The sequence below is a fragment of the Bacillus sp. FSL K6-1284 genome (assembly GCF_038002625.1).
GTDB classification, from domain to species: domain Bacteria; phylum Bacillota; class Bacilli; order Bacillales; family Bacillaceae; genus Bacillus; species Bacillus paralicheniformis.
The window spans coordinates 2,805,914-2,921,256 of the sequence record NZ_JBBOCW010000001.1; the positions used below are offsets into that span (position 1 = coordinate 2,805,914).

Here is a 115,343-nt window from a genome sequence, read left to right on the forward strand (position 1 = left end):
GCGAAGCGCGCTTGATCAGCTGCACCGTCTCTTGATCCGCACCGATGATTTCAGCGATCCGTTCAGCAACCGCCTCAGTGCGTCTTACTTTGTCTCCAAGCGATCCCAGTTCTTCGTGGAAAACGATCTTTTCGAGTTTTTTCACATTCTCGTCAATGTTTAATTTTTGATCTTCTTTATAGAAGAAGGCGGCGTCTGAAAGCCTTGCTCTCAGTACTTTTTCGTTCCCTCTCGCCACGTTTTCAAGGGCGCGGCTGTCTCCGTTGCGGACGGTCACAAAGTAAGGAAGCAAATCGCCGTTTTTATCTTTGACAGGGAAATAGCGCTGATGCTCTTTCATCGTTGTCACGAGCACCTCTTCAGGAATTGCGAGAAATTCCTCTTCGTAAGAACCGGACAGAACCGTTGGATATTCAACCAGATGGGTAACCTCATCCAGCAGATCCTCGTCTCTCGGAATGTCCCAGGACTTTTCAGCCGCCAGTTCGTCAAGCTGCTTAACGATCAGCTGCTTCCGTTTGTCCGGATCGGCAATCACAAACTGGCTTTCCAGTGCCGCTTCGTATTCAGAAGGTGCGCTCAAGCTGGCTGCTTTTCCGAGGAAGCGGTGTCCCTGTGTTGTGCGGCCGGTTTCGACATGAGCGACTGAAAACGGAACGACTTCACTGCCGAACAGCGCGACGATCCATTTAATCGGCCTGATGTATTTCAAATCTTCGCTGCCCCAGCGCATGTTTTTTGGAAAGTGGAGGCTTGTCACCAAGTCGCCGAGCTCAGGAAGTAATGAAAACGTATCCTGACCTTTTTGGAATTTTTGCACAAAAACATATTCCGTTCCTTTGATGTCTTTAAAATACAAATCTTCCGGACTTGCTCCTTGCCCCCGTGAAAAGCCGATGGCCGCCTTTGTCCATTCGCCGTTTTCGTCAAGGGCGATTTTCTTTGCCGGTCCTTTCGCTTCTTCTGTCACATCGTCCTGCTTCTCCGCCACGTTCTCGACAAGAACGGCCAGTCTTCTAGGGGAGTTATAGAGCTTGACGGAACCGAAGGCAATATTTTTTTCCTTGAGCCAGCTTTCCAGTTTTTCACCAAGCTGAGTCATGCTGTCATGCATGAAGCGCGCCGGCATTTCTTCTAATCCGATTTCTAAAAGCAAATCTTGATTACTCATGTGAAGCCTCTTCCTCCTTCAGCATTGGGAAACCCAACTTTTCGCGTTCATCATAATACGTTTTCGCCACTTTTCTGGCCAGATTTCTCACCCTTGCAATATATCCTGTGCGCTCCGTGACGGAAATCGCTCCTTTTGCGTCAAGCAAGTTGAACGTATGCGAGCATTTCAGTACATAATCATAAGCAGGATGGACAAGTCCCTGATCCATCTGACGGTTCGCTTCTTTTTCGTACGTGGCAAACAATTCGAACAGCATGTCGACGTCAGATGTCTCGAACGTATAGACGGAATGCTCGTATTCAGCCATCTTGAACAGGTCTTTTATCGTATAGCCTTTCGTCCATTCGAGGTCAAAGACGTTTTCTTTGTCTTGAATATAAGAAGCAAGGCGTTCAATACCGTATGTGATTTCCACAGAAACCGGTTTGCACTCAAGCCCGCCGACCTGCTGAAAATAGGTAAACTGGGTGATTTCCATGCCGTCAAGCCACACTTCCCAGCCAAGCCCGGCGCAGCCGAGCGACGGATTTTCCCAGTTATCCTCGACAAAACGGATATCATGCTCCAGAGGGTCGATTCCAAGAGCTTTTAATGAATCTAAATAAAGCTCTTGAATATTGTCGGGAGACGGCTTAATGATCACCTGGAATTGATGGTGCTGATAAAGCCTGTTCGGGTTGTCCCCGTATCTTCCGTCCGCAGGACGTCTTGACGGCTCCACATAAGCGACTTTCCAAGGTTCAGGTCCAAGGCTCCGCAAAAATGTATATGGACTCATCGTTCCTGCACCCTTCTCTACATCATACGACTGCAAAAGTACGCATCCTTCATTGGACCAGTGCTTTTGCAGGGTCAAAATCATTTCTTGAATATTCAAATGAAGCACCTCCATAAAACGTGTTTTCAAGTTTAATTTTTGGCATAGGGCTGGTTTGGGCAGAAAAAAACTCCCGTCCCTATGCTTGTTTGCCCACAAACATAGGGACGAGAGTTCTCCCGCGGTTCCACCCTAATTGCTGAGAGGAAATGTCTCAGCCTCTTTTTTAAAAGTTGCTCAGGGAATGCCTTTCATTACGCTCTCATCCCCGGCTTTCACCGCCCCGGAGTCGCTTCAATGAGGCCGTGCGCAATTACTTCTTTCCGTCAACGCAACGTCATTATTGAATCCAATCTTCATGACATGATCTTATAAAAAGATGAAGAGGTTGTCAACTTTTGTTTTCATCGCCCAGCATCTTTTTCATATTGTCCATTTGTTCCATGAAGCGCCGCGATTTCAGGTAGATCCCTGAGTACTCGTCATAGTACGTCTGTATGACCCTTTTCAGCTCATCCTTCGTCTCCTGTTTAACCGAGACATTTCCGAGCCTTGACAGGTCAAAATAAAAAAACAGCCTCAACAGCCTGGCGGATGCGGGAGACAGCGGTATCCTGTATGGATCTTTCGCAAAACAGCGGTGGCAGATAAAGCCGTTGTCGCGGATCGAAAAATGAAATGTGCCGTCTTTGCTTTTGCAATGTACACATTCATCCAGCTCCGGATACAGCCCCATCACGCTGAGCATTTTAACTTCGATAAGGTTGGCGATAATGTCGGGATCTGTACCGTCATCGAGCCTCCTCATCGACTGAAGAAGCAGCTCAAATAAAAACGGATTCGGTTTCTTTTCCTCCGTTCCCTTGTCGATTAATTCAGTGATGTAGGCCGCGTATGCTGTTAAAAACAGATCCTCGCGTATATGCCTCATGCTTTCGATCATCTCGCCCTGCTCCAATGTGCCGAGACCGGATGATTTGCGGAATAAAAAAGAAGCATAAAGGAACGGCTGGGAAATCGCTGACAAGCGGCTGTTCGGCTTTTTGGCGCCCCTTGCCAGCACACCGATTTTCCCGTGTTCTCTCGTCAACAGCGTAATGATTTTATTTGTTTCACCATAGTCGTTTGTACGAAGGACGATACCTTCACATTTCGTCAGCATATGTGCACCATCCAAAAATTGGAGGGGTCAAGCATGATCACAAAATTGGAAAGTCAATTTGCGCTAGCTCTTCTTCAAGTACTTCGGGTCTTTCCAGGTTCTCCTTTTCCAATTCTTTAAAAAGGAGGTACGTGTCTACGCTTCCTGTTTGTGAAAATACATTCCAAGTAAAATTCAACATAAAAAGCCCCACCTTTCTGTTTATAACTAGCTTTTTAAACATCCAAATTCTTAAGATTATCTTGACCTTGTATCCTCCATTTCATGTTAAACAATTTTTTCTAATATATCTTTGATTTCGAGAGATTTTGTCACGACTAAACCGCGGTCAAGCTCTGTTCGTTAATACTCGTCTTCTCTAAATCCAAAATCACGAAGCTGAGACATCTTGTTGCGCCAGTCTTTCTGCACTTTAACCCACAGCTCTAAAAACACCGATGATCCGAGCAGCGCCTCGATATCAGTTCTTGCCCGCTTGCCGATTTCTTTAAGCAGGCTGCCTCTTTTTCCGATGACGATCCCTTTTTGTGAATCGCGTTCGACGACGATGGTCGCGCTCACATACACAGAACCGTTTTCCCGTTCTTGAATGGACTCGATCGAGACCGCAATGCTGTGAGGGATCTCTTCCCTTGTCAGATGCAGCACTTTTTCCCGAATCAGCTCAGAAATGATAAATCGCTCCGGATGATCGGTCACCTGGTCACTCGGGTAAAACTGCGGACCTTCCGGCAAATAATCTTCAATTTGCTTTAAAAGCGTATCGATATTATTTCCCTCAAGGGCGGAGATCGGAACGACTTCCTGAAACGGATACCTGGTTCTGTACTCATCGATAAGCACAAGAAGCTCATCCGGATGAATCCGGTCGATTTTGTTGACGATCAAAAATACCGGCGTCTTGACTCCTTTTAAGCGCTCGATGATAAATTCGTCGCCTTTTCCGTAGCCTTCCTCCGCATTGATCATAAACAAGATCAAGTCGACTTCCTTTAAAGTGTTCTGCGCCACCTTCATCATAAAATCGCCCAATTTATGCTTCGGTTTATGAATGCCCGGCGTATCGATAAAAATCGTCTGGGATGTATCGGTTGTCAGCACACCTTGCACTTTGTTTCTTGTTGTTTGCGGTTTGTCGCTCATGATGGCGATTTTTTGGCCGATCACGCGATTCAAAAATGTAGATTTTCCTACGTTTGGTCGTCCGATAATGGAGACAAATCCTGATTTAAAGCTTTCCTGTGTCATGTAAGTCCTCCGATGAAAATGCTCCTGGCAGTAATTCTTGAACCGTCATTTCTTTGATTTGGCCATTCAGATTGGTTAAGATGACAGGCATGTTTGGTGAACAAAGTTCAGAAATCACCTGTCTGCACGCTCCGCACGGCGACACCGGACCCGGCGTATCCGCAGCGACGGCAAGCATCTTAAACGATTTTTCCCCTTCCGAGTAAGCCTTGAACAACGCTGTCCGCTCGGCGCAGTTGCACAGGCTGTATGCAGCATTTTCAATGTTGCAGCCTTTGTACACCTTCCCGTCCTCAGTCAAAAGGGCAGCGCCGACTTTGAATTTCGAATACGGAACATATGCAAATTCCCTTGCTTTTAAAGCTTCTGCAATCAATTCTTGTTTAGTCAATGTGTGTATTCCTTCCTATAGCGGTTATGGTACCGCTAACACTTTTATTTTACATAAAAATGGCTTCTTTTTCACGCCCAAATCACAAATGTAAAATTTTTGTAAGAATTGCGCACAATGAAAGGCACGGCATCAAAACAATTTTGACAAAAAGATGAGTAACCCAATCATACACGAAACGGCCGCAAACACGCAAACCGCCCCGGCCGCCGCGTCCTTTGCCGCCTTTGCAAGCGGGTGGTTCTCTTTTGTGAAAAGATCGATCGTATGCTCCACAGCCGTATTCATCAGCTCCAAGGCAAGCATTCCGCCGATCAGGATCAAGATGATGGACCATTCGATCAGAGTCAGCCTGAAGAAAAAGCCGCAGACGATCACAAGGATGGCGGCCCCGGAATGAATTCTAAAATTGCGCTCCGACATGAACGTCTTGACTATTCCTGTAAAGGCGTTTGAAAAACTCCATTTCAGACGGCGCCATTCATTTTGTTTATGAGGATCTTGAGAGCCCATATCGATTCAAAATGTCCTTTTGCTTAGTGAACATCTCTTTTTCCTCTTCTTCTGTCATATGGTCATAGCCGAGGAGGTGCAAGAAGCCGTGAACCGTCAGAAAACCCAGCTCCCTCATCAGTGAATGCCCGTATTCTTCGGCCTGTTCCCGTGCTTTATCAGCGCTGATGATGATATCTCCGAGAACGGGCGGCATGTCAGCGCCGATAATTTCAATCTCTCCTTCGCCGTCTTCTTCAAGGGCAAATGAAATGACATCAGTCGGATAATCTTTGCCTCTGTACTCTTTGTTGATTTTTTGGATCTCTTCATTGTTGACGATCGTAACCGAAACTTCGGCGCCGTCTGCGACGCCTTCCTCTGCCGCTGCGAATTGAAGAATTTTCTCAATTTCAGCAAGCTGGTCTTCAGGGACCCGTCCGGTCTCGTCTGTGATATCTAGAATTAAACTCATGTATGTTTCACCTTCTGTTTAGGATTAGCTTCCGGATATTCGATCCGGGAATGAAAAATGCCTTTCAGCGTTTCGCAGAGCGTCTTCGCGATAATATTGAGCTCTTTTAAAGTCAAATCGCATTCGTCAAACTGCCCGTCCTGCAGCTTATCTGATATGATCCCGCGCACCAGCTTTTCAATCCTTTCGGGATTCGGGTTATGCATTGAGCGGACGGCTGCTTCGACACTGTCGGCCACCGAGATGATCGCCGCCTCTTTTGTCTGGGGCTTAGGGCCAGGATAGCGGAACTCTTCTTCAGTCGTCTGATCGCCTTTTTCTTTCGCCTTATAGTAAAAAAACTTGAGCAGCGATGTGCCGTGATGCTGTTCGGCGATGTCGACAAGCTCCTTCGGCATTTTATGATCCCTCAGCATATCGGCGCCGTCTGTCGCATGGGCAATGATGATGTTTTTGCTCAGCTGCGGAGAAAGCTTGTCATGCGGATTATCAATATTCATTTGGTTTTCTATAAAGTATTGGGGCCGCTTTGTCTTGCCGATATCATGGTAATAGGCTCCGACTCTTGCCAAAAGCCCGTTTGCTCCGACAGCTTCACATGCCGCCTCCGATAAGTTCGCGACCATAACGCTGTGATGGTATGTGCCGGGTGTTTCCGTCAGAATTTTGCGGAGCAGCGGATGATTCGGGTTTGAAAGCTCGAGAAGCTTCATCGTGGACAGAATCCCAAAGCCGCTTTCAAAAAACGGCATGAGCCCGAGAACAAGAACTGACGATCCGATGCCGGACACCGCTCCCATAACAAGGTATGTACCCATCTCAAGTCCGGTTTGCGCCGTGTTTTGAATCAGCTGCAGGGTAAACAGGACGACGATGTTGATCAGGGAGACAAACAAGCCGGCCTGGAGGATTTTCGCCCTCGCATTATGCTTCCCTAAAAATAGTATACCCGCCATCGAGCTGATCAAGAAATACGTTCCGATTCCATAGTTAAACGTGCCTGTCACACCCTGGTTAAACATCATGCTTCCGCAAATGGAAAGGATCATGCTCGACAGGATCGCCAGCCTTTCATTGATCAGCAGTTTAATGAGCATCACGCCCATCGCAATCGGCACGAGATAGCCGATATGGCCGATTTCAAGCTGCTGAAACAGGCTGATCACTTCCATGACGATTAAAACGATCGCTGTAATCAATGAAAACAGCATGAGCGACTTATTTTTCGGAATCCGGCTGCTGTACTGCTTTTCGAAATAGTAAACCAAAGCTGAGATGAAAAGCGCGATTAAAAGCAGCAGTCCGCCGACAGGCTTGAAGATGTTGGCTCCGCTTAAAAGTCCTGTCAGTTCAAGCTTTCGATAGACTTCCCTGTCGATCAGCTGATTTTCCTCAACAAGTATCTGCCCCTGCTTGATCTGCACCTGCTGCACGCTGTCTGCCGCTTCCTGACGCTTCTGCTCCGTCTTGTCAGGATCGTATACATAGTTGGGAATGATTGCAAAGCGTCCGATTTCATCGGCGGCGTTTTTTAATTTTGAAGGTATCGAATTACCCTTCAGCTCTTTCGTTACATGCTCTTTCGCTTCATCAAGCTTGCCGGCGCGGATTTCTTTGCTCATCACGTCATTGACGGCGGTGATGACCGAATCCTGTGTCATGGAAAGCTCTCCGTCGCTGGCCTTCAGCAGGTGTTTGATTGAATCCTGCGACAGCGAGTCCGTCACATCTGAAGTCAGCTTTTCTTCGACAGATTTGATCTGGTCTTTTTCAGATGGGGCCTGCTTGTCTTTTTTCTCTTGTTCTGCGCTTTCTTTTTTCACTTCTTTAATGATGTCGAAAATTGATGAGACAAGGTCGACCCTGTTGTCAGAGTACTCTTTTTTCAAGGTGTACTGGTCGGGAACTTCCTCTCTCGCTTCCTGCTTTTTATTAGCCGTTGCCTTTTGATCTTCGACTGTTGCCGGCGCATAGATCGTATTCTCGCTGATCGAAAATAAATCGAGGTCGAGGGACTCGGGCCTCACATGGAAAAACAGCAGGATGAACATTAGCGCGGATAAAGCCGCATAAAGAACGACGGGGAGGAAGCGGCCGTTTTCCAAGCGGATGGGCCGAAACTTTCCGTCTCTTTTTTTCTTTTTCAACAAAAGCACCTCTTTTCCCGCGGGAAACTAAAAAATGACCCGATAACGGGCGATCGGGCCATTCGGAATTATTTTGACTTTTCGTATGCTTCAATAATACGGGCGACAAGCGGATGTCTGACCACGTCCGTCTGATCCAGTTCAACAATTGAAATGCCTTCGATATCAAGGAGCATCTTTTTTGCAACAGCAAGCCCCGATGTGACGCCCTTCGGCAAATCGATTTGTGTAATGTCGCCTGTAATGACCATTTTAGAACCAAAACCCAATCTCGTCAAAAACATTTTCATTTGTGCCGGTGTCGTATTCTGCGCTTCATCCAAAATCACAAATGCGTCGTCGAGCGTCCGCCCCCTCATGTAAGCAAGCGGCGCGATTTCGATCGTTCCTCTTTCAAGCAGCCGTGCCGTATGGTCCGTTCCGAGCACGTCATGGAGCGCGTCATATAGCGGTCTTAAATAAGGGTCGACTTTCTCCTTTAAATCCCCCGGCAAAAACCCGAGGCTTTCCCCTGCTTCAACAGCTGGTCTTGTCAAAATGATTTTTTTGATGCGTCCGTTTTTCAGTTCATGAACGGCCTTTACGACAGCCAAATAGGTTTTCCCCGTTCCTGCAGGGCCGATGCCGAAGATTAAGTCGTGCCTTTTCATGGCGGCGATATATTCTCTTTGACCGATAGTTTTGACTCTGATCGGTTTTCCTTTGGCGTTTTTCGTAATTTCCTCTTCATACATGCTTTCAAAAAACTCAAGCTTCTGCTTTTTCGCCATCTTGATCGCATACAAAACATCGCGTTCTGATATCTCGATTCCTTTGCGGATGAGATTCAAGAGGGATGCAAGCAGGCTGTCCACGATTTCAAACGTTTCTTCGTCTCCGGTCACATAGACGGTTTCACCGCGCGTGACAATCGAAATGTTCAGCTCTTCCTCCATTAACTTCAAATGGGAATCCTGGTTCCCAAACAGCGCTTGAGCCTCGTTCGGACTTTCCAGTTGCTGATGAATCGCAAGTAAGTGTTCTGTCATTCTTTAGTCTCCTGAACAATTGGTGTTGTTTGAACAATGTCTTCAATAACCTGGTAAAGGATGATCAATTTAACTTTACCATTCTCACTCGTTTCGTGCAAAACTTTTTCACTAATAATGTTCCCGTCGCTCCCGATTTTTTTCCTGATGTCTCTTTTTCCCATTTCGATCCCTTCAAGGACCGCTTCTTTTTTCGAGTACACCCTTTTGATTTGTTCGCTCTCTCTCGTATGTTCCTTTTCATATGCGACAGGAAGCGTAAAATTCATAAAATGCAGCGAGTGTTTTTCGGTTTCTGTCTTCGGACGCGAGAACTCTTCTTTTTTAAAAGAAAAGCCCCAGACAGGCACAGAAAAAGAACCGAAGGATAGCTTGTGACTTGTCCTTACTTTACCCGTAAAAACGTCAAATGATGTCTCAAGAGGAACCGTTACCTTTGACTTGTACCAGGTTTCACCGTAGATTTTCCCTTTGGCTCCGACTTTTTGCTTTTCCTCTTCGCTCCCGATCAGTCCGGAAACAAGCATTTGCCCTTTTTCAACGTGCTGGTTTACGGTGACGAGCGGCTCGCCTTTTTCCACGAACATTTTCGAGATGGTCGCCCCTTTTTTAGCGACGATGTGCCTCGGACCAATATATTTTTCTTTGTCAGGTTCATTTTTTTCAACCACTTTCATGTGAAGGGCCGTGCCGTTTAATTCAATGCCCACCCAGGTGATGTTTTCGACGCGCTTTGTAAGCGCCTGCTGAATTTTTTCCGGGGTCAGCATCGTAAACTGAAGGCGCCCTTTTTTGACGCCGATTTGATTCAAGTGCTGTCTGATTTGATGTTCTGTCTCCGGATTGGCTCCTGTTATGTCAATTTTCCAGAGCATATTGGACAATAAAAACATGATGATAAAAAAAGCAGCAATTCCAATAGTGAAGCCGCTATTCCGTTTAGACTTCTGCACAAGGAAAGGGAAACCTTTTCGTCTGACGAAGCGGCACTTGCAGTCAAAATCCCTTATGACCCTCCGGAAGGCATGTACATCAGAAAGCGGAATATAAAGAAAGACAGCGTCTTTCTTTTTCTTAACATTAAACATCGGGATGCTGCGCCTGGTGCATTCATTTAATAATCGCTCGATCCCCTTTCCAGTTATCTCAAGCTGGATCTTTCCTGAAAAAAAAGAAAGCCATTTATTCTTCACGATTCTTTCCCCCCGACTTATGAATCGATATAGCGTACGAGCTCAATCGTGCCTTCAAGTAGAATTTCCTCAGGCAAAATCGTTTTGATGACAAAGTTTTTGCCTTGAATGATGCACTGCCCCTGTTTGAGCATCAGCCTTACTTCCGTATCGCTGAAAAGCAAAAGCCCTCTGTGGTTTTCAATATATATGTGAAGTCTTCCTATCATCGTGATCCTCGGAAGATCCATCATGACATCAGGGGGAATTTCCAATGTTCTTGTCAGCCACGCTTTGATGCGGTTTTTTCTTTGCGCCATAAAAAAAGAACCCCCTTTCATCTCATATGTATGAGTGATATGGGGGTTCTAATACTTAAATTTTAGGCCGGCGCCTCATTGTGTAATGCGGCTTTCTCGACCGCGGAGGGCCGAATACTTCGCTGAGTACAACGCCTTGGACAATCGTGTTTTTATTCATATCGAGCAGCTCTTGTTTCCGGTTGATCACCCGGCTGCTCTGCTTTTTAATGGCCCGTTCAACGGCCGGCATGGACCGCTCGGCATCCGCTTGTATTCTGCGGAGTTCTGCGGCCATATCTTCGCTTTTTGCAGCAGCCGCTGCTGCTGCAGGCCGTTGTTGTTTGTTTTCTGCCGGCTGGCGCTGTGCCGTCTGCTTCGGCGTCGTCTGCGTTTTCGGCCGTTCAGGCACCGGTTTTCGCTTGGTTTCTTCATTTTCATCATTTTTTCCGAGCTTGTTGAATATGAAGGAGATGGCTGCGATGATGGCCGCCATGATAATCGGATTGTCGAACAGGATATCAAGCAATGAGCTCCCTCCTTTTTACAGGGGCTTGTTTATTTATGATCCTCTTCATTTTGGTCTTTCGTCATCTTTCCGAAAGAATCGCGCATGTCTGTGTCGGCGTCGATGTTTTTCATATTGAGGTAGTCCATGACTCCGATCTTTCCGCTGCGGAGAGCTTCAGACATCGCAAGCGGCACTTCGGCTTCTGCCTCGACGACTTTAGCACGCATTTCTTCGACGCGGGCGCGCATTTCCTGTTCTTGCGCAACCGCCATGGCGCGGCGTTCTTCTGCTTTCGCCTGGGCGATGTTTTTATCGGCTTCAGCCTGGTCGGTCTGCAGAATCGCTCCGATGTTTTTGCCAATGTCAACGTCAGCGATATCGATCGATAGAATTTCAAACGCTGTGCCTGAATCCAATCCTTTGCTCAAGACGGTTTGTGAAATCATATCCGGGTTCTCAAGCACTTTTTTATGATTATCGGAGGAACCGATTGTCGAAACGATCCCTTCGCCGACACGGGCAATGATTGTTTCTTCTCCCGCTCCCCCGACAAGGCGGTCGATGTTTGCGCGAACCGTGATTCTCGCTTTTGCTTTCACCTCGATACCATCCATTGCTACACCGGCAATAAACGGCGTTTCGATGACTTTCGGATTAACGCTCATTTGAACGGCTTCAAGCACGTCACGGCCCGCTAAATCGATGGCCGCACATCTGGCGAATGTGAGTTCAATGTTTGCACGCTGGGCAGCGATAAGCGCGTTGACAACCCGGTCAACATTACCCCCTGCAAGATAGTGGCTTTCAAGCTGATTGATTGTAACATCAAGTCCCGCTTTATGCGCTTTGATCAGCGGGTTCACCACGCGGTTTGGAATGACGCGGCGGAGCCTCATTCCGATCAGTGTGAAAATGCTGATTTTAACACCAGCGGCCAAAGCCGAGATCCAAAGCATGACCGGGACGAATGTAAAGAAGACAGCTAGTAAGATGATTCCGGCTGCTATAATAAGCAAAAGAAACAGTGTTGACGGATCCATAATATTCCTCCTAATAATATAATTTATAATTCTCTCACAACAATGCGTGAGCCTTCCACTTTAACTACTTTCACTTTCTTGTCCTTCGCGGTGAACGAGCCTTCAGATACGACATCAAGCCGTTCATCGCCGATAATGACCGTTCCGGACGGTCTGAGCGGTGTAAACGTGACGCCGGTTTTACCAATTAAATCGCGCCGGCTTTCATTTGATACATATCCGCTTTCCGTGCTTGTCGAGTCAGTTAAGATCAATTTTTTAAAAAATTTCATACGCTTCCCCAACACCCTTGTTAATAGAATGGATGCCGCTATAGAAACAGCAGTTGCAATCAAAATGGATACGGCCATGACCTTAAAGCTTCCCGATGCTAAAAAGAGGCTCGCAACAATCGCGATCAGGCCGGCAATCCCTGCTATTCCGCCCGGCAAAAAAATCTCTAAAATGATTAAAATAATGCCTGCTGCAAACAGAAGGATCGTTTCCATTCCGGCAAGCCCGGCGACGAGATGACCGTAGAAAAAGAGCAGCAGCGCGGAGAGTCCCATAAAGCCGGGGATCCCAAAACCAGGCGAATAAAGCTCGACAATCAGCCCGAGACTTCCGATTGAAAGGAGAATCGGAATCACGACCGGATGCGTGATGAACCGGGCCACCTTTTCGGCGAAGCTCACCTCGGAACGCTCGATTTTGGCATCCTTCAAGTTCAGCTTTTTCAAAAGATCATCAAGGCTCGAAACTGTGCCTTCGGAATAGCCGACTTCCAGCGCTTTGTCAGGGCTTAATGTGAGCAGCTCGCCCTTCGGCGCCCCAACTTCTTTAGCATCGACATCCGCATCGGCCATCGCGAGAGCGTATTTCGGATCACGTCCGTTTTTTTTGGCTGCGTCTTCCATTTCAGCGAGCCACAGAGATTCCGACTTTTTATCAGCGGCATTTCCCTGCGTGTCAATGATCGCGGCAGCTCCCATTTTCCCGCCGGGCGCCATATAAATATCGTCTGCATTCAAGGCGAGGTAAGCGCCTGCGGACAGAGCCCTTCTATTCACATAAGCGGTCACCGGAATGTCGGAGTTATGTATCGTATCAGCCATGTCAAGGACTGCGTCGACCGCTCCGCCGGGGGTATTGATATCGAGTATGATATGTTTGGCATTCATATCTTCCGCTTCTTGAAAAGAACGCTCAAGAAATTTTGAAAGCCCTTTTTCAACCGTTTCTTCGATCGGAATGACATACACTGTATCTCCATCCGCTTTCACGGTCAAATGAACGCCTAGTAATAAGAATAAAACAAAACCGCTGACCAGAGCAACAAAAATTCTAAATTTTTTCAGCAGCAACGATGTCTGAGACCTCCTTCCCCTATTATCATTAACATTACATACGTTATAAATGTAGCAAAGGTTTCATCTTTCTACTACTTTTCTATTGTATGAACACGCACAAAAAAAGACGCCTTTAATTGCTTAAAGGCGTCTTTTTCTTAAGACAGTTGTTTGCTGACAAGCTTATTGACGAGACCGCCGTCCGCCTTGCCTTTGACTTTCGGCATGATAGCGCTCATCACTTTGCCCATATCCGCTTTTGAAGAGGCGCCGACTTCGGCGATCGTCTCATTGACGATGCCGAGCAGCTCTTCTTCCGTCAGCTGTTCAGGCATATAAGCTTCCAGAATGTCTAACTCTTTTTGAACTTTATCTACTAAATCTGAACGATTAGCGTTTGAAAATTCATGGAGGGAGTCTTTACGCTGTTTTAATTCACGAGAAAGAACAGTCAGTTCTTCATCATCGGTCAGCCTGTCTTTCTTAAGCTTGATTGCTTCGTTTTGAAGCGAAGCTTTGACCATGCGAATGACAGTCAGTTTGTCTTTCTCACGGTTTTTCATATAGAGCTTCATATCTTGATTCAGCCGCTCAAGAAGACTCATAAATCCACCCTCTTTTAGTATTTGCGCTTTCTTGCAGCTTCAGACTTTTTCTTGCGTCTTACGCTAGGTTTTTCATAAAATTCACGCTTTCTTGCTTCCTGCAAAGTACCTGTCTTTGATACACTGCGTTTGAAGCGACGAAGAGCATCTTCAAGCGATTCGTTTTTTCTAACGACCGTTTTTGACATTCTCTTTCCCTCCCTCCGAATACACCAATCGACTGCTTTAAAAAAAGACATACATATAAACATGTACTTTGACATTATAATATAAGCCTCCGGTAAGGTCAACCAAGGAGAATCGTTTTATTGTTCAGTCATGATTTCGGCAGCTTGTCTGTATATATTTATAAAGGAGGCTGTTCGAAAAACTGATGATAATCTTGATCTTATTTATATTATTGATCGTTCTTTTTCTCAAAGGCATGAGCATGCTGAGAAAAGGCTTGATTTCACTGACATTTGAAAAAATCGAAAAGCGGCTGCTGTTTTTCACGGATCATCCGGTGAAAGCTTTTTTGGTCAGCATTGTATTTACGGGGGTTTTGCAAAGCAGCTCGGCATTTATGGTGATCGTCATTGGCTTTGTCTCGGTAGGCGCCCTTTCATTTAAACGTTCGATTCCGCTCATTTTGGGAACAAACATCGGGTCCACCTTCACAACGGAATTTTTGGCGGTGAAGCTGGAATTTTTGATTTTTGCCCTCTTTGCCGCAGGTGCGGTTCTTTTCATGGCCGGAAAATCCCCTTTTCGGCAAGTGGGCGTAAGCATGATCGGCTTGGGTGTTATTTTTTTCTGTATCAGCGGCTTCAGCCGGCTTGCCGTGCCGTTGTCACAGCTAGGCTCGGGCGCTTATATTGTGCAGCTTGCTGAAAATTCACCGCTTTACGCCTTAATCATCGGGACGGTGTTGACCGCGATGATTCATTCCAGTTCGGCGTGTGTCGGCATCCTGATGAGCTTTATGGATCAAGGTGTCGTCGGTTTGACCGAAGCGATGAGCGTTGTTCTCGGCTCCAATATCGGGACATGCATCACAGCAGTGATGGCGTCCTTCAAAGGCGGAGCTGCGGCCAGGCAAACGGCTTATGCCCATGTGCTGTTTAATGTCATCGGTGTAGCAGCTGTATACCCCCTGCTTTCATCAATAACAGGCTTTATCTCCGGACTGTCTGAAAGCCCCGCTCAGCAGATTGCCCATTTCAGCCTGCTCTTCAATGTCGTCACATCCCTATTGTTTCTGCCGCTCTCAAATCTGTTCCATTCGCTGATCATGTTTCTCATTCCAAACAAAAACCAGGCCCGGTAAACGCCTGGTTTTTGTTGATTAGTAGTCTTCATCCGTTGTTAAGCCTTTGACAATCGACACGCCTGCGCTTGCTCCGATTCTCGTCGCTCCGGCTTCAACCATGGCAAGGGCGCTTTCCTTATCGCGGACGCCCCCTGATGCTTTAACGCCGATATCAGGTCCGACAGCTTCCCGCATCAGTTTTATATCCTGAACTGTCGCACCGCCGCCGGAAAAACCGGTCGATGTTTTGACAAAGTCGGCGCCTGCTTTGACGGCCAGTTCACAAGCGAGCCTTTTTTCTTCATCCGTCAACAGTGACGTCTCTATGATGACTTTTACGAGAGCTTTGCCAACGGCCGCGTCTGTCACCGCTCTGATGTCATACTCCACGGTCCCGGTATCGCGGTCTTTTAATGCACCGATGTTGATCACCATATCAACTTCACCGGCCCCGTCTGCAATCGCCTGCCTGGTTTCAAAAGCTTTTGTTTCCGGAGACGCTGCACCTAAAGGAAAGCCGATAACCGTGCACACTTTCACTTCTGAATCTTTAAGAAGCTCGGCGCACAGCTTTACCCAGCAAGGGTTGACGCAAACGGAAGCAAAATCGTATACACGTGCTTCTTTGCAAAGCGCTTCGATTTCGGATGTGACAGCATCAGGCTTCAATAGCGTGTGATCGATCATTCGCGCAATTTGTTTTGTCATCGTCCCGACTCCTTTTCAAGTGGTTGTCTTTTATGATATTCGCAAAAAAAGCCGGAACACCTTTTTCGTGAACCGGCTAAATTGATCATTTATGACGATAAGCGGATGTTTTCATGGACGTCGTCTTCGGCGACGCGGACGAACTGGCCTTTATTGTACGGATAGCCGGCTTTTAAGATCTTCACTTTAACAAGCTGGCCGATCAGGTCTTCGGAACCTTCGAAAACGACCTTCATATAGTTGTCCGTGTAGCCGACAAGCAGATTGTCTTCGCCCGTTTCCGTGAACGGCTCTTCCGGAATGATTTCCAGAACATCGCCTTCATAATCTGATGCGTATTCTTTCGCAAGCTGATCTGAAAGAGCGATCAGTTTGTGAACTCTTTCGTTTTTCACGTTCTCGTCAACCTGGCCGTCCATGCGTGCTGCTGGAGTTCCGGTCCGTTTGCTGTACGGGAAGACGTGGAGCTCGGAAAACTTGTGTTCTTTAATAAAGTTGTACGTCTCCATGAATTCTTCTTCCGTTTCCCCCGGGAAGCCGACGATCACATCAGAAGTGACTGCGAGCCCCGGAAGAGCTTTTTTGAGTTTCGTCAGCCTGTCAGCAAAAAACTCCATCGTATACTTTCTTCTCATCCGTTTTAAAACGCTGTTTGAGCCGGATTGAAGCGGAATGTGAAGGTGTCTGACGATCTTGTCTGAGCGGTCAAGCACTTCGATCACTTCGTCTGTAATTTGGCTCGCTTCGATTGAAGAGATACGGATTCGTTTCAGACCTTTCACACGGCTGTCCAGTTCTTTCAACAGCTGTGCAAAGTTGTAGTCTTTCATATCTTCTCCATAACCGCCGGTGTGAATACCGGTTAAAACGATTTCTTTATAGCCGGCATCAACGAGCTGCTGCGCCTGGCGGATGACTTCCTCAGGGTCGCGGGAACGAAGCAGGCCGCGCGCCCACGGAATGATGCAGAATGTGCAGAAATTGTTGCAGCCTTCTTGAATTTTCAATGAAGCACGTGTTCTGTCGGTAAATGCAGGAACATCAAGCTCCTCAAACACTCTTGCTTTCATAATATTGCTGACGCCGTTAATCGGCTGTCTTTCTTCCTGGTACTGCTGAATATAGCCGAGCATTTTTTCGCGGTCCTGCGTACCGACGACGATATCAACGCCCGGGATCGCCATGATTTCCGCCGGGGAAGTCTGGGCGTAGCACCCTGTCACACAAATGACGGCGTCAGGATTTTGGCGGATCGCCCGTCTGATCACCTGGCGGCTTTTTTTATCACCTGTATTTGTGACGGTGCATGTATTAATGACGTATACGTCCGCCGAACTTTCGAATTCTTTTCTTTCATAGCTGGCTTCTTTGAAAAGCTGCCAAATTGCTTCTGTTTCATAATGGTTGACCTTGCAGCCAAGTGTATGAAATGCAACGGTTGCCATTGTTATTCACCTCTTAATAACTCTGTATGATAAGAAACTGCCGCCAACGCGTACAGCGGAGCTGTTTCCGCCCTTAAGATCCGCGGACCGAGCCCGCAGGCGAGGGCTCCTTTTTCTTTAAGCGCCTCAATTTCATCTTCTGAAAATCCGCCTTCAGGACCAAACACCATGAGCACGGATGATCCTTCCGGCAGGCTTTTGAGCACGGATTGAAACCGGCTTGTCTCGCCTTGCTTTGATGACTCTTCGTATGCAACGACACATTTATCGAAGTCCTCAAGGCTCTCAAGCAAACGTTGAAACGTGTGAACCGGCGCCACATCGGGAATCGTGTTTCTGTGGGACTGTTCTGCGGCTTCCTTGGCGATTTTCGCCCACCTTTCCCGCTTTTTCTTTGCCTTTTTTTCATCAAGTTTAACAACGGAGCGTGATGCCTGAAAAGGAATAAACGAGCTTGCACCGAGCTCTGTCCCTTTTTGAATGATCCATTCCAGCTTATCTCCTTTTGGAAGGCCGTTTGCAATATGGATCTGGACGGGCAGTTCGCGTGTTTTCCCCGTCCATTCGATTACGCTCAATAAAACCTCTTCTTTTGTGACGGACTCGATCCGGCAGTTCGCTTCATGGCCGTCTTTTGCACAGCAAATGACCTCGTCTCCGGGAGACATCCTCATCACGGTCGCAATGTGATGAACGTCTTCGCCTTTGATCGAGAACACAGGTGCGGCCGTGACCTCTTGTTTTGATTGTTCGATAAAATATCGTTGCATACGCTTGTCACACCTACTAACGATTATTTTTCAGCGATGATGCTGACCCAGTCCTCCATTGAAAGAACCTCGACGATCGTAAAGCCTTCTTTCACCAGTGCATCTTTGACTTCCTGTTTTTTCTGCTGAATGATTCCCGAAGTAATGAAATAACCGCCGTCTTTCAACAGGCTGTATGCCTGATCCGTAAAGCGCAAGATGACTTCAGCCAGGATATTGGCGACGATGACGTCTTTTTCCCCTTCGACGCCGTCGAGCAGATTATTTTGCTTGATCTCGATATGATCGCTGACTTTATTGAGCTTGGAGTTCAAGCGGGCGCTTTCCACGGCTACAGGATCGAGATCATATCCTTCAACCTGTTTGGCGCGAAGCATGGCTGATGCAATGCTCAAAATGCCTGTTCCCGTTCCGACATCCACGACCGAATCCCCTTCTTTTACATACCTTTCGAGCGCCTGTATGCAAAGTACAGTTGTCGGGTGTGTGCCTGTTCCGAACGCCATTCCCGGGTCCATCTCGATGATGAGCTCATCCGTATGAACCGGTGTGTACTCTTCCCATGTCGGAACAATCGTAAACTTCTCGGAAATTTTTACGGGATGATAATATTTTTTCCATGCTGTCGCCCATTCTTCTTCGTTAACCTCGCTGATGGTGATTTTGTTGCGTCCGAGGTCAATATCATACAGCAGCAGATTATTGATGGTTTCCTTGATTCCTTCTACGGTCTCTCCCAAAAAGCTGTTGATCGGGAGATACGCTTTAATGATGACTCCTTCATCAGGGTAATCATTGGGGTCGAGCTGGTAGATTTCTCCGTATACATTCTCACGCTCTTTAATTAAATCAAGCGGATCTTCAATTACGACTCCACTCGCACCAGCTTCATGCAAAATATTCGAGATGGGCTCAACCGCTTCATGTGTCGTGTGAATGCAGATTTCGGACCATTTCATACTACCAACTCCTCATCCAATCATTAATCGCCTTTAAAGGCGCGCTTTACTTTATCAAAAAAACTCATTTCCTGTTCATCCGGCATATTTCCGCTCACTTCCGCAAATTCGCGGAGAATATTTTTCTGGTTTTCTGTTAAATTCGTCGGTGTCACGACGCGGACGACGATGTGCTGATCGCCTTGACCGTACCCGCGTACGTTGGCAACGCCTTTTCCTTTTAAACGGAACTTGGTGCCTGTCTGCGTGCCCGCCGGCACTTTTAATTTTACTTTACCGTGAAGAGTAGGCACTTCGATTTCGTCCCCGAGCGCAGCCTGTGCAAATGTCAGCGGCATTTCGCAGTAAATATCGTCTCCATCGCGCTCGAAAAATTCGTGTTCTTGGACGCGGAAAACGACGAATAAGTCACCTGACGGACCGCCGTTGATCCCCGGTTCACCCTGTCCGGATACTCGAAGCTGCTGGCCGTCATCCACACCCGCCGGGATGGTGACATTGATTTTCTTGCGTTTTTTCACTTTTCCTGAACCGCCGCAAGTTGAACATTTGTGCTTAATTTGCTTACCCGTTCCATTACAGTAATGACATACTCTTCTGTTGACAACTTTTCCGAACGGAGTCGACTGCTCCATGTTCAGCTGGCCAGAGCCGCCGCAGTGTGAACAGGTTTCCGGCTTTGTTCCCGGTTTCGCGCCTGAGCCGCTGCATGTTTCACATGTTTCTTCACGTGGAATTTCGATCGTCGTCTCTTTTCCGAAGGCCGCTTCTTCAAATGACAGTGTCATCGTATACTGCAGATCGGCGCCCTGCCTCGGGGCATTCGGGTCTCTCCGCCTTGCGCCGCCTCCGAAAATGCTTGAGAAAATATCGTCAAACCCAAAGCCGCCGAAGTCGCCGCCGCCGAAACCTCCGCCGCCGAATCCCTGATTTGGATCGGTGTGGCCAAACTGGTCGTAATGGGCCCGTTTTTGGTCATCAGAAAGTGTTTCATAGGCTTCTTTGACTTCTTTGAATTTTTCATCCGCTCCGGCTTCTTTGTTGATGTCCGGGTGATATTTTTTAGAAAGCTTGCGGTAAGCTTTTTTAATCTCATCTTTAGAAGCGCTCTTACCTACCCCAAGCACCTCATAGTAATCACGCTTACTCATCTCTTCACACTCCCGATTTTCTCACATAAATTAGATTGTATCATTTCAAATTATGTTTTTTCAATTCCTTTTGTCCTTTAGGAAGAAAAAAGTCAAAGTCAAGAGATCCTGACTTTGACTTTCATCGCCTGTAAGGTCATGTGCTGTGCAAACCGGGGTAAGCACGCACATTTTATTTCAATTATTTTTGTTCTTTGTCGTCGTTTACTTCTTCATATTCAGCGTCAACGACATTGTCGTCGGCTTTTTTAGCGCCGGCGCCGCCGTCTTGCTGAGCCTGAGCCTGTTTTGCAGCTTCTTCGTAAAGCTTCATTGAAAGCTCTTGGACGATCGCTTGCAGCTCATCTTTTTTCGCCTTGATTTCATCAAGGTCATTTTTCTCGATCGCAGCTTTTAACGCGTCTTTTGCATCATTCGCTTTTTTCACTTGCGCTTCATCGGCTTTGCCTTCAAGATCTTTCAGCGTTTTTTCAGTTGTGAAGACAAGCTGATCCGCTTCGTTGCGAAGCTCGATTTCTTCTTTTTTCTTCTCATCCGCTTCGGCGTTTTCTTCAGCTTCTTTCACCATGCGTTCGATCTCCTCGTCAGAAAGACCTGAAGAAGATTTGATCGTGATGTTTTGCTCTTTTCCGGTACCCAGATCTTTCGCGCTGACGTTGACGATACCGTTCTTATCGATGTCAAATGACACTTCGATTTGCGGTACGCCGCGAGGAGCCGGCGGAATATCTGTAAGCTGGAAGCGTCCGAGCGTTTTGTTGTCGGCAGCCATCGGGCGCTCACCTTGGAGCACGTGGATGTCAACCGCTGTTTGGTTGTCAGCCGCTGTTGAGAACACTTGGGACTTGCTTGTCGGGATTGTCGTGTTGCGATCAATCAGCTTCGTGAACACGCCGCCCATTGTTTCGATACCAAGTGACAGCGGAGTTACGTCCAGAAGGACAACATCTTTGACATCGCCTGTGATGACGCCGCCTTGAATGGCTGCACCAAGGGCTACGACTTCGTCAGGGTTGACGCCTTTATGCGCTTCTTTTCCAGTTTCTTTTTTGATCGCTTCCTGAACGGCAGGAATACGTGTTGATCCGCCGACAAGAATTACTTTGTCGATTTCGCTTGCAGAAAGCCCCGCATCTTGAAGAGCCTGGCGGACTGGACCCATTGTGCGCTCTACCAAGTGTGAAGACAGCTCTTCAAACTTCGCGCGGGTCAGTGTCAATTCAAGGTGCAGCGGACCTGCGTCACCGGCTGTGATAAACGGCAGCGAAATTTGCGTAGAAGATACGCCGGAAAGGTCTTTTTTCGCTTTCTCAGCCGCATCTTTTAAGCGCTGAAGCGCCATTTTATCTTTAGAAAGATCAATGCCGTTTTCTTTCTTGAATTCTGAGACGAGATGATCGATGATCACTTGGTCAAAGTCGTCTCCTCCAAGGCGGTTGTCACCCGCTGTAGAACGAACTTCGAATACGCCGTCTCCCAATTCAAGGATGGAAACGTCGAATGTACCGCCGCCAAGGTCGTAGACGAGGATCGTCTGATCTTCTTCCGTCGTATCCAGACCGTATGCAAGCGCAGCTGCAGTCGGCTCGTTGATGATCCGCTCAACTTCAAGTCCGGCGATTTTACCGGCATCCTTTGTCGCTTGACGTTCTGCATCATTGAAGTATGCAGGAACTGTGATTACGGCTTTAGATACAGTTTCGCCTAAATAGCTTTCAGCATATGATTTCAAATGCTGAAGGATGATGGCAGACACTTCTTGCGGCGTGTACTTTTTGCCTTCGATTTCAACTGTATAGTCCGTGCCCATGTGGCGCTTGACCGACATGATCGTGTTCGGATTCGTGATGGACTGGCGTTTCGCCACTTCACCCACCTGGCGCTCTCCGTTTTTAAATGCAACAACCGAAGGAGTCGTGCGGGCTCCTTCTGGATTTGGGATGACTTTCGGCTCTCCGCCTTCAAGCACTGCAACGCATGAGTTCGTTGTTCCCAAGTCGATTCCGATTACTTTGCTCATGATTTTTACCTCCTGCTATGTAGTTATTGGTTGACTTTTACCATAGAAGGACGGATCACCCGGTCCTTAAGTTTATAGCCTTTTTGCAGTTCCTCAACGACTGCGTTTGATTCGTACGCTTCATCCTCGACCTGCATAACAGCCTGGTGCATGTTCGGGTCAAATTGCTCTCCGACTGAAGGAATCTGTTCAACTCCTTCATTTTTAAGAGCCTCCAAAATTTGACGGTGCACCATTTCCATCCCTTGAAGCAGGCTTTTCGTCTGCTCGTTGTCAGGATCGATCTGTAGCGCGCGTTCAAAGTTGTCAAGCGCCGGCAGCAAATCGCTGATGATGCGCTGGGAACGGTACTTTTCAGCAGCCTCAAGGTCAAGGCGTGCGCGTCGTTTGTAGTTTTCAAAGTCCGCCTGAACACGTAAAAGTTTATTTTCTTTTTCTTCAAGACGTTCTTGAAGTTCTTTTAGTTGTTTTTCAAGCATTTCTGTTTGCGTGTCTTCTGCCGGGGCATCAGCTTCAGCAGCCGTTTGTTCGGCTTCGGCTGTCTCCGCTTCTGTCTCGTTCAGTTCCTCTTGTTCGTTTAGCTCTTCAGTTTGTTTTTCTTCTGCCATCTGTGTTCACCTCCCTTAAAGGATGAGTTTCATGATAAAGAAGGGATTTCTCCCTTCTGTTTTGTTTTCAGGTACTGCCTTACCCATCATACAAACTTGTCAACGCTTTTGACAAGTCAGATGATACGTGCTGAAGCAAACCGACGACGCGGGAGTAGTCCATGCGCGTCGGCCCGATGACCGCGATGGAGCCGATCTGTTTTGAACCGACCGTGTATGTCGCGGTAATCAGGCTGCAGTTTTCCATTTCTTCATAGTCGTTTTCCTTGCCGATTTTAATGGTAATTCCGGACTCAGTCGACTGAAAGAGCCGGAGAAGCTCCTGTTCTTTCTCAATGAGCGACAATAGCGATTTCACTCTGTCAATATCGTGAAATTCGGGCTGATTCAGCATATTAATCTTGCCGCCGAAAAACAGCCGGTCGGTTTGAACAGATGAATCCAGCGTTGCGCCGAGCCCGTGTAAAATCGTATCGTAATTTTGGATATGCGACTTTAAGAAGATGACGACCTCTTTGAAAATCCTGTCTTTCAGCTCTGAGATCGGCACGCCTCTAAGGCGTTCATTTAATATATTCACCAGCTTTTCGAGATCGGAAAGATTGACCTCCGCCGGAAAGTTGATCGTTTTATTCTCGACATGGCCGGTATCCGTTACTAGAATGGCAACGGCCTTCTTAGGCTGAATCGGCACAATCTGGATCTGTTTGAGATGATTTTCGCTCAGTCTCGGACCGAGGACAATCGATGTATAATTTGTCAGGTCAGACAGCACTTGAGCCGACTTCTGCACCGCTTTTTCGAGTTCAAAGATTTTTTCTTTGAAAACCGAATGAATAATGTTCAAGTCCGTTTTTGACAGCTTTCCGGGTGAAAGCAGATGATCGACATAATAGCGATAGCCTTTTTCAGAAGGAATCCGGCCTGAAGATGAGTGGGTTTTTTCAATAAAACCGAGCTCTTCCAAGTCAGCCATTTCGTTTCTGATCGTTGCTGAGCTGAATGTGATATCTTCCTTTTTGGAAAGCGTTCTTGATCCTACCGGCTGAGCTGAACGAATGAAATCGTTGACGATAACCTGCAAGATTAACAGCTGACGATTTGTTAACATCCATATCACCCCTGTTAGCACTCGACACAACTGAGTGCTAATTGTATATCAAAATTACCAAACCAAAATCAAAATGTCAATTATAACTCACCCAGGAATGCTTGAAACACTTCATTCCCTAACAGTTTTCCATTATGTGTTAAAAATACGTTTTTGCTCGTGTTCACAATCAGCCCTGTTTCTTCCAGCGAACGGAGCACTTTCGGGAAGAGATCGTCAACAGTTCTTCCGTATTTTTGGAAAAAGTGTTCTTTGTCTACTCCCGCGGTTTTTCGAAGACCGAGAAACATTTCTTCTTCAATCTGTTCATTTTTTGTAACCCTGTGTTTTTCTTTATAAGGAAAACCTGACTGCTCAATCAGGTCGATATAATGTTTAACAGGGCCGGCATTTACCGTTCTTTCACCATTGATATAGCCGTGCGCGCCCGCGCCCAAACCGAAATACTCCTCATTGTTCCAATATGTGAGGTTATGTTTGCTCTCATATCCTTTTTTGGCGTAGTTGCTGATTTCGTATTGGCCGATGCCCGCTTCTTCCATTTTCCGCATCACAAGTTCGTACATTTCTGCTTCCTGATCCTGCGGAGGCAGGTGAAGCCGGCCCTTTTTCATCAAGTTATAAAAAACGGTTTTCGGCTCGACGATCAGCGAGTAGACCGAATAATGTTCAGCCCCGAGGGCAAGCGCCGTATCGAGCGATGAAGCGAAGTGGCCGATGGTTTGTCCTGGCAGACCGAACATCAGGTCAAGGCTGATATTATCGAACCCCGCGTTTCGCGCTCTTTCAAAGGAAACGAGTACGTCTTTTTGCTCATGGACTCTGCCGATTTTTTTTAGCAGCTCGTCTTCAAACGTCTGTACGCCAAAGCTCAGCCTGTCTACACCGGCGGCTTTTAAAACCTCCAGCTTTTCAGCCGATAAATCGTCGGGATTGGCTTCCACTGCAAATTCGGCAAGGCTTTCGGACGGTTTCAAAACGCGATGAATGGAATCAAGAAGCCGCTCAAGCTGCGCTTCCGACAGCGATGTCGGCGTTCCTCCCCCGATAAAGATCGTTTTCAGCTCCGGATGTCCGGCCGCTTCCATTGAATTGGCCATTTCCTTCTCTAAAGAACGCAAATATTCATCAACAGGCTGAGATTGAATAAAAAACTTGTTGAAGTCGCAATAATGGCAAATGTGCTCGCAAAACGGAATATGGATATATGCTGCTTTCATTGTTTTCACCTTCTTTTACAGGAAGAAGCCGCAGTGTGTTACGCTGCGGCAGCTCATGATTATGATTTCGGGCTGCTGTCGTCCATTTTCAGGACTGCCATAAAGGCTTCCTGCGGAACTTCGACAGAGCCGACCTGTTTCATTCTTCGCTTTCCTTCCTTTTGCTTTTCGAGCAGTTTGCGTTTTCTGGAAATATCCCCGCCGTAGCACTTCGCCAAAACGTTTTTGCGCATGGCTTTGATGGTTGAACGGGCGACAATTTTTGTGCCGATGGCTGCCTGGACAGGCACTTCAAACTGCTGGCGCGGAATGAGTTCCTTCAGCTTTTCGACAATAACTTTTCCCCGTTCATACGCATAATCGCGGTGAACGATAAAGGAAAGGGCATCGATTTTTTCGCCGTTCAGCATAATATCCATTTTCACGAGCTTGGACGGTTTATATCCGATGAGTTCGTAATCAAATGACGCATAGCCTTTCGTATTTGATTTAAGCTGATCGAAAAACTCGTAGACGATTTCCGCAAGCGGAATTTCGTAGACAATGCTGACGCGGTTCGCATCAAGGTACTGCATATCGATAAACTGGCCGCGCTTGCCCTGGCACAGTTCCATGACCGCTCCGACAAAGTCGTTCGGCACCATCATCGTCGCTTTGACGAACGGTTCTTCCACCCGGTCGATCTTCTGCGGATCAGGCATATTTGACGGGTTATCGACAACGATTTTTTCTCCGTCTGTCATGTACACGTCATAGATAACACTCGGAGCCGTCGTAATCAAATCGATGTTGAATTCGCGTTCAATCCGCTCCTGAATAATTTCCATGTGGAGCATCCCTAGGAAACCGCAGCGGAAGCCGAATCCGAGAGCCTGGGACGTTTCCGCCTCATACTGAAGGGCTGAATCGTTCAGCTCAAGTTTTTCAAGCGCTTCCCGCAAGTCGTTGTATTTCGCTGTATCAATCGGATACAGACCGCAATAGACCATCGGATTCAGTTTTCTGTAGCCTGGCAGGGCTTCGGGCGCTGGGTTTTCCGCACTTGTAATCGTATCCCCTACACGAGTGTCTCCGACGTTTTTGATTGCGGCCGTCAGGAATCCGACGTCGCCGACAGTCAGTTCGTCAACCGGAACGGCCTTCGGTGTGAAAACGCCGACTTCAGTGACTTCAAATTCTTTTCCGGTCGCCATCATCTTGATTTTTTGACCGGCTTTTACAGTGCCTTGCACAACTCTGATATAGGCGACGACCCCGCGGTATGCATCATACAGAGAGTCAAAGATCAGCGCTTGAAGCGGCGCTTCCGGATCTCCGCTTGGTGCGGGAACCTTTTCAACGATCTGCTCCAATATTTCTTCAATTCCGATGCCTGCTTTTGCTGAAGCAAGGACGGCTTCTGAAGCGTCAAGACCGATGACATCCTCGACTTCCTGGCGGACGCGTTCGGGTTCTGCGCTCGGAAGGTCAATCTTATTAATGACCGGCAGGATTTCAAGGTCGTTGTCAAGCGCAAGGTAAACGTTTGCCAGCGTTTGCGCCTCGATTCCCTGTGCGGCGTCGACGACGAGAATCGCGCCTTCGCATGCGGCAAGGCTTCTCGAAACCTCATACGTAAAATCGACGTGTCCCGGGGTATCGATCAGATGAAAAATATATTCCTCTCCGTCCTTTGCCTGATATTTCAGCTGTACGGAGTTCAGTTTAATGGTGATTCCTCTTTCACGTTCCAAATCCATCGAGTCGAGGAGCTGTTCTTTCATTTCTCTTTGAGTGATTGCCGCCGTCTTTTCAAGGATTCGATCCGCAAGCGTTGACTTGCCGTGATCGATATGGGCGATAATAGAGAAATTTCGGATTCTCGACTGCCTTTGTAATCGTTTTTCTTTATCTGTCACACTAATCACTCCTACTATGAAACGCAATATGCGCTAGCTTAGATTATATCAATAGGGTTGTGAAGATTCAATGCTAAGTCACATATGCTTTCTAAACCCGAAAAAGAAAAAACGAGTCCTGCATCCGACTCGTTTTTTCTTTTACTTATTCCGTTTTTTCCTTTATCCAGTCATACAATGAACGGGCTGTGTTTGTGACCGAATCGGCCAGGGCGCGGCCGGCCGAGGAAAAGAGGTTGAAAGCTTCCAGCTGTTCCAGCTCTTTTTGTTTTTCCTCCAAATCGATTTGATGGCCGAGGACTGACGCCTCCTTCGCATCCCCTTCAGATATGCTGAGCGCCGCTTTTAAATCAGGGTCCTGATACCCTTTCATTTCAATCATTCCGTTGTTCGCCTGCTGCATGCCGAGAAGGACGCCGAAAAACATGACACAGCAAGCCAATATGCATTTCCCCATAAAAGAAGCCACTTCCATCACCTGTCCTATTGTTTTTTCTTATCGTCTTCACCGGTGTCTGCATCAACTTTTTCAGCATTCCAGTACATCTCGCTGAATACATCCGCCATCGCTTCTGCAGCCCGCTCCAGCTCTTCGCGGTTATTATCTACGCCGCCAAATTCGATTAAGACGGATCTTTCGTTTAAATCTTGATTATATATGCCATTATCTCCGGCAGCTCCCTTAGATATAACACCGCGGCTCAAACCGGGATATTTTTTTTCCAGCCGTTCATGCAGTTCTTTTGCCAGTTTTAAGTTCGATTCGAAATTAGAGCTCTTCTTGCCGAGCACAAATGCAACACGTGCATAGCTTTTTCCTTTGACAGTTGCGGTTGTCGCTTTCTTCCGTTGCGAATCCCTGTGAATATCGATAAAATACTGCAAATCTTTGTTTTGAGCCATCGCCTCTTTAACGACCGGCCTTGATTCATCATAGGAACGGGCATAGGCCCAGCCTTTTTTCCGCAAGTTCTTCTGAAAGTCGGTTTTATCCACCATTGCCCCGACACCCTGCGACTTCATCGCATTTGCGAGCATATCGCTGACAAGCGTAACATTTGCTTTCGAATGAAGCGCCCGATTAGGTTCCGTCTCACCTTTTAAAAAGGGGAGATACGATTCCGTATTGTGCGTATTGTAGATAAATACGACTTTTCGGTCACCCGTCGATTGCTCAGGAGGTTTTTCCTCCCCTGTTTGCTTTTTCTGTTTCCCTTCAAGCTCTGCAAGATTCGCTTCTCTCTCCTCTTTTAAAACCTCAGTCGGCGGCGGAGATTCTGACGGCATATTCGTGTAATCCGTCCCTTGCCCTGCAATAAGGATTTCCGAGTCAAAATGAGAGAAGCCCGGAAGCTCCCGACCGAGAAAACTTCGCGGATCTTTTAAATTAATGCTGGTCGCCAGTTTCAAGACGATCGGAGAAAGTTCAAAGCGTTTATTCGGTTCCGGCAATTCTGATGCGAAGTAGTGGTTTTCCATTCCCAAAATGAGCCCAAAGGTCTCGCCCGCCAATTCATCGGTCACCCGGTACAACGATGAAGACGGCCTTAACTCAGGACGCAGCGATGTCAGCACGCCTGATAAAATAAAAACGAGCAGCAGGCTGACGATAAATAAGAATACTGTCTTAATCGCACTTCTTCCATTTACAGCCAGCACAAACTGACGATTCCTGCCTCTTTTTCTCATCGCAAATCCCTCCAGAGCTTGTCTAGTAAATAGACTATGTACAAGATAGAGGAAGTAGAACAAGTTCCGGTAATGCTATAAGCACGAAAAAAAGCGGCCTGGTCAGCCGCCTTAATCTTAGTGGTTATACATTCCTTTATTGTCTTGCGAGACATTTTCATGAAGCGCTGTGTTCAGACCGTTCGCAATCACATTTGCCATATCATCGATAAAGGTATCGACCTCTTTTGGGGTTACCATTAAGTTATGGCCGAGCGGAGCGAGGACTTCATGGATCAGCTGCCTTTTTTCATCCTCTGCGAGGCCTCCGACTATACCGAGAAACGATTTGCGGTGCTCCTCATCGGGAAGGTCTTCTTCGGTGAGGACCTTTCTTTTCCCAAAGCTCATCCCCGCGGGAACGAGCGACCTGGACGGACTGTCATCTCTCATCTCTCTTCCAAAATGCTTCAGCATATAATCAATCGTATCACTCGTGATCGTGACGGCATCGACCACCGTCGGAACACCGATGGCGATGACCGGAATGCCAAGCGTTTCCTCGCTTAATTCTTTTCTTTTATTCCCTACCCCAGATCCGGGGTGTATCCCGCTGTCTGAAATTTGAATGGTAGAATTCACACGCTCGATCCCTCTTGAGGCCAGCGCATCGATGGCAATGACAAAGTCGGGCTTTGAGCGATCGATTACCCCTTGGATAATATCGCTCGTTTCAATGCCGGTCAAGCCCATGACTCCAGGGGAAAGCGCGCTCACTGGACGGTAGCCATCCTCTACATTTTCGGGCTGCAGCTGAAAAAGGTGCCTCGTCACGAGAAGGTTTTCTGTCACTAGGGGGCCGAGTGAGTCGGGCGTGACATTCCAGTTGCCAAGCCCTACAATTAAGCAGCTGGCATCCCGCGGAATGTTCAAATAATCGAGAAATGCGGAAAACTCCTTCGCAAACACATTGACGACTTTTTCCTGCAAGACGGAATCCTGCTGTCTGATCCCTTGTGTTTCAAAGGTTAAATAGCGGCCGGCTTTTTTCCCCGACAGCTTCGCTCCTTCTTCATCAATGTCCATCGTCTGAATTTTGATCCCGTCTTTTTCGTATTCTTTGACTGTAAACCCTTTCAGCTCTTTCTTTGGAGAAGCTTCCTTTTCCTCTGCCAGATCCCTCGCTTCCACGGCTAAGTCTGTCCGGACTGCATATTGACTTAAATCAAGCTTCTTTTTCTCCATATTTGCATTCCCTCCAAAAACATAACTGGTGTTAGTGTGCCCACAAGGTCTGTGAACATTCCCCCGAAGCGGAGCTTTCAAACAAAAATACTTTACATTTATATTGCAATCTAAGGGTGTGTTTGATAGAATACAATTTGTTCTATTGTTGAGATCTAACCTATAGAAAAGGAACAGAGGTTATGTCTTAGGAGGTGAAACACATTGCCAAACATTAAATCAGCGATCAAACGCACAAAAACAAACAACGAGCGCCGCGCGCACAACGCAACTATCAAATCTTCAATGCGCACTGCTATGAAACAAGTTGAAACTTTCGTAAGCAACAACGAAGCAGACAAAGCGAAAGCAGCTCTTTCTGCAGCAGCAAAGAAAATCGATAAAGCAGCTAAAAAAGGTCTTGTCCACAAAAACACCGCAGCTCGTTACAAATCAAACCTAGCGAAAAAAGTGAACGGACTTTCTGCATAATAGAAAGCTTGGCCATGCCAAGCTTTTTTGCTTGCCTTCATAAAAAACGGCTCTCTTAAATGAGAAGCCGTCAGACCGCCGATAAATCGTAAAAACCGCGCGGTCAGCTGGCGGAAGAAAATCAACATGACAATGTGCGCGATGCGCTGCATTGCAAAAATATACGGTCAATCCAGCCATAAGGTAGGCTCTGCAGAAAAGGGAATGCTCGCTGATCTCATCCTCTGGGGTCCGGCCTTTTTTTGGCGTCAAGCCCGAACCCGTGCCGAAGCGAAATATTCGCGGATTGAGTAAACTGGACATGAAATGAAATAGCGTATAAGACTTATCAGGGGGGAGAGCTTCCCTTCCACCTGTCAGCTATGTTCAGTCGCACGACGCTATTTTTTGTGCTAAATATTGTTGATTTTTATACAAAATGAGGGAACTTCCAAAAAGGAAATTCCCTTGCTATGTACAAGTTTAATTATTCCGGTGTTTAACTTTTAAATGATAATCCATTTTCCTTCAAAGCAACCCGCAATTTAGGTAAAGACGCTGGTCCCATACCGTGAAATTTCAAAATCTCTTTTTCGCTGTATTTTGACAGATCCTGCAAAGAAGTTATTCCATTGTGTTCCAAAGCTCGTCTGGCTGGCGCAGAGAGCAATGAAAGAAATCCGTTGTCAGATTTGCGCTGTTGCTCACAAATCGGGCAAACAAGACAATCACTGCTTTTATCATACTGGTGTCCTTTGCTGCAAGTCCTTAAATTCTTTGTCATTTCATTTCTCCTTTTCCGCACATTTTTAATGTTTCCGATTTTATCTTTTCTTTTTTGCAATCGTGCCCCTTTGCTATGTTTGGCATCTGATGTTCATATTCAGGATATACCGAAACTCGTTAAACTATCTTCTGGAAAAAGAAAGGCTGCGAAATCGTCGGTTTCAGAAATCGAAGCTCCAACTGGTTCCTGGATCGTCATAGCGGTTTAGTAAGGATGGTTTTACTTATAACCTTGAGTAACTGGAGCAGGTATCAAAGCGAAAAACGAAAGAAAGGGAAGCGTCCCAAAAACAATGATCCGAGCTGAAGCGAAAAATAGACACAAATCATGAAAGTCCCCATTGATGCAAAGACTTTTAGGTCAAACTCATTTCTCTTCTTCACTCAATTGCTTCACAAAGTCGAGATGTTTATATCCCCAGCTGCACATATCGGTCAACACCGGCGCCAACGTTTTTCCGTGCCCAGTTAAGCTATATTCGACCTTCGGAGGGATTTCCTGATAAACTTGCCGTTTGACGAGACCATCATGTTCGAGCTCCCGAAGCTGGTTGGTCAGCATCCCCTGTGTAACTCCAGGGAGCATCCGTCTTAGTTCTCCGAAGCGTTTGGTGCCTTCATGAAGTAATACGAACAGGATCAGCGGCTTCCATTTTCCTCCTATGGCCGCCAAAGTTATGATGATACCTTCCGTCGTCTTCATTTCCCGTACTTTTGACTTCATCTTTGTCAACTCCCGATTCGGTATTCGTGATATCAGTTACGTTACCATATCATTCTGATTCGCGGTAGTACTCTTATTTTACATACATAGTACGGTTTACCGGACTACCATAAACAAGTTCTTTCACCGCAATAGTACGGTTTAAAGGTCTATGTACGAAAAAAAAGCGTACTTTGCAATGCCAAAAATATTCGTAATAATTGGGACGAAGAAAGGTTCAAGGAAAACAACAAACGGTAAAGGAAGATGTTTATGAAAATAATGGTAATTGCAGCACATCCAAATTTGAGGGAGTCCAAATGGAACAAGGCACTAATGAACGAATTGAAAAATCATCCTGATATCTTTATTCGTGATCTGTATCAGGAGTATCAAAATTGGAGTATCGATGTTGAAAAAGAACAGCAATTATTACTTGAATATGACCGGATCGTTCTTCAGTTCCCATTTTATTGGTTCAGCTGTCCGCCTCTTTTGAAAAAATGGTTTGATGATGTGCTGACATACGGCTGGGCGCACGGCCCCGGAGGCGAAAACTTGAAAGGCAAAGAATTCATGATTGCTACGACAACAGGCGGAGCGGAAGAAGAATATCGCGTTGGGGGCCGCAATATGTTCACTGTAGAAGAGTATTTACGGCCGATTGAGGGTACTTATTATCCGATGTCATGGCACGTTTCTTCCGGCTTTTACATCCCACAATCCTCATGACAATATCCTCAAAAACGAAGCGAAGCGATATGCAAAGCATGTTTTATCACCTAAGGAAGGATGAAGCTTGCCGATTATGAGGGTAAACGGAAAAAGAAATAAGAACAACTGAAAAGGCTGTCGAGATTTTCTCGACAGCCTAACGGCTCTCTTAAAATTAGAGAGCCGTTTTTTCAATCGGACTGCAAAAGCTTGAGCAAAAACAGCTCAAGCAGGAGCTGCTTGTCTTTTTTGCCTGTCTTCATTTCATAATCCATAACGGCGAGATGCTCGATGATGCTTTTCAGCTCTTCTTCAGAAAACAGCCTCGCCTGGTCGATCGCGAGCTTCACCCTGAACGGGTGAACTTTGAGGTTTGAGGCGATTTGCTTTTGCCCGTACCCCTGCTGCGAAAAGTATTTCGTCTGCATCAAAAGCCTGAACTGGTTTGCGATCAGCGCCATCATTTTGATCGGTTCTTCATTTTGCTTTAACAGATCATAGAAAATCTGCAGCGCTTCTGTACGCTTCCGGTTCACAACCTTGTTGATCAATTCAAAAATATTCTGCTCGAGACCTCTGGCAACGAGCTTTTTGACGTCCTCAAGCGTGATCGAATCCCGATCACCAATATATGTACTAAGCTTTTTCACCTCTTGGGCAATGGCCGACAGGCTGGCATTACACAGGATGACAAGCTCCTCCGCCGCTTCTCGTTCTATGAGCTTCCCCTCTGATTTTGCAAGCCCAGTGATAAAATCAGCCGTTTCCCGGCCGTTCAGTTCTTTTGCTTCAACCATATGGGCGTGTTTTTTCAAGAGCTTGGTCAGCTTTTTCCTCTCATCAAGCTTTTCATAAGGAGCGAGCAGCACAAAAACGGAATAAGGCGCCGGCTGCGCAATATAATCCTCCAGGCTCCCGAGGTTATGCTCCGTTTTATCTTTCTTTTTTTCAGCTGTTAAAAAAGACGGGTTTTTCGCAACAACAAGACGCTTATCCCCCATAAACGGAAAAGTTTCAGCATCTTCAACAGCAAGGTCCAATGCCTCTTCTTCCAGATCAAATACGGAAAGGTTGAAATCCTTCGTCTCTTCGTCAACAACGGCTTGTCTGATCCTTTGAACCGTCTCCTGCAGAAGATACGTCTCTTTCCCGTATAAACAATAAACAGGATGAATATCGCCTTTTTTTAAGCTTTTCCAAATATCAAATACCGTCATCTGCACTTTCCCCTCTTTCATCCTTCCTTTCTATCCTAAAGCGTGTTTTGCAATTAGTAAAGAGAGAAGCGGAGTCACCCGCTCTCTCATTTATAATAAACGCCTTCCATAAACCCCCGGGTCAGTTTATAGAAGACGATGTTCATAAATTTTAGAAAACGGTTGCATGAAGCTCCTAGATTTTTGCAAAGAATTGAATTATACTGGATATCAATAGGAGGGGTAAATTGTGAATGAATTTGAAAAAGACGTGCAAAGCAAACGTAACGATCTTGTAGATTCAGGTGTCGGTTTTATCGTGTCTTTTGGCTTTTTCGCTACAATGTTTATTATCGCTACTGTTATACATCTGGCCGCTTAATCAAGCCAAGTCATGGACACCGCTTTACTCTCCGTCAGGCAAGCGGCTTTTTGACGGCTGCTGTTTTTCAGCAGTCTTTTTTTCTTGCGAGGAATGTACTTTATCATATGGGGGATGAAGTAAAAACGTTCCGTTTCCGCCTCGAAATAGGTACTGAATCGAACCGTGCTGATCCGTTCTGAATACTTTCACATGGTGGCGGTTTAAGATATCCAGCACTTCCCCGTGGGGATGGCCGTAGCGGTTGTGCTCTCCCGCCGAAATGATGGCTGCTTTCGGCTCAATTTGCTTAATCAGATCTTCCCCCGTAGAACCTTTGCTTCCATGGTGACCGACTTTCAGAATATCCGCTTTAAGATTCGGATACACTTTCATCATCTCATTTTCACCTTCCTTCTCCAAATCGCCCGTTAACAGCCACGAAAATTCGCCAGCTTTCAGCCACAACACAAGGGAACCGTTGTTTTTGCTGTTTTTGTCCGCCTCTTTCGGTGAAAGAACATAAAATTCAAGATTGCCAATATGAAGGATGTCACCTCTTTTGGCTACATGCACCTTGACGCCTTCTTTCAAGGCAAGGCGAAGCAGCTTTTCATCAGACGGTTCGGCTGCGAAGCCTTTCGGCACGATCAATTGCTTGACTTTATGTTTTTGGATCAGCACTTGAGCTTCACCAATATGATCCTGATCAGCATGAGTCAAAATTAAAGCATCGAGCTTCTTGACTCCTTTGGATGCCAGAAATGGCATTAATACGCTCTCTCCCAGGGAAAAATCCTTTTTCCGCTTTCCCCACTGCTCTTTCCGGAAGGATACGGTTCCTCCCGTATCAATGAAGACGGTGCCATTCTGACCGGGAGCGCTGACATACATGCTGTCACCTTGGCCGATATCAAGCATTGTGACCTCTCCTTCTCCTGCAAACTGAGGAAGACATACGTGAATAGCAAACACAGCGGCAAGGAAGCCGGACGAAATCATGACCGTACGAAACGACATCTCTTTTTCAAGAAACAGCAAAAACAGAAAAATAGCTGCCAAGTAGAAAAACAACAAAATATCCGGCGGTTTAACCGCAGAAAAAACGAAAATATCCGCGGCAGACACCGATTTAACAGCCTGATGGCTCCACACAAGCAGATGGTCCAGCACACAGGCTGCCGCCTCCCCGAGAGGACGAAAACATATGAAAGCCAACAGACTTCCGAAAGACAGCGGCATGATGATAAAAATATAGAGAGGTATGAAAAGCAGATTCATCACTGTGCTGAGAAATGAAAACTCTTGAAAATGAATGAGCAGGATCGGAAGGGAAGCGAGCTGAGCCAAAAATGACCCCAATAGCAGTTGAGAGATTCGGCTTTTCGGCTTGATCAATATTTCTTTTGAAAGAATGAAAACGAAGGATACGGCAAAAGAAAGCTGAAATCCGGCTTGAAATAGCAGATAAGGATGATACAACAGCAGTCCGAGGCAGGCGATGCTGATCACATCGGCGCTTTTGAAGTTCTTATTGGACAGTGATGCCAGCAGATAGATTTCAGACATGAGAACCGCCCTCACTACCGACGGGGCGCCTCCGGTCAAAACTGCCGCAACGGGTAGCCCGAAAACGAGCAGCCATTTGGCGCATTCTCTCGTCAAACCGAAGCGAATAAATACGTGGAACAGAGCGGCCGACAACAGACCGACATGAAGCCCGGAAATCGCTAAAAGGTGAATGATCCCGAGACGCTGATAGCCGTCCAGCACATCTTGTTCAATGAGAAACCGGTCTCCGAAAGTAAGCGCTCTTACAATACCGGCAGCCGGATTAGCCATATTTTCTTCTGTAAAATCAAGGCCCGCTTTTCGGATGTTCAATAGAAATGGCATAAGACCGCCGCCCGGCTTGCAGTTTTCAATGGACTGAACCGCAAATATCCAGTGAATCCCTTTTTGATACAAGGATTCTTTTTGATCAAAAGTTCCAGGAACCGTCTCTTTTTTCGGCGCTCTTAATTCACCTTGCATGACACAGAGGCTTCCCGGCTGAAGAGCGGAGAGCGCCCGTTTTTCTTGCGGAGACCGGATCGTATAGCCCGCTTTCAAAGCTTCCCCCTTATCTGTTTTGGCTGTGAATGAAAGCCGGTCTCCGTCTATTATGGGGATATCCCGAACAGAAGCAAACGTGTGAAATTTGCCTTCATGATAAATCGTTGTATTGAAATGGTCAATCATGTAAAAAGAGGTGAAATATAAAATACAAATCGCTGCACATATGATGAAAAGGAGTATTTGTTTCTTGAAGAAACAGAGGATAAAGAACAGAAAAAAACCGACGGCGAGGAAGAGATAAAGAGAAGAGTGAGCGAAGGCGATTCCGGCTGCCGCTGAAATCGCTCCGCACGGGAAGATGCGATGTCTGTCCATTGGATTACACGTAGCTTGTAAACAGTTTGTTAGCCTCTGCGTGTATTTTCCTGATTTCCTCTTCCTCAAGGCCTTTATCAGCCAGCTGTTTGATCAGATCGGCCACAAACGATAACTTTTCCTGGTTTTTTAAGTCGATAATCATCTCATCGAGCTCTACCTGCTCCACATTAACAGAAGCCTGATCGAAAAGTTCAACCGCGTAAGGATGGTTTTTGTAATCTTTCGCATAGTATATCGTTTTAATACCTGCCTGAATGATCGATTTACAGCATTGAATGCACGGAAAATGCGTGACATATATTTCAGCGCCTTCGGTCGGAACGCCGAATTTTGCACACTGAAGAATCGCGTTCATCTCGGCGTGAATCGTTCTGATGCAATGCCCGTCCACCATATAGCAGCCTTCATCCGCACAGTGAACACCTCCGGCGATCGACCCGTTGTAGCCTCCTGCGATAATCCGTTTATCCCTGACAATCGTCGCCCCTACAGCAAGCCTTGTACACGTGCTGCGAAGCGCCAGCAAATGGCTTTGCGCCATAAAATATTGATCCCAAGAAATCCGTTCCACTTGTTTTCCCTCCAAAAATACGATGTCGACTTCCCTAAGTTTACATATGTTTATCCGCAAACGTCAATTTACTTTACCGTGATGGAAGATTTTATTCTTTCAAAAGACTTTTCTCCAATTCCCGAAACGTTTGTTATGTCTTCAATCGTCTGAAACATTCCGTTCTCCTCGCGGTATTCGACTACCGCTTCCGCTTTTGAAGGACCGATCCCGGGAATCGTCTGAAGCTCCGCAGAGGAAGCCGTATTGATATTGACGATATCACTTGAGCTGCCGTCTGCTCTTGAGTCCGCTTCCGAAAGAGAGCCAGCGGCCTCTTCCCCTTCAAATGGAATGTAAAGAACCATACCGTCCCGCAAAACGGCTGCCAGATTAATTTGCTTTTGGTCCGCTTTTTTCTCGGTGCCGCCTGCTTTTTTCAATGCATCGTGCACCCTGTCTCCCTCCTTCATTTGATAGACGCCCGGATTCTTCACAGCGCCTTTCAAATCGATGATAACCTCCTCTTCCCCCGCGTTTTTTTCCCGCTTCACCTCCTCTTTCTTGTCAAAAGTCTGTGCAGAAGCCTCTTCAGGAATGGAGAAGCCGGATGAAGTTTCACGCTTTCCGCTTAACAGCATGAAGGCCGCGCTGATGATCAAGACGAGTGCCACACCTCCCGCCGCATGCCATTTATATTGTTTTAGCCAATCTGTCAAACTGCTCACCTACTTTCATACATATTTTTACTGAAGCCTTCATATCGTTTAAAAGATACAGGTTCAAAGGAGGGGAGAACGATTGAATATCGGCTTTATCGGGACAGGAAATATGGGGACCATTTTAATTGAGGCGTTGATTGAATCCAGAGCGGTCATTCCCTCATCTTTAACAATTACTAACCGAACGATCGACAAAGCGTTAAACATAAAAAAACGATTCCCAGACATTCAGGTTGCAGAACGGCCGGAAGAAGTGATCACGGAAAGTGATGCCGTGTTTATCTGTGTAAAGCCGCTGGATATTTATCCTTTGCTAAAGCGGCTCTCACCCGTCTTCACCCGCGATCAGATTGTGGTCACCATTACGAGTCCGGTGCAGGTCGAACAGCTGGAAGCCATCGTCTCCTGCCAGGCGGCAAGGGTAATCCCGAGCATTACGAACAGAGCGTTGTCTGGCGTGTCATTATTGACTTTCGGAGAAAGCTGCACAGCTGGGGCAAAAGAAAAATTGACGGCTTTAGTGAGCAAGATCTCAATCCCTCTTGAAATCGAAAGCGGGATTACGAGGGTCGCCTCAGACATTGTCAGCTGCGGCCCCGCCTTTGTCAGTTATTTGGTTCAGGAGTTTATTCAGGCCGCTGTAGAAGAAACCTCCGTCTCAAAAGAAGACGCGATTTTAATGACGACAGAAATGCTGGTAGGTTTGGGAAGGCTGCTCGAAACAGGGCATTACACATTGCCCACCCTGCAGGAAAAGGTGTGCGTTAAAGGCGGTGTAACCGGTGAGGGAATTAAGGCGCTGGAAAGCGGCGTTCAGGATATGTTCCGCCAGATGTTCCGGAACACCCATTTGAAGTATGAAGAAGATATCGCTCTAGTCAAGAAGCAATTTTCCGTTTGATTCATTGTTTCACGAACGCGCTGAGATTTTCAACAAAGGAAAAATACATTATGAAAAACCATCGTTACGATTAAACGATGGTTTTTGTTTTTTTCGCTGTATAAAAATGACGTTCCGACTCTGCGCCAGGCTCCAATTTTGAAAAATCGGCAGTCACACACTGCACCTCAAATCCGGCTTGCCGCAATAAGCTGATATACTTTTCCGTCTGGAAAGTCCGCTGTTCATGCGATTCATCAAACCTTTCGTATACGCCTCCGCTTTCTACGAAGAAGGTCAAATCGTGAACAGCTGAATGAGGCTCATCCCCCGCATAGCTTTGCCAAATGACGCTGACTTCTTCATCCTGATCGGCATACGTACTTCCCGGAAAAATGACATCCATTTTGTAAATGGAATGAACATCAAACAGAAGAAGCCCGCCTTCTTTTAATAGAGAAAAAACGTTTTTAAAAGTATTGAAAACGTCTTTTTCGCTCTTTAGATAATTCAGCGAGTCACAGCAGATCACAACCGCGTCAAACTCTTGCCCATGTCCGGCAAGCTCGCGCATATCCTGCTGAAAGAACTGAATATCGAGCTGCCGAACGGCTGCTTTGTACTGAGCCTGTGCAAGCATATCTTCGCTTATATCGATTCCTGTGACAGCGTAGCCTTTTTCAGCCAAGCGGACCGATATTTCACCCGTTCCGCACGCCAGATCAAGTATCCGTATACGTTCTTTCTGCTGTGCACCGATCGTTTTTTCAATCCAGCTGACCCACTCATCGTAAGGAGCGTGAGACATCAGCTTGTCATAAATACCGGAAAATCCTTTATAAATCATTCATTAACTCCGAACGAAAGGTCTTCAGTCGGCGCGTCTCCCCACAGCTTTTCAAGGTTGTAATAGCCTCGTTCCTCTTTGTGGAAAACGTGGACAACGACATCGCCCAAATCGATCAAAACCCATCTGGCTTCGTCAAAGCCCTCCATTTTCTTCACATTGATTCCATTTTCTTCAGCCTGATCCTTAATTTCCCGGGCAATGGCCTGAACCTGTTTGTCAGAATTCCCATGGCAAATCAGAAAATAATCAGCCACAAGCGAAATCCCCTGCATATTCAAGGCGATCATATCTTCCGCCCGTTTATCATCGCAGGCCTCTGCGGCAATTTTTAAAATTGAAGCTTGATCCATTCAGTAATTCCTCCTAGTGTCTATCGTTTACTAAAGCATTATATGTGGCGACCGTTTCCGGATAAACGGCCTGATTTTTTGAAATTAAAAATGTCATCGTATTTTTCAACGCCTGGATAAGCGCCAAATCCAAATCTTCCTCAGCGAGAGTCCGAACCTCTTCAACCCCTGGAAAACGGCGGCCCGGCTCGATATAATCCGCTACATAAATCACTTTCTCAAGAAGCGTCATATTCGGCCTCCCAGATGTATGGAATCGAATGGCTGACAGGATGTCTTCATCCGTAATTCCAACCTCTGTTTTGACAAGCGCTGCTCCTGCCGGCGCATGCCAAAGTTCATGATGAAAATCGAGCACTTCAAGCGGCCCGCACCCGTTGAGGATGATTTGTTTCATTTCCTCTTTCGGGCGAAATTTGGCATAGTCATGAAATATCGCGGCGATTTCGGCTTTTTTCACATCTGCGCCAAACCGTTCGGCAAGTTTGACAGCCGTCTCCATTACGCCGACCGTATGGATGTAGCGCTGTTCTGTCAGCTGTTCTTGCACGCAGGCTAAGGCTTCCTCACGTTTCATATAGATGATTCTCCTTCACATAGACCTTCACTTCGTCAGGGATTAAATAATCTGTCGGCTGCTGATTTTTAATGCGGTCCCTAAGTAAAGATGATGATACTTCAAAAATAGGCACATCGACAAAAACGAGCGGATACGGCGTCTCAATTTGAAAGCCGGGTCGTTTCACCCCGACAAATTGAATCATGTTGACAAGCTTGTCAATGTTTGACCATTTCGGCAGGTATTCCACCATATCCGCGCCGATAATAAAGTAAAACTTATCGTTTGGATATCGGTCTTTCAGCAGGCGAACGGTATCAAATGTATAAGAAGGGCCTTCCCTTTCGAGTTCGATCGTCTCCAATTTAAATTGCTCTTTCCCCGATATGGCGAGCTTCAGCATTTCCGCCCTGTGCATACCTAGCGAAAACGAGTTTTTTTGTTTATGCGGCGGAATTTGGTTGGGCATGAACCAAATTTCATCAAGATCCAGTTTATACAGGACTTCATTTGCCATTAATAAATGCCCGTTGTGCGGAGGATCAAATGTCCCTCCAAAAATCCCGATTTTCCTCATGATTACCACCTTTAAGCGTTAAGGAAGCTCAATTTTTTTATTTTCTTTCGACTCCTTATACAGCACGATAATGTTTCCGATCGTCTGCACCAGTTCGGCGCGTGCTCCGCCCGCCAGCGCTTCGGCTACTTCCTCTTTAGGCTGCTCGCAGTTTTGCAGCACGCTCACCTTGATTAATTCCCTGGCTTCAAGCGCTTCACTGATTTGTTTGACCATGTTTTCGTTGACTCCGCCTTTACCGACTTGAAAAATCGGTGACAGATGATGCGCTTCCCGGCGCAAATAGCGTTTTTGTTTTCCTGTTAGCATGATTTTCCTCCTAGTTGCTGCAACACAATTGATTTCATTTTTTCCATATTAGGCTCATGTCCGGTCCACAGCTCAAAAGCAAGGGCTGCCTGGCCGATGAACATGCCGACTCCGTCCAATGTTTTCAAGCCTTTTGCTTCAGCCTCCTGCAGCAGGGCCGTTTTCAGCGGATTGTAGATAATATCGCATACAAGGCACGTTTCTTTCGCATTCGCCAATGAAAGCGGGGCAGCTTCGATGTTCGGGTGCATCCCGACCGACGTCGTTTGAATCACGATATCATATGCTGACAAGTCTGCTTCTGCTTCCTGCAACGACAAAGCACGTGCCTCTCCTTCAAAACGCTTAGTGAATGCTAGTGCCTTTTCAGGTGTACGATTCGCCACGTCCAGCTGCTTCGGCATCTCAGCTGCCAGAGTGGTAAATATCGCCCTCGCCGCACCGCCTGCCCCAATCAACAGTATCGAGAGCTCAGAAAGCGGACGATCAAGGGATGGCTTCAGCGATTTAAGAAATCCTGCTCCATCTGTATTATATCCGACCAGCCCTTCTTTTTCTCTTCTGACAGTGTTGACCGCCCCGAGAGCTTCGGCGCTTTCATCAATACGGTCGAGATGCTTCATGATCGATACTTTATGGGGGACCGTCACATTAAACCCTTGAATGCCAAGGGCCCGCATACCTTTCACAGCATCTTCAAGATCTTCGTTTTCCACGCGAAAAGCGTGATAATGTCCTTCTAAAGAAAGATCCTCCAAAGCCGCATTATGGATGTCCGGAGACATGGAATGAGCCACCGGATTGCCAATCAGTCCGTACATCGGTTTCATAACTCTCTCCCCTTAGCACTTATATTAGAGATCTGCGTAAAAACACGTGAACGCCTTTAGGCGCGTGGGCGACAATTTTTTGGTTCGCCTCTTGGACAGTTACCCAGCCGAGGCCCGAGAACACAACGTCCGTTTTCGGCTCTTTAATCGTAAACGTATGTTTAACAAGCTCCGGAAACGAGTCAAGATCTTCTTTTGCAGGGGGAGCAAGCATTTCCCCAGCGTGTTTTTCATACAGCTGATCCGCGTTTTCAAGCTTTGTTCTGTGGATGTTGAGTTCATTCGGCATATAGCATACAAACGAAGATCTGCCTCCGCTTGCATAATCAAACCGCGACAATGCGCCGAAAAACAGCGTCTGTTCTTCGTTCAGCTGAAAGGTGCGGGGCTTTAGCTCCTTCTTCGGCGTTAATATTTTCAGATCGCGTTTCGCGACATAGTGCGCCATTTGATGATGGTTGATGATTCCCGGCGTATCATACATCGCCGATCCATCATCCAGAGGAATTTCAATCGCGTCAAGCGTTGTCCCCGGATATTGAGATGTCGTAATAATGTCGCCCTCTCCGGAAACCTCTTTAATAATCCGATTGATAAACGTTGATTTTCCTACGTTCGTACACCCGACGACATATACGTCTTTGCCCTGTCTGTAATGTTCGATCGCGTCGATCGCATCTTTCATCCCCTGCCCGCGCCCGGCGCTGACGAGCAGCACATCAACAGGCCTTAAGCCGAGCTCTTTCGCTTCGCGCTTCATCCAGTTTACAAGGCGCTCGCGCTTGACTGATTTAGGGAGAATGTCTGCTTTGTTTCCTATTAATAAGATCGGATTGCCTCCGACAAAGCGGTTTAGGCCGTTGATCCAGCTTCCGTTGAAATCAAAGATGTCGACGATTTTCACGATAAGCGAATCCGTTTCCCCGATGCCGTGCAGGATTTTCAAAAAGTCATCGTCCGTCAGTGAAACATCCTGAATTTCGTTATAATTTTTCAATCTGAAGCAGCGCTGGCAGATGACATTATCTTTTAACAGCGATGCTTCAGGCGCGTAGCCCAGTTTATTTTTATCTTCGGTTTGAATGGCGACTCCGCATCCGATACAAACTACCTTTTCCATTCTTTAATCCTCCCACTGAATATGGCCTTTCCGTTTTAAAGCGCTGAGAATCCTGCGTTCCACCTGGCGGTTGAAACGCGTAAAAAAGCCGTCGGAAGCAGCCACAGGCACGACAAGAATGGTATGAAACCCATTGCGGTTCCCTCCCAGCACATCTGTCATGAGCTGATCTCCTATGACAACGACGTCTTCTTTTTTAAGACCCATATTTTTGACGGCTTTTCTGAAAGCTCTGCCCATCGGCTTTTTCGCTTTGTAAATAAACGGGATATTAAGCGGTTCAGAAAATATTTTGACGCGTTTTTCATTATTATTTGAGACAATTGTCACTTTAATGCCGTGCTCTTTCATCTCTTCAAACCACTCGATGAGACGCGGTGTAGCACTAGGCCTGTCCCATTCTACAAGCGTGTTGTCCAAATCCGTAATAATCCCTTTTACATTGCGCTCTTTTAGTTTTTCAGGGGTAATATGAAAAATATTTTTTACAAATTCATCCGGCAAAAAGAACTTTTTTAACACAAAGCCGCACCCTTTCCTTTCAATTACTGCTTCTTTTTTCAATGTGTCGAATCAAATCTAAAAGTGTCTTAAAAAATCGGCTGTCCGAAAAGTTTTCGACATATAATAGGATTCTTCAACAGGTGTGGATAAAATTACACACAGTATCCACTCATATTTCATCGACCTTTTATTAAATTATAAACATGATACCCACAAGTTATCCACTTTTTGGTGTGGATAACAGAACGATTGTTCTCGCCCAATATTCATGATAGATTATAGGTACTTCAAACAAAGATCATATAACTTAACATTTTATGCTTATTCCAAACAGGTTATTCCAATTTTTATGAGGAGGTGTCTTCCCCATTAAATGGGTACCGAGTATGAAAAAGCTGTCTGATGAACTTTTAATAGAATCATACATTAAAGCAAATGAGATGAATTTGAACCGCGAATTCATCGAGCTGATTGAAACCGAAATCAAAAGAAGGTCGCTCGGTCATCTGCTTTCCGTCTCTTCATAGCTCAAGCACTCCCGAGCGCTCTTGCCGCTTTTTTTCACTTAGGTTGATATTATATCACTTGAATAATACGCTTACTACTGTTTTTCATGAAAAAACACCTCTCTAAAAGAGGTGCTATTTGAAGAATCCGTGAGGACTAAGCCAGTAGAACCCGCCGATGACGAGCAGGACGACTAAAAGGACGACAACGAACGCATATCCGTATGCGGCGCCTGCATATCCGGGATAAGCCGGGTAAGAACACGGACCAGCGGGAAAAGGATATCCCATCGCATCATTCCTCCTTTAGACTGTTATAGTAACAGCCTATGAAGAAAAAGGAGAAATGGCTAGGCCTTTTACTTAAATCAAGAAGTTTTTATAACTTTACTTTCATTAATTCCTTCAAAAATAATTCGCGCGCCTTTTGGGGTTAAGTGATTTCCCGATGGGTCGATAAACCCCGAATGGATCAGCTTCTCATCTGTAGCTCCGCCTGCTTTTTTCACGATGTTTTTCCAGTTGTCGATCAGCGGCACATCAAGTTCACGCGCCGTTTCCCTTGTGACATCATTATAGGAATCGTGCCATTTGCGCGCTCCTCCGTATTTTTCAAACGAAGCAGCCCGGTATCTTGCATAATAAAAGATGTTGTCCCCGCTTCCTTCGACGATCGGCAGGCACGTCATTAATATCGGCTCTATTCCGCGGCGGCGGCTTTCTTTAACAAAATAATAGAGGTTTTCTTTAAACCTTTTTTTGGATACGCGCGGCAGCCCTTTCGCAAGAATTGCTGCATCATTTGTTCCGAACATAATAAAAAGATATGCCGGCTGCTCATCCAGCACATCCTTCCTGAACCGAAGCCTGGCGTCTTCTGTCGTTTCTCCGCCTATTCCCGCATTATTTATTTTGTACTGCCCTTGAAGGGAAGTCTGAAGTAAATTGACCCATTTTTCCGCTTTTGGATAATCGCGAAATTGCCAATTTGAGCCGCGTGTATTGCTGTCTCCAAATGCTACGACTTTTCTGGGATCGTCCTCTCCGCAGCCTGCAAGCAGAAGCAGAAAGATGAGGACCATCACCAAGCTTTTTTTCATTCGTTCCACCTCCAAAAGCCAATACTACGATCATATAGGAGAGAAGCTGCACTTTCAATGGGAGAAATCTCTGCCATCCTGCAAGCGTATAGTCCTTACTATGCATTTAACCTGTCCCCCCTGTTTAAAAACATTCGTATTGGTTCACGGTTTTCCGACAAACAATGTATATGTTTTGACAGGTCGAAAGCCTAATTTTTCAGCGAGGCGAATCGATGCAACGTTTTGCCGGTCGCAATCCCAGCGCGGTTTCAAGCGGTTCTCTATTGCATACGCGATAAAAGCGCCGGCGCAGCGGGCTGCAAACCCACGTCCCCTGTAATCCAGGTGTGTTACGATATCAACTTCGGCAAAGCGTTCCGAACAAAAAATGGTGACACATTCACTGGCGATCACACCTTCATGCGACACTTTAAATCCGAAACCGTTCTTCAAAAAACGGCCTGGCCCTCCCCAATACTCAATCGCGTATTTTTCCGTGAAATTCGCGCTTTTTTGAAAGTCATCTTCAGAAAATCTTTCAACACCGGCAAATGCGGCGCTGCGAACATATTCCTCTTTTCCAAGGAAAAATGACACGCGCTCCATTTGCTGCAGAGGATCGCCAAGCCCCCCAATTAAAAAGGCGTCCCACTCCTCAGAAGCCGAAAACACGGTAAAGCGCGCTCCGTTCCTCTGTTCATTCAAATAGTGAAGCCATTCGCTCCTTCCGCTGTCGGGGATATCTCCAGCGACATAATAAATCCCGGCAGCTGTTCGAAAAAGAACAGTGGCCGGTGTGAAGAAATCATCGACATAAACGTTTCCTTCGATAAGTCCTTCGGCTATCGCATGCGCGAATGTCGGACTTTCGTCTGTTAACAAAACCTTTGCTTTTCGTTTTTCACTCGATTTCAGTTCAATCATCATAACTCCTCCTCGAACTTGAGACCGATCGTCAAGCCCCGCTGGCTGATTCGGTGCCGTATTCAATATTGCGGTCAAAGATAAAAACAGACACCGCAATATCCTCCTGAATTTTGATGTCTGTAAAAAGGTGCTCGAGCTTCGCTCCGATGAGCTGCTCCATTCCCTCCGGCACGTGATTGGAGTAGTGTTTCTGAATCAGGGTCGTCCTTGCGGCATGGACCATTTCCCTTCCCTCCGACGTGCTTGCGATAAATTGCTCGCTCGCCGTCAAATTGCCGTAAAGCGTCGAAACTGCCATATTGTCGACAAAGACTGTGTGAATCCGTTCAGGCCCCTTGCCAAACAGCTCTTTTCGAAGCTTGCGGATCATATCGTTGAATTCGTGGATTTTTTTAGACATCATGCTTACCCCTTCCGTTTAAACCTTCCATCTGTCTCGATGTCCCCTTAGACATTTCACTTGGTTAAAATTTTCCTATTCTATTGAATTATAATCAATATCACTTTATAATAAAAGCCGGGCTGATGGATTTGTAATACCGTCGTGTTATGAATCTATCGAATTCTGACAATATAGGATTGGTCTGTTAGTAAGCTTTGCTAGTAAACTATTCCGCCATGTATGTTTATACCGCTTTCCACGCCAGGATTCGGTATATATGTACATGGCTTTTTTGATTTTGAAAAGATGATGGAGGGGAATAAAGATGGACGGAAAGCCAATCAGTGTCCGGATAGACGGCAAAGAAATTAAAGCAGCGGCCGGGGCAACCGTTTTAGACATATTGAACAAAAACGGGTTTGAACACCCGCAAATATGCCATGTTCCAGAGACGGATCCTATTCAAACGTGTGATACCTGTATTGTGGAAGCAGACGGAAAATTAAAGCGGGCATGCTCCCTGCGGGCAGAAGACGGAATGACGGTCAGCCTGTCTGGAGAACGGGTCAAAGCAGCACAAAAAGAAGCAATGGACCGCCTGCTCGAAAACCATTTGCTTTATTGTACGGTATGCGACAACAACAACGGCAACTGTACGCTACATAATACGGCAGAAATGATGGGAATCGAAGAGCAGAAATACCCTTACACGCCAAAAGAAGACCCGTCTTGCGCAGTCGATATGTCGCATCCCTTTTACCGCTATGATCCGAATCAGTGCATCGCATGCGGACAATGTGTTGAAGTGTGCCAAAACCTGCAGGTCAATGAGACGCTCTCAATTGACTGGGAGCGTGACCGTCCACGGGTGATCTGGGATGAAGGCGTTTCAATCAACGAGTCATCATGTGTCAGCTGCGGGCAGTGTGTCACGGTTTGTCCGTGCAATGCGTTAATGGAAAAATCGATGCTTGGAAAAGCCGGGTTCATGACAGGCATCAAACCGGATGTCATGGAGCCGATGATCGACCTTGTCAAAGATGTAGAGCCGGGATACAGCAGCATCTTTGCCGTTTCAGAAGTCGAGGCGGCGATGCGTTCACAGCGGATCAAAAAGACAAAGACCGTCTGTACATTTTGCGGTGTCGGCTGTTCATATGAAGTATGGACAAAAGGCCGTGACATCTTAAAAATTCAGCCGGTGTCAGAAGCTCCCGTCAACGCCATTTCGACGTGTGTGAAAGGGAAATTCGGATGGGATTTCGTAAATGCGGAAGAGCGTTTGACCAAACCGCTGATCCGCAAAAATGACGAATTTGTCGAATCAACTTGGGAAGAAGCGCTTGACTACGTCGCCCGCAGATTAGGCTCAATTCGGGAGCAGAGCGGAAAAGACGCCGTCGGGTTTATTTCGTCTTCAAAAATTACGAATGAAGAAAACTACTTGATGCAAAAGCTGGCGCGGCAAGTATTTGGCACGAACAATGTCGACAACTGCTCGCGGTACTGCCAGTCTCCGGCAACGGACGGATTGTTCCGCACAGTCGGCATGGGCGGCGATGCTGGCACCATTCAAGACATCGCGAAAGCAGGCCTCGTCATCATCGTCGGCGCCAACCCGGCCGAAGGCCACCCGGTACTGGCAACCCGTGTGAAGCGCGCCCATAAGCTTCACGGACAAAAGCTGATCGTCGCTGACCTTCGCAAAAACGAAATGGCCGAACGCTCGGATCTGTTTATCAGACCGCGGCAAGGAACTGATCAAGTATGGCTGATGGCCGTGACCAAGTATATGATTGACCAAGGCTGGCACGATCAAGCGTTTATCAATGAAAACGTCAATTTCTTTGAAGAATATAAGCAATCGCTTGAGACATACACCCTTGAATATGCAGAAAAAATCACAGGCATCAATCAACAGACGCTGATCCAAATCGCTGAGATGATCCGCGACGCCGACGGTACGTGCGTCCTCTGGGGAATGGGAGTCACCCAAAACACAGGCGGTTCCGACACGTCCGCCGCGATTTCAAACCTGCTTTTAGCTACCGGTAATTACCGCCGCCCGGGCGCTGGGGCGTACCCGCTCCGCGGCCATAACAATGTCCAGGGCGCATGCGACATGGGGACGCTTCCCGGCTGGCTTCCGGGATATCAGCACATTACAGATGACAAAGCGCGGAAGAAGTTCGAAAAAGCTTACGGCACAACAATCAACGAGAAACCCGGACTTGACAACATCGAAATGCTTCACGCCGTTGAAGAAGGCAAAATGAAAGCTATGTATATCGTCGGAGAAGATATGGCTTTAGTCGATTCAAACGCAAACCGGGTCCATGACATTTTATCAAGCCTTGATTTCCTTGTGGTTCAGGATATGTTCCTTTCGAAAACAGCCCAATACGCCGACGTTGTTCTCCCTGCGTCAGCTTCGCTTGAAAAAGAAGGAACTTTTACAAACACGGAAAGACGCGTCCAGCGATTGTATCAGGCCCTTTCGCCGCTCGGAGACGCAAAGCCGGACTGGGTCATCATTCAAGACATCGCAAACCGGCTTGGAGTTGACTGGCATTACAGCCACCCGGGAGATATTTTTTCAGAAATGGCAAGCCTGTCACCGCTGTTCGCAAAGGCCGATTATGACGCAATTGAAGGATGGAACAGCTTCCTGTGGGGCAGCCTGACCGGAGAAAGCACGCCTCTTTTATATGAAGACGGCTTTAACTTCCCTGACCGGAAAGCGCGCTTTGCCCTCGCAGACTGGACAGAGCCGGCCGAATTCCCTGAAGAATACGACCTTCACATTAACAACGGCCGAATGCTGGAGCATTTTCACGAAGGAAATATGACGAACAAATCGGCAGGCATCCAGGCGAAAGTGCCGGACGTCTTTGTTGAAGTCTCGCCTGAGCTTGCCAAAGACAGGGGCATCTGCGACGGATCGCAGGTCAGACTGATCTCGCCGTTTGGCGCCGTAAAATTAACCGCGCTTGTGACAGACCGGGTTAGAGCGAACGAGTTGTATTTGCCGATGAACTCGACAGATAAAGAATCTGCGATCAATTTCTTGACCGGCCCCGCAGTAGATGCGCGTACCAATACACCTGCTTACAAGCAGACAAAGGTGCGTATGGAAGTGCTCGGCGGATGCGCAGAACCGCCGCTTCCGAAAACAAATCCGCGCAATAAGAAGCGCCATCCGCAAAACGGAGCTGAAGTCGAGCGGAAATGGAAGCGTCCGGGGTACGTTCATTTAACAGACTAAATCAAAAGGAGGTCATCACACATGGCAGCTCCCATTACCGCTATCCGCAAAGAAGACAAATCTGAGGAGCAAATGAAGCTTGAAAAATTAGAAGAACTCAAAGCCCTTTTGGCTGAACAGGAAGCCGCCGTTTCAAAAACGATGAAGCTTCTCGGCGAACTGAACGGCCTCGGGGTCCTTGATGCCGCAGACAGCATGATCGGCGCAAAGGAAGATATCGCCAAAATCGTCCTCGGCCAGCTGTCTAAAGAGCCGGCCAAAAACCTGATGAATACAGCCATTGCGGCAGGCGGCGCTCTCTCCAAAGCTGAACCGGAAGTCATGGGGAAACTGGTAGAAAGCATCGTCGCCGGCACAAAACAAGGAGAAGACTTTTTAAAAAGCGATAAAAAAACCGGGGTCCTCGATCTGCTGAAAGCCATGAACGACCCTGACATCAACCGAGCCGTCGGCTTCGGTCTGCAATTTTTAAAAGGCATGGGAAAAGCATTGAAAGACTGACAAATAAGAAAACCGGCTCACCACTTTGAGCCGTTTTTTCCTATTGGCGATAGAAGCACCGTCGCTTTCTACCGCCTCATTTGCTGTGTGTTTCATCTTTTTTATTCAGCGATTCTTTTAAAATATTAAAAACTGCCACTGCAATAACGACAGTCATTAACCCTGTCGTCAGCAGATTTGGGAAGGTTTCCTGAACCCCGATCATGACTACGCTCAGCACAATCAACGAAAGTATGAACAGACGTTTGTTTTTCATCTGCCGCACCGGACTAACTGATTGATAGCGTTTACCCTATGGTGAACCGTCCGGCACCCTCACCTCCTTGCCTTTATTATCCCGCTATTGTTAACTTTTGTAAACGATTAAAAAATGGAAGCGGTTGCAAAAACAAGCGGCTGCATGCCGAACAGAACGCCGAAATATTTGGCAGTCCGGCAATTTTGCCGCGTACAGACACAGACATCCCCCCTCCCACATACATTTACATATAGGCTTCTGCCTACATACATTATGTGGAGGTGCCGATAATGACAGGTGTTTTTGCAGCGCTCGGTTATGTCATCAAGGAACTCGTTTTTTTAGTATCATATGTGAAAAACAATGCCTTTCCACAGCCGCTGTCAAGCAGTGACGAAAAAAAGTACTTGGAGCTGATGGCCCAGGGGGATGAACACGCGAGAAACATGCTGATCGAGCATAACCTCCGGCTGGTCGCCCACATCGTCAAAAAATTCGAAAACACAGGCGAAGATGCAGAAGACCTGATTTCCATTGGAACGATCGGGCTGATCAAAGCGATCGAAAGCTATTCAGCCGGAAAAGGAACAAAGCTCGCCACTTATGCGGCACGGTGTATAGAAAACGAGATTCTCATGCATTTGCGCGCATTGAAAAAAACGAAAAAAGACGTCTCCCTCCATGACCCGATCGGCCAGGACAAAGAAGGCAACGAAATCAGCCTCATCGATGTCCTCAAATCGGAAAACGAAGACGTCATCGACACCATCCAGCTCAACATGGAGCTTGAAAAAGTCAAAAAATACATCGACATTCTGGACGGACGGGAAAAGGAAGTAATCGTCGGCAGATTTGGCCTTGATTTGAAGAAAGAAAAAACGCAGCGCGAAATCGCGAAGGAGCTTGGGATTTCGCGGAGCTATGTGTCGCGGATTGAAAAGCGCGCGCTGATGAAGATGTTTCATGAGTTTTATCGGGCGGAGAAGGAGAAGCGGAAGCGTGCGAAGGGAAAATAAAATATAAGAAGGCCAGGAAGTAGATAACCCTGGTCTTTTTTTGCTTATTTAAATCGCAAACTACTTTGAAAGGGCAGAATCTGTACCAATTGCTAGTTACCTACAACACTAGAAGTATAAATCTATAGCTACAGCCTCCACTGTGTCGAATATAGGGGGAACTTAATAAGGTTCCTCCTCCTTTTTTAAGAGTAAAAGTATTATAGCACCTCTCTCCCAAAATAATAGGCTTTAACATTGCTAAAGGTCAATTGAGTTTGGTTTTAGAAAACTTATTTGGCCTTTATGAAATTAGTCATCACTAAGCCTTTAACCTGCACTGATTGAGTCCTGGTAAAGTTCATTAGAAAGTCTTATTTTGATTAAAAATAGATTATTAAACAAAAGGCGAAAGGGAAGGTAGAGATGGAAGGGGATAATATTTATTAGTACATTATTCTCCTCTTATAAAGAGTCTCATATGACAGATAAGCTATACACAATTATATTTTTTGAACTTTTTAATAATGTAAATTATGTAAATAAATATTATTCCTTTTTCCTATTTACCCATATTTTTACTACTGATAGAATAATCACAAGGAGGTGGGAATTCATACCAAAGCAAACAATTACAGGTTGTAACCTAAATACATAGTCACTGGTTTGCTACTAATTATATGTAGAGGAGGAAATGATTATCAATAGACTAGCTAAAGGATTCATAGTAATAGCTTCTTTAGCCCTTGGCTCTACTTCCTTTGTCCAGTCATCTCAAGCTAAGGAAAATGATGAGATTGATACTAATGCCACTGGAACATCCGTACCCATTGTTTATACTGTAGATAGTCTGTTCACACCAAAGGTTGAATTACAAAATAAAAACTCTGCTACAAAGCCTGTTAAAGATGCTATCCGGGCAGTTCTAAAGAATAAAGCAAAGCTTTTTCAACTTGTAGAAAGGCTTGCAGGAAAGAAAGTAAGAAATGAACTTGAAGAAAGGTTTACAAAGTATATAGAACCCGTACTAAAAGACCTTTTAGATGAGTATTATGCCTTTGGGTGGTCTGATGTCCAAAATAAGCTATATAATTCGCTTAAAAAATCAGGACTTTCTAACATAAATGCCAAAGTTTTAGCATATTGGACAACCATTGCAATTAAATCGTTTTAAAATTATTCATAATATAATAGGAGATAAATATATATGAAAAATAAAAAGAGAATAGCTTCAGTGGTTCTAAGCGCCACGCTTCTTACATCTTTCTTAGGCACATCAGGTGCATTAGCATCTGAAAAAACAGCGTCATCTACTCCTGTTGCTATGAAAGTGACTGTTCATAAAGGGGTACAAAACGCTATCAAGTCACAGAATGTACCTGTTAAAACAGTAGCTACTGCTAATGGGAATTTTCAAACTCAAGGCGCAGTGTCATGGACTTATAAAGCCTTTAAATTAGCTCTCCGCTCAGGAGGTTGGGTTTTATCGCAAATGCTTAGACCTTTGTCTCCAAAGGCCGCCGCATGGGTTAGAAAAAACTCTGCTAAAGTAGCTAAGTTGATGGATAAAGGCGAAAAATGGACTGAGAATCAGTTTTATAATGGACTGAGAGGCATTGGCTGTCCGCCTGATGTGGCAAGAGCATTGGCAAAATTCATTATTACGCTGATTTAACGAATAAAAAATTTAAGAAAGTGCTGTTAGTTCCCCACTAATGGCACTTTTCTAATGGAGGTCAAAGATGACTATCTTTACAGCAATAACTCTAGCTATACTTTCATGTTTGGTTATTTCCTGTGTTTTGTTTTTACTTTTGATTAAAAAGGGGGTTATAGATAATCCCCCAAACACCTTGGCGTTCATATCTTTTATCCTCCTCATAGGCTTTTGTTTATTCTTTGCCATGGCAGTTCCTAGCCTAATTATTTATTTTGTTTCTTTAGGTGTTAATCATTTCTTAGGCGACTATGTAAATTATAGCTCTAGGTCTGATTTATACATATTTTCTTTATTAGTAAGCGCATTAGCACTTGTTTACATGCTTATACTTATGGCAGTTATAAAAGGACTCTCAATATTTCTTAGAATTCCTAAGTGGATAACTTATATATTTGAGTTTGCTGTTGCGTGGATAGCCGTTTATTTCTCCATAGAGTATGTTACAAATAGCCATCTAAGTAATGTATCCATATTTCAAGGTGGAGAGTTACTTTTATCCTTTTTTATTACATTTCTATTCTTAGGGTGTGACATTCTTTTTTCTAACCTAGATGAGATATCAAGGGAAAAGTTAGGATAGGCACAGTAAAAAATACTGTGTCTATATAAATATTTAGAGAAGGAGAGATCAGAATTTTTCAGTGGGGAGAAGAAAATGGGATAGGTAGTGCATGTGGGGCTAGGTGTAGACACTTCCCCTCTTGCACAAGGAAAGGCTGCAGGTGTGTAGAAAAAGCTCTTTGGTGCATCATCTACAACATCAAAAGAGCTGGGAGCAATTTAGATAGAGTAATGGACATTATCATTCAGCAGAAGAATGTAAGTGGATATAGACGAAGGAGTATCAGTGACCGTATAAACTACACGACTCCATTTTAGAAAGGTCATTAAAAATGATATGACAACCAACCGGCTTTTTCACTTTATCAAGACTTTCATGATATTCTTTGAGCAATTCAACGTGTTCCGGTAACATCATTGACACCCATTTGATACTTCCTCTGTCCCGCAGCATACACAATTTTCCTTTCTAACTTTAATCTCAATCGTGCGGTTCCGGCGTTTGTATAAAAAACTTCGTGTAGAAGTGCTGACGAGCCGTACCGTTCTCTGAAACCGTCCATAACGTACCCAAGTATTCGCTTTTTTCTTGATCAGGGCGAAATAGATTGAGCTTGATTAAATTGTCTCCCGAATATTGGAAAGAGAAACTGAAATTTCTTTGTTTTCACATCTCGGCATGCCCAAAAACTCGTGTCAAGACAGAGTTTTGCCAGCAGCGTATTCGGTTCAATTCCAACAGTTCATGGCAAACCAAATTATCTTTTCATGTCATCTTTAATTTTCATTGCAATTGTTTGTGCGTCTCCCCACATATTTTCAAGACCGTTACTTTCATACGTGTGAATAGCATCATGGGGGACATACCAAATACGTATGTATGTTTCTTTTTTAAATAACGTTAAACTTAAAAATTCTTTATTACTTTAATACAACAAAAACGGATAACCTCTAGGAGTCAACGAAATCAGCCTCATCGATGTCCTCAAATCGGAAAACGAAGACGTCATCGACACCATCCAGCTCAACATGGAGCTTGAAAAAGTCAAAAAATACATCGACATTCTGGACGGACGGGAAAAGGAAGTCATCGTCGGCAGATTTGGCCTTGATTTGAAGAAAGAAAAAACGCAGCGCGAAATCGCGAAGGAGCTTGGGATTTCGCGGAGCTATGTGTCGCGGATTGAGAAGCGCGCGCTGATGAAGATGTTTCATGAGTTTTATCGGGCGGAGAAGGAGAAGGGGAAGAAGGCGAAGGGGAAATGATGCCGAAGAAAAGGCCGGAGAATAAAATCCGGCCTCTTTTTAGGGATCTTTACGTGAATAAACCTTTTATAAGCAGCCTCAAAACCTAATGTAGCAAACGGAAACTAGATACTATCTTCGAATAAATCCGATTACCAATACAAAAAAATAACGTTTTATTTAACTACGTTAATTAATTTTGTGGAAGAAAAGAATAAACATATGTATCATATACCTTTCCGTTTTGATACATATATCTTTTTAAAATACCCTCTTTTTGAAATCCCATTTTTGTCAATAAGTTGTTTGAAGCTGTATTTTCAGTAAACACAACCGCACCTATTCTTGTTAAACCTAAAGTTTCAGAGGCATGTGAAAGGACTTTGGATAATGCCTCAGACATATATCCCTTTCTCCAGTAATTCGGGTGAATTTCATAACCTATTTCTGCACGTTTGTGTTTTGGAGACCATGCGTTTAATCCAATTGTCCCAATCAACCCTCTTTCGCCTTTTCTTTCAATTCCCCAACGAATTCCTTTTTTCTCTTCAAAGTTTTTAGCGAAAAAATCCACAAAGCCTCTTGCTTGATCAATAGTTTCTAACGAGTCTTGGCCATAAAAACGTGTGACAATATCATTCGAAAAACAAGCAAAAATCCCCTCTGCATCATCGTAAGTTATTTCTCTTAAAATTAGTCTTTCTGTTTCTAAAGTAGGAAACATTTAACCTTCCTCCTATCTATCTTATATCAAACCTTTAACTAACACAGTCTCATATTCCAAAATTATAACAAAAACGAACGATAATTACTTTTATTAATGAAAGAAGGCTCAGGAATAAACAGATAACTTGCGAGTGGCAACGAAATCAGCCTAATCGATGTCCTCAAATCGGAAAACGAAAACGTCATCGACACCATCCAGCTCAGGCACAGAGCTTGAAAAAGTCAAAAAATACATCGATATTCTGGACGGACGGGAAAAAGAAGTCATCGTCGGCCGCTTCGGCCTTGATTTGAAGAAAGAGAAGACGCAGCGGGAAATCGCGAAGGAGCTCGGGATTTCGCGGATTGAAAAGTTCACGCTGATGAAGATGTTTCATGAGTTTTACCGGGCGGAGAAGGAGAAGCGGAAGTGAGATCAATGAAGAGACTAGGAATAATATAAAACCCAGCCTCTTTTTATGTGAGCTAATTTGGCTGGGTAACGGATGCGTCTTCTTCTACTCGATGAAGTTTCACCGTATGGAATAAATCAGCCAATTTTGATTGCTCTTGGAGCGTGTCAACTTCACTAGTGACCATTTGTTTATTTAGTTTTTTTTATGTGTGAGATGAAGATTATGGCAAGGACAATTGTAGATACTAAGAACCCGGCATGATAAACTTTAAGCTATTCGCAATCGTTGGTTGCAATCCTTCCATGACAGTTGCGCCAACGGTTGCGATCACAGCTGACCCAAAGCTTGAGCCAAGTGTTTTCAATATTATTAATACCGATACCTGCTTCTGGAAGTTGTTTTCTGTCAAGCCTGTATAAGCGTCACTCGTCAACGGAAGATTAATTCCCGATACTGGTGCCGCGGATGAACAATACGATGGAAATCCAAATCAAACTTGTTTTATCAGTGATAAAGATAAGCGGAAAAACAAGACTGACCATAACCACGTATTTCGCACCAATCTTATCAATCATTTTTCCGATCATTGGTCTAGTAACAAGCATCCCGACTCCCCAAAGCAACCAAACAGATTTTTTTATTTCATCTGCCTACCTTTAGGGGAGCATATAATAACACGTAGATCATTTTATAACAAAAAACCATTTATATCCGTCCAGCCGATAGCAATAGCTTTGAAATAATCTTCACCGAATTGTATTTGTTTTGTTGTGCTCTGCCTTCCACCTAATTTTTCATAAAAATTTATCGATGGATTACCGGCTAAAACCCATACCATTAATGATTTTATGTTTTTCTTTACAAGCTCCTCTACAATCGCCTTCATTAGTCGAGATCCGATTCCTTTTTTCTGATACTGTAACAACAGATAAATCGCGGAAACTTCACCCTTATATTTGCTAAGATGATCGCGGTTTGGACCTCCGGAAGCAAAGCCTATAATTTTACCGTCGGTTTCTTCTGCAACATAAACAATATCTTGATTTTCAGGATCACTTAATGAAGTTCTCCAAAGCTTTGCCTGATTTTCGACAGAAAGCTTAGATAACGTGTCATCAGGCAATACTCCTTGATATGTGGTTTTCCAACTTTCCACATGAACTTTGGCAATTGAATTAGCGTCTGACACTTTGGCTTTTCTTATTAAAATCATTTTTCCTCCTATAATTAATATTTTTCTTAAAGGGGATATCGCAAATATCGGCGGCTTCTCTTAAATGGTTAAAATCTGAATATATCTTTTATTGGATTACATCGAAGGTCTAGGGGTATTGTTTTGAAGAAGGCCTCACCTTACACCTGGCAATTCTTCAATCAAATTATTTCGGAAGTAGAGCTTCCTGAGATATATCTTCCCAAGATTCTGGGTTACATTTATATTTTATTAGCTTCCCTGAATTGATATAATAAGCAACATTGTTTTCGGGATCTTGAATTAAAATGCTAATTTCCATTGATTCCTCAACAGGAGTTATCTCTGTCAGTTCTTGCAATAACTCTTCATGCTAATGAAGTTAGGGTCAAAACTGTTTGTTTTACTCTGCTCGCAGGAACCCTTATCTATACCTGTCAAAGAAATTGCCGCTCCAATTGTTACAGTCCCCTTGTATACTTCTATGTATGCTGTTCATGCCCGTTGACGGAGTCATAAAACAAGTACCTGCAAAAAAAGTGCTACTCTCCCAATTCAATATCCAAATCACTACCTTTTATTTTATAAAAAGGAATTATTTACGCAATACTTTTGTCAATGTCAATTCCCCAAACGCTTTTGGTAAAACTCTTTTTATCTGAACTTTTCACCTGAATTCCAAACAGGTAATCTATGGGCCGCCACCAAATCAGCCTCATCGATGTCCTCGGGATCAAAAAACGAAGACGTCATCGACACCATCCAGCTCAGGCACAGGCTTGAAAAAGTCAAAAAATACAACGACATCCTCGACGGCAGAGAATAAGAAGTCATCGCCGGCGCCTCGGCCTTGATTTGAAGAAAAAAACGCAGCGCGAGATCGCGAAGGAGCTCGGGATTTCGCGGAGCCCCGAATCTGAAAAGCGCGCGTTAATGAAGATATTTCATGGTTTTTTCCGGGCGGAGAAGGAAGAAAGCCTAGAGAAAGTGATCCCGCAGAAGCCGGCCTAACAATCCGGCGTCTATTTCATTAAGCTTTCAATTAAAGCGAAACCTATGCAGCTAAGGTATTGAAACATCTATTTTTCAACAAAAAAAGCCTATGAAGCGATAAGACATTTCATAAGCTTTTTCCATTTTAGAATTATGATATAAACGGTTCTTCATTTTTAAGAATGGCGTCTATGGCATTTAAGACGCCTTCCTCGTTATTGGATTGTGTTATATATCGGGAAGCATCTTTAATCATTTTCTGGGCATTCTCCATTGCTATTCCATACTGAACAGTGGAAATCATCTCCAGGTCGTTTCCGCTGTCTCCAAATGCAGCTGACTCATAATTACGAATGCCCCACCGCTCTTGAAGGATTTTAATCCCGCTTGCTTTATGAAGGCCGGGTATAATCAAATCGATGTCGCCGTGTCCGCTTGATACGGGAGTAACGAGAGAACCGATTGACTTTTTCAAGCCGCGTAAAAGTCCTGAAACATCCTTCGTGGAAAAGCTTGTGGCGAACTTGAATATTTTATCATTCAGATTTTCGAAATGAGGCACTTTTTGCAGTTTATGATAATATTTACGAGCATGCTTATATGCATCGACGCGAACATCTTCATGTATATAAGCACTTTTTTTTCCGCAAACAATTAGATTTGTGTATTCATACTTTTCTATAACATCGATAACTTTTTTTATCGTTTCTTTAGACATTTCGCCTGAGAATATTTCTTTTCCCGAATCTATTACGTAAGCACCGTTCTCAGCAACGAAAGCTATTTCATTTTTAATTGATGGAAAAAAGGATTTAAGCTGATCATATTGATTGCCGCTTGCAACCACAAATTTTATTCCCCGTGCTTTTAATTCATGATATTGTTTCATAAAACGATCATTGTTATATTTCATGTCATCGTCCAAAAATGTTCCATCCATATCAACCGCTATTAGTTTTATGCTCACTTTTTCCTCCTTATCAGCTGAACATAAAGTGAACGCCCAATTTAACCAACTGCTCCCCCCTTATGCTTCTATTTTTTTAAAAAACCTTGGCAAATGCTCTTTATGCGCTTCAAGCATTTCATCTAAAATCGCTTTGCCGATTTTATCAGAAGGGACAAGCGGATTGATCGTCATCGCCAGCAAAGCTGTATCATAGCTTCCTGTTACAGCGGCTTCGGCGCCTACTCGTTCAAATGACTTGATTTGCTGAACGAGTCCCCGGACTGCAACTGGCAGATCACCATGAACGATTGGCCTTGGACCTTCCTTTGTAATCACACAGCTTACTTCAACCGCAGAGTCATCCGGAATACTTGCAATCGCTCCATTGTTGATTGTGTTAACCGGCTGAATATCACGTTTATCGTTATAGATAGACGAAACGAGACGAACGGCTGCGTCGCTGTAATACGCACCGCCGCGCTCCTCTAATTGAGGCGGTTTAACGGCCAGGTCGGGATCTTTGTACAGCTCAAATAATTCCTCTTCAAGCTTCTGAACGACTTCAGCTCTCGTTGTTCCCTTTTTAAAGTTTTCCAATTCTTTTTGCAGCATTTCATCTGTCTTATAATAGTACATATGATATGGACAGGTTAATACATTTAAGGCCCGAATAAATTCCGGCTCCCAGCCTTGCCCTTCGATGTTTTTTACAAAACTGCTGTTCTCCGGATCTGATAACAGCTCCATCACTTTCTCTTTTACACTGACTCCGTCGACGTATACATCCAATCCATATACCATATGATTGAGACCGGCGAAATCAATGCGAACCCGTGAATGATCAACATCCAAGAGCTTGGCGATCCCCATCTCAATTCCGATTGGAACATTGCACAAGCCGACGATTTTCTTATGGTCAGTGTAGCGAAGGACAGCTTCGGTCACCATTCCGGCAGGATTTGTAAAGTTGATTAACCAGGCATCCGGACATAGCTCTTTCATATCTTTTACAATATCCAATATAACCGGAATGGTACGCAGTCCCTTAAACAATCCGCCCGGTCCGTTTGTTTCTTGGCCTAAAACCCCGTGACTCAAAGGTATTCTTTCATCCTTTGCACGGGCATCAAGCAGCCCTACGCGAAACTGAGTCGTAACAAAATCGGCATTGTGTAAAGCTGATCTCCTGTCAAGCGTTAAATGAATTTCAATTGGAAGACCGGCTTTTTCAATCATTCTTTTCGCAAGGTTTCCGACGATTTCTAATTTTTCTTTTCCCGCTTCAATATCTACCAGCCATAATTCTCGAACCGGCAATTCATCGTACCGTTTGATAAACCCTTCTACTAATTCAGGAGTATAACTCGATCCCCCGCCTATCGTGACAATTTTAATTCCTTGTGTCATCCTCTTTACACCTCCGGGTAATTTAGCAAAAGTACTTATGGATCAATTGTATCTGCAGATGAGCAAGCCGGTAAATAAGCCGGTAACATGTTGTTTTTAATCACACAAGAAGTCATTTGTTGCACATATGTAACACTATGTTTCTTAGGAAGCAGGTATGCTAAGATGGAGTTAGCAGAAAGGGTCAAGGGAAGGAGAGCCCCGCATACATGTTTACACACGAGATCATCGCTTCGTTTAATGAACTGGAAACTTCTTTATACAATTACATTTGTCAAAATGGCGAGAAAGTCGTCTATATGCGAATCCGCGAATTGGCAGATGAAACGCACGTATCAACAGCCTCCATTCTGCGTTTCTGTAAAAAACTAAATTGTGAGGGTTTTTCGGAATTTAAAGTAAAGCTTAAAATGCAGTTAGAAAAAAATAAAAAGACGGTATTGAAGAGTTCCCAACATTCAATAGCCGAGTTTTTTGAGAGAACGTTAAAAGGAGACATTGAAGAAAAGATTGCGGAGGCCGCGCTTCTAATTACCAAAGCGGAGAGTGTCATTTTTATCGGCGTAGGAAGCTCAGGTATTCTTGCCGAGTACGGAGCAAGGTACTTCTCATGTTTAGGCAAATTTTCAATGTATATTAAAGATCCTTACTTTCCGACACATTCCCAATTCCGCCGCAATAGCATCACGATTGCTTTATCCGTCTCAGGTGAAGGCCATACTACAGTCACTCATCTTCATCAGCTCAAGCAAGAAGGAAGTAAAGTGATCAGTATTACAAATCATAAGCACTCCACCATTGCCAGAATATCCGACATTAATATCTCGTATTACGTGACGGAAGAGTGGTTTGAAAATGCTAATATTACTACGCAAATCCCCGTTATGTATATTTTGGAATCAATGGCTCGTGAAATACATAGGCTTAGTAATAAACAATCGAATTGATAACTTTGGCCTGATCTAGTATCTACTTGTGATCGCCCTTAAACATTCCTTAAGTTACAGTAGATATTTCATTAGCTTTACCAGCGGAGAAGCGGAAGAAGGGGAAATGAAGAAGAAGCCGGTCCATAAGTTCCGGCTTCCCTTTTATTTCACCAGGCCCTCAACCTAGCTATTGCAATTGATTTGACTTACACCAATTCAATTTATTTTTATTTATTCTGGGCAGTTCATGAGCTCTTTCAGCAAGAGTTTTGCTGAAACAGAGCCCTTTATACCGTTTGATTTTTTGACGCGCCCAGACCGAATATGAACAGCAGAATGCTGACCATAAGCAACAGTAATATTGGGAGGTTCCAGCTTGCCGTGACATCATGGAGCAAACCAAACAAGATCGGTCCTGTTGCAGCCAGCAAATATCCGACAGATTGGGACATACCAGACAAAGAAGCCGCATCGGTGGCATCTTTCGTCCGCAAGCTTAAAAAGATCATAGCCAAACTGAACGCACATCCCCCAGCAATTCCGAGTAAAATTGTCCAGAACAAAATAAGTGCATTATTGCCAAAATAAAGGCCACCTAATGAAACAAAAAACAGGACAGTCATGATGACAACCAGCAAACGCTGGTTCTTCATGCGTCCCGCAACGATTGGTACGATGAATGATACGGGAAGCGAAGCAAATTGAAATAGCGATAGCATCCAGCCAGCGCTGTCTTCATTCAAGCCCCGGCTTGTCATGACTTCAGGTAACCAAGCGATCAATACATAGAAAAGCAAAGACTGCAATCCCATAAAAAGTGTAATTATCCATGCCAACGGTGAACGCCACAGACTTCGCCGCGTCGACGCACCGCTAGTTGTTATTCCGGCTGACGCGTGACTCGCCCGCGCTTTAGGAAACCAGAATAGTGCGGCTATCAGAGCGAGCAGACCCCAGATTCCAAGTGCGCCATTCCAGCCAAAACCGAGATTGCGGGCGAGCGGGACGCTTACACCGGAGGCTATCGCACCGCATAAATTCATCGATACTGAATACAGTCCTGTCATCAAACCGACATTATGAGAAAAATCCCGTTTAACCAGACCTGGAATTAGCACGTTGCACACCGCAATCGCAAGCCCAAGCAAAACGGTGCCTGCAAACAAAGGAACTGTTGCGGACAGAGAGCGGACAGCGATACCTATCATGAGCAGAACCAATGCATAAAGTATAATCCGTTCCATCCCGAAGCGGCGCGCCAAGATAGGTGCGAAGGGGGAAAGAAGCGAGAAAGCAAGCAACGGCAATGTCGTGAGCAAGCCTGCCGCAGTATTTGATAATCCAAGGGACTCGCGAATCGAACCTACCAGTGGACCTACCGATGTCAGCGGTGACCGCATCGTCAGTGAAATAAGGACAATGCCTATGATGATCGGCAAACTCAATGAGAACGAAAGCTTTGCCTCAGTTGGCTTTGTACCACTTTGTACGCTCATAGCCGCTCCCCCTCTTCACCGGCAATAACATCCTTCGATTCCCCGATATAGCGATGAACTGCTTCCACGGCACGAGCAGCGTTTTGACCAACAATCGCTTCGACCAGTTGACGGTGCATTTCCAAGAAATCCGCATCTACTTCATAACGGGTCAGGCTTGTAATCGAATCTTGTAACGCTTCGGCGATATGACTGTATATTTCAATCAATATTTCATTATGAGATGCCTTGACAATATTTTGATGCAGATCAATATCGGCCGCTACAAAGCTATCAATGTCACCGAGTTCTGCCGCTGCCTCGCAGCGTTCCAGCTGAAGAAGAAGGTCGCGCGCCTCGTCATCGGTTCTGCGTTGTGCAGCAAGATGAGCTCCCTCTCGTTCGAGTGCATATCGAACTTCTAATGTTTGCAGCGTATCTGATCGCAAAATGCGTTTTTTCAACACGGCTCCCAAGGCACTTGAAGAGCAGACATAAGTTCCGTCACCTTGTTTCGTCTTCAAGAGTCCCGCATGTATCAATGCCCGAATTGCTTCCCTTAATGTATTGCGGCTAACATTCAACTCGTTCATCAACTCCGGCTCGGCAGGAATGCGCATCCCGACACCCCACTTACCAGATTCGATCATACTTTCTATTTGTAGTGCGACTTGCTCAACCAGCGTCTGCCGGTTTGTTTTCTGAAGCATGTGTCTATCCTCCTGTAATGCATTTATCAAACATAGGATGTTTGGTTATTTGGAATTTTATCATGCCTATGAAATTAAGACAACAAAAGTAACTTAATAATAGGATTAATGAAGATGAATTTTAACTTGCAATTTTCCCAAAACAAAAACAGATAGTCTGCAAATGGAAATTTAAATACCTTTTGGAGGGTAAAATGAATTGAGCCTTAGAAATATAAAAAGACCGCAAAGCCTTCTTAAAGAGAAGCGTTGCGGTCTTTGGTCTCTTTTTTACTTCGTATAAGTCAATGAGTTCCAGCGGAGTCCGCTGCAGATACATTCATTGATTGGTTTCCTCTACTCTATGCGGAGAAACCTGAATGTTTCAATCAGTTTTGGGATAAAAAACGTGTTGACGCTCCTCTGCTTGACTATTTAATATTCGATAGCTGGCCCCTCCAATATGAAGCGGAACATCCAATTTCTCTAAATTCGGCATACCATTTTTTAAGAAAAGCTCTTGATCTTGATATCTCTGTAAAACTTCTCCCGCAATCCACTCTTGATCGCCCAAAGTGGAAATACTGTGTACTTTACACTCATAAGCGAAATACGCATCAGTTAAAATCGGTATCTCAGCTTTTAGTCCTTCTTCGTATTGAATATGAAATGCTTCAAACTTATTTAAATCTCTGCCGCTATGGGTGCCTAATGCTTGAATGAGTTCCGAACATCTCCCCGGAAGAAAATTCACACCGAAAACGCCGCTTTTCTCAATCAATTTGTAAGTATATGTCTCTTTATTTATCGATATCCCATACATTCCGGGAGAAGATCCAATATACGTATGCCACCCGGAAGCCATTGCGTTTTTTTCACCTTTATATTGAGCCGTAACGACAGCTACCATTCCAGGGTAGGCGTACCAAATGGGTTCATCTATCGGTGCTCTCATCTTCATCGCTCCTTTTGTTTTAGATTCATTAAATTTGAGAGGCACACATCTAAGTCGCCAGGTACTTCTTCAGATGAACCATTCGTTTAGAATTTAATAAATGGGCTTCCAGCAGGCTTTTTGGCATGAGTAACCGAAGCGTCTTATTTTCTGCCATTTTTATACATCCTCCCTTTCGAATATTCATCAGAACGATGCATAAATCATAAACCCTATAGCAACTATAGGGTCAAGGAAATTGTTATTTTTTCCGCACTCTAAATTCTGTGAGGAAGTCTTCTTCTTTTAATGAGTTATAGCTGTTTGGAAAAGAAACTTGATATACTTTTCCATCCGTTTGAATACCATGTGATTCAATAAAATGGTACAGTTTTTGATAGTAGTCAAAATAATTTGTTGCCGTGCAATCAAATGAAATACATACATATTCGCCGGATGGGATTGTATCTATCCTCATGTTTTGTTCCCCTGTATCTATCTTTACTCCATCATAAATCGTCGTATAAACGCTGTTGCAATAAATGTCACCGGAATCTTTATAAGGCTTTAAATCATAAATAAGTCCATAATAGTTATCAACGATATCTCCTCTTTCTTCAAGAACTTCAGCCAATTTTCGGTAATACAAATCTGATTGGTCATGAGGATTCACTTGAGGTGCCCCTGCTTTTAAAATGGTTTGGCTTCCTATATGTCGAACATAAACCAGACCTTCTTCTTTCTTAGTGCGGATCTCCAATTGTTCATGAAGCTGGTTCTTTCTTCTTTGAAGCAATTGCCTGGCACGTTCGAGTTTTTCCATCTCACGCTCAATCACGCTTTCTTGCTCCTCAAGAAAGGCTTGCATCAGTTCGGGGGTACATGTATGTGAAATCATGCGCTTAATTTCTCCCAACGGCGTTTTAATAGATTTGAGATATTTTATAACATCTAAATAAAAGAACTGTTTAACATGGTAATATCGATAGCCATTATCCCGGTCTGTGCATTGAGGCTTGAAAATTCCGATCTTATCATAATAGCGTAATGTTTGAATGGAAATGTTATTTAGACGGGCTGTTTCCCCGATTGAAAAATATTCCTTCATCAATCTCATCCTTTCTTTTTTGCTAGTTCCAAGAATTCTTTCTTCGACTATACTATGACCTTCAACTGAACGATCTTGAGAAAAACCTGTTTAAGACGATCTTCTTTTTTCGTTCTTTGTTCAACATATCCACCAAGAAATGATCTTTCCTGTCTCATAACGATTGCTCGTTATGCAGGCACAAAAGAGAACAGCCATATCCTAATAAGGATGTGGCTGTTTTCATCGTTGGTGCTGGCTGGTTTAGTTGTATCTTATTAAGTAAGTGATGTTTCTAGATGAACGACCAAAAAAAGGTTTAATTTGAAAAAATATGTATATTTTCTTGAAATTATCATTTTTCATGGTACAATTGACTCGCACAAATAAAAAGTAAAGGGGTGAAATTTGACTTAATCTTATGTGCTCTATTTCTTTTGTCTAAAAACAGAGTCCCAAAACCAATAAATTAATGCCAAAAGAAAACTAAAAAGATATAGTTTATACGAAACAAAAGCAGTCAGACCGTAATTAGTCAATAAGGCTAAAACCCCACAAACGACAAGAGAAACTATAAAGTAAGTCAACAAATACCATCCATGAAATTTTTTTGGTTTGCGATTTAGAAAGATTTGTATCGGTGTAGCAAAGATTAAATAAGCAACAAACATAAACAAACTTATCGCTCCAAAAGACGAAAAACCAAACCCTTCTAAGAACATCAACGTGTAGACAATTGCCGCTGATACAACTGAAAAAACAACTGTACATAAATAACTAATAATCCCACCAAAAATACGCATTAATCAAACTCCCTTTCTCTTGAAATCAATTTTTTCAAAGATCGGAGGAATTCCCATGAGAAAGTTTTTTGTTCTATCTTTCTTGCTAATTCTGTTTCTTTGTTTATGTTCAATACCTAAAGGTTATGCGAAAGAGATCCCTGATATTGAAACAAAAGTAAAAAATGGACATGTTACATTAAAGGTAAACGAAAAAGGAGACGAATACAAGTTTTTCAAAAATGGCGCACCAGTTTACGAAGGTGATTCTAACGAATACAGTGATGATGTGTCAACGATTGGAGATAAATATAAAATAGGGATCTTTCAAAAAGATAAGTTAAAGAAAGTGGTTACTCTAAACGTCTCCAATGATTTAGGAGAAAAAGCTTTAAATTCATCTGAAGAATCTTATGCCGAAGATTTAATGGCTTACCAAATTCAAAACGGTCACTTAAATGTTATAGCTGATGCTGAAAGCGTTCAGCTTTCATGGGATGAACTCCCTGACAAAGACGGAGTATATGAGGTTTATAGAGACGATCAAAAAATAGGTGAAACAACAAATCAAGAGTTTATAGACTACCATGTGAAATCAGGTGAAAAATACAACTACTCTATCCAAGTTAGTTTGGACCCGCCTGAAGCAAAGAAAAAAGAGATCGAGAAAAAGATAAAAGAGATCGAGAAAAAGATAAAAGAATCGGGTTCAAACCTTTCAGAAGAAGAAAAATCTAAAATCATGAGTGTCGAAGGTTCCCTCTCTGCAGTTGTAGATATGCCGGAAAACAAAGAATCATACTTAGAATCAAAAGATTCTGTATTAGCTGATGTAACGACTGACGAAAACTTTTCGATACAAGGAAAGCTACCAAAGGATAATATGAAGGCATGGGATTATAAAACTTTCATTCCTTACAAAACTGTTGCAGATCCTAAACCAGAGATTTCAAAAACATATTTAAAGGGGGATAATAGAGGTTTTTCAGATACATCAAGTAAATACAGAACACAGTCGATGGTTAATACACAATTTCATTCGCCGACAAGCATAACCCTGTTTAAAGATGTCAGTCAATCTGTAAGATGTAGCGACCCGGACTGCAAAAAAGTCATCGAAAGAAAAACCGCCAGTAGCTCTGGAATAAAGCTGCATATTACTAGTAAAAAAAGCGATTATCTCCATTGGACTGTAACACATGCAGTTGGAATACCATTCGGAAGCTATTATCCAAAGATTGACTACAGTTATAATGTCATGCTGACGAAGAGTATGGCATCCATTTCAGGTAAACATGACAAGGCTCCAAATCATGAATTTTATTTAAGTGCTCCATCCGCTTCAAAGTCAACAACAATCTACAGATATGCGGTTAAATCAAAGGATGACTTTTGGAATTTGTGGTTCTTCGCTCCTAAAAAGTCTTGGAAAACTGAACTCTTTTAGAGTTTAATAGTACGCCCTCCCCCTTCTACTATAATAAAGAACTTTTTTTATCCTAACTAATAGAAGGGGTTTTTCTTCCTTTGTTGCAACTAGAACACGATACTTTGTTAGAGTGTACCGCACTGTGTATAGAAAACGAAATTCTGATACATCTGAAAACTCAAAAGGATGATTCACTACACGAACCCCTCGGCCAAGATCAAGAAGGAAATGAAATTTCACTGATTAATGTGCTGAAATCTGAAAATGAGGATGTTATCGACACAATCCAGTTAAATTTGGAATTAGACAAAATAAAAAGACACATCAATATTTTAGATGAGCGTGAAAAACAAGTTATATTCGGAAGGTTTGGACTTAATTTTTTTTTTAAAAAAACACACAAAAAGAAATTGTAAAGGAACTCGGGATCTCACGCAGTTATGTTTCTAGGATTGAAAAACGCGCTTTAATGAAGGTGTTCCATGAGTTTTATCGAGAAGAAAAGGAAAGGGTTAAGAAAGAAAAACAAGCAGAAAAGAATTTAGCCCTTCAATCATGAAGGGCTAATCATCTTAAAAAGTTGTTTTGGCTACATCTTTGCTTGCCATATAATCATTATTCGATGACTCATAGTCATCTTTTTCACCTTCGATAATCCAGCTTTTTTTCTCTTCATCATATTGTAATGTTACGATTTCTTCATCGAAATTTTCTTCAAGCTCTGAATCCATAAATTCATAAACCTCTCTCGATTTCAGATGAAATTCCACAGGAATATGGATCAACTGTTTTCCCCCGCTGCCGTTTTCGTAAGTCACCTTAGAAAAGTCAATGCGAGTACCCAAAGCTTTTCCTTCATAGTAATTTTCTTTGTCATAATTCTTAATCACATCTATGTAGCTTTTCTTCAAATTGTCTGAAACATTTTTGAGCTTATTTGCATCTTTTTTCACTTTAGCTTCATTTCTATCCTTAGCAAAATCATTGATCTGCGATTTTAATTTTTCTCTCATATCATCGTTGACTATTGGATTAGGTGTAAGGTTATATTCTTCCGTAGTGTCTGATTGGACTGTGACTGCCTCGCTTTTTCCTTCTCCCCATGGAAATTCAGCTACTCCTTGGAGCTTAATTCCGTCTTTTACGGGGCCAAACTCCATATTTTCGGAAATAGACTCTCCTGATTCTTTCCCATCAACAAGTACCTTTGTATTCGGAATGTCAGAGTTTACAGAAACCGTATCACCGCTAAAATTAAGGCTGGCGGTTTTCTCAAATTTTTCAGGATCAAAAAGCGTCACTTCCGTTTTATCATCAACCGTTGTATAATCATACTTTTTGCTGCCTTTAATGGTATATACCCCTGGTCCAAAAACACCTAGCTCCTTGGAATCCTTACCTTGCATATCAATTGTTTCACCGTTAAAAGTAACATTAGCTCCTTTAGCTGCATGTACTTCTAATTTATAACCACGGGCCTTTAAAACGTATTTTTCGCCCCCAAAAATCCCTTTCTCCTTTGTGATATAAAAAGGACCAATATTAGATATACTTTCCCCAGGATATTGCTGCGAAATTAAATTATTGGCTTTTCCATCTGACTCATAGTAACTGGCCTGTGCATTCAATAGCATGATTTGATCTTTATAATCAGACTCATCATCTTTTAAATACTTGATTATACTTTCGGCTTCCCTTTCTTCCCACTTCGTTCCATTGTCAACTTTAACAAGTTTCAATAATCCCTTAGCATCTTCTTGTTTAATTTTTTCTTCAAATTCTTTTGCGAGATCTGAAGGTTCAGGGGATCTCCCTAAAATAAATAAAATGATTGCAAGGATTGCCACAATTGGCACTCCAATAAATAAAAATTTCTTTTTCATAAAATCCTCCTTGTTTATGCTATTACATACTATTCTATCATTTAAAAAAGGTAATTTACCCTTTTTTCCTCCAAAAAATCCTTTAATTCTATAAACACAAAGTCCCAGCTTTTTAAGCTGGGCTACACAACATCCTATAAGCTCTTTTTTATTCCACACCTTCTACATTCACGTAAAAACACTCCGTTTTAAAATAAATTTATGATTATTAAAACAAGAACACAAGTCAACAAATATTAATAAAATAAAATAGATGAAAACAATTGTTATTCACCAATAAAAAATAACTCCTTTTTAGGGAGTTGTTTTACTCTCTCTCCTTTAGCTAATATCTTAAGCTTTTGTCTTATCAAAACGATAAAGTACAGGTTGCAAAATATATAAACAAAACACAATCCAAATAAAAAGAGAGAACCACTTTACTATTGAATTCCATCCGCTCCAAAAAGACATAAAATAAAGTATTGGCAAAATAAAAATTAAACCAAAAAGCAATTTTGAAGCTGTTGTTTCCTTTAGTGGACTTTTACATCTGGGGCAAGTTGGCGTTTTTGTTCTAATAAGCTTATATTTTTCTCTAAAAGTAAACGGTTTCCTGCATATCGGACATTTGCTCATTTTCTCTCTCCTTAACAGGGCTTACTTTGTAAAAACCAGCTTGAGCTTTGTTGTTTACTTTGTTTTTTCTTATAGTACCAAGTGGACTTATGCTTATATTTATATTGTTTGTAACACATGCTTCCATCTTTCACAGGCTTCGAAGTTCTATATTGCTTGATTTTTACCTTTATTAATTTATCAAGTGTCTCTCCTACTGCTAATGAAGTTAAGGTTAAAACTGTTTGTTTTACTCTGCTCGCAGGAACCCTGGTCCATATACTTGTCAAAGAAATTGCCGCTCCAACCAAAGTGCCTGCCGGAACGTTATTTGTTACAGTCCCCATGTATACTTCTTTGTATGCTGATAAGCCCATTTCAAATTCTTTCTTTGATTCTAATATTACACCGTTTAATAAGGTCATGCCCGTTGCAGGGTTATATTGAATATGAGTCGTATGTTTATTTTCCGTAACGATGGCTTCAACGATTCCATTTTCATGGTATGTTGTTTCCAGCGTAAAATGCATCTGCCCATCCTTTACAATTTCCCTTGTCTTTTTCCCTGAGTAATATAGATCGTCAATGGCAGTTTTATGTTCTACAAACCCTTCAGCCGAGACAAAGTCATATGGAGTCACAAAAGAACCACCTGCAAAAAGCAGTACTATTAAAACATACATTTTCTTTTTCACACTTCTCCCCCTTGAAAATCCAAATAATTACTTTACATTTTATAAAAAGGGGTTATTTTGCACAACACTTTTGTCAATACCAATTTCCTAAAGTCAATAAAACGCTTTTTGTATACCAGAGGAATGTTCGACATCTTGGACGGAAAAAAGTCATCGTCGGCCGTTTCGGCCATGATTCGAAGGAAGAGAAAACGCGAAGAAGCGGGGCTGTGGAAAATGTTTCAGAGGTTTGATCGGACGGAGAAGGAAAAGCGAAAATAATATCAGTCAGAGGCCGGGAGTAAGACAATATCGGCCTCTTGACTCTTTATTCCATGCGCTTGAACAGAAATTTTCTTTCATTAAAATCCTCTGCAAGGGATTGTAATGGCAAGACCGTCTTTCTGCCATTGGACAATGCCGCCGCTCAAACTCAAAACTTGTTTGAAACCGCCGTTAGCTTGCAGGATGCTGGCCCCTATTGCAGATCGGGCTCCGGAATGGCATTGCACAAGGATCGGACAGTCTTTTCTAATGTCATCCAGACGTTCTTGGAGCGTTCCCAACATGATGTGTTGGGCATTCGGAATATGACCTTCCTGCCATTCAGTCAGATTGCGAACATCAAGCACGTGCACGAATCCGTCATCGACTAATTTTGCGATTTCAGGTGGTGTAATCTCCGCGTACGATTCAAGTGAAAAAGCACCGCTTGCCAGGATTTTGTCACGATCTATAAACCCTGCCGCATTGTCAATGCCCACAGAGCGCAGCGCTTCCAGGAGTTCGTTCACTTCGGCCGGATTCGTTATGAAGTACACAGGACGAGTGTAGTCGATGAGCCAGCCCGCCCAGTTCGTAAACGCCTTGTTGAATGGAATGTTGATCGTGCCTTTGATATGCCCTTCAGCAAATTCTCGGGAAGGGCGGGTATCCACAATCTGCTCTTTTCCCTGCAATTCTTTCACTTGTTCAATCGACGTAATCTCTGGAACAGCAGAAAGATCTTTGAGCAATGGAGGGCCTTCTTTATTTACTCGTTTCATCACAGCGAAATACGTTGGCGGTTCAGGTTGCCCGTCAAGCAAGGCTTTAACGAATTTTTCTTCATCGGTGTATGCCATTGCCCAGTTAAACATCTTTTCGTAGCCGACAGTCGTAGTTGGAATGGCTCCCAATGCCTTGCCGCAAGCGCTGCCTGCGCCATGAGCCGGCCAAACCTGCAAGTAATCCGGGAGTTGTTTAAACGTTCCGAGGGACTTGAACATCTCTCTTGCCCCCGATTCTGACGTTCCTTTGATCCCCGCCGCTTTTTCGAGCAAATCGGGTCTGCCGATGTCGCCCACAAAGACGAAATCTCCTGTAAAGATGCCGATAGGACGATCCGCATTTCCTCCGCCGTCCGTCAACAGGAAGGAAATGCTTTCCGGGGTATGGCCGGGAGTATGCATAACCTCAAACATCAGGTTTCCGATGGAAAAGCGATCGCCCTCTTTTACAAGTTGATGGTTCAATTCATCGACATATTGGTATTTCCAGTCTGCGTCTCCTTCATTGGAAAGATACAGTTTCGCTTGATGTGTAGCGCCGAGTTCGCGAGCGCCGGAAACAAAGTCGGCGTGAATATGGGTTTCTGCGGCCGCTGTGATGTTTAGCCCTTCATCTTCGGCTGCTTGCAAATATGGTTTCAGATTGCGGCCGGGATCAATGATAATTGCCTCCCCTGTTTTTTGGCAGCCAACCAGATAGGATGCATGGGCCAGTTTTTCATCGTAAAAATAGCGCAATAACATGTTGTATTCCCCCTCTTGAAACATTTATCGGAATATATCCTTTTTTGAGTTCGCATCACATCAGTCCTTTTAACATGCCATTCCAATACATGATGGGCAGCAATCTTCTTTTTAACAGGTACATGCTGAATCGTTCCTTGGACTGATCAAATGGAAACGTTTCTTGCGGCACCTTGTGATAGTCAAACTCGGCCAGCACGAGTTTGTTGTATCCTGTAACCAAGGGGCACGAGGTATATCCATCGTACTTTGCATCTAATGATAATCCTTTGATCAAGGACAACAGATTTCGCACCAAAACCGGAGCCTGTTTACGAACTGCAGCTCCTGTTTTGGACGTCGGCAGGTTGGCACAGTCACCAATTCCGAAAACATTGGCAAACTTTTTGTGCTGCAGAGTGTACGGATCAACATCGACCCAGCCGCCGGCATCCGCCAATGCGCTTTCTTTGATGAATAGAGGCGCTTTCATCGGCGGCGTCACATGAAGAAGATCATATGCTAATACTTCCTGCTCTCCCGTATCCAAGTTTTCGAACAAGGCTTCTTTTGAATCAGGCCGAATTTCGATTAGATTTCTCTTGTACATCGTTTGGATATCCTTGCGCCGGACGACTTTTTCGAGCGCATTTGCGTATTTGGTGACATCAAAAATGGTTGATTTCGCCGATGCAAAAATCATGTCCGATTGATTGCGAACATTTGACTTGCGAAAATAGTCGTCTGCTAAATACATAATTTTTTGCGGAGCTCCCCCGCATTTCACGGGAGAATCAGGATGAGTGAAAATGGCGGTTCCGCCTTTGAAATTGCGGATATTTTCCCAAGTGCTGTCTACCGTATGATATGAATAGTTGCTGCAAACCCCGTTTTTTCCAACCGCATCTTTCAAGCCTTTGACCCCGTCCCAATCGATTTGCAAACCGGCTGCTGCCACGAGATAATCATAGGAAACGATCGTTCCTTGTTTTGTAAGAAGTGTGTTCTGATTCGGCCGAAACTCCGTTACAGCATCGCCGATCAAGTCGACACCAGCGGGAATTAAGGAAGCTAAATCTCGCTCGGACTCTTCCTTCTTCGCTGCACCGCCCCCAACCAATGTCCACAAAGGCTGGTAGTAGTGCTTTGTTTGCGGGTCAATGATGGCAATTTGTCCTTTGAGTTTTTTAGAAGCCCGGACGAGACGGGCGGCGACAGAGATGCCAGCAGTCCCTGCTCCTACAATGACAATGGTATAACGAGCTTGTCTTGCCATAGTCAACCACCTTTTGTTTTAAAAAGTTGCTGTTTGTCTTAAAGATGTGTCTCTCGTTTTTTAAGTTACCATCCATCTTCCTTTTTTTGTATAGGGGAACTCCCCTACTTTTATTTGAGCCCCGTCTTCCCAAGCTGCCAAGGTTAAGGGGCCGTATGTTACAACGACAGATCGAGATATTTATTTTTGATCGCATATTGAATCAATTCGTGTTTCGAGTCCAGATCTAACTTCTGCATCATATTCGTTTTGTGGTTTTCGACGGTTTTGACGCTGATTGAGAGTTTATCGGCAATCTCCTTATTGGCATAACCCAGCACAATGAATCTGAGAATCTCCTTTTCGCGGACAGTTAATACAGAGGTCGGCTTTTTGGGCTCTGAATTGAGCCATTGATCAATGATGTCTTGCGATACAGATGTTTTGTAGAAGAGATTGCCCCTGTACACTTCGACAATCGCCTGATAAAGCAACCGATAATGGCTGTTTTTCAAGACGTAGCCATGCGCCCCCGCCTCTATTGCTTTTTGGACAAAAATTTCCTCATCATGCATTGTCAAAATCACGATTTTAACAGAAGGATTCAACTTTCGGATCTCACTGCTCGCTGTGAATCCGTCCAACCCGTTCGGCATCGACAAATCCATCAGCACGACATCCGGTTTCAACTGTGCGGTGTTAAAAACGGCTTCGTTGCCATTGTTGCTTTCTCCCGCAATCTCGATTTCAGAAAAACCTTCCAAAAGGACACGGATGCCCTTGCGAATCATCATGTGGTCATCGACCAGCAATACCCTGATCACTCCCCCTCCCCTCCTTATCCTGTACTTTCACTTTAATCGTCGTACCTCTCTGAAGTGCGGAGTGAATTCGAAGACTTCCTTCCATCTGATCGACTCTCTCTTTCATATGTTTGAACCCCAAGCCTTCTTCTGTCAGGCCGCGTTCAAAACCAATGCCATTGTCCTGAATCATCAAAACGAGCTCACCATCTTCTTTGTACAGTATGACTTCAATAAGTGTCGCCTGCGAATATTTCAGGGCATTATGCAGCGCCTCCTGAATGATGCGGTACAAATTGATTTCCAAAATCGGCAGCAAGCGATTGCTGACATTGCTTGAGGCAAACGTAATAGAAACATCCTGATGAGTCTTGTTTAAGCTGGAAACAAGGTGCTCGACAGCAGGAATCAGCCCCAGCTGATCGAGACTGTGCGGCCGCAGCTGGAGAGCGTAGAGCTTGACGTCTTGGATCGCCTTTTCCAATTCATCGATGATTTCCTGCATGTACTCTCTAAATGTTTCTTCCTGCTCCATGCGCGATTGAATCGCTTGAATGCCAACTGAGACCGAATAAAGCGATTGCCCTACACCATCGTGCAGTTCCTGGGCCAGCCGCTTGTGTTCGTTTTCCTGAGCTTCTAACGTTTTTTGCAGAACCAGCTTGGAGATTCTGGCTTCCTCTTCCTTTTTCTTCATCGTTAAATCTTTCAGGACCAAAAGAACTTCCATTTGATCGCCGTTTTCAGAAATGACAGCCGTACTCATCTCCATGTCGACGAATCGCCCTTCATAGGTGGGCATCGAGGAGAGAAAATAAGGAACTTCTCGCTTGGCCAGCAAATAACAACGCGCTTCTCCCGCTTCCAATTTTCTCGTTTGGCAGTAGGAACAATACGGAACCTTGTCCCCTAATTTCCATCCCGTCATCTTCTCTGCGGACGGGTTCATCACCAGAATTCGGCGTTCCTGATCCATCATGATGATTCCATCCTGCAAATGGTCGAAGATCTGCCTTAAATAGCCGCTTTCCATTGAGATTCCTTCTTCTTTATACCGAGTCGGGTTTTGACACATCATGGACCCTCCCTTAGCTATCTATTCCTCATACAACTGATAGACTCTTTTTAACTTTTGTTCAAGCTGCTCAAAATGAACAAAACGCGCTTCTCTTAGACATTCGGTTCCCTCAATAAACAAAAGAAGCACAGGAACTGTGAAGACTGAAAACTTGCCGGCAACCTCCTCCACTCTATCAGCGTTGATATGCCCTAATTTAATCTTTGGAAAGCGAGTCAACAGTCCTCTAAGCTGCGGCAGAACAGCGTGACATACTGTACATTGAGGCCTTGATATATATATAAAACTTAATTTATGACCGGTTATAAACTTCTCAATTGCCACCATTGAAGTCAGCTCTGTAATCTCTTTCATCCAATTCCTCCTTTAAAATGAAATTTTCTCTGATCTGTTTATCTTAAATATGAATTTAAAATATCAACCTAAACTTTCACTGTTGTCATCATAATAACGAATATCAGAATCCTTGTGAGAAACGGGCACCGATCAAGAGTTTTACCGGCCAGAGAAGGGAAAGTGCTCATCTTATTGACTCATAATTGTTTAACTCCCATAATACCCATTAAACCAATAAGTTTTTTCACAACTATTTAAACCTGTCCAAATCGCCATTATTAAAAAGAATGTCATCCAGCGCTTGAAACGATGATTGAATGCGATCGAGTTTCCTAACATGAAAGCAATCGACTATTGAACCTGTTGGGGCTTTCATTTTCAAAGGTATCCTAACCAGATTTTAATGGCTGTCGCTGCTATTAATAGAGCTAAAACCCATTGCAGGAATTGTGTATTTACCTTTTGTCCAACTTTTGCGCCAAGAGGAGATGCAATTAAACTAGCGATCATAAGAACCAGAGCCGGCCCAAAAAGCACCTGTCCGGTCATTACTTTTCCAACTGTTGCGCCGATAGAGGAAATAAACGTAATCGCAAGAGATGAAGCAACGGTGATTCTTACAGGAATATTTAAAATCGATAACATAATAGGAACTAAGATAAAAGCGCCGCCAGCTCCTAAAACACCTGATACGCCGCCAATAATAAAGGCTAAGGACGAAGCTAACCATTTTTGAAATGTGATTTCTTCGCCTTCCCTATGTTCTTGTCCTTTTTTAGGTGTAAACATTAATATAACAGCTATAATAGCCAAAATTCCGTATATGAAATTCATTCCTTGTTCAGATAAACGATGAGAAAAGTAACTTCCCAATACACTCCCAATCAGGATACTGCTTCCCATGTAAGTGATTAATGGTTTATTTAAAAAACCACTCTTACGATAAGCCCAAACACCGCCAAGTGTTGCAAAGAACACTTGAATCGCTCCTATCCCTGAAACTTCATGGGCTGTTAATGACATCACTCCCGCTAGAGAAGGAATGTACAACAACATAGGATAATTAATAACAGATCCGCCAATACCAATCATTCCGGAAATAAAAGCGCCAATAAACCCTATCATGAAAATCGTGATCATAAAGGCAATATCCACTTTGGTTTCCTCCTTTTCAAAGGAAAAGGGTATCTTTTGATTCGATACCCTTTTACATCCATTAGCCTTTTTTAATCCAGACTTTCAGTACATCGCCCTCTTCAGTTTGCTCTAAAAGGTCATGTCCGCCAGATTTAGACCAAGCATCAAGATCATTTTTAGCTCCCTTATCTGTTACATGAACTTCTAATATTTGACCTGATTCCAGTTCATTCATCGCTTTCTTTGTTCTGACGATTGGCATTGGGCATGCCAGTCCTTTTGCGTCTAATACTTTATCTGATTTCATATTCATCTCTCCTCTTTTTAGATAGAAACTTGTGTTACCGAATTGCACATCGGTTTGGCCCAATCTCCATCTCACGCTGTTTTTCTTCATCAGGATTGATTTTCCCCATGTTTGTTTCACGAATTTCTTGGTATGCATGAGGTTGCGGAGGCAAATGATCTGTCACCAGGTGTCTGAATTCTGTTTCATTCGCAATGTTCAAACCATGGTTCTCGGTAAATAATGTACTTAGTTTTTGACCAACACTTCCATCCTCATTTAGCTCATCAATGATCATAAAGTGTGCCGGTAATACGATTAAATCCTTCGATAACGCTTTGTAGCGGCTATAAAGCGTTTTTCTTAAATCTCCTACCCAATCTTCTGCCATACCTGCTAAATCTGGTCTGCCAATGGAATCGATAAACAAGATATCTCCTGAAAGAAGATACTGATCATCGACAATGAAAGAAGTGGAGCCAATGGTGTGCCCAGGAGAATAAATCGGTTGAATTTTAATCTTTGTATTTCCGATGATGATATCATTTCCTTCTTCCAATGGTTGATAATCGAAGACCACTTCTTCAGCATCTTTCGGCGGCAGCCAATAGGTTGCTTTTGTTTTTTCAGCAATGATTCTGCCGCCTGAAATATGGTCTGCGTGAAGATGTGTATCAAATACGTGAGTAATCATTGCGCCTTTTCCCTCAGCAAAATCTATAAAGACATCCGCCATGCGTGTCGCATCGATAATCGCTGCTTCACCATTGGAAATGACCATGTATGACAAGCAGCCTTTCCCGATTCGAACAAACTGATACACTTCACCGCCGTCTTGTAAATCCCCGACTTTTACCGGCTCTAAATGCTCACTCCATGCTTTCATCCCCCCCTTAAGATAGGATACAGAAAGACCTGTTTCAGAAAGCATTTCAGATACCATGACGGATGAACCTTCTTTTGCGCATACGACTAGCACTTCTTTATCGGATGGAATGTTCTCTAAGATATCTTCTACGCCATCTAAAAGATCAAAATACGGTACATTTAAATGGTCAACATCATGCCCTTCAATCTTCCAATCGCTAAAATCATGTTCATTACGTACATCCAGAATAAACAAAGGTACCTTGTTAAAGATTTTTTGTGTCACTTCATTTGCGGTAAGTGCTTGTACGGCCATGTTTACATACCTCCTTTTTCTGTTTGTCCTGTCCATTCACGCATACCGGAGACAACGTTAATCACCTTTTTAAATCCTTGTTTTTTCATCGTGTGGGCTGCCATTTCACTTCTTCTTCCCGAATGGCAGATAATATAAATTTCATCATCTTTGTTTAACTCGTTAGAGCGCTTTTCCACTTCACCAAGAGGGATATGCACTACACCTGGAATATGAGCTTCTTCATACTCCTCTGCCTCGCGGACATCTAAAATATTAAGAGGCTCATCACTTTCCACTTTCTGTTTGAAGGCTTCTAATGAAATCTCGGGAATTAAAGATGCATTTTCTGATGAATAATTTCCTCCTTTTCGAAGAAAATGACGAAGTATTTCTCCCTCTGTTTCAGTACCTAGATATTCATGCCCTGTGCTTTTTGCCCATGCTTGCAGGTCTGCCGTAGAACCTTTGTCTGTTGCTTGAATTTCTAGTATTTCACCAGCTTTTACATCTTTCATTCTCTTCTTCGTTTTTACGATAGGCATTGGGCACGCCAAGCCTTTAGCGTCTAGAACAATATTTGCTTTCATCATTTTTTCCTCCTTCTCTCTTATAGGGGTGGGGGTATACCATCAGATAAAAAATCGGTGTTAATGCCACGCATTCATGCCGCCTTTTATATTTGTGATATGTTTAAATCCTTGTTTTTTCAATACTTTACTTGCCTTTAAACTTCTCATTCCACTTTGACAGATCACAAATACGGCTTTATCTTTCGAAAGCTGATCAGTTTGGCGAGGCAAGTCAGACAAGGGAATATTTTTGAACCCTTTAATATGCCTTGTCCGGAACTCACGGGGTGTTCGTACATCGATAAACTGTTTGTCTTTATTTTTCAATTCTGACTGTAAATCAGCAGTTGTTATTTGTTTGACACCTTGAATTGGTAAAAAACGGCGAAATACAATCCAAAGTATCAATAAAATGAGTATCGCAGTCATGATTGCGCCGCGATCCATCATATTTATTATCCTCCCTCCATTAGATAAATAAGTTGACATTACCTTCTTCAGCATCTGCTAAATAAGCTGCTACTCCGGCATAGTCGATATCATCTAATAGTTCTTTTTCCTGCAAACCAAGAAGATCCATTGTCATCGTACAAGCTACAAGCTTCACATCCTGGTCTTGAGCCATCTCGATTAACTGTGGCAATGTCAGCGCGTTATGCTTTTTCATAACATTTTTAATCATTTTAGGACCCACACCCGCAAAGTTCATTTTAGATAAACCCATCTTATCAGCACCGCGAGGCATCATTTTTCCAAACATTTTTTCAAGAAACCCTTTTTTCACTGGAACAAGTTCTTCTTTACGCAAAGCGTTTAATCCCCAAAAAGTATGAAAAATCGTCACTTCATGATCGTAGGCAGCAGCACCATTTGCAATAATATAGGCCGCCATTGCTTTATCATAATCTCCGCTAAATAAAACAATTGTTGTACGTTTTGTTTGTTCTGTCATGTTTAACCTCCTAGCCTCCATATACCTATAGGGGTATATGGAGATTAAAAATTTTTTCTGAAGATCTGCTATTAGCCAACTCGTTAAATACCGGTAGGGGTATATTATAAAACATATATAAATTCGTCAACCTTAAATTATAGGTTGATGAATTTTTTATCGGCTCTTTACCAATAAGTCGACCGCTTCTTTTACTAAGCTGGATGTGTCTTCTCCCTGTTCCAAGCTTTCACGAACACAATGTTCAAGGTTTGTACTCACAATAACACCTAATGCTCTATCCATTGCATTACGAGATGCTGCCAATTGAGTGACGACTTCTCTACAGTCTTTTCCTTGCTCCATCATCGTCAATACACCTTTAATCTGTCCTTCTATCCGGCGCAAACGATTTTTAATCTTTTGATCATACTCCATATCGCTAAAATCCTTTCTTTTATTAATTTCCGCTTTGCAAGTTGCCAATTCATAACTGTTCACAAGAATACCTTTGCGCTTTAGACAACGAACGCCTAAATTAAATTCTACCCTGTAACGAGCTATTATGTGTATCTTATCACGCGGAATCTCTAAATAAAAACGTTTTAGATACGCGTATGGGAATGTTTAAAATAAAATCTTCTGATAGATCGGGTACATCGTTTAATCGCGCATATCTATGATTGCCATATCTGCGGCTTTTTTTCATCCGGTTATAGGATCATAACGTTCGAATGATGATAAGCAGAAATGATATAGCTAAATCATTAATTTTATTGACACCACCTTATAAACTTTCTTTATCGCTTACGAAGTAATATTATACCCCATAGGGTATAAAGTCAAGCACAAAAGTTAACTTCTTATCTCCTAAAAATAAGAAACAAGCTGATTTATCAACTTTGTGCACATCGACGTCTCGGACGGCCGACAAAAAGAATCCATCACCACACGCTTCGGTCTTGATTTGAAAAAAGAGAACACAGAACGGGAAATCGCAAAGGATCTCGACATACAATGGAGCCATGTGTCCGAACCCGGAAAACGGGATCGATGAGGATGTTTCATGAATTTTACCGGGCGGAGAATATGAAGCTGAAGAAGAAGATGTGCCGCATGAGAAGCCGGATCGTTTTTCCGGCTTCCTTTATTTCATTTCAAAAAAACAAGAAATCACTTTATACTACTGGATATAAACATTGAGGCATCTTGATTCATAAAAATACGATGTCCGTGATAGAATGTCTTCATTTCAGTTGATTTAAATCCAACATCGGATAATCTTTTTTTCAATTCTTCGTGCGAAAAACCGCTGTGAACTTTCGGATGTTGAATTTTATCGTTTTGGTCAAAATCAATAATCATGAGCTTTCCGCCATTATTTAAAACACCGAACAATTCTTGTAAAATTTTATCCGTATCCGGAATATGAAGAAGGACGAGTGACATTAAAACGATGTCTGCCTTCAGTTCAGGAGTTTCTTCGGTAAAATCTGAATAAAGCACTTTTGCATTGGCAATTCCTTTGCGAGAAATTTTAGCATTAGCCACCTCCAGCATTTGTTTGGATGAATCGACCAGCAAAATAGAATGCACTAAATCTGATAATTCTAAACTAATGAGACCCGTACCGCTCCCATAGTCGATTAAAGATTTTGATTGACTATTTCGCAATTCCTGTCTTACTTCATCAACAATCACTTTTGCTAATTCAATTCTTTCTTCTGTATCATATCGTTTTGCCATCTGTTCAAAAACGTTATTTTCCATATTCCACTTCCTATTTATTTTTAGATGGTTTACTGAAAACTATGCTAACACCTTACATATTTCCGTTTGAAACCAAGACGGCCTCTATCAATATCCATTTGAATATTTTTGGAAGCATTCAGGATACTGCTTTTTTTCTTGCCTCGCCTGAGTTCGACCGGGCCTACTGCTTTTGCGGTTTCAACCGCCTTTTCATGAAGCGGCAAATATGAAATCCCGACTGTGTAGATAAAGTTATTCATAGCCGATTTTGTTCGATCCGGAGAATCGTGAATCGCATGTTCCACCTGATCAAGCATACCGGCAATTTTGGTCACATTAAATTCATCGTCCGGTCGATTACCTAAAAGCCAGCAGTAACAGCTCCAGCCTGCCGACATTTTAAGCTCTTCACCGCTTGAAATCCATTTATCTGCGACAGCTTGCGCAAAATCGGTTTCTGCCAAAGTTACGGCAACAACATAATCAGAAAGCATATAAAAATACGCCGCATCGATCCAGCGCTCGAAATCAGCTTCAGTCATTGTGATTGGGTCAGCAATAATGCCGGCAAAATACATGGCATCGTAGTTCCCCGTAGCGTAAAGCTGCTCCGCCAAAGGCTGATTTTTCTTGATTTTCTTTGCGAGCGGCTTCATTTTGCCTGTAGCCACACCAAAAAGCGGTTCGTGTGCACCATTCGTTATGTATCTTTTTTTCATATTTTCGGTACCCAGCGCTTCAAGTTCCTTCATAACCGTTTCAAAATCCATGCTTTCACTTCCCTCTGTAAATTAAATTCATTTCTTTGATTCCATTATCATGCTCTTTCGCTTCATCTAATCAATACAAATCAACTTTATTTGTTTTTTGCTCTCCATAAACGGTACATCATGATCCTCATCTTTTTTAGCGGCTGTTTTGTTTCTAAGTCTGATAAAAACTAAATTTCCTCTGCATATCATTTATATTTATTATGTGAAACATTTTAACAAGCAGAAAGGGGTTGTTTTTGACCGCCATTCCTCTTAGACAAACAGAGAATATATGAAATCGTCAGCGGAAAGCCGATTTTCTCTTACCAAATCCCGGATACCCGGTGTTGAGCGCAGTCTGCGATGCCGTGAGAATGCGAATGACTGATTCAATGTTATTGCACCACTTTTCTATGAGTTATTTACAAATCATAAATATTACGATTTGTATTTTGAATTATAGACAATCACATCTATAATTTCAATGTTAGCAGACTCCTATTCTTAACACTGCCTGGTTAACCCCTGCGATATTCGTAAGGAGAAGAAAATTCCAGACGTTGACGTTTTCCAAAGAATGCCCTACAATGAGATCGTAACTTTAACTTTTCAGGAGGATTATTAAAAAATGACACACTCAATGAGACTTCGTTTCCCAACTTTGAACCAGTAATTAAATACGTTCAAAGGCTCTGTTTGTGTATGCAGAGTAAACGGGATCAGTCTGTCCTTTTTTAATAATCTTCAATTTGCATATAAAATTTGTAATTTGTAGAAAGGCGGATCGTGCTGCCTTTCTTTTTTGTTTAATCCTTTTTTCAAACGGCTGAGAAAGGCTTATTTGGTTATGGAAATACCGTGGATTCATCCTTAAAGGATGGCTCTTCCCTTTACTCTGAATCACAGGCAGACCGCCTGTGATTTTTTATGATGAGAGGAAGAGGAAACATGAAGAAAAAAAATCATAAGTACAGAGGAAAAAAGTTAAAGCGCGGGGAATATCCGAATTTTTCCGGACAGCATTTGATGCATAATAAAAAATTAATTGAAGAAATTGTGGATCGGGCAAATATTAGCATAGACGATACGGTTTTAGAGTTAGGAGCGGGAAAAGGGGCTTTGACAACTGTGCTAAGTCAAAAAGCCGGTAAGGTATTGGCAGTGGAAAACGATTCTAAATTCGTTGATATACTCACACGTAAAACGGCACAGCATTCAAATACGAAAATTATTCATCAAGATATCATGAAGATTCATTTACCAAAAGAAAAGTTTGTGGTGGTCTCTAATATTCCCTATGCCATCACAACCCCCATCATGAAAATGCTTTTGAACAATCCTGCAAGCGGATTTCAAAAAGGGATCATCGTAATGGAAAAAGGGGCTGCTAAACGTTTCACATCAAAATTCATTAAAAATTCCTATGTTTTAGCTTGGAGAATGTGGTTTGATATTGGCATTGTCAGAGAAATATCGAAAGAACATTTTTCTCCCCCTCCAAAAGTGGACTCGGCAATGGTCAGAATAACACGAAAAAAAGAAGCGCCTCTATCACATAAACATTACATTGCGTTTCTTGGGCTTGCTGAATATGCGCTAAAGGAGCCGCAAGCCCCTTTCTGTGTTGCTTTACGCGGAATTTTTACCCCGCGTCAAATGAAACACTTAAGAAAAAGTCTAAAAATCAACAATGAAAAAACCGTTGGAACGCTCACCGAAAACCAATGGGCGGTTATTTTTAACACGATGACTCAATATGTGATGCACCACAAATGGCCAAGAGCAAATAAGAGAAAACCCGGAGAAATATAAAGAAAAAAAGCTGCTGACGTCTCGTCAGCAGCTTAAGCTTTTCCGGAGGGATTCAGATGTCCCTGTCAACATTCCTTTTGCCCGCTTATAGCTTTCCAGTTAAAAACTGCGCCTCGCCGAGGCCGAAACTCCAATCGGCATCTCCATTTTTTGTGATGGACACCATGACATCTTCAGGTGAAATGCCGCATTCCGCTTCAAGCTTTTCAGCAAGTAAAGCGTACAATTTCTCTTTTTGGCTTTCCGTTCTTGTTTTACTGGTGATGCTGATCACAACCAGATCCTTTGATCTATTCAATCCCAAGCCTGTATCTTGGATAATAAGCTCATTCGCCGGATGCTGATGGACAATTTGATAGCGGTCTTTCTCCGGAACGCTAAACGCTTCTACCATCGCATCGTGTGCAGTATCTAATAATTTTTGTAATGCTTGTTCATCACGGCCTTCTATTAGATCGAAACGTAATAATGGCATTTGTTTATCCCCTTTTTGATCATTTTAAATTTCGTTAGCAAAATAACAAGAAATAATGTCTGCTAACTTGATAAAAACATAACACATAACCAAAATATATTCAACAATTGATCATCTTTTCATCTGCTTTATCAGTATCGAAGATATAAGGTCTGTATTATTAAAAATTAGTTGACACCCGTTCTTTAGGAGATGAGTATGTACATAATAGTTAATCAAAACATGACAATAATATGATCAGAAAATGCTTTTTTTGTCTTCCAGTCAAATGAAATCGAATGCGGTTAAGGCGGAAATTACGAAGACCGCCTCCTTCTTTATCAACACTCTACTTATTTCTTAAAAAAAGGGACAAGCTTTCTCAACACGAATATGATGAAAATAATAAAAACAAATAAAGGGATAAACCCAACCAAGCTAAAACTTGTAAGCATAATAAGCTCCTTTCTTCATATATCCATTTAGTCCCTGCTCCAGTTTACGTTATCCACATTTTAAAAATATAATATAGATGTAAATGATATATTAAAAACAGATTTGTATACAAAAAAATCACCATCCAAGATTACGGATGGCGATTTTCTATTATTCAAGGTTGGCATGATTTCCATACATGTTATGAGTATTCAGCCCTTTCATTTCCATGATTCGCAATATGATAGCGTCATAATACAATAAAAGAGTCTGTTCAAAAAGCGAGCCCATCGGTTGTATCGTCTGTTTATTGCCTGTCGTTTGATCTTTTGGGGAGCCGGGCAGCTCCAGTATCAGGTCAGATATTTCAGCTATCGGCGAATCTGGAGAGATCGTAACTGTCGCTACAGTGCCTCCGATATCTTTTGCCTTTTCCGCCATATGAAGCAAACTTTCCGTTTTCCCTGATCCTGTGCCCACAATAAGCAAGTCTTTTTCGGTAAATACCGGTGTTACGGTTTCCCCTGTTACAAACGCATTGATCCCCATGTGCATTAATCGCATAGCAAATGATTTCCCCATTAAACCAGAGCGGCCAGCACCGGAAACAAACACTTTTTCAGAAGACAAGATAGTGGATATTAAGTCTTCTATACCTTCCGCTTGATTTTGAGACGTTGCATGATCAAGCTCTGCGATGATCGCTTTTACATAATCATAAGTCTTCATGTTTATTGGATCATCTGCTTCATTTTTGCGGCTGCCGCAGCTTTATCGTCTTGATTTGCAATACCGCCCCCGACAATAACCAAATCAGGTTTTAATTTAACGACTTCGGGCAGTGTATCTAATTTAATTCCGCCTGCAATAGCCGTTTTAGCGTTTTTCACAACATTTTTAATCGTCATTAAGTCTTCAAATGAATTTTGGCCAATGGCTTGAAGGTCATAACCGGTATGGACACAAATATAATCGACACCAAGCTCATCCAATTCCTTAGCACGCGATTTGATGTCTTTAATCCCAATCATATCCACCAGGATTTTGTTCCCTTGCGCTTTCGCCTCTTCTACAGCGCCTTTAATAGACATGTCTTCAGCAGCCCCTAAAATGGTGATGATGTCGGCTCCTGCTTCTGATGCTTTCATCACTTCATACCCCGCCGCATCCATAATTTTAAGGTCTGCCAGCACTTTCAAATTCGGGAAAGCGGCTTTCATCTCTTTCACTGCACGGAGTCCTTCATTTATCACAACCGGCGTACCGATTTCTACAATATCAATGTATTCTTCTACTTCTTTTACTACTTCGATGGCTTCCGGTATATTGACTAAATCTAATGCTAACTGTAATTCCACTTACAATCACTCCTGTTTGAATTAAGAATTCCGCGGATTATTCTTTTCATATTTTGTTACATCAAGAGTATAACAAGGGGAAAATTCCATTAATAGTACGCACTTTTTTTTTACATACTATACTTTTCCTCATATGGTATAGAAAAAGATACTGTCTCCAAAACAGTATCTTAAAGTCAATCATTCTATTCATCATCTTTTGAAAAGTTCGTTTCTATATAATTTTTACCCCATTCATACATCGCCTCTAATATAGGCATTAAACTTTCTCCTTGTTTTGTTAGGGAATATTCAACTTTTGGGGGAACAACCGGATATACTTCCCTATGTACAATATGATCCTCTTCTAATTCACGCAGCTGATTCACCAGCATTCTTTGCGTAATGCCGGGCATCAAAGCTTTTAATTCTCCGAACCTTTTCGTACCTTCTTTTCCTAAAAACCACAAAATCAGCATTTTCCACTTTCCGCCGATAATGTTGAGCGTCAGCTCCTTCTCACAATTAAATGTTTTATTTTCCATTCGTGACATATGAATTCTCTCCTTATGAAATGACTAAACAATGAACATCTATCACATCATTGTAAAAGAACTTTGTTTAACTAATCAATCATCGCGTTTTTGCAGATTCCATTATTCACCATATCATCATGCGGATTTGCCCATCATGACATTGTCAATCTTCTTATCCATTCGGGTGAAGGAAACATGACAAGTGTCATGTTTGAAGCATGATGTGTGCTACTACAAAGACATCTCTCTGTACCGTAAACTTAACTTAAGACCCATTTATGAGAGGATAACTTTACTATGACTGAACAAACCACCACACACAAACAAAAACAGTTAACAAAACAGGTTGCTGCATTTGCCCAGCCTGATACCAAAAACAGTCTCATTCAGCTCTTCAATACGTTTATTCCTTTCTTCGGACTGTGGTTTCTTGCCTACCTCAGCCTCGATGTCTCCTACCTCCTTACATTAGGAATAACGGTGATTGCCGCAGGGTTTTTGACGAGAATTTTCATTATTTTTCACGACTGCTGCCATCTTTCCTTTTTCAAACAAAAACGCCTTAACCACATTCTCGGCTTTTTGACAGGCGTTCTGACTTTATTTCCTTATCTTCAATGGCAGCACAGCCATTCGATTCATCATGCGACAAGCAGCAACCTAGATAAACGCGGAACAGGCGATATCTGGCTGCTGACGGTAAACGAATATAAAGCCGCACCTCTACGCACAAAAATCGCATACAGACTTTACAGAAATCCGTTTATCATGTTTATTCTCGGACCAATTTATGTCTTTCTGATCACAAACCGCTTTAACAAAAAAGGTGCAAGACGAAAGGAACGTGTGAACACATACCTTACCAACCTTGCAATCGTGGCATTGGCTGCTGTCTGCTGCCTGATCTTTGGCTGGCAATCGTTCTTGCTCGTACAGGGTCCGATCTTTCTGATCTCAGGTTCGATCGGCGTCTGGCTGTTTTATGTTCAGCATACATTTGAAGATTCTTATTTTGAAGCGGATGAAAACTGGAGCTACGTTCAGGCGGCTGTGGAAGGAAGTTCATTTTATAAGCTCCCGAAACTGCTTCAATGGCTTACAGGCAATATCGGGTACCACCACGTTCACCATCTGAGCCCAAAGGTGCCTAACTATAAACTTGAAATCGCACATGAGCAGCACGAACCACTAAAAAACGTCCCGACCATCACTTTAAAAACAAGCCTGCAATCACTCGCGTTCCGGCTTTGGGATGAAGAAAAAAAGCAGTTTGTAACCTTTCGGGACATGAAACAAACATCTTCCCATCTTCCGCAGGATTCAACGGAAAAACAGAAGCTGCGAAAGAACGCCTGACGATGAGGAGGTCTTCTTATATCAACAAGAAGGCTTCCTTATTTATTGTCGGATGATGCAATCCGGCTCAGGCAATGGTAAAGTTACTCTAAAGATGAAAAGCTGAAAACGAGGTTATATCATGTTCAAAAAGCACTTTGCATTTCAAAAACTTAACGGGATCTCGCCGTATATATGGACGATATTTTTCATCCTGCCTTTCTACTTTATCATGCAATCATCATCTACCCTTGTCATCGTCGTCGGCATCATTTTGACACTTTTATTTTTTGCGGTATACAGATTTGCGTTTGTTTCAAAAGGCTGGGACATTTATTTGTGGGCGTTTATATTAATCGGCATTTCAACCGCCTCAATTATGCTGTTCAGCTATATTTATTTTGCTTTTTTTATCGCGTATTTTATAGGGAACATAAAAAAACGAGCCCCTTTTCACATTTTATATTACGTTCATTTAATAAGCGCAGCCGTCGCTGCCAACTTCAGTCTCGTGTTAAAAAAAGAATTTTTTCTGACACAAATTCCTTTTGTGGTCATCACTCTCATCAGCGCGATTTTATTGCCGTTCAGTATCAGAAACCGCAAGGAGCGCGAACGCCTTGAAGAAAAACTCGAGTATGCTAATGAACGGATTGCCAATTTGGTAAAATTAGAAGAGCGGCAGCGGATTGCCCGCGACCTCCACGATACACTTGGACAAAAGCTGTCTCTGATCGGTTTAAAAAGCGACTTGGCGAGAAAATTAATTTACAAAGATCCCGATCAAGCCGCGCGTGAACTGAAAAGCGTTCAGCAAACTGCGAGAACTTCTTTAAATGAAGTCAGAAAAATTGTATCCTCCATGAAAGGCATTCGGCTCAAGGATGAAATGATTAACATCAAACAAATTCTCGAAGCAGCCGACATTGCGTTCATCTATGAAGAAGAAAAATTGCCGGAAAATATCTCATTGCTTAATGAAAACATATTGAGTATGTGCTTAAAGGAAGCTGTCACTAATGTCGTCAAACACAGTCAGGCTAAAAGCTGCCGCATTGACATCCAGCAGCTCTGGAAGGAAGTTGTCATTACAGTGACTGACGATGGAACGTTTCAAGGTGAAGAGAAGTACTTTTCAAAAGGACACGGCTTGCTTGGCATGAGAGAACGGCTTGAATTTGCAAACGGAAGCCTACACATTGATACAAAAAACGGCACCAAGCTTACCATGTCAATTCCTAATAACTCAAAATAAACAAAAAAGGATGGCTTGCATGATTAGTATATTTATTGCGGAAGATCAACAGATGCTCTTGGGCGCTTTAGGATCACTACTGAATTTAGAAGATGATATGGAAGTCGTCGGCAAAGGCACAACCGGACAGGATGCCGTTGATTTCACAAAAAAACATCGGCCTGATGTATGCATTATGGACATTGAAATGCCGGGAAAAACGGGGCTTGAAGCTGCCGAGGAACTAAAGGATACAGGCTGCAACATTATTATCTTAACCACTTTTGCCCGCCCCGGTTACTTTCAGCGGGCCATTAAAGCAGGTGTTAAAGGCTATTTGTTAAAGGACAGCCCAAGCGAAGAGCTTGCGAGCGCCATCCGCAGCGTCATGAAAGGAAAGCGGATCTATGCGCCTGAATTGATGGAAGACATGTACAGTGAGGCCAATCCCCTCACAGATAGAGAAAAAGAAGTGCTCGAACTTGTGGCTGACGGAAAAAACACAAAAGAAATCGCCCAAGAACTCAGCATCAAAAGCGGAACCGTGCGAAATTATATCTCAATGATTCTTGAAAAGCTTGAGGTCAAAAATCGGATCGAAGCCATTACCCGTTCAAAGGAAAAAGGCTGGTTTAAATAAAAAGAGAATCTTGGCATATCTCCAAGATCCCCTCGACGAATCAGCCGCTCCCACGGCGGAAACGTTCCTTTTCTACACGAACATTTTCTTCACAAGCTCGCGGTTGCGCTCTTTGAAAACCTCATTATGTGACGACACCATCGCACTCTTGTGTGCTTCGGGATCGATAAAGCGCTTGGCGCTGTTGACCGCGTTTGCCGCATCCTGAAACGCTCCGGCGATCAAGTGCAGCTTGCCTTCATAATGCACAATATCCCCTGCCGCATACAGTCCGGGCACGGAAGACTGGCAGTTGGCGGTACCTTTAATATAATAGTCATCAACCCTGGTAATATGAAGCCGGCTGTTCTCCAGCAGTGAGGTGTCGCGTTCATAGCCGTGGTTGATAACCACTTCGTCGACAGGCAGCTCCATCACCTCACCGGTTTGAGCGTTCGTGAGCTCGACCCGTTCGATCACCTCATGATCTTCCGAAGCGATCAGCTTGGTAATCTGTGTATAGAAGAAGCAGCTCACCGAGCTGTTCAGAAGCTGATCCACCTGGGCCTCATGCCCGCTGAGCGCATCTTTGCGGTAAGCGAGGTAGACCTTTTTCGCTACAGGTTCGAGCTCGTTGGCCCAGTCGACAGCCGAATTACCGCCGCCTGATACAATGACCGTTTTATCTTTAAAATGCTGCAGTGATTTGACCGTATAATTCAGGTTGGACACTTCAAAACGCTCTGCTCCTTCTATTTGAAGCTTTTGCGGATTAAGGATGCCACCGCCCACGGCAACGATGACCGTCTTGGACAGATGCACCCCTGAGGCAGCCGTATGTAATTCAAACACCCCTTCTTTATTGCGGGCAATCGATTCGACTTTCTCATTCAGCAGCACTTCAGGATGAAATGTTAGCCCCTGCTGCACGATCTGTTCTATCAGCCTGGCTCCGGAAATCGGCGTTAGTCCCCCGACATCCCAGATCATTTTTTCAGGATAAACGTGAACCTTTCCGCCCAGCACCGGCTGATATTCAATAATCTTTGTTTTCATTCCCCGCAGTCCGCTGTAAAAGGCGGAATATAAACCGGCCGGACCTCCGCCGATCACGGTCACATCAAACACTTCATTTCTGCTCATCGCTCTTCACTCCCGGTATATGTCATGAGTTTACACCCTCAATCGTAAATGATTATCATTATCATTAAGTGTACTTTGATTGCTTCGTTTTTACAATCCATTTTAATAAAAAGTTCATTCTTCGCCACTTCATTTTCGCCTCTCCCTCTTTGCGCTCGTTCTTCACGGGATGCCGCCGCTCCCCCATTCCGCAGCATGTAAGCAGTTCCTATATCTTACATTGACAAGGGCATGCTTCCTGCATAGAATGAAAATGATTATCAACTTCATTTAGGAGGAAACAAAGCATGATAAGCGGAAGGATTAGTTCGAAAATTAAAATTACTTTTGTATTAATGCTCGCCTTTTCTATTTTATTGGCCGGATGTACAACCTCAGGAAATTCAACAGAGAAAACGCATGAAAACATGGTCACAATGGCTTGGCCTAGAGATATTGGCGAGATGAATCCGCATGTGTATAATCCTTCCCAATTATTTGCCCAGTCGATGGTATATGAACCTTTGGTTACCTATGAAGCGGGAGGAAAGCTTAAACCGCATTTAGCCGAATCTTGGGATATATCAAATGACGGTAAAGTATATACGTTTCATTTGCGTAAGAATGTAAAATTTTCAGATGGGACAACGTTTAATGCAAAAATTGTGAAGAAGAATTTTGATTCCATTTTAAAACATACTGAATTACACAGCTGGTTAGGGTTTCTTTCAAAAATAGCCCAAACAGAAGTGATTGATGATCATACATTTAAATTGACATTAACTGAACCATATTACCCGACCATTCAGGAACTAGCCGTAGTACGGCCGGTCCGGTTTTTGGGAGAAGCCGGCTTCCCTAAGGACGGCGATACATCAAAGGGTGTCGCAAAACCGGTAGGTACGGGCCCGTGGGTATTGGAAGAGCATAAAGCTGATGAATATGCGGTTTTTAAACGCAATGAACATTATTGGGGTGAAAAGCCAAAAGTCGAGAAAATCAAGGTGAAAGTCATCCCGGACGCCGAAACAAGGGTGCTTGCATTTGAAAAAGGTGAGCTTGACCTCATTTACGGCGAAGGCGTTATCAGTTTGGATGCATTCAAGCAGCTGCAAGCGACAGGCCAATATGAAACAAGCCTTTCTGAACCTGTGGCGACGAGACAGCTTGTCATGAATACGAAAAAAGAACAGCTCTCTGATGAGCGCGTGCGTCAAGCCCTCCACTATGGTTTTGACAAAGAAGCCTTGGTGAAAGGCATCACCTCCGGGTTAGAAGAAAAAGCAGATCATATTTTGCCGACAGACTTCCCATACACGTCTGATATTGATGTAAAGCAAATCAACTATGATCCAGAGAAAGCAAAAGCACTATTAGATGCAGCAGGCTGGAAGCTTCCGAATGACAAGACGGTGCGCGAGAAAGACGGAAAGCCTCTTGAATTTAGTTTAATGTATGATTCAGCGGAATCCATTCAAAAAACAATGGCCGAAACGCTGCAGGCAGAATGGGCGGCGATCGGGGTAAAGCTGAATCTTGAAGGTGTAGAATTGGCAACCCAAGTCAAACAGTTTAAAGCGAATGAGTTTGATATGAACTTCTTTAGCAACTATGGTGCGCCTTATGACCCGCACACATTTTTAAACATTGTCTCCTCCAAAGGATTCGGATTTAATGAAGCGATTTCAGCCTATCCAAACAAGGACGAGCTGATCAAGCAGATGGCAAAGGTACCTCAAACGACTGATGAAAAAGAGCGGCAGGAGCTTTACTCATCTATTTTAAAATCCCTTCAAGACCAGGGAGCCATCGTTCCTGTTTCTTATATTAAAAAGACGGCGATATATCAAAAGAATATCAGCAACTTTACGTTCCCTGCCAATCGTGACGAACATCCATTTACAGGGATTCGCATCAAGCAGCAACACTAGGAGGCTTTTATGGGCAACTATATATTGAAACGAATCATGTCTATTATTCCAGTGTTTCTTTTAGCTGCACTTCTCACAACTGGAATGATTCATCTCTCACCGGTTGACCCAGCTGAAGCATACTTAGCCGCAGCACATATCCAGCCAACCGATGAAATTTTAGCGCAAAAAAGACATGAGTTTGGCTTGGATCAGCCATTCTTCATTCAATATGTAAACTCTGTATTGAAGATATGCCAACTTGATTTTGGCATATCTTATGTTTCGAATCAGCCGGTTTGGGATGAAGTTGCACACCGAATGCCGGCGACGATCGAGCTCGCGCTTGGGAGTTTATTGATTGCGGTGCTTGTCAGTGTGCCGCTAGGCTTCTTAGCGGGAATTAAAAGAAACGGTGCAGTTGATCATATCAGCCGCTTCATTTCCTTTTTCGGAGCATCCATCCCGACTTTTTGGTTAGGGTATATGCTGGTTTTTTTCTTTTCTGTTCAGTTAGACCTTTTGCCGGTAGAGGGAATCGGGACATGGCAGCATCTTGTACTGCCGTCGATGACTTTGGCGCTTCCTTTAATCGCGATGTATACAAGGCTGCTCCGTGCAAGTGTCATCGAAAACCTGCAAGAACCCTATGTGCAATTTGCTCGCATAAGAGGAATGACGAGGATGAACATTATGGCCAAACATGTATTGCGAATGGCCATTTCTCCGATGATTACGGGGCTGGGAATGAACCTTGGCAAGCTGCTCACCGGCACAATTATTGTTGAAGTCGTTTTTTCTTGGCCGGGCTTTGGCCGTTATTTTATTGAGGCCATTTTCAATCGGGACATCCCTGTCATTCAATGCTATGTGTTCTTAGCCGCCGCCTTTTTTATATTGAGCAACTTAATTGTTGACCTCATTCAAATGTATATTGACCCGCGCATTTCAAGGAAAGAAGGACAGCATCGATGATAAGTATACGCAAGATTTTCAAAGGCCCAAAAGTGATCGCAATCTGCACCATCATATTAACCGTCCTTTTTATCATCGCTGTATTCGCCCCTTGGATTGCGCCGCATCACCCTGCTGATGTCCATTTGGTCTATAAGCTGCAGCCTCCGTCCTGGACGTTTCCTTTAGGAACTGATCATCTGGGAAGATGCAACTTATCCCGCCTTTTGTACGGCGCCCGAATTTCTCTTGGATTCGCGATGCTCATTTTCATTTCCTCACTCGTTATCGGCCTCATAATCGGGACGGTCTCAGGGTATAAAGGCGGCTGGATTGATCAGCTGTTAATGAGATGCTGCGATGGTGTGATGGCCTTTCCGAACTTAATTTTAGTTCTTGGCCTCGTGGGCATATTCGGTCCTGGACTTCCTCAAGTCATTGTGGCCCTCATGCTTGTGCAATGGGTCTATTATGCAAGAATTTTTAGAGGAATGGTGCTTAGTCTGAAAGAGGAGAATTTTATTGCGGCGGCAAAAATCAATGGATCTTCACAATGGAAAATTATTAAACAGCATATTATCCCTAATGTCCTCCCTCCCCTCGTCGTCATCGGGACGTTGGAAATGGGCTGGGCCATTATGGATATCTCCGCCATGTCTTTTCTCGGATTAGGCGTCCAGCCCCCGGCAGCTGAATGGGGAGCGATGATTCATGAAGGTAAATCGTATATTCGGACGAACCCCGAGTTAATGATTTATCCAGGGCTGATGATCATGGTTGTCGTTGTGACGTTCAATTTATTGGGCGAAGCCTTATCAGATCAATACGGCGTCAAACGTCGATGATAAAAAGGAATGAGGAAGTTGGGAACAGAACAATCAACTGTACTTCAAGTCAGAGATTTGCATGTGCAGGTTCACAATCAAAAAGGAAATTCAACTATCGTTCAAGGGATTAATTTTGAACTGAAGCGCGGACAGGTTCTTGGTTTAATTGGTGAGAGCGGTTGCGGAAAAACGGTAACGAGCATGTCTATTCTTCAGACGCTTGATCCAAAAACAACCAAGGTGGAAGGAAGTATTGCATTACGAGGCCGTGAATTGAACGGATTAGCAGATAAGGAAATGCGTAAAATCCGCGGCAAAGATATTGCCTATATCATGCAAAATCCGATGAACGCTTTTACACCCGTTTTTACGATCGGCCAGCAAATGACCGAATCGATTCGCTCTCATACATCTTTTAGCAAGAAACAGGCGAAAGAGCTTGCGACCGAAGCGTTGCACCATGTGAACTTACCCCACCCTGCTAAGCTTTTGCATTCTTACCCTTTTCAATTAAGCGGCGGAATGCTTCAACGGGTCATGATTGCAATTGCAGCATGCTTAGAGCCGGCCGTTCTTATTGCGGATGAACCCACAACTGCGCTCGACGTGTTTAATCAGAAGACGGTGCTGAAATATTTAGATGGCTTGCGATCTGAATTCGGCACGGCGATTTTGCTTATATCTCATGATCTGGGCGTCATTGCTGAAATGGCCGATGAAGTCGCTGTGATGCAGAATGGGAGAATTGTAGAAAATGGAGATGTGTTTCAGCTGTTTGATGAACCAAAACATGACTATACAAAGAAGCTGTTAAGTGCACGGTTGACTTTGCCAATGGATCAACTTGCCACTTGAGTCAGTATGAAGAAGACCTGCATTTGATATGGGGTGAACAAGTGAGTTTATTACAAGTGAAAGACGTCACTCATCATTATACGGCGCGCAAATTGTTCAAATGGAAAGCTCTATCGAAACAAGTCCTTTCCAATGTCAGCTTTTCAATTGAAGAAGGCGCATGTCTGGGCATGCTTGGACCAAGCGGAGCCGGGAAAAGCACATTGGGAAAAGTGATGCTCGGTTTGGAACGGCCGCAATCAGGCCAAATCTTTTTTCAAGGTCATGATCTATATAAAGCCGAGCAATCCATCCGGCGGAAAATCCGCCGCGACCTTCAAGCTGTTTTTCAAGACTCATATTCTTCCGTCAACCCGCGAATGACGGCGGAACAAATCATAGCAGAACCGCTGGAAAACTATGAAAGGCTCACAATCGCCGAGCAAAAACGGACCATTATCGAGCTGTTGGAAAGAGTAGGCTTAACTGAAGAGGATTTAACAAAATATCCGCATCAATTCAGCGGCGGCCAATTGCAGCGAATTAATATTGCAAGAGCAGTCTCGCTCAAGCCGAAGCTGATCGTATTGGACGAGTCTGTCAGCAGCCTGGACATGGTAACCCAAACGCTTATATTGGATTTATTAAAAGAGCTCAAAAACGATTTTGGAATGTCGTATTTCTTTATAACGCATGATTTAAAAGCCGCCTATCAATTAAGTAATACACTAGGTGTTTTAGATCACGGCCAATTGACCGGGCTTTACGAGAAAGATCGGTTTTTAAAGTCAGATCACCCGGTTGTAAAAGAAATGAAGCGTTCCATACTGGCAGAGCACCCGCGATTTCGTTCAATCGGAACAAGGGCGGTTCAGCAATAAACTTGCCGGGAACATTTCAAACCTTTTCTCTGAAATGAGCTTCTTTAACCATACTGTATTCACGTTTGTGAAAAATAAATGAGGGCTTCCAATCATGAAGCCCTCATTTATTTTTGAACATTTGGCGTAATGCCCCTTTTAGAGGCTGCGGTTCCTTGTTGACCAGGCATGCATTTTCACCTAATGTCAATAGTAGGCTTAAGATATACATCCGATAACCCTAAAAAAAGTTCACATACCAACAAATGAGGTGAAAAATGGTGAATAATCGATTCCGCGTGGGAGAAGTAGCACGGCTTTTCAAGCTGCCCGCATCGACTCTGCGTTACTATGATGAAATCGGACTGTTCAAGCCAAAGTATACTGACCCTGAAACATCCTATCGATATTATGGTGTTGAACAATTTCAGGTTCTGGATACCATTATTTTTTTAAGGAAAAATGGATTTTCGTTAAAAGACATTCAGCATCAGTTAGATAAAAGGACTCCGGAAACGACGATGGATATTTTGAAGAAGAAGCTTGAGGAAGTGAGGATGGAAATTTGCCGGCTCCAACGCAGTGCGGCGAGGATCGAAAACAAAATTTCCACAATCGAAGAAGGAATAAAACTTGCCGGTCATCCTGCTTTAACATTTCAGTATTTCCCAAAACGGCCTGTTTCCTATCTGTATTTTGACAAACCTGTCGATCTGATAGAGGAAGGCGACGACATCTATTTAAAGGATAGAGAAACGCTTTCGAGCCAGTCGATCGAGAATAACGGCTTCTTCACCGGAGACATCGGAACGATCGTGGATATGGAAAGCTTGAAGCAAGAAGGACCTGTAAAATACATCGGCTTATTTGAATTGCTGCACGGCGAAAACAGCGATGAATATTTAAACGAAGGTTTGTATGCAAGCTATCCTCATATTGGCCCCTACGAGGACATGAGAAAAAGTTATCAGCTTGTTTTACGTCAGCTGAAAGAGGAAGGATATAAACTTGAAGGAATCCCCGTTGAGATTTCCGTTCTTGATGAAGCTGTCATCAAGGAGTCCGATCATTTTGTCACTTTAATCCAAATTCCGGTGACAAAGTTTTGATTGACCTTCAAGTAACTTGAAGGTTTAGAATACTCCTGTAGCTCATTATAGGAGGAATACATGATGACAGAAACACATCAGCAGCTAATGAAATTACCAGTTAATCAAGTGTTTTTTAAATATTTCATCCCTGCAACGCTTGGATTACTCTTAATGTCAGCGAATATTTTAATTGATGGCCTATTCGTTGGAAATGGGATTGGAACCGCAGCACTGGCTGGAGTGAACCTTTCCTATCCGGTCATTTCTTTGATTATGGCCATCGCTCTGTGGATTGGGATAGGCGGAGCAACGAAGTACTCTATCAGCATCGGGGAGAATCGTCCGCAAAAGGCAAGCAGCGTTTTTTCTCTGGCTCTCTTCTCTACACTAATCATCAGTGCGCTTTTAGGGGTGTTCGGGCTTTTCAATATTCAAGCCATTTCCCTATGGCTTGGCGCTAACTCCGACACCTCTTCTTACGTCATAGAGTACTTAAACGTCATGTTTTTATTCGGCTGGGTCATCGCATTAGAACAGGTCTTAAGTATTTTTGTAAGGAATGACGGCAGTCCAAAGCTTTCGATGATAGCTCTTGCAACAACATCGATTGTGAATATCATTCTGAATTTTTATACAATCATGATTTTGAACATGGGGGTAACAGGTGCTGCGATTTCAACGGTGCTTGGCGGATTCGCCGGACTGCTTGTATTATCCCTGCACTTCTTTAACCGTCAAGCGCAACTGAGAAAGCTGGCGTTTCAGTGGTCCCGGAAATCCCTTCTGCACATCTTTGCCATCGGGTTTCCAAGTTTTCTGGCGGAGGCCGGGCTCCTCATATTTGTAACAGGGTATAACCTGGCGATGTCCGAATTGGCAGGCACGGGAGGGGTCGCTGCCTTCTCGGTCATCAACTACCTTCACGGGTTTATGTTCCTGTCCTTCTTCGGCATTGAAATGGCGCTTCAGCCAATGATCAGCTATTATCATGGTGCTGAAGAAAGCGAACGAATCAAAAGCAGCATGAAGATTGGGGAGAAGACCGCTGTTATCCTGGGAATTCTTTTGCTCGTTATCGGTTGGGTGGCTGCACCGTTCCTTGTAGGTTTATTCGGAATAGAATCAACCGAAATCCAGGAGCTGGCCATCGATGGAATCCGCCTATTTTTTATCGGGTATATCTTCCTTGGCTATAACTTTGTCTATATGAGTTACTTTCAATCCATTGGCCGGGCCGGCTCATCGGCTTTGATCATCATATTGCGAAGCTTCGTGTCCCTTCTCATCCTGCTTTGGATTTTGCCTAAGTTTATTGGCGTCACGGGAGTTTGGCTATCCTTGCCGCTTTCCGAGTTTTTTGTCGCCGCCCTCCTCTTTTTCATGACGAGAAAACATGTGATGAAAACAGGAAATCCCGTGTTTGGCAAGGGATGATTTTACAGCCGGGAGTTTCCTCCCGGCTTGTTTCCTATATCTAAGGACTGCATTCATCAATTGAAGATTCAAACAATAATACTTGTCCCTCCTATTTGAAGGTAATGATAGAATACAGGCGCCTGCCTGTCACAGTCTTCGTACGCTGACACGTTCGGCGTAATCGGCAAGTTAAATGTCGTCCTTTGCTAGTTACAGTCCGACAATGGATAGGTAAAGTTATAACTGTCCCGCCAATAAGGCAGGATGGAATGACGACCAAGTGAGCGAAGGTGCAGAAAGTTAAAGGAGTGCTCATACGTATGATGTCTCATAATCGAATTAAATTCCCGGCAGGGTTTTGGGCGGGATTGCGTCACTTAGGAATTAACGCCTCTGACGTGCTCCGAAAAGCCCAGCTGCCGCTCACCATGATGACTGAACCAGTTGTCACCGCCGCCCAATACCTCGCGATCTGGCAGGCGTATTCCGATCTCGTTGATGATGTTTCCAAAGGAATCATCAAGCTTGCGACCGGCTTTGAGCCGGCACATTACCCTCCAGCCGTATTAGCGGCTTACCATGCTCGTGACTACCGCGACGCGCTAAAGCGAATGGCCCGCTATAAACAATTGTGCCCTCCCGAAAGCTTGCGTATCACCGAGGAAAGTGAGCACTGCACAATCGAACTGGAATGGTTGGATGATAAGCAACCCGGTCCGCCGCTCTTGATTGGCATTACACTGGCATTTCTTCTGGAACTCGGGCGCCGGGGTACAGGTCAGCCGTTGACAGCGAAGTCGGTCGAGTTTGCACACCCAATGGGCGACATGCAGGCGCTTGAAGCATACTTCGGCTGCCGTATCCGGAGCGGTGCAGATCGGAATCGGCTGACGCTGCATCGAGGAGATCTGGACCGCCCCTTTGTCTCGTATAATGCAGAGTTGCTGGAGATTCTGACTCCTGTGCTGGATCAATCGTTGAATGATCAGCAAAATAGCCTTTCAATCACTGAAGTGGTCAAGTGGATCATGAAACGCACGCTCACAGGAGGGCACCCAGACATTCAGACTGTCGCGGGCGAATTGGGAATGAGCGGCCGCACCTTGCAGCGCCGGCTTACTGATGAAGGCACTAGCTTCAAACAGCTGTTGATCCAAGTCAGACATGAGCAGGCGCGGGAGTACTTGGCAGACCCTTCGCTCGATATTAAAGAAGTGGCCTTTCTGATCGGATATGAAGATCAGAACTCGTTCTACCGGGCCTTCCGCCTCTGGGAAGGCGAGACACCTTCTAATTGGCGTAAGCAAACCCGGATGAATGGACTTAACTAGAATAGGAGAAATGTTTGATGGATATGGGATTAAAAAACAAAACAGCTTTAGTTACAGGATCGACGAAAGGGATAGGAAAAGCCATCGCTATTGAACTTGCCAAAGAAGGTGTTCATGTCCTCATTAACGGACGAAATGAGGAAGAGGCAGAACGAACAGTCAATGAAATAAAATCAGCTTTTCCTGCCACCTCACCCCAAAACGCCGCGGCTGACATCGTGGATATTAGGCAAAGGGAAGCTTTATTTAAAAAATACCCTCAAATCGATATTTTAATAAACAATATGGGCATTTATGAAATCATGGAATATGAGGACGTTGACGATGAAATATGGGAAAAATACTTCCGCACCAACGTTCTGGCTGCAAACGGTTTAACTAAATTTTATTTGCCTAAAATGCTGAAAAGTGATTTTGGCCGCATCATCTTTATTGCAAGTGAAGAAGCGATGATGCCTTCAGGCCAGATGCCTCAGTATTGTATGACAAAATCAATGCTATTATCATTGGCAAAAAGCTTATCAAAATTAACAATCGGAACAGAAGTGACGGTCAATACGATCATGCCGGGGCCGACGCTCTCTGAGAATGTGAAGCAAATCATTGAGGGAATGTACCCTGATGAAGGAATGACTTTTTCAGAAAAAGAGAAGAAATTTATGACCACAAACCTGCCTCAATCCGAAATACAGCGATTTATCAAACCTATTGAAATCGGCAGACTGGCGGCATTTGTATGCAGTCCTTATGCATCCGCATTTAAAGGGTCTCCGATCCGTATGGACGGAGGAATGGTGCCGACTATTTTTTAAGATCTCCTGTTCAAAATAGACTTCGTCAAAACGAAAAACAAGCTGGCGGCAGTAAGCGCCAGCTTGCAGCTTTTGATGAAGATCAGCTTCTCCCCTTTTGATCAACTTTCAACTGAATACTGTTGGACTTATAGATGATCTTCACTTTATACTTGCTTGGCAATCCTCTGGTTTCGACGGAAGAAAATGAGCCATGACGCTTGCGGAAGGTTATGACCGCCGATCCATCAGCCGGAACGTAATTGTCTGTAAAATTGAGACGTAATGTCCCCTTTAATCTTGCTTTTCCTTTAATTTTCAACTGATCTTTTTTACCGCTGAGATGAAGTTCAAGTATTCCTTCAGCAGATTGTTTGTAGTTTCCCCCGATCATCAGTTTTCCCGGCACATCTTCCCTAAGGGTGCCTCTTCCCAGTGAAACATCACCTCTCCCGAAAGCTGTCTCCGAACCGCCCTCAAGCGTCCCTTGATCAATCCGTGTACCGCCGGAATATGTATTATTCCCTTCCAGCTTCAAAGTGCCTGTCCCCTTTTTGGTCAGCTTTCCAGCGCCGGAGATGTCGTTGCGCCAGCGATCCGTTGCTTGGAAGCCGCCTTTGGCAGCATCCATCTTCACGGTAACATCTTTGGTAAAAGCACCATACCCATCTGCGGCGGAAAAGAGATTAAGCCTTCCCCATCCTTCCGCATCATCAAGAACAGGATGGCCGGTCGGAAGACCGGTAGTTGCTAAAATCAAACGGCGCTGCTTTTTGTCAAGGTAAGGAAAACGCGTTTCCAGCAGGACTTCGGCTCCCTTTGGAACTGCCATTGGTTTAGCGGTTGTCTTCATTTGACGAAATCCATATGTCAATCGTTCCGTATATTGTTTTTTATTCGTTTCATAATCGCTGTATCTGTCTTCGCCTGTACCGGTTTGCGTTAATAGTTTACGATGAGCTTCATCATAAGCCGTTTTCTTCAATTTTTCATTGTCGGGATCAGACAGAATCGCAGCTGACAATGCTGTTGCCATGACCCTTCCCCCCATGACGTCCAGCGGGGAATGCATACCGGCAACAATCCGGTTATGACCGAGTTCAGAAGCGCGAGTCAGCAGCTCCTGATAACGCTCTGGTATCGCATAGGCCATGGCAAAAGCGCTGAGATATGCGGCGTTCGTATGTCCGCTTGGAAAACCTCCGTCTTTGCTCGGATCAGGATTGATGACGGGAATAAGCGTTGGAACAATGATCGAATTGTCTTTCCAGCGAAACGGACGGGGATAATTGAAATAGCCTTTAGCCGGATTCGATGAAGAATAGTTGCCGCGTAAAGTATTGACCAAGCTCACGACATGTCCAAGTTCCGAACTGGTGCTGCCTGAATTGGTTCCTTCATCATGATATTTTTTTATCGAGGCATCTGCCGGGATGCTGATGATCGTTGTCGTCGCTCCCGCGTTCATTCGATAGACGTCAGCAAGCTTCCCGAGGCCGTCAATAACACTGTAGCTCTGGCCCCTCCGATCATCAAAATATGCAGCATTTTCCTCAAACATCGTGCGGTGTTCAGCAATATCCACGACTTTTTGGATGTTGGCATCCAACACTCTTCTGTTCAGTTTAGTACCGGTATTCCACGTCTTTCCGGGGATCCAAAGTTTATTAAATTCGGAAAGCACCCCGATGACTGGATTGGATTCCACCGTCATATTAGCAGAGATATTATTTTTGTAATGATCTACGAAAAATTCGGAAGACTGCGGCGAAGCTGCAGTTGTTGGTTTAGTTGCCGCGCTCGCATCGCCTACAACCAGAGAACTTAGAAGAAGTGCCAAAGAACAGACAGCTATCAGTAAATGCTTCCTCATTCTTAATCGTTTCATTCTCACATCATATCCCCCTAGCTCTTAATCTCCCAACCATCAAGTTCTATATGATCGTATCGTAAATTTGTTAAATCAAATGGCTTGATTTTATTAATGTTTTGTTTATATTTTGGGATTTTGCAGATTGATGCATTATGAGTGAGGAGGGTAACAAGTGTGAGAAAGGCCGGATTTAAAATTCAGGCCTTTCTCTGCTAGTTTAACAGCTGTTTATACACTTTCAACCAAGTGCATAGGAGGCTAAATCGGCCTGTTTAGTCTATTTATTTTCCTTCTCTAAAAACGCCATAACCGCTTTTGTCAGATTCTGTGCTTCTGCCGGCGCATCCGGTGAGCCGAACATCTTATTTAAATCACTGTGAGATAAGCTGTTGACCCGATACACAAAATCCGTTGCTTTCGCTTTGTTTACGGTTTCCGCGAATTTGTAGACGGCGGGGTCTTCCCAGCGGGTCACAAGATAGGCAGGCGGCAATTTTGAGTTGTTGATGTAGGAGAGCGGCGAAGCTTCTGTCCATACCTTTTCGTCGGAACCGAACACTTTTTGATAAGACGGGATCGCTTCGATGAATCGTTTCATATCCAAGGGTCCATCTAAAACCACAATCGAATTGAGCGAGGCCGGCGTGAGGCCGACACGATTTAAATATGCCGGATTTGCGGCAATTAAGGCGGCCAAGTGCCCTCCTGCCGAATGTCCCATAACATTGATTTTTGACGGATCGATTTGATATTCATCAGCATGATCCATCACCCATTTAACGGCCTTAGCCGCATCATCAGCCATCTCTTCATACTGAACATCGGGATGAAGCCGATAGTTGACAGATACGAAAACATAGCCGTTTTCCGTGAACAATGCCGGCTTCGAAGCAGCCCTGCTTTTGTCGCCGCTTGTCCATCCTCCGCCGTGAAGATAGATGAGAACAGGATGTTTTTCACCCTCGTTTGTTTGCGGTGTATAAATATCCAATGTTTGTCTGTCGTCTTTTGCGTAATGAACATTTTCAGCATTCTTGTTGGAAGTACAGGCGATCAAGCCAATACACAGAATCGCCACCCCTGTCCATTTGATGAATCCTCTCAAGTTTAAAAACACCTTTCTTCTTTAGCCAGTATATTTTAAAACGTCTCACGGAACATTCCGGGAATGCTCATCTGTTAATCAGTTTTAAGGCGGCGGAACATTAGCATATGTTTCTAATTATAAACAGAAACAAGAAACTTACAAATTTTAAAATCAATAAGAAAAGTTAAAGCTGTTGTGCAGTAAACTTGCGAGGAAAATATGAGAGGAGGCATTCGTGAAAGCGAACATGAATAACAATAGACGATTAAGCCGGCAAGAGGAGTACTCCCCGTCATATCGGGGAGTACGATTTTTATGAACCTTGTAATAGATGAATGTCTCATAATCTGATGTTCTATTTTCAAGATGAAAACATCCCATGCTTTTTCTTCGGCCGAAATGACAGATCGCAAATCCAATCATTTAAAAAGATAATGGCAGTTCATCTAAAGCTCTCATCAGAAAATTGCCTTTCCATTTGATCTGCTCCCTTTCGCCTTTGATCTCTATATGTTCAAAGCGGCGCAGCAAGGTTTGAATGGCAATTTTGGCCTCCAATCGGGCAAGCGGTGCGCCCAGGCAAAAATGGCTGCCATAGCCAAAGGCAAGGTGGCGGTTATCCTTTCTTTCAATATTAAAGCGGTCGGCATTCGGGAAGACCGTGTCATCGCGGTTGGCCGAGGCTAATGAAATGATGATCACATCTTTTCTCTTCATCTCCTGCCCGTGCAATGTAAACGGTTCGGCCGCCCAGCGCAGAGTGGTCAATTCCACGGGGCTGTAAAATCTGAGCGCCTCTTCAATGGCTGAGTCGATTAAATCTGCGTTTTGATGGAGCTTTTCCAGTTGCTCAGGGTGGTTCAGCAAGGCAAAGGTCATATTGGTTATTAAGTTTACCGTTGTCTCATGTCCTGCAACGATAAGGAGCATAATTGTCGAATACAGCTCTTCTATGCTTAATGTCGTTCCTTCGCTTTCTGCCTGAATTAATGCACTGACTAAATCCTCAGCCGGCTCGTCCCTTTTTTTGCAAACCAAATATTCCAGGTATTCAGCGAACTCGCCTATTTTATGCTTGTATTCCTCCAGGCTTTCGGGCGTGTCAGAAAAATCAATAACCGCCTGGGACCAAACTCTGAATTTTTGCCGATCTTCAAGCGGAATACCAAGCATCTCGCTGATGACAATGATCGGCAGCGGGAAAGCGAAGTCGTCTACAAGATTCATGGAATGATTCGGTTCTGCTTGATCCAATAAAGAATCAGCGATTTTTTGGATTCTGTTCTCGAGCTGTAAAACCATCCGGGGAGTAAATGCTTTCTGTACAAGAGACCGCAAACGGCCGTGGTCGGGGGGATCTGAGTTGAGCATATGCTTTGATAAAGGTTCTTCATTTTCCAGAGCGGAGAAGTTCTCTAATTCTTCTTCAGTAAACACATTTTCGTAATTTTTCTTCATTCTTGCATCCTTTAATATATGGACCGCATCCTCGTACCTCGTAATGAGCCAGCCTTCGCCCAGATCCCCCATCGATACGGGATAGACAGGACGGGAAGCGCGTAATCGCTTGTAAAATTCGTACGCTTCATCTTTAAATGCCGCAGAAGACAATTCTCTCTCAGTTAATATGGCGAAGCTCTCCTCTTGTTTTGAAGACATACATCCTACCTCCATCTCTATTTTTGTAAATAACAGCCTGCACCGGAATGATAAACCGCGATAGTGCGTTAGGCTATTCACATCCACTCATTCACAAATATTATAATTCCAGGAAAACCCGCATTCAATCGGCAATCAAGCTGGAGATGTTCATTAATGAACACCTTCCGCATTCATTGTTTAGAAATGAGACGGGGAATGCAAAAAGAGGCATGAAAACAAGCTGAGACCGGCGCTATGCCGATCTCGCTATAAGTAAATTTAAAAATAAAAAGTCCTCTTAGTTTACAGTTCCTTTTCAAGGAACGGCAGTCTAACAGGAGCCCTTCGGTTGTCCGATCGGAATGCATTCGTTTGTTGACGGCCTGAAGTTCTTCCCTTCTCTTGCTTATCGACTTCCGCATCTTTTTTAAAACGCTCATGATATCTGAAGCCGTCGCAAGATTATTGATTTAATGCTTGAGCAGTTTGATCACTTGTTCTTATTTTTACAACAATATATACAATAGCTGATATCCAAACTGCGATGATTCCAATATAAATAGCCGGATATAATGCTGTTTGATTGATCCACGAATGGACAAGCGTTCTTGTGTTGACGAGAATGATCAGTCCGCCGACCAGAACGCCCATTAATCGGGCATGCACCTTCTGCACCAGCCAGGCGGCAATCGGAGCCGCAATAATTCCGCCAATCATCAATGCACCAACCCACAGCCAATTGACTTCTTCCCAGCCGAGAGAAATGAAAAATCCTAACGTTGCCGAAACGGCAATAGCAAACTCGCTTGTGTCAACAGTACCCACTACTTTTCTCGCACTGACGCCTTTTTTGGATAACAAAACTGGAGTGGCAATCGGCCCCCAGCCTCCCCCTCCGGTTGCATCAGCAAAACCCGCGATTAATCCCAGGGGAACGGCTTTTTTTCTCGAAAGGCTGATACCGCTTTTTTGCTCTCCTATTTTAAACATGAATAGAAATCGAGTGAGCACATACACGCCGAGGACAAGCAGAAATATTGAAATATAAGGTTTCGCAAGCTCGCCCGGAATGTTGCTTAAAAAGGAAGCGCCGAGAAATGCCCCGAGTGATCCCGGGATGACGAGTCGTTTGACCGTTTGTTTATCAACGTTTCCAAACTTTATATGCGACACACCGGATGCCGCGGTTGTGACGACTTCCGCCAGGTGAACGGATGCTGACGCAACCGCCGGTGCGATGCCGAAGGCAAGCAGCAATGACGACGATGTCACCCCGTACGCCATCCCTAAGGCGCCATCTATCAGCTGCGCAAATAATCCTATCAAGACAAACACAATCAGCTTTTTCATGTTGGCCTCCCACTTCAATTGGTTTATTTTTATTGTTAAATATAATCTATACTATACCTACCTGTAAAGTGTGAATTTGAAAAATATAAATTTTTTGTATTTTTCATCGACACAGCAAAAAAGAGCATATGCATGCAAAATGAGCGCCTATCCCCCGGTCTTTTGTCTTATAGATGTTCATTAATGAACACCTTCTGTAATCATTGTTTAGTAATGAAGTTTAATTTGAAAGGTTCATAATGCATCTGCTCCTTTTGCGTTTCACTTACCCCAAAGCGAGCGAGGATGACAACTTTTAAATTAATCGAGGGAGGAAAGAGGCATTAAAATGGGAAGGGAAGGGAAGGGAAGGGAAGGGAAGGGAAGGGAAGGGAAGGGAAGGGAAGGGAAGGGAAGGGAAGGGAAGAAAACAAATTTGAACCGCTCCCGATTGTCGGGAGCGGTATTTTGTTGACTCATAGCTCTTTATACATAAAGTAATCAAAATCGGCATGTTGATGTGCTCCGCTTGTATCTTGGCATTGCATTCCCACAAAAGCTCCGGTGAAGAATCCTCCTCCGCGCACATAATCATCTGACAGTTTTTTAGATTCCAACGGGATCTCAATTTTATACCAGTCTTTTTTATTAAAAGAATAGGAGTAATAATATGTTTCCCATTCGACATTTACTCTTAAATAAACATATTGTATGTCCCGCGGGATGACAATTTTGTCTTTTATCGGCTGTGAGAATGTAAAATTATCGCATATCGTTACATCCAAAATGCGCCCAAGGTCTTCATCATAAGTCACTTGAAGAGCCGTCCAGTTTTCGGTGTTGTAGTAATTCACGAGTCCCGCGGCTTGCTGAAAGGTCTCCGGGTTGAAATCAACAGCAGTCTCCGCTGTAAAACGGAGGCTTTGCCAGCGCCTGGCTACAAACGCCTGGGTAAATGTGGAAGTTAGTGATTCACGTCCATATAAACGTAAATGATTCGGCCTTTCAGTCAATGATCCTAATTCTTTCGTAAAGGGAATCCGCAATGTCTGAAAGTTCATATTTAATGTCCGATCAGCAAATTGATCGACTTCCTGATATGTCGATGGAAACTTGGTTTCAGATATGTGGGGCGCTTCCACCTCCAACCTCCCCTCTTTTCCGCCTGCCACATAAGGCCAGCCGTCTTTCCACTCTAATTTTTGAATCGCGGTTTCTCTTCCCAAAGGACAATATCCTCTTTGGTGAATAACCGAGTCATCAGCAGGATGAATAGGACGCCCGGTTAAGTGAGCTAAATACCACTCGCCTGTATGCGTTTCCACAATTGATGCATGTCCGCATTTCTGCAACGGATTCCGAGGTTCGTGCCAAGACGTTAAAATTGGATTGTCGGGGTGAATCTCATATGGTCCTTCGATATGTTTTGAACGGGCAATTGTGGCGGCATGCTCGTAACGGGTCCCGCCTTCCGCTGTCAACAAATAGTAATAATCCCCGATATGATAAAGGTGCGGCGCTTCAGTCAGTTTAATATCTGTGCCTTCAAAAATGATTTTCGGTTGATGGATAAGCCTTTTTTCGTCCACGGAAAATTCCTGCATCACAATGCCTCCGAATGAATGGCGGCCGATCCGGTGATCCCACAGCATATTTAACAAATATTTTCTTCCGTCGACATCATGGAACAATGAAGCATCGAAGCCGGAACTATTTAGTTGAATCGGTTCCCCCCAATCTCCATCGACGGTTTCGCAAGTAACTAAATAGTTATGACAGTCTTTCCAGGCTCCATCCACAACTTTTACATCTGTATATATAAGCCAAAACTTTCCTTCACTGTAACTTAGACAAGGCGCCCATACACCGCCTGAGTCGGGATTCCCTTTCATATCCAATTGTGAAACCCTCTGCAACGGATGTGCAACTAAATGCCAATTCACCAAATCTTTTGAATGATGGATTTGCACTCCTGGAAACCATTCGAAGGTGGATACTGCGATATAATAATCTTCCCCTACTCTGCATATGGATGGATCCGGGTTGAAACCTTTAAGCACCGGATTGATAATTTTCATCTTCATTCCTCCTCACGGTTGTCTTTAAAATGTATATTTCCACTGAAATTCTTCATAGAGTCCAAGTCACTTTATCTCTATTCTCTAATTCACGTACGACTTTTGCATATTTTTCATCGCTTAAATTGTAAAAATTAATGTCGATCATAGCCAATATAAGGAAAATAACCGGAACTACAGTTGTCGTTAATAATATCCCTGTCAACGCTTCAGGTGTTTGGACCTGGCCTGCGGCATAGCCGAACTTCTCCAATATGAGTCCTGGAACGATTCCGCCGAGTGCCATGCCAAACTTGAAAAAGAAGCCGATAATCGCATAAATCAATCCACTCAAGCGTTTCCCTGTCTTATATTCGCCATATTCGATTGTTTCAGGGATAAGCGCCCACATATATCCCCCGGCCGTCACGCTTCCAACTGCGGCAATGACCCGAAAGAAGAGCACCAGAAACACATTGCTTGGCGGAACAATGAGAATGGCTAAAAGTCCAATGATATTTAATAATAAAGCGGCATTTAATAGCTTTCTCTTTCCCAGCCACTTATTGATTCGGGGTATAAACGGCAGGATGGCCAATGCAGGAAGGCTTCCAAGCAAGCCGTACCATTTCACAAGATCGGCTCTGCCTACATTGTACGTCATGTAGTAGATGCCGACGGAATTGCTTATCGAGTTGACGCCAAAAATAATGATAAAGAAAATGCTTAAAACGACTAACGGACGATTCACCCGGAATTGCTCGAATAGATCGGAAAATTTAATTTTTTCTTCGGACATTGGCAGAGTGACCCGTTCTTTTGTACTTTTAAAACAAAAGATTAATAGACAGGCGCCAATTATCCCCAGCATGCTCATCGTCAGCTGCCAGCCAAGAGCCGTGTTTCCTGTCGTATCACCTAAATAAGTAGAAAGTAAAGGAACAAAAAAAGATACGATGAGTCCGCCAAGATTGGCAAAGACCATCCGAACCGAAGTAATGCTGACGACCTCTTGATTATCTCTCGTCATCGCGGAGGTTAATGCGCCGTATGGAACATTTATCGCTGTATATGTGAGTGATAACCCGACATACGTGATATAAGCGTAGATTAATTTTCCGGTATCTGAAAAATCTGGAGTTGTAAAACAGAGGATGGCAAGTACAGCAAGCGGAAACGCGCCGAACAGCAGATACGGCCTAAACCTCCCGAATCTGCTGTTTGTTCGGTCTACTAATGTTCCGATAAAAGGATCGGCAAGCGCATCAATGATTCGAACAATCAGAAACATTGTTCCAGCGGCAGCGGCTGATAAACCATAAACATCCGTATAGAAAAATAACAGATATGTAGAAACCGTGGTGTAAATTAAATTACATGCTAAATCTCCAGAAGCATAACCGGATTTCTCATACATACTAACTTGGTTTACATGTCCACCCGTCATGATTCTTACCTCCTCCACAGCCTTTCAAAACGGCTTTATGATAAGTTTTTATGAAAGCGCATACATTGAACCTGGCAAGCGGCCTTTCAGCCGAAGTGAGACAGATGCTTCACTCGTCAACCACGAATACTAGATTGTAGGTTTATGTCATCTTATCACCTCCATTTTTCAATTTTCGCAAGAATCAGATTTCAAAGGTTGCTTTGATCAGAACATAAAATGATCTCCCTCTTTCATCCACTCCTTATGCACACACTTAGTTTAATCATCAAACTAAGTTTATGTCAGTTTGAAAATGTTGTCAATCATTAGCAGTGTCTATTTCAATTTCAAAAGAAAAAAACTCGAAAAACCGCGGAGGCCTTCATGGGATATCAGCTTCATTTGTTACAGCGCCGCAGCACCATGATCGGCCTTTTTTCTTAATAAAAGCACAATTTATGGATGCCGTTCGCAAAAAGTGCATCGTGTAAAAAAGATAAACCCAATTTTTCAGGGAACAATGCCTCATTCTTTCATCTGTGATGAATGATACAATCCCCAGTGTAGTGACTAAAAAGGAGGACCAATCATGAAATTCAGCAAAATCGGTGCCTTACTGCTCACTTTGGCGTGTTTGCTTTTGCCTTTTTCTTCTGCGTCTGCAGCAGGTGCCGGTGTATGGGATAATATCGGCACATACGGCATGACATCGCAGACTCCGATCATTAAATCAGGCGGAGGGAAATTTTATTTTCACAACAACAGCTTTTATGGCTTTACTTTTACGCTGTATGAAGTTGACGGGGCGGGAAGCACGCCCGAAATCGTTAGAAAAAATATCTACGTCGGACCGAAAAGCAACAGTCCGGTGATCGATGTCAGCGATTTTACAGATGGCGCGAACAAAAAAGCAGAACTCGTTCTGTTTAAAGGGAACGATACATACATCACCGTTACTTGCTATGATTGAATTCCCCATAAACAGTAAGCCCGCCGTTTACAGACGGCGGTTTTTTGATGCTTTTTTTGCCTGGTCAAACAAACGGTCCCCTCTTTAAACTGAGGGGGCACAAAAAAGTGCCTATATAACTTTAAAGTGCGTACTTCCGTTTCGGGTTCTTCTGTTCCATAATCATGAATGATGTTTTGTATGACATTGTTCTGTTTATACTGAAAAGAAAACGGAGGGATCCATGATGAACCTGAACTTACGAGGAAAAACAGCATTGGTGACCGGATCAACGTCCGGAATCGGCAAAGCGATTGCCGCTTCACTTGCGAAAGAAGGTGCGTCTGTCATCATTAACGGACGCCGGCAAGACAAGGTCAATCAAATAATAGACGAATTGCAAGGCCAATTCCCCGAGGCTGTTCTTCATCCGGCCCCTTATGATCTTGGCACTGAGAAAGGGTGTCAAGACCTAATAGCAGCGTTCCCGCATGTTGATATTCTCATTAATAATTTAGGAATTTTTGAGCCGGCGGAATATTTTGAGATTCCGGATGAGGATTGGTTCCGCTTTTTCGAAGTGAATATTATGAGCGGAGTAAGGCTCTCGCGGAGATATTTGCAAAGCATGATCGAGAAAAAAGAAGGCCGGGTCATTTTTATTGCGAGCGAAGCTGCGGTTATGCCGTCACAGGAAATGGCGCATTACAGCGCAACAAAAACGATGCAGCTTTCGATTTCCCGGAGCTTGGCAGAGCTTGCTACGGGTACAAATGTGACTGTCAATACCGTTATGCCGGGCTCAACCTTAACCGAAGGCGTTGAAACGATGCTGAAGACTCTTTATCCGGATGAAAACCTGACGGTCGAAGAAGCGGAAAGGCGGTTTATGAAAGAAAACCGGCCGACCTCTATCATACAAAGGCTGATTCGGCCGGAAGAAATCGCGCACTTTGTCACCTTTTTAAGCAGTCCGCTTTCCTCGCCGATCAATGGTGCAGCCTTGCGGGCGGACGGCGGATTGGTCCGCAGCGTCTTTTAAATGAAAGGCTGGAATGCCCGGCATTCCAGCTTCATCGTTATCGATCAGCATAAACATGTTGGAAGACTGCGGTCGCATCCCATGCATTCAAGCCAAATGCTCCCTCGGTAAACGTGGAATCCCGAGCATTTATCACCAATCGGCCGTCCAAGTAAATATGAAAGTTGGAATCGCGGGCCACCGCCTTCAGGTGATATTTCCGGCCGGTTTCTATCGGTGTGCGGTGTTCGGCAATAACAGAGGCCGAGCCGTTTTCAAATTTGAAAAACTTCACCACATCATGCTTGGCATCCACATTGGCAAGATATCCGTTTTGAACATCCTTGTCGGCCCGAAACACGAGAGCACCCGCCCCTCTGCCATTTCCATCCTTTACCGTGACATCTGCTTCATATGTGAAATCTGTTCCTTTTGCTGAAGATAAAATGAACGAATCCCCGTCAGATCGCCCTTGTTTTCCATCAATCGTGTCGGCCCATACACCGTTTACGGTCGTCCAGCCGGTCAAATTCGATTGAAAGGGTGACGTTCCCCATACGTTTTTCAGAGGATGAACCGTCATCGAATTCAGCTTGACAAACCCGTTAGATGCGTATACTTCAAGCCCTTTACTGGATCGGTCCGGCAGAATAATGTCGGTGATCACCTGCCTCCCGTCGTTGCCGAATACTTCAACTGAAGAGCGGTCGACATAAATGCGCATCTTCACCTTCCCACCGACCGGTTGCAGCGGGGCCGCATGCTTTCCGGTGTTAAAGTTCGGATTAAAGGAGACGTTTCCGGATTGGCTTCGGTCGACGAACAGTGAAGCGCTGTTTTTGCTGTAGCCGATTTTCGTATATTGGTTTTCCCCTGTTCGGACTTTAAAGCCAAATTCGGCCGCAGTTCCGGTATTTACTTGAAATTCCGCATTGATTTCGTACGCATTATCTGACAGCGCTTTCAAAAAATTTCTGTTTCGAGGTGAAATGATCTTGTTTTTCCACATTTGCGATGCACCCCTGATCGACTTCAGCTCAGTTACCGGAGCCTGAACAATTCTGAATCCTTCGGAAAACGCTTTCAATTTTAGTTCTCTCGGGATAGACATTGCGCTTCTCCACGGGGAAGTGGGAACATCGTTTGCGTATTGCCAATTGCTCATCCATCCTAACCAAAGCCTTCGCCCGTCAGACCGCGGGATATCAGACCAGCTGACAGCTGCGTAGAAGTCTTTGCCGTAATCTGTCCATAATACGCGATTCGGCGGGTTTTCATTTTTAAAGGTTGTGCCGTCAAAGCTTCCGACGAAATATTGCATGCCTGATCCTCCTGAGACAGCACCGTCTCCAACACTGACTTGCATCACCCATTTCGTTTCATTCGGTCTGCCCTCTACAGGAAGCTCAAACAGATCCGGACATTCCCACACGCCTCCATGGCTGCCTTCTCCTTCGCCGAATTCGCTCGCATATGTCCAGTGCTTCAGGTCAGGCGATGTATAGATTAAAATTCGGTCGCCGCCCGCAAGCACCATCACCCACTTTTTCGTCTGTTTGTGCCAAACGACTTTCGGATCTCGGAAATCTCTTTTTCCCGGATTTGGAATGACGGGGTTGCCTGAGTACTTCGTCCATGTCCTGCCTTTGTCATTGCTGTAGGCGATGCTTTGTACTTGTTCCCCGTCCCGGTCCTGCGTATAAATGGCAACGAGCGGCTTCTCCGTCCCTGTTTGAAACCCTGTTGTATTATGCCGATCGACGACAGCGCTTCCCGAAAA

Annotated in this window: 117 protein-coding genes and 6 pseudogenes (2 of these 123 running past the window's edge); 34 read left to right on the forward strand and 89 right to left on the reverse strand. The window is 43.9% G+C overall.

The annotated features are described in order from the left end of the window. The 17 genes from glyS to rpsU all read right to left on the reverse strand — a co-directional run. Window positions 1-1,171, reverse strand: the 5' portion of a protein-coding gene (gene glyS, locus MHB72_RS14355; RefSeq protein ID WP_145685675.1) for a glycine--tRNA ligase subunit beta. The gene continues 869 nt to the left of window position 1, outside the view; 1,171 of the gene's 2,040 nt are visible here — the first part of the coding sequence; it begins with the start codon at window positions 1,169-1,171; its stop codon lies beyond the left edge, outside the window. After that, the gene (gene glyQ, locus MHB72_RS14360) at window positions 1,164-2,051 is read right to left on the reverse strand and encodes a glycine--tRNA ligase subunit alpha (RefSeq protein WP_020452239.1); all 888 of its coding nucleotides are present in this window, start codon (window positions 2,049-2,051) and stop codon (window positions 1,164-1,166) included. The genes glyS and glyQ overlap by 8 nt, the downstream gene beginning before the upstream one ends. Window positions 2,052-2,382: 331 nt before the next feature. Continuing rightward, the gene (gene recO / locus MHB72_RS14365) at window positions 2,383-3,153 is read right to left on the reverse strand and encodes a DNA repair protein RecO (RefSeq protein WP_020452240.1); all 771 of its coding nucleotides are present in this window, start codon (window positions 3,151-3,153) and stop codon (window positions 2,383-2,385) included. A 37-nt stretch (window positions 3,154-3,190) separates the two neighbouring features. Further along, window positions 3,191-3,334 carry a YqzL family protein gene (locus MHB72_RS14370; RefSeq protein ID WP_003183626.1) on the reverse strand — a complete coding sequence of 48 codons (144 nt, stop codon included), beginning with the start codon at window positions 3,332-3,334 and terminating at the stop codon, window positions 3,191-3,193. Window positions 3,335-3,495: 161 nt separating this feature from the next. After that, window positions 3,496-4,401: a GTPase Era gene (gene era, locus MHB72_RS14375; protein ID WP_020452241.1), complete on the reverse strand. Its 906-nt coding sequence runs from the start codon at window positions 4,399-4,401 to the stop codon at window positions 3,496-3,498. Then, window positions 4,382-4,792, reverse strand: coding sequence for a cytidine deaminase (locus MHB72_RS14380; RefSeq protein ID WP_020452242.1), 411 nt, complete (start codon window positions 4,790-4,792; stop codon window positions 4,382-4,384). Before MHB72_RS14380 ends, era begins: the two co-directional genes overlap by 20 nt. Window positions 4,793-4,924: 132 nt before the next feature. Continuing rightward, entirely contained in the window at window positions 4,925-5,305 is a 381-nt protein-coding gene (locus MHB72_RS14385; RefSeq protein WP_145624080.1) for a diacylglycerol kinase family protein, read from the reverse strand. Then, window positions 5,283-5,759: an rRNA maturation RNase YbeY gene (gene ybeY, locus MHB72_RS14390; RefSeq protein ID WP_020452244.1), complete on the reverse strand. Its 477-nt coding sequence runs from the start codon at window positions 5,757-5,759 to the stop codon at window positions 5,283-5,285. The genes MHB72_RS14385 and ybeY overlap by 23 nt, the downstream gene beginning before the upstream one ends. After that, window positions 5,756-7,810 carry an HD family phosphohydrolase gene (locus MHB72_RS14395; RefSeq protein WP_229078648.1) on the reverse strand — a complete coding sequence of 685 codons (2,055 nt, stop codon included), beginning with the start codon at window positions 7,808-7,810 and terminating at the stop codon, window positions 5,756-5,758. The genes ybeY and MHB72_RS14395 overlap by 4 nt, the downstream gene beginning before the upstream one ends. Before the next feature lie 164 nt (window positions 7,811-7,974). Beyond that, on the reverse strand, window positions 7,975-8,934 hold the full coding sequence (locus tag MHB72_RS14400; protein ID WP_017474322.1) for a PhoH family protein: 960 nt from the start codon (window positions 8,932-8,934) through the stop codon (window positions 7,975-7,977). Continuing rightward, window positions 8,931-10,127 carry a sporulation protein YqfD gene (gene yqfD / locus MHB72_RS14405; protein WP_020452246.1) on the reverse strand — a complete coding sequence of 399 codons (1,197 nt, stop codon included), beginning with the start codon at window positions 10,125-10,127 and terminating at the stop codon, window positions 8,931-8,933. Before yqfD ends, MHB72_RS14400 begins: the two co-directional genes overlap by 4 nt. A gap of 17 nt (window positions 10,128-10,144) precedes the next feature. Beyond that, window positions 10,145-10,426 (reverse strand): sporulation protein YqfC, encoded by a 282-nt coding sequence (yqfC, locus tag MHB72_RS14410; protein WP_020452247.1) that lies wholly within the window; start codon window positions 10,424-10,426, stop codon window positions 10,145-10,147. Between the two features lie 55 nt (window positions 10,427-10,481). Next, window positions 10,482-10,934: a hypothetical protein gene (locus tag MHB72_RS14415; protein WP_039072853.1), complete on the reverse strand. Its 453-nt coding sequence runs from the start codon at window positions 10,932-10,934 to the stop codon at window positions 10,482-10,484. Window positions 10,935-10,963: 29 nt separating this feature from the next. Then, window positions 10,964-11,956 carry a flotillin-like protein FloA gene (gene floA / locus MHB72_RS14420; RefSeq protein WP_020452249.1) on the reverse strand — a complete coding sequence of 331 codons (993 nt, stop codon included), beginning with the start codon at window positions 11,954-11,956 and terminating at the stop codon, window positions 10,964-10,966. A 23-nt stretch (window positions 11,957-11,979) separates the two neighbouring features. Beyond that, window positions 11,980-13,299, reverse strand: a complete 1,320-nt coding sequence (locus MHB72_RS14425; protein WP_216920030.1) for an NfeD family protein — start codon at window positions 13,297-13,299, stop codon at window positions 11,980-11,982. 143 nt (window positions 13,300-13,442) lie between these two features. Then, a complete protein-coding gene (locus MHB72_RS14430; RefSeq protein WP_023855244.1) occupies window positions 13,443-13,889 on the reverse strand; it encodes a GatB/YqeY domain-containing protein in 447 nt (148 codons plus the stop codon). A 14-nt stretch (window positions 13,890-13,903) separates the two neighbouring features. Further along, window positions 13,904-14,077, reverse strand: a complete 174-nt coding sequence (rpsU, locus tag MHB72_RS14435) for a 30S ribosomal protein S21 (protein ID WP_003183654.1) — start codon at window positions 14,075-14,077, stop codon at window positions 13,904-13,906. A 185-nt stretch (window positions 14,078-14,262) separates the two neighbouring features. Between rpsU and MHB72_RS14440 the strand changes: the two genes are divergently transcribed. Continuing rightward, window positions 14,263-15,198, forward strand: a complete 936-nt coding sequence (locus tag MHB72_RS14440; protein WP_216920028.1) for a Na/Pi symporter — start codon at window positions 14,263-14,265, stop codon at window positions 15,196-15,198. Between the two features lie 18 nt (window positions 15,199-15,216). Here MHB72_RS14440 and deoC read toward each other — a convergent pair whose 3' ends face one another. From deoC to gpr, 13 genes are all read right to left on the reverse strand, one after another. Beyond that, window positions 15,217-15,888: a deoxyribose-phosphate aldolase gene (gene deoC / locus MHB72_RS14445; protein WP_216920026.1), complete on the reverse strand. Its 672-nt coding sequence runs from the start codon at window positions 15,886-15,888 to the stop codon at window positions 15,217-15,219. An 89-nt stretch (window positions 15,889-15,977) separates the two neighbouring features. Next, complete coding sequence (mtaB, locus tag MHB72_RS14450) at window positions 15,978-17,333, reverse strand: tRNA (N(6)-L-threonylcarbamoyladenosine(37)-C(2))-methylthiotransferase MtaB (RefSeq protein ID WP_216920024.1); 1,356 nt, start codon at window positions 17,331-17,333, stop codon at window positions 15,978-15,980. Window positions 17,334-17,335: 2 nt separating this feature from the next. Beyond that, window positions 17,336-18,103 (reverse strand): 16S rRNA (uracil(1498)-N(3))-methyltransferase, encoded by a 768-nt coding sequence (locus tag MHB72_RS14455; protein WP_025811136.1) that lies wholly within the window; start codon window positions 18,101-18,103, stop codon window positions 17,336-17,338. A gap of 23 nt (window positions 18,104-18,126) precedes the next feature. Continuing rightward, complete coding sequence (gene prmA / locus MHB72_RS14460) at window positions 18,127-19,062, reverse strand: 50S ribosomal protein L11 methyltransferase (protein ID WP_020452257.1); 936 nt, start codon at window positions 19,060-19,062, stop codon at window positions 18,127-18,129. 23 nt (window positions 19,063-19,085) lie between these two features. Further along, window positions 19,086-20,213: a molecular chaperone DnaJ gene (gene dnaJ / locus MHB72_RS14465; protein ID WP_065644202.1), complete on the reverse strand. Its 1,128-nt coding sequence runs from the start codon at window positions 20,211-20,213 to the stop codon at window positions 19,086-19,088. A gap of 181 nt (window positions 20,214-20,394) precedes the next feature. Next, window positions 20,395-22,233, reverse strand: a complete 1,839-nt coding sequence (dnaK, locus tag MHB72_RS14470; RefSeq protein ID WP_216920021.1) for a molecular chaperone DnaK — start codon at window positions 22,231-22,233, stop codon at window positions 20,395-20,397. A gap of 23 nt (window positions 22,234-22,256) precedes the next feature. After that, the gene (gene grpE / locus MHB72_RS14475; RefSeq protein ID WP_020452260.1) at window positions 22,257-22,841 is read right to left on the reverse strand and encodes a nucleotide exchange factor GrpE; all 585 of its coding nucleotides are present in this window, start codon (window positions 22,839-22,841) and stop codon (window positions 22,257-22,259) included. A gap of 79 nt (window positions 22,842-22,920) precedes the next feature. Next, entirely contained in the window at window positions 22,921-23,952 is a 1,032-nt protein-coding gene (hrcA, locus tag MHB72_RS14480; RefSeq protein WP_216920019.1) for a heat-inducible transcriptional repressor HrcA, read from the reverse strand. Window positions 23,953-24,032: 80 nt separating this feature from the next. Beyond that, window positions 24,033-25,172, reverse strand: a complete 1,140-nt coding sequence (gene hemW / locus MHB72_RS14485) for a radical SAM family heme chaperone HemW (protein WP_026579276.1) — start codon at window positions 25,170-25,172, stop codon at window positions 24,033-24,035. Window positions 25,173-25,231: 59 nt separating this feature from the next. Further along, window positions 25,232-27,070 (reverse strand): translation elongation factor 4, encoded by a 1,839-nt coding sequence (gene lepA / locus MHB72_RS14490; RefSeq protein ID WP_020452263.1) that lies wholly within the window; start codon window positions 27,068-27,070, stop codon window positions 25,232-25,234. A gap of 145 nt (window positions 27,071-27,215) precedes the next feature. Continuing rightward, entirely contained in the window at window positions 27,216-27,539 is a 324-nt protein-coding gene (locus MHB72_RS14495; RefSeq protein WP_023855247.1) for a YqxA family protein, read from the reverse strand. A 14-nt stretch (window positions 27,540-27,553) separates the two neighbouring features. Continuing rightward, window positions 27,554-28,759, reverse strand: coding sequence for a stage II sporulation protein P (spoIIP, locus tag MHB72_RS14500; RefSeq protein WP_216920017.1), 1,206 nt, complete (start codon window positions 28,757-28,759; stop codon window positions 27,554-27,556). Between the two features lie 117 nt (window positions 28,760-28,876). Then, window positions 28,877-29,983: a GPR endopeptidase gene (gene gpr / locus MHB72_RS14505; protein ID WP_025811132.1), complete on the reverse strand. Its 1,107-nt coding sequence runs from the start codon at window positions 29,981-29,983 to the stop codon at window positions 28,877-28,879. Between the two features lie 204 nt (window positions 29,984-30,187). On the opposite strand from gpr, the gene rpsT reads away from it, so the two are divergent. Then, a complete protein-coding gene (rpsT, locus tag MHB72_RS14510; protein ID WP_020452267.1) occupies window positions 30,188-30,454 on the forward strand; it encodes a 30S ribosomal protein S20 in 267 nt (88 codons plus the stop codon). 478 nt (window positions 30,455-30,932) lie between these two features. Here rpsT and MHB72_RS14520 read toward each other — a convergent pair whose 3' ends face one another. Both MHB72_RS14520 and MHB72_RS14525 read right to left on the reverse strand, forming a co-directional pair. Then, a complete protein-coding gene (locus MHB72_RS14520; protein WP_216920285.1) occupies window positions 30,933-31,217 on the reverse strand; it encodes an RNA polymerase alpha subunit C-terminal domain-containing protein in 285 nt (94 codons plus the stop codon). A 369-nt stretch (window positions 31,218-31,586) separates the two neighbouring features. Continuing rightward, a complete protein-coding gene (locus tag MHB72_RS14525; protein ID WP_023855250.1) occupies window positions 31,587-31,943 on the reverse strand; it encodes a winged helix-turn-helix transcriptional regulator in 357 nt (118 codons plus the stop codon). Between the two features lie 252 nt (window positions 31,944-32,195). Between MHB72_RS14525 and MHB72_RS14530 the strand changes: the two genes are divergently transcribed. Further along, window positions 32,196-32,654 (forward strand): NAD(P)H-dependent oxidoreductase, encoded by a 459-nt coding sequence (locus MHB72_RS14530; protein WP_340903118.1) that lies wholly within the window; start codon window positions 32,196-32,198, stop codon window positions 32,652-32,654. Between the two features lie 173 nt (window positions 32,655-32,827). On the opposite strand, the gene holA is transcribed toward MHB72_RS14530, so the two are convergent. Beyond that, window positions 32,828-33,853 carry a DNA polymerase III subunit delta gene (gene holA, locus MHB72_RS14535; RefSeq protein WP_023855252.1) on the reverse strand — a complete coding sequence of 342 codons (1,026 nt, stop codon included), beginning with the start codon at window positions 33,851-33,853 and terminating at the stop codon, window positions 32,828-32,830. A gap of 229 nt (window positions 33,854-34,082) precedes the next feature. Between holA and MHB72_RS14540 the strand changes: the two genes are divergently transcribed. Then, complete coding sequence (locus tag MHB72_RS14540) at window positions 34,083-34,214, forward strand: YqzM family protein (RefSeq protein WP_003183686.1); 132 nt, start codon at window positions 34,083-34,085, stop codon at window positions 34,212-34,214. A 24-nt stretch (window positions 34,215-34,238) separates the two neighbouring features. Here the strand turns inward: MHB72_RS14540 and MHB72_RS14545 are convergent, their stop codons facing one another. From MHB72_RS14545 to MHB72_RS14555, 3 genes are all read right to left on the reverse strand, one after another. Further along, window positions 34,239-36,626 (reverse strand): DNA internalization-related competence protein ComEC/Rec2, encoded by a 2,388-nt coding sequence (locus tag MHB72_RS14545; protein WP_216920015.1) that lies wholly within the window; start codon window positions 36,624-36,626, stop codon window positions 34,239-34,241. A gap of 4 nt (window positions 36,627-36,630) precedes the next feature. Next, entirely contained in the window at window positions 36,631-37,200 is a 570-nt protein-coding gene (locus MHB72_RS14550; RefSeq protein ID WP_216920013.1) for a ComE operon protein 2, read from the reverse strand. 68 nt (window positions 37,201-37,268) lie between these two features. After that, window positions 37,269-37,898 (reverse strand): helix-hairpin-helix domain-containing protein, encoded by a 630-nt coding sequence (locus tag MHB72_RS14555; RefSeq protein ID WP_149169689.1) that lies wholly within the window; start codon window positions 37,896-37,898, stop codon window positions 37,269-37,271. A gap of 82 nt (window positions 37,899-37,980) precedes the next feature. On the opposite strand from MHB72_RS14555, the gene comER reads away from it, so the two are divergent. Continuing rightward, window positions 37,981-38,802, forward strand: a complete 822-nt coding sequence (comER, locus tag MHB72_RS14560) for a late competence protein ComER (RefSeq protein WP_254122016.1) — start codon at window positions 37,981-37,983, stop codon at window positions 38,800-38,802. Between the two features lie 70 nt (window positions 38,803-38,872). Here comER and MHB72_RS14565 read toward each other — a convergent pair whose 3' ends face one another. From MHB72_RS14565 to MHB72_RS14600, 8 genes are read right to left on the reverse strand one after another with little or no spacing between them, the layout of a single operon-like run. Further along, complete coding sequence (locus MHB72_RS14565) at window positions 38,873-39,628, reverse strand: class I SAM-dependent DNA methyltransferase (protein WP_216920011.1); 756 nt, start codon at window positions 39,626-39,628, stop codon at window positions 38,873-38,875. Beyond that, a complete protein-coding gene (rsfS, locus tag MHB72_RS14570; RefSeq protein ID WP_023855256.1) occupies window positions 39,625-39,981 on the reverse strand; it encodes a ribosome silencing factor in 357 nt (118 codons plus the stop codon). The genes MHB72_RS14565 and rsfS overlap by 4 nt, the downstream gene beginning before the upstream one ends. Before the next feature lie 13 nt (window positions 39,982-39,994). Next, window positions 39,995-40,558 (reverse strand): bis(5'-nucleosyl)-tetraphosphatase (symmetrical) YqeK, encoded by a 564-nt coding sequence (gene yqeK / locus MHB72_RS14575; protein ID WP_216920010.1) that lies wholly within the window; start codon window positions 40,556-40,558, stop codon window positions 39,995-39,997. Next, window positions 40,548-41,117, reverse strand: coding sequence for a nicotinate-nucleotide adenylyltransferase (locus MHB72_RS14580; protein ID WP_216920008.1), 570 nt, complete (start codon window positions 41,115-41,117; stop codon window positions 40,548-40,550). Before MHB72_RS14580 ends, yqeK begins: the two co-directional genes overlap by 11 nt. 18 nt (window positions 41,118-41,135) lie before the next feature. Next, window positions 41,136-41,426, reverse strand: a complete 291-nt coding sequence (gene yhbY, locus MHB72_RS14585) for a ribosome assembly RNA-binding protein YhbY (RefSeq protein ID WP_003183704.1) — start codon at window positions 41,424-41,426, stop codon at window positions 41,136-41,138. Continuing rightward, window positions 41,420-42,256 (reverse strand): shikimate dehydrogenase, encoded by an 837-nt coding sequence (aroE, locus tag MHB72_RS14590; RefSeq protein ID WP_020452280.1) that lies wholly within the window; start codon window positions 42,254-42,256, stop codon window positions 41,420-41,422. Before aroE ends, yhbY begins: the two co-directional genes overlap by 7 nt. 19 nt (window positions 42,257-42,275) lie before the next feature. Continuing rightward, a complete protein-coding gene (gene yqeH, locus MHB72_RS14595; RefSeq protein ID WP_020452281.1) occupies window positions 42,276-43,376 on the reverse strand; it encodes a ribosome biogenesis GTPase YqeH in 1,101 nt (366 codons plus the stop codon). Window positions 43,377-43,379: 3 nt separating this feature from the next. Next, complete coding sequence (locus tag MHB72_RS14600) at window positions 43,380-43,898, reverse strand: YqeG family HAD IIIA-type phosphatase (protein WP_020452282.1); 519 nt, start codon at window positions 43,896-43,898, stop codon at window positions 43,380-43,382. Window positions 43,899-44,266: 368 nt separating this feature from the next. On the opposite strand from MHB72_RS14600, the gene MHB72_RS14605 reads away from it, so the two are divergent. After that, entirely contained in the window at window positions 44,267-44,407 is a 141-nt protein-coding gene (locus MHB72_RS14605; protein WP_003183713.1) for a sporulation histidine kinase inhibitor Sda, read from the forward strand. 114 nt (window positions 44,408-44,521) lie between these two features. Here MHB72_RS14605 and MHB72_RS14610 read toward each other — a convergent pair whose 3' ends face one another. From MHB72_RS14610 to MHB72_RS14625, 4 genes are all read right to left on the reverse strand, one after another. Beyond that, window positions 44,522-44,677 (reverse strand): hypothetical protein, encoded by a 156-nt coding sequence (locus MHB72_RS14610; RefSeq protein WP_023855260.1) that lies wholly within the window; start codon window positions 44,675-44,677, stop codon window positions 44,522-44,524. 77 nt (window positions 44,678-44,754) lie between these two features. After that, complete coding sequence (locus MHB72_RS14615) at window positions 44,755-45,486, reverse strand: SGNH/GDSL hydrolase family protein (protein ID WP_020452283.1); 732 nt, start codon at window positions 45,484-45,486, stop codon at window positions 44,755-44,757. Window positions 45,487-45,630: 144 nt separating this feature from the next. Next, entirely contained in the window at window positions 45,631-46,392 is a 762-nt protein-coding gene (locus MHB72_RS14620) for a GNAT family N-acetyltransferase (protein ID WP_216920006.1), read from the reverse strand. A 31-nt stretch (window positions 46,393-46,423) separates the two neighbouring features. Next, a complete protein-coding gene (locus tag MHB72_RS14625; protein WP_025811122.1) occupies window positions 46,424-46,795 on the reverse strand; it encodes a DUF2294 domain-containing protein in 372 nt (123 codons plus the stop codon). Between the two features lie 307 nt (window positions 46,796-47,102). On the opposite strand from MHB72_RS14625, the gene fdhF reads away from it, so the two are divergent. Together fdhF and MHB72_RS14635 are read left to right on the forward strand one after the other, a co-directional pair. Continuing rightward, entirely contained in the window at window positions 47,103-50,042 is a 2,940-nt protein-coding gene (gene fdhF / locus MHB72_RS14630; protein WP_216920003.1) for a formate dehydrogenase subunit alpha, read from the forward strand. Between the two features lie 21 nt (window positions 50,043-50,063). Continuing rightward, complete coding sequence (locus MHB72_RS14635; protein ID WP_216920001.1) at window positions 50,064-50,543, forward strand: DUF1641 domain-containing protein; 480 nt, start codon at window positions 50,064-50,066, stop codon at window positions 50,541-50,543. Window positions 50,544-50,619: 76 nt separating this feature from the next. Here the strand turns inward: MHB72_RS14635 and MHB72_RS14640 are convergent, their stop codons facing one another. Continuing rightward, complete coding sequence (locus tag MHB72_RS14640; RefSeq protein ID WP_023855265.1) at window positions 50,620-50,799, reverse strand: hypothetical protein; 180 nt, start codon at window positions 50,797-50,799, stop codon at window positions 50,620-50,622. A 272-nt stretch (window positions 50,800-51,071) separates the two neighbouring features. Between MHB72_RS14640 and sigK the strand changes: the two genes are divergently transcribed. The 4 genes from sigK (at window position 51,072) to MHB72_RS14660 (ending at window position 54,076) form a co-directional block, all read left to right on the forward strand. Further along, the gene (gene sigK, locus MHB72_RS14645) at window positions 51,072-51,797 is read left to right on the forward strand and encodes an RNA polymerase sporulation sigma factor SigK (RefSeq protein WP_023855266.1); all 726 of its coding nucleotides are present in this window, start codon (window positions 51,072-51,074) and stop codon (window positions 51,795-51,797) included. Between the two features lie 673 nt (window positions 51,798-52,470). After that, window positions 52,471-52,950, forward strand: coding sequence for a hypothetical protein (locus MHB72_RS14650; RefSeq protein WP_023855267.1), 480 nt, complete (start codon window positions 52,471-52,473; stop codon window positions 52,948-52,950). Window positions 52,951-52,983: 33 nt separating this feature from the next. Then, complete coding sequence (locus MHB72_RS14655) at window positions 52,984-53,451, forward strand: hypothetical protein (RefSeq protein WP_026579257.1); 468 nt, start codon at window positions 52,984-52,986, stop codon at window positions 53,449-53,451. 67 nt (window positions 53,452-53,518) lie between these two features. Beyond that, complete coding sequence (locus MHB72_RS14660; protein WP_023855269.1) at window positions 53,519-54,076, forward strand: hypothetical protein; 558 nt, start codon at window positions 53,519-53,521, stop codon at window positions 54,074-54,076. A 327-nt stretch (window positions 54,077-54,403) separates the two neighbouring features. Here MHB72_RS14660 and MHB72_RS14665 read toward each other — a convergent pair. Continuing rightward, window positions 54,404-54,511, reverse strand: a pseudogene (locus tag MHB72_RS14665) (YolD-like family protein); the annotation flags it as partial. Between the two features lie 506 nt (window positions 54,512-55,017). Here MHB72_RS14665 and MHB72_RS14670 point away from each other — a divergent pair. Continuing rightward, window positions 55,018-55,323, forward strand: a pseudogene (locus MHB72_RS14670) (sigma-70 family RNA polymerase sigma factor); the annotation flags it as partial. Window positions 55,324-55,495: 172 nt separating this feature from the next. Here MHB72_RS14670 and MHB72_RS14675 read toward each other — a convergent pair. Then, window positions 55,496-56,026, reverse strand: a complete 531-nt coding sequence (locus MHB72_RS14675) for a GNAT family N-acetyltransferase (protein ID WP_216919999.1) — start codon at window positions 56,024-56,026, stop codon at window positions 55,496-55,498. A 135-nt stretch (window positions 56,027-56,161) separates the two neighbouring features. Between MHB72_RS14675 and MHB72_RS14680 the strand changes: the two are divergent. Then, a pseudogene (locus MHB72_RS14680) lies at window positions 56,162-56,441 on the forward strand (sigma factor-like helix-turn-helix DNA-binding protein); the annotation flags it as partial. Window positions 56,442-56,611: 170 nt separating this feature from the next. Here the strand turns inward: MHB72_RS14680 and MHB72_RS14685 are convergent. After that, window positions 56,612-57,037: pseudogene (locus MHB72_RS14685) on the reverse strand (hypothetical protein); the annotation flags it as partial. 74 nt (window positions 57,038-57,111) lie between these two features. Beyond that, complete coding sequence (locus MHB72_RS14690) at window positions 57,112-57,636, reverse strand: GNAT family N-acetyltransferase (protein ID WP_216919997.1); 525 nt, start codon at window positions 57,634-57,636, stop codon at window positions 57,112-57,114. Between the two features lie 681 nt (window positions 57,637-58,317). On the opposite strand from MHB72_RS14690, the pseudogene MHB72_RS14695 reads away from it, so the two are divergent. Next, window positions 58,318-58,626: pseudogene (locus MHB72_RS14695) on the forward strand (hypothetical protein); the annotation flags it as partial. 133 nt (window positions 58,627-58,759) lie between these two features. On the opposite strand, the gene MHB72_RS14700 reads toward MHB72_RS14695, so the two are convergent. Further along, on the reverse strand, window positions 58,760-59,575 hold the full coding sequence (locus MHB72_RS14700; RefSeq protein ID WP_216919995.1) for a Cof-type HAD-IIB family hydrolase: 816 nt from the start codon (window positions 59,573-59,575) through the stop codon (window positions 58,760-58,762). 60 nt (window positions 59,576-59,635) lie between these two features. Further along, a complete protein-coding gene (locus MHB72_RS14705) occupies window positions 59,636-60,964 on the reverse strand; it encodes a 6-phospho-beta-glucosidase (RefSeq protein WP_105980235.1) in 1,329 nt (442 codons plus the stop codon). Window positions 60,965-61,173: 209 nt separating this feature from the next. Between MHB72_RS14705 and MHB72_RS14710 the strand changes: the two genes are divergently transcribed. Further along, entirely contained in the window at window positions 61,174-61,911 is a 738-nt protein-coding gene (locus MHB72_RS14710) for a MurR/RpiR family transcriptional regulator (RefSeq protein WP_216919993.1), read from the forward strand. Window positions 61,912-62,180: 269 nt separating this feature from the next. Here the strand turns inward: MHB72_RS14710 and MHB72_RS14715 are convergent, their stop codons facing one another. The 5 genes from MHB72_RS14715 to MHB72_RS14735 all read right to left on the reverse strand — a co-directional run bounded on the left by MHB72_RS14715 (window position 62,181) and on the right by MHB72_RS14735 (window position 66,881). Then, on the reverse strand, window positions 62,181-63,389 hold the full coding sequence (locus MHB72_RS14715; RefSeq protein ID WP_216919992.1) for a CynX/NimT family MFS transporter: 1,209 nt from the start codon (window positions 63,387-63,389) through the stop codon (window positions 62,181-62,183). Next, complete coding sequence (locus MHB72_RS14720; protein WP_105980233.1) at window positions 63,386-64,078, reverse strand: FadR/GntR family transcriptional regulator; 693 nt, start codon at window positions 64,076-64,078, stop codon at window positions 63,386-63,388. Before MHB72_RS14720 ends, MHB72_RS14715 begins: the two co-directional genes overlap by 4 nt. A gap of 364 nt (window positions 64,079-64,442) precedes the next feature. Beyond that, the gene (locus MHB72_RS14725; protein WP_216919990.1) at window positions 64,443-65,012 is read right to left on the reverse strand and encodes a flavin reductase family protein; all 570 of its coding nucleotides are present in this window, start codon (window positions 65,010-65,012) and stop codon (window positions 64,443-64,445) included. Between the two features lie 241 nt (window positions 65,013-65,253). Further along, a complete protein-coding gene (locus tag MHB72_RS14730) occupies window positions 65,254-66,099 on the reverse strand; it encodes a MerR family transcriptional regulator (RefSeq protein ID WP_216919988.1) in 846 nt (281 codons plus the stop codon). A 407-nt stretch (window positions 66,100-66,506) separates the two neighbouring features. Next, complete coding sequence (locus MHB72_RS14735; RefSeq protein WP_216919986.1) at window positions 66,507-66,881, reverse strand: UPF0715 family protein; 375 nt, start codon at window positions 66,879-66,881, stop codon at window positions 66,507-66,509. 55 nt (window positions 66,882-66,936) lie between these two features. On the opposite strand from MHB72_RS14735, the gene MHB72_RS14740 reads away from it, so the two are divergent. Further along, window positions 66,937-68,307, forward strand: coding sequence for a DUF3238 domain-containing protein (locus MHB72_RS14740; protein ID WP_216919984.1), 1,371 nt, complete (start codon window positions 66,937-66,939; stop codon window positions 68,305-68,307). A 119-nt stretch (window positions 68,308-68,426) separates the two neighbouring features. Next, a pseudogene (locus tag MHB72_RS14745) lies at window positions 68,427-68,848 on the forward strand (sigma factor-like helix-turn-helix DNA-binding protein); the annotation flags it as partial. Between the two features lie 13 nt (window positions 68,849-68,861). On the opposite strand, the gene MHB72_RS14750 reads toward MHB72_RS14745, so the two are convergent. The 17 genes from MHB72_RS14750 to MHB72_RS14830 form a co-directional block, all read right to left on the reverse strand. Further along, window positions 68,862-70,331: a TcaA 3rd/4th domain-containing protein gene (locus tag MHB72_RS14750; RefSeq protein WP_340903154.1), complete on the reverse strand. Its 1,470-nt coding sequence runs from the start codon at window positions 70,329-70,331 to the stop codon at window positions 68,862-68,864. A 470-nt stretch (window positions 70,332-70,801) separates the two neighbouring features. Next, entirely contained in the window at window positions 70,802-71,464 is a 663-nt protein-coding gene (locus tag MHB72_RS14755) for a hypothetical protein (protein ID WP_216919982.1), read from the reverse strand. Between the two features lie 341 nt (window positions 71,465-71,805). After that, complete coding sequence (locus tag MHB72_RS14760; protein WP_216919973.1) at window positions 71,806-73,236, reverse strand: MBL fold metallo-hydrolase; 1,431 nt, start codon at window positions 73,234-73,236, stop codon at window positions 71,806-71,808. A 55-nt stretch (window positions 73,237-73,291) separates the two neighbouring features. Further along, on the reverse strand, window positions 73,292-74,491 hold the full coding sequence (locus MHB72_RS14765; RefSeq protein WP_216919971.1) for an NAD(P)/FAD-dependent oxidoreductase: 1,200 nt from the start codon (window positions 74,489-74,491) through the stop codon (window positions 73,292-73,294). Window positions 74,492-74,649: 158 nt separating this feature from the next. Further along, on the reverse strand, window positions 74,650-75,294 hold the full coding sequence (locus tag MHB72_RS14770) for a response regulator (protein WP_216919970.1): 645 nt from the start codon (window positions 75,292-75,294) through the stop codon (window positions 74,650-74,652). Next, window positions 75,269-76,351, reverse strand: a complete 1,083-nt coding sequence (locus MHB72_RS14775) for a PAS domain-containing sensor histidine kinase (RefSeq protein WP_216919967.1) — start codon at window positions 76,349-76,351, stop codon at window positions 75,269-75,271. Before MHB72_RS14775 ends, MHB72_RS14770 begins: the two co-directional genes overlap by 26 nt. An 18-nt stretch (window positions 76,352-76,369) precedes the next feature. After that, complete coding sequence (locus MHB72_RS14780) at window positions 76,370-76,705, reverse strand: thioredoxin family protein (protein ID WP_340903163.1); 336 nt, start codon at window positions 76,703-76,705, stop codon at window positions 76,370-76,372. Between the two features lie 360 nt (window positions 76,706-77,065). Beyond that, entirely contained in the window at window positions 77,066-77,842 is a 777-nt protein-coding gene (locus tag MHB72_RS14785) for a sulfite exporter TauE/SafE family protein (RefSeq protein WP_216919962.1), read from the reverse strand. A gap of 61 nt (window positions 77,843-77,903) precedes the next feature. Then, window positions 77,904-78,131 carry a sulfurtransferase TusA family protein gene (locus MHB72_RS14790; protein WP_216919961.1) on the reverse strand — a complete coding sequence of 76 codons (228 nt, stop codon included), beginning with the start codon at window positions 78,129-78,131 and terminating at the stop codon, window positions 77,904-77,906. Window positions 78,132-78,165: 34 nt separating this feature from the next. Then, window positions 78,166-79,293 carry an MBL fold metallo-hydrolase gene (locus MHB72_RS14795; protein WP_216919958.1) on the reverse strand — a complete coding sequence of 376 codons (1,128 nt, stop codon included), beginning with the start codon at window positions 79,291-79,293 and terminating at the stop codon, window positions 78,166-78,168. A gap of 2 nt (window positions 79,294-79,295) precedes the next feature. Beyond that, window positions 79,296-79,865, reverse strand: a complete 570-nt coding sequence (locus MHB72_RS14800) for a sulfurtransferase TusA family protein (protein WP_216919956.1) — start codon at window positions 79,863-79,865, stop codon at window positions 79,296-79,298. Window positions 79,866-79,922: 57 nt separating this feature from the next. Next, on the reverse strand, window positions 79,923-80,291 hold the full coding sequence (locus MHB72_RS14805; protein WP_216920281.1) for a rhodanese-like domain-containing protein: 369 nt from the start codon (window positions 80,289-80,291) through the stop codon (window positions 79,923-79,925). Between the two features lie 22 nt (window positions 80,292-80,313). Continuing rightward, a complete protein-coding gene (locus tag MHB72_RS14810; RefSeq protein WP_059231381.1) occupies window positions 80,314-80,796 on the reverse strand; it encodes a DsrE/DsrF/DrsH-like family protein in 483 nt (160 codons plus the stop codon). 156 nt (window positions 80,797-80,952) lie between these two features. Next, window positions 80,953-81,213: a metal-sensitive transcriptional regulator gene (locus tag MHB72_RS14815; protein WP_059231383.1), complete on the reverse strand. Its 261-nt coding sequence runs from the start codon at window positions 81,211-81,213 to the stop codon at window positions 80,953-80,955. A gap of 735 nt (window positions 81,214-81,948) precedes the next feature. After that, window positions 81,949-82,545, reverse strand: a complete 597-nt coding sequence (locus tag MHB72_RS14820; protein WP_216919954.1) for a class I SAM-dependent methyltransferase — start codon at window positions 82,543-82,545, stop codon at window positions 81,949-81,951. A gap of 44 nt (window positions 82,546-82,589) precedes the next feature. Next, complete coding sequence (locus MHB72_RS14825; protein ID WP_216919953.1) at window positions 82,590-83,297, reverse strand: DNA alkylation repair protein; 708 nt, start codon at window positions 83,295-83,297, stop codon at window positions 82,590-82,592. Between the two features lie 255 nt (window positions 83,298-83,552). Next, a complete protein-coding gene (locus MHB72_RS14830; protein WP_315897772.1) occupies window positions 83,553-83,672 on the reverse strand; it encodes a hypothetical protein in 120 nt (39 codons plus the stop codon). A gap of 235 nt (window positions 83,673-83,907) precedes the next feature. On the opposite strand from MHB72_RS14830, the gene MHB72_RS22915 reads away from it, so the two are divergent. Beyond that, window positions 83,908-83,952, forward strand: a complete 45-nt coding sequence (locus tag MHB72_RS22915; RefSeq protein WP_105980607.1) for an erythromycin resistance leader peptide — start codon at window positions 83,908-83,910, stop codon at window positions 83,950-83,952. A 275-nt stretch (window positions 83,953-84,227) separates the two neighbouring features. After that, window positions 84,228-85,091 carry a 23S ribosomal RNA methyltransferase Erm gene (gene erm / locus MHB72_RS14835; RefSeq protein ID WP_216919952.1) on the forward strand — a complete coding sequence of 288 codons (864 nt, stop codon included), beginning with the start codon at window positions 84,228-84,230 and terminating at the stop codon, window positions 85,089-85,091. An 85-nt stretch (window positions 85,092-85,176) separates the two neighbouring features. Here the strand turns inward: erm and MHB72_RS14840 are convergent, their stop codons facing one another. From MHB72_RS14840 to MHB72_RS14855, 4 genes are all read right to left on the reverse strand, one after another. Continuing rightward, window positions 85,177-85,566 carry a tautomerase family protein gene (locus MHB72_RS14840; RefSeq protein ID WP_216919951.1) on the reverse strand — a complete coding sequence of 130 codons (390 nt, stop codon included), beginning with the start codon at window positions 85,564-85,566 and terminating at the stop codon, window positions 85,177-85,179. 585 nt (window positions 85,567-86,151) lie between these two features. After that, window positions 86,152-86,709 carry a 6-phospho-3-hexuloisomerase gene (hxlB, locus tag MHB72_RS14845; RefSeq protein WP_216919950.1) on the reverse strand — a complete coding sequence of 186 codons (558 nt, stop codon included), beginning with the start codon at window positions 86,707-86,709 and terminating at the stop codon, window positions 86,152-86,154. Window positions 86,710-86,711: 2 nt separating this feature from the next. Then, on the reverse strand, window positions 86,712-87,338 hold the full coding sequence (gene hxlA / locus MHB72_RS14850) for a 3-hexulose-6-phosphate synthase (protein WP_003183787.1): 627 nt from the start codon (window positions 87,336-87,338) through the stop codon (window positions 86,712-86,714). A 185-nt stretch (window positions 87,339-87,523) separates the two neighbouring features. Beyond that, entirely contained in the window at window positions 87,524-87,871 is a 348-nt protein-coding gene (locus MHB72_RS14855) for a winged helix-turn-helix transcriptional regulator (RefSeq protein ID WP_003183789.1), read from the reverse strand. Between the two features lie 279 nt (window positions 87,872-88,150). On the opposite strand from MHB72_RS14855, the gene desE reads away from it, so the two are divergent. From desE to desR, 3 genes are all read left to right on the forward strand, one after another. Further along, complete coding sequence (gene desE, locus MHB72_RS14860; protein ID WP_216919949.1) at window positions 88,151-89,209, forward strand: fatty acid desaturase DesE; 1,059 nt, start codon at window positions 88,151-88,153, stop codon at window positions 89,207-89,209. 121 nt (window positions 89,210-89,330) lie between these two features. Next, a complete protein-coding gene (locus MHB72_RS14865) occupies window positions 89,331-90,443 on the forward strand; it encodes a sensor histidine kinase (protein ID WP_216919948.1) in 1,113 nt (370 codons plus the stop codon). Window positions 90,444-90,462: 19 nt separating this feature from the next. Continuing rightward, window positions 90,463-91,062, forward strand: a complete 600-nt coding sequence (desR, locus tag MHB72_RS14870) for a two-component system response regulator DesR (RefSeq protein WP_043926574.1) — start codon at window positions 90,463-90,465, stop codon at window positions 91,060-91,062. 72 nt (window positions 91,063-91,134) lie between these two features. Here desR and MHB72_RS14875 read toward each other — a convergent pair whose 3' ends face one another. Next, window positions 91,135-92,184, reverse strand: a complete 1,050-nt coding sequence (locus MHB72_RS14875) for an NAD(P)/FAD-dependent oxidoreductase (protein WP_216919947.1) — start codon at window positions 92,182-92,184, stop codon at window positions 91,135-91,137. Window positions 92,185-92,471: 287 nt separating this feature from the next. On the opposite strand from MHB72_RS14875, the gene nikA reads away from it, so the two are divergent. From nikA to MHB72_RS14920, 9 genes are all read left to right on the forward strand, one after another. Beyond that, window positions 92,472-94,094 carry a nickel ABC transporter substrate-binding protein gene (nikA, locus tag MHB72_RS14880; RefSeq protein ID WP_216919946.1) on the forward strand — a complete coding sequence of 541 codons (1,623 nt, stop codon included), beginning with the start codon at window positions 92,472-92,474 and terminating at the stop codon, window positions 94,092-94,094. Window positions 94,095-94,103: 9 nt separating this feature from the next. Continuing rightward, window positions 94,104-95,048 (forward strand): nickel ABC transporter permease subunit NikB, encoded by a 945-nt coding sequence (gene nikB, locus MHB72_RS14885; protein ID WP_020452336.1) that lies wholly within the window; start codon window positions 94,104-94,106, stop codon window positions 95,046-95,048. After that, window positions 95,045-95,872: a nickel ABC transporter permease subunit NikC gene (nikC, locus tag MHB72_RS14890; protein WP_216919944.1), complete on the forward strand. Its 828-nt coding sequence runs from the start codon at window positions 95,045-95,047 to the stop codon at window positions 95,870-95,872. The genes nikB and nikC overlap by 4 nt, the downstream gene beginning before the upstream one ends. Window positions 95,873-95,890: 18 nt before the next feature. After that, window positions 95,891-96,709 carry a nickel import ATP-binding protein NikD gene (nikD, locus tag MHB72_RS14895; protein WP_216919943.1) on the forward strand — a complete coding sequence of 273 codons (819 nt, stop codon included), beginning with the start codon at window positions 95,891-95,893 and terminating at the stop codon, window positions 96,707-96,709. A gap of 41 nt (window positions 96,710-96,750) precedes the next feature. Next, entirely contained in the window at window positions 96,751-97,569 is an 819-nt protein-coding gene (gene nikE, locus MHB72_RS14900) for a nickel import ATP-binding protein NikE (protein ID WP_216919941.1), read from the forward strand. Window positions 97,570-97,826: 257 nt separating this feature from the next. Beyond that, the gene (locus tag MHB72_RS14905; RefSeq protein WP_254122013.1) at window positions 97,827-98,657 is read left to right on the forward strand and encodes a MerR family transcriptional regulator; all 831 of its coding nucleotides are present in this window, start codon (window positions 97,827-97,829) and stop codon (window positions 98,655-98,657) included. A gap of 60 nt (window positions 98,658-98,717) precedes the next feature. Then, window positions 98,718-100,073, forward strand: coding sequence for an MATE family efflux transporter (locus MHB72_RS14910; RefSeq protein WP_035399740.1), 1,356 nt, complete (start codon window positions 98,718-98,720; stop codon window positions 100,071-100,073). A gap of 305 nt (window positions 100,074-100,378) precedes the next feature. Beyond that, window positions 100,379-101,386: an AraC family transcriptional regulator gene (locus MHB72_RS14915; RefSeq protein WP_195257703.1), complete on the forward strand. Its 1,008-nt coding sequence runs from the start codon at window positions 100,379-100,381 to the stop codon at window positions 101,384-101,386. 17 nt (window positions 101,387-101,403) lie between these two features. Beyond that, on the forward strand, window positions 101,404-102,198 hold the full coding sequence (locus tag MHB72_RS14920; RefSeq protein WP_059231394.1) for an SDR family NAD(P)-dependent oxidoreductase: 795 nt from the start codon (window positions 101,404-101,406) through the stop codon (window positions 102,196-102,198). A gap of 82 nt (window positions 102,199-102,280) precedes the next feature. On the opposite strand, the gene MHB72_RS14925 is transcribed toward MHB72_RS14920, so the two are convergent. The 6 genes from MHB72_RS14925 to MHB72_RS14950 form a co-directional block, all read right to left on the reverse strand. Next, window positions 102,281-104,065 carry an acid phosphatase gene (locus MHB72_RS14925; protein WP_216920276.1) on the reverse strand — a complete coding sequence of 595 codons (1,785 nt, stop codon included), beginning with the start codon at window positions 104,063-104,065 and terminating at the stop codon, window positions 102,281-102,283. A 262-nt stretch (window positions 104,066-104,327) separates the two neighbouring features. Continuing rightward, complete coding sequence (locus MHB72_RS14930; protein WP_216919938.1) at window positions 104,328-105,155, reverse strand: alpha/beta hydrolase; 828 nt, start codon at window positions 105,153-105,155, stop codon at window positions 104,328-104,330. Window positions 105,156-105,560: 405 nt separating this feature from the next. Further along, the gene (locus tag MHB72_RS14935; protein WP_023855338.1) at window positions 105,561-106,796 is read right to left on the reverse strand and encodes a cytochrome P450 family protein; all 1,236 of its coding nucleotides are present in this window, start codon (window positions 106,794-106,796) and stop codon (window positions 105,561-105,563) included. 444 nt (window positions 106,797-107,240) lie between these two features. Then, window positions 107,241-108,128, reverse strand: coding sequence for a sulfite exporter TauE/SafE family protein (locus MHB72_RS14940; RefSeq protein WP_020452347.1), 888 nt, complete (start codon window positions 108,126-108,128; stop codon window positions 107,241-107,243). Window positions 108,129-108,583: 455 nt separating this feature from the next. Then, on the reverse strand, window positions 108,584-110,185 hold the full coding sequence (xynB, locus tag MHB72_RS14945) for a xylan 1,4-beta-xylosidase (RefSeq protein ID WP_216919937.1): 1,602 nt from the start codon (window positions 110,183-110,185) through the stop codon (window positions 108,584-108,586). 52 nt (window positions 110,186-110,237) lie between these two features. After that, window positions 110,238-111,611 (reverse strand): MFS transporter, encoded by a 1,374-nt coding sequence (locus MHB72_RS14950; RefSeq protein ID WP_043054411.1) that lies wholly within the window; start codon window positions 111,609-111,611, stop codon window positions 110,238-110,240. A 571-nt stretch (window positions 111,612-112,182) separates the two neighbouring features. Here MHB72_RS14950 and MHB72_RS14955 point away from each other — a divergent pair. Together MHB72_RS14955 and MHB72_RS14960 are read left to right on the forward strand one after the other, a co-directional pair. Further along, on the forward strand, window positions 112,183-112,563 hold the full coding sequence (locus MHB72_RS14955) for a hypothetical protein (protein WP_059231398.1): 381 nt from the start codon (window positions 112,183-112,185) through the stop codon (window positions 112,561-112,563). A gap of 226 nt (window positions 112,564-112,789) precedes the next feature. Further along, complete coding sequence (locus tag MHB72_RS14960; protein WP_026579216.1) at window positions 112,790-113,584, forward strand: SDR family NAD(P)-dependent oxidoreductase; 795 nt, start codon at window positions 112,790-112,792, stop codon at window positions 113,582-113,584. A 37-nt stretch (window positions 113,585-113,621) separates the two neighbouring features. Here MHB72_RS14960 and MHB72_RS14965 read toward each other — a convergent pair whose 3' ends face one another. Further along, window positions 113,622-115,343 carry the 3' portion of a GH32 C-terminal domain-containing protein gene (locus tag MHB72_RS14965; RefSeq protein WP_216919935.1) on the reverse strand. The gene runs 312 nt beyond the window's last position, so only the last 1,722 of its 2,034 coding nucleotides appear in the window; the start codon falls outside the window, past its right edge; its stop codon occupies window positions 113,622-113,624.

Coding starts and splice junctions, on each gene's coding strand:
- recO (WP_020452240.1), bottom strand. CDS start 3,153: ATGCTGACGAAATGTGAAGGTATCGTCCTTCGTACAAACGACTATGGT.
- MHB72_RS14370 (WP_003183626.1), bottom strand. CDS start 3,334: ATGTTGAATTTTACTTGGAATGTATTTTCACAAACAGGAAGCGTAGAC.
- era (WP_020452241.1), bottom strand. CDS start 4,401: ATGACACAGGAAAGCTTTAAATCAGGATTTGTCTCCATTATCGGACGA.
- MHB72_RS14385 (WP_145624080.1), bottom strand. CDS start 5,305: ATGGGCTCTCAAGATCCTCATAAACAAAATGAATGGCGCCGTCTGAAA.
- ybeY (WP_020452244.1), bottom strand. CDS start 5,759: ATGAGTTTAATTCTAGATATCACAGACGAGACCGGACGGGTCCCTGAA.
- MHB72_RS14395 (WP_229078648.1), bottom strand. CDS start 7,810: ATGTTCATCCTGCTGTTTTTCCATGTGAGGCCCGAGTCCCTCGACCTC.
- MHB72_RS14400 (WP_017474322.1), bottom strand. CDS start 8,934: ATGACAGAACACTTACTTGCGATTCATCAGCAACTGGAAAGTCCGAAC.
- yqfC (WP_020452247.1), bottom strand. CDS start 10,426: ATGGCGCAAAGAAAAAACCGCATCAAAGCGTGGCTGACAAGAACATTG.
- floA (WP_020452249.1), bottom strand. CDS start 11,956: ATGGATCCGTCAACACTGTTTCTTTTGCTTATTATAGCAGCCGGAATC.
- MHB72_RS14430 (WP_023855244.1), bottom strand. CDS start 13,889: ATGAGTCTTCTTGAGCGGCTGAATCAAGATATGAAGCTCTATATGAAA.
- rpsU (WP_003183654.1), bottom strand. CDS start 14,077: ATGTCAAAAACGGTCGTTAGAAAAAACGAATCGCTTGAAGATGCTCTT.
- MHB72_RS14440 (WP_216920028.1), top strand. CDS start 14,263: ATGATAATCTTGATCTTATTTATATTATTGATCGTTCTTTTTCTCAAA.
- deoC (WP_216920026.1), bottom strand. CDS start 15,888: ATGACAAAACAAATTGCGCGAATGATCGATCACACGCTATTGAAGCCT.
- mtaB (WP_216920024.1), bottom strand. CDS start 17,333: ATGGCAACCGTTGCATTTCATACACTTGGCTGCAAGGTCAACCATTAT.
- MHB72_RS14455 (WP_025811136.1), bottom strand. CDS start 18,103: ATGCAACGATATTTTATCGAACAATCAAAACAAGAGGTCACGGCCGCA.
- prmA (WP_020452257.1), bottom strand. CDS start 19,062: ATGAAATGGTCCGAAATCTGCATTCACACGACACATGAAGCGGTTGAG.
- dnaJ (WP_065644202.1), bottom strand. CDS start 20,213: ATGAGTAAGCGTGATTACTATGAGGTGCTTGGGGTAGGTAAGAGCGCT.
- dnaK (WP_216920021.1), bottom strand. CDS start 22,233: ATGAGCAAAGTAATCGGAATCGACTTGGGAACAACGAACTCATGCGTT.
- grpE (WP_020452260.1), bottom strand. CDS start 22,841: ATGGCAGAAGAAAAACAAACTGAAGAGCTAAACGAACAAGAGGAACTG.
- hrcA (WP_216920019.1), bottom strand. CDS start 23,952: ATGTTAACAAATCGTCAGCTGTTAATCTTGCAGGTTATCGTCAACGAT.
- hemW (WP_026579276.1), bottom strand. CDS start 25,172: ATGAAAGCAGCATATATCCATATTCCGTTTTGCGAGCACATTTGCCAT.
- spoIIP (WP_216920017.1), bottom strand. CDS start 28,759: ATGAGAAAAAGAGGCAGGAATCGTCAGTTTGTGCTGGCTGTAAATGGA.
- gpr (WP_025811132.1), bottom strand. CDS start 29,983: ATGGAGAAAAAGAAGCTTGATTTAAGTCAATATGCAGTCCGGACAGAC.
- MHB72_RS14520 (WP_216920285.1), bottom strand. CDS start 31,217: ATGACAAAGAATTTAAGGACTTGCAGCAAAGGACACCAGTATGATAAA.
- MHB72_RS14525 (WP_023855250.1), bottom strand. CDS start 31,943: ATGAAGTCAAAAGTACGGGAAATGAAGACGACGGAAGGTATCATCATA.
- MHB72_RS14530 (WP_340903118.1), top strand. CDS start 32,196: ATGAAAATAATGGTAATTGCAGCACATCCAAATTTGAGGGAGTCCAAA.
- holA (WP_023855252.1), bottom strand. CDS start 33,853: ATGACGGTATTTGATATTTGGAAAAGCTTAAAAAAAGGCGATATTCAT.
- MHB72_RS14545 (WP_216920015.1), bottom strand. CDS start 36,626: ATGGACAGACATCGCATCTTCCCGTGCGGAGCGATTTCAGCGGCAGCC.
- MHB72_RS14565 (WP_216920011.1), bottom strand. CDS start 39,628: ATGATTTATAAAGGATTTTCCGGTATTTATGACAAGCTGATGTCTCAC.
- rsfS (WP_023855256.1), bottom strand. CDS start 39,981: ATGGATCAAGCTTCAATTTTAAAAATTGCCGCAGAGGCCTGCGATGAT.
- yqeK (WP_216920010.1), bottom strand. CDS start 40,558: ATGAAACGTGAGGAAGCCTTAGCCTGCGTGCAAGAACAGCTGACAGAA.
- MHB72_RS14580 (WP_216920008.1), bottom strand. CDS start 41,117: ATGAGGAAAATCGGGATTTTTGGAGGGACATTTGATCCTCCGCACAAC.
- yhbY (WP_003183704.1), bottom strand. CDS start 41,426: ATGCTAACAGGAAAACAAAAACGCTATTTGCGCCGGGAAGCGCATCAT.
- aroE (WP_020452280.1), bottom strand. CDS start 42,256: ATGAAACCGATGTACGGACTGATTGGCAATCCGGTGGCTCATTCCATG.
- yqeH (WP_020452281.1), bottom strand. CDS start 43,376: ATGGAAAAGGTAGTTTGTATCGGATGCGGAGTCGCCATTCAAACCGAA.
- MHB72_RS14605 (WP_003183713.1), top strand. CDS start 44,267: ATGAAAAAGCTGTCTGATGAACTTTTAATAGAATCATACATTAAAGCA.
- MHB72_RS14610 (WP_023855260.1), bottom strand. CDS start 44,677: ATGGGATATCCTTTTCCCGCTGGTCCGTGTTCTTACCCGGCTTATCCC.
- MHB72_RS14615 (WP_020452283.1), bottom strand. CDS start 45,486: ATGAAAAAAAGCTTGGTGATGGTCCTCATCTTTCTGCTTCTGCTTGCA.
- MHB72_RS14620 (WP_216920006.1), bottom strand. CDS start 46,392: ATGATTGAACTGAAATCGAGTGAAAAACGAAAAGCAAAGGTTTTGTTA.
- MHB72_RS14625 (WP_025811122.1), bottom strand. CDS start 46,795: ATGTCTAAAAAAATCCACGAATTCAACGATATGATCCGCAAGCTTCGA.
- fdhF (WP_216920003.1), top strand. CDS start 47,103: ATGGACGGAAAGCCAATCAGTGTCCGGATAGACGGCAAAGAAATTAAA.
- MHB72_RS14635 (WP_216920001.1), top strand. CDS start 50,064: ATGGCAGCTCCCATTACCGCTATCCGCAAAGAAGACAAATCTGAGGAG.
- MHB72_RS14640 (WP_023855265.1), bottom strand. CDS start 50,799: ATGAAAAACAAACGTCTGTTCATACTTTCGTTGATTGTGCTGAGCGTA.
- sigK (WP_023855266.1), top strand. CDS start 51,072: ATGACAGGTGTTTTTGCAGCGCTCGGTTATGTCATCAAGGAACTCGTT.
- MHB72_RS14650 (WP_023855267.1), top strand. CDS start 52,471: ATGATTATCAATAGACTAGCTAAAGGATTCATAGTAATAGCTTCTTTA.
- MHB72_RS14655 (WP_026579257.1), top strand. CDS start 52,984: ATGAAAAATAAAAAGAGAATAGCTTCAGTGGTTCTAAGCGCCACGCTT.
- MHB72_RS14660 (WP_023855269.1), top strand. CDS start 53,519: ATGACTATCTTTACAGCAATAACTCTAGCTATACTTTCATGTTTGGTT.
- MHB72_RS14675 (WP_216919999.1), bottom strand. CDS start 56,026: ATGTTTCCTACTTTAGAAACAGAAAGACTAATTTTAAGAGAAATAACT.
- MHB72_RS14690 (WP_216919997.1), bottom strand. CDS start 57,636: ATGATTTTAATAAGAAAAGCCAAAGTGTCAGACGCTAATTCAATTGCC.
- MHB72_RS14705 (WP_105980235.1), bottom strand. CDS start 60,964: ATGACACAAGGAATTAAAATTGTCACGATAGGCGGGGGATCGAGTTAT.
- MHB72_RS14710 (WP_216919993.1), top strand. CDS start 61,174: ATGTTTACACACGAGATCATCGCTTCGTTTAATGAACTGGAAACTTCT.
- MHB72_RS14715 (WP_216919992.1), bottom strand. CDS start 63,389: ATGAGCGTACAAAGTGGTACAAAGCCAACTGAGGCAAAGCTTTCGTTC.
- MHB72_RS14720 (WP_105980233.1), bottom strand. CDS start 64,078: ATGCTTCAGAAAACAAACCGGCAGACGCTGGTTGAGCAAGTCGCACTA.
- MHB72_RS14725 (WP_216919990.1), bottom strand. CDS start 65,012: ATGAGAGCACCGATAGATGAACCCATTTGGTACGCCTACCCTGGAATG.
- MHB72_RS14730 (WP_216919988.1), bottom strand. CDS start 66,099: ATGAAGGAATATTTTTCAATCGGGGAAACAGCCCGTCTAAATAACATT.
- MHB72_RS14735 (WP_216919986.1), bottom strand. CDS start 66,881: ATGCGTATTTTTGGTGGGATTATTAGTTATTTATGTACAGTTGTTTTT.
- MHB72_RS14740 (WP_216919984.1), top strand. CDS start 66,937: ATGAGAAAGTTTTTTGTTCTATCTTTCTTGCTAATTCTGTTTCTTTGT.
- MHB72_RS14760 (WP_216919973.1), bottom strand. CDS start 73,236: ATGTTATTGCGCTATTTTTACGATGAAAAACTGGCCCATGCATCCTAT.
- MHB72_RS14765 (WP_216919971.1), bottom strand. CDS start 74,491: ATGGCAAGACAAGCTCGTTATACCATTGTCATTGTAGGAGCAGGGACT.
- MHB72_RS14775 (WP_216919967.1), bottom strand. CDS start 76,351: ATGATGTGTCAAAACCCGACTCGGTATAAAGAAGAAGGAATCTCAATG.
- MHB72_RS14780 (WP_340903163.1), bottom strand. CDS start 76,705: ATGAAAGAGATTACAGAGCTGACTTCAATGGTGGCAATTGAGAAGTTT.
- MHB72_RS14790 (WP_216919961.1), bottom strand. CDS start 78,131: ATGAAATCAGATAAAGTATTAGACGCAAAAGGACTGGCATGCCCAATG.
- MHB72_RS14795 (WP_216919958.1), bottom strand. CDS start 79,293: ATGGCCGTACAAGCACTTACCGCAAATGAAGTGACACAAAAAATCTTT.
- MHB72_RS14800 (WP_216919956.1), bottom strand. CDS start 79,865: ATGATGAAAGCAAATATTGTTCTAGACGCTAAAGGCTTGGCGTGCCCA.
- MHB72_RS14805 (WP_216920281.1), bottom strand. CDS start 80,291: ATGGATCGCGGCGCAATCATGACTGCGATACTCATTTTATTGATACTT.
- MHB72_RS14810 (WP_059231381.1), bottom strand. CDS start 80,796: ATGACAGAACAAACAAAACGTACAACAATTGTTTTATTTAGCGGAGAT.
- MHB72_RS14815 (WP_059231383.1), bottom strand. CDS start 81,213: ATGGAGTATGATCAAAAGATTAAAAATCGTTTGCGCCGGATAGAAGGA.
- MHB72_RS14820 (WP_216919954.1), bottom strand. CDS start 82,545: ATGGAAAATAACGTTTTTGAACAGATGGCAAAACGATATGATACAGAA.
- MHB72_RS14825 (WP_216919953.1), bottom strand. CDS start 83,297: ATGGATTTTGAAACGGTTATGAAGGAACTTGAAGCGCTGGGTACCGAA.
- erm (WP_216919952.1), top strand. CDS start 84,228: ATGAAGAAAAAAAATCATAAGTACAGAGGAAAAAAGTTAAAGCGCGGG.
- MHB72_RS14840 (WP_216919951.1), bottom strand. CDS start 85,566: ATGCCATTATTACGTTTCGATCTAATAGAAGGCCGTGATGAACAAGCA.
- hxlB (WP_216919950.1), bottom strand. CDS start 86,709: ATGAAGACTTATGATTATGTAAAAGCGATCATCGCAGAGCTTGATCAT.
- MHB72_RS14855 (WP_003183789.1), bottom strand. CDS start 87,871: ATGTCACGAATGGAAAATAAAACATTTAATTGTGAGAAGGAGCTGACG.
- desE (WP_216919949.1), top strand. CDS start 88,151: ATGACTGAACAAACCACCACACACAAACAAAAACAGTTAACAAAACAG.
- MHB72_RS14865 (WP_216919948.1), top strand. CDS start 89,331: ATGTTCAAAAAGCACTTTGCATTTCAAAAACTTAACGGGATCTCGCCG.
- desR (WP_043926574.1), top strand. CDS start 90,463: ATGATTAGTATATTTATTGCGGAAGATCAACAGATGCTCTTGGGCGCT.
- MHB72_RS14875 (WP_216919947.1), bottom strand. CDS start 92,184: ATGAGCAGAAATGAAGTGTTTGATGTGACCGTGATCGGCGGAGGTCCG.
- nikA (WP_216919946.1), top strand. CDS start 92,472: ATGATAAGCGGAAGGATTAGTTCGAAAATTAAAATTACTTTTGTATTA.
- nikB (WP_020452336.1), top strand. CDS start 94,104: ATGGGCAACTATATATTGAAACGAATCATGTCTATTATTCCAGTGTTT.
- nikC (WP_216919944.1), top strand. CDS start 95,045: ATGATAAGTATACGCAAGATTTTCAAAGGCCCAAAAGTGATCGCAATC.
- MHB72_RS14905 (WP_254122013.1), top strand. CDS start 97,827: ATGGTGAATAATCGATTCCGCGTGGGAGAAGTAGCACGGCTTTTCAAG.
- MHB72_RS14910 (WP_035399740.1), top strand. CDS start 98,718: ATGATGACAGAAACACATCAGCAGCTAATGAAATTACCAGTTAATCAA.
- MHB72_RS14915 (WP_195257703.1), top strand. CDS start 100,379: ATGTCTCATAATCGAATTAAATTCCCGGCAGGGTTTTGGGCGGGATTG.
- MHB72_RS14920 (WP_059231394.1), top strand. CDS start 101,404: ATGGATATGGGATTAAAAAACAAAACAGCTTTAGTTACAGGATCGACG.
- MHB72_RS14925 (WP_216920276.1), bottom strand. CDS start 104,065: ATGAAACGATTAAGAATGAGGAAGCATTTACTGATAGCTGTCTGTTCT.
- MHB72_RS14935 (WP_023855338.1), bottom strand. CDS start 106,796: ATGTCTTCAAAACAAGAGGAGAGCTTCGCCATATTAACTGAGAGAGAA.
- MHB72_RS14940 (WP_020452347.1), bottom strand. CDS start 108,128: ATGAAAAAGCTGATTGTGTTTGTCTTGATAGGATTATTTGCGCAGCTG.
- xynB (WP_216919937.1), bottom strand. CDS start 110,185: ATGAAAATTATCAATCCGGTGCTTAAAGGTTTCAACCCGGATCCATCC.
- MHB72_RS14950 (WP_043054411.1), bottom strand. CDS start 111,611: ATGACGGGTGGACATGTAAACCAAGTTAGTATGTATGAGAAATCCGGT.
- MHB72_RS14955 (WP_059231398.1), top strand. CDS start 112,183: ATGAAATTCAGCAAAATCGGTGCCTTACTGCTCACTTTGGCGTGTTTG.
- MHB72_RS14960 (WP_026579216.1), top strand. CDS start 112,790: ATGAACCTGAACTTACGAGGAAAAACAGCATTGGTGACCGGATCAACG.